The 91,558-nt window shown below is 61.7% G+C and carries 77 protein-coding genes, 1 tRNA gene and 1 pseudogene; 38 read left to right on the forward strand and 41 right to left on the reverse strand.

What is annotated here, in order from left to right:
- Nucleotides 1-284 precede the first annotated feature (284 nt).
- The 3 genes from AB6O04_RS14565 to AB6O04_RS14575 all read right to left on the reverse strand — a co-directional run bounded on the left by AB6O04_RS14565 (nucleotide 285) and on the right by AB6O04_RS14575 (nucleotide 4,735).
- On the reverse strand, nucleotides 285-1,235 hold the full coding sequence (locus AB6O04_RS14565; protein WP_368564794.1) for a class I SAM-dependent methyltransferase: 951 nt from the start codon (nucleotides 1,233-1,235) through the stop codon (nucleotides 285-287).
- A gap of 34 nt (nucleotides 1,236-1,269) precedes the next feature.
- Nucleotides 1,270-3,270: an asparagine synthase (glutamine-hydrolyzing) gene (gene asnB, locus AB6O04_RS14570; protein ID WP_368564795.1), complete on the reverse strand. Its 2,001-nt coding sequence runs from the start codon at nucleotides 3,268-3,270 to the stop codon at nucleotides 1,270-1,272.
- Nucleotides 3,271-3,556: 286 nt separating this feature from the next.
- The gene (locus AB6O04_RS14575; protein WP_368564796.1) at nucleotides 3,557-4,735 is read right to left on the reverse strand and encodes a glycosyltransferase; all 1,179 of its coding nucleotides are present in this window, start codon (nucleotides 4,733-4,735) and stop codon (nucleotides 3,557-3,559) included.
- A 70-nt stretch (nucleotides 4,736-4,805) separates the two neighbouring features.
- On the opposite strand from AB6O04_RS14575, the gene AB6O04_RS14580 reads away from it, so the two are divergent.
- The 10 genes from AB6O04_RS14580 to AB6O04_RS14625 all read left to right on the forward strand — a co-directional run bounded on the left by AB6O04_RS14580 (nucleotide 4,806) and on the right by AB6O04_RS14625 (nucleotide 17,315).
- Nucleotides 4,806-5,912, forward strand: coding sequence for an acyltransferase family protein (locus AB6O04_RS14580; protein ID WP_368564797.1), 1,107 nt, complete (start codon nucleotides 4,806-4,808; stop codon nucleotides 5,910-5,912).
- Nucleotides 5,887-7,398 carry an oligosaccharide flippase family protein gene (locus tag AB6O04_RS14585; RefSeq protein WP_368564798.1) on the forward strand — a complete coding sequence of 504 codons (1,512 nt, stop codon included), beginning with the start codon at nucleotides 5,887-5,889 and terminating at the stop codon, nucleotides 7,396-7,398. The genes AB6O04_RS14580 and AB6O04_RS14585 overlap by 26 nt, the downstream gene beginning before the upstream one ends.
- Nucleotides 7,391-8,020, forward strand: a complete 630-nt coding sequence (locus tag AB6O04_RS14590) for an N-acetyltransferase family protein (RefSeq protein ID WP_368564799.1) — start codon at nucleotides 7,391-7,393, stop codon at nucleotides 8,018-8,020. The genes AB6O04_RS14585 and AB6O04_RS14590 overlap by 8 nt, the downstream gene beginning before the upstream one ends.
- 500 nt (nucleotides 8,021-8,520) lie before the next feature.
- Nucleotides 8,521-11,481 (forward strand): wall associated protein, encoded by a 2,961-nt coding sequence (locus tag AB6O04_RS14595; RefSeq protein WP_368564801.1) that lies wholly within the window; start codon nucleotides 8,521-8,523, stop codon nucleotides 11,479-11,481.
- Between the two features lie 50 nt (nucleotides 11,482-11,531).
- Nucleotides 11,532-14,105 carry a hypothetical protein gene (locus AB6O04_RS14600; RefSeq protein WP_368564802.1) on the forward strand — a complete coding sequence of 858 codons (2,574 nt, stop codon included), beginning with the start codon at nucleotides 11,532-11,534 and terminating at the stop codon, nucleotides 14,103-14,105.
- A complete protein-coding gene (locus AB6O04_RS14605) occupies nucleotides 14,102-15,028 on the forward strand; it encodes an RHS repeat domain-containing protein (protein WP_368564803.1) in 927 nt (308 codons plus the stop codon). The genes AB6O04_RS14600 and AB6O04_RS14605 overlap by 4 nt, the downstream gene beginning before the upstream one ends.
- Nucleotides 15,025-15,393: a hypothetical protein gene (locus AB6O04_RS14610; RefSeq protein ID WP_368564804.1), complete on the forward strand. Its 369-nt coding sequence runs from the start codon at nucleotides 15,025-15,027 to the stop codon at nucleotides 15,391-15,393. Before AB6O04_RS14605 ends, AB6O04_RS14610 begins: the two co-directional genes overlap by 4 nt.
- Nucleotides 15,394-15,894: 501 nt before the next feature.
- Entirely contained in the window at nucleotides 15,895-16,059 is a 165-nt protein-coding gene (locus AB6O04_RS14615; protein ID WP_368564805.1) for a hypothetical protein, read from the forward strand.
- A 14-nt stretch (nucleotides 16,060-16,073) separates the two neighbouring features.
- Nucleotides 16,074-16,430: a hypothetical protein gene (locus AB6O04_RS14620; RefSeq protein ID WP_368564807.1), complete on the forward strand. Its 357-nt coding sequence runs from the start codon at nucleotides 16,074-16,076 to the stop codon at nucleotides 16,428-16,430.
- A gap of 549 nt (nucleotides 16,431-16,979) precedes the next feature.
- Nucleotides 16,980-17,315: a hypothetical protein gene (locus AB6O04_RS14625; protein ID WP_368564808.1), complete on the forward strand. Its 336-nt coding sequence runs from the start codon at nucleotides 16,980-16,982 to the stop codon at nucleotides 17,313-17,315.
- A 421-nt stretch (nucleotides 17,316-17,736) separates the two neighbouring features.
- Here AB6O04_RS14625 and AB6O04_RS14630 read toward each other — a convergent pair whose 3' ends face one another.
- The 6 genes from AB6O04_RS14630 to AB6O04_RS14655 form a co-directional block, all read right to left on the reverse strand.
- Nucleotides 17,737-18,837 (reverse strand): GNAT family N-acetyltransferase, encoded by a 1,101-nt coding sequence (locus AB6O04_RS14630; protein ID WP_368564809.1) that lies wholly within the window; start codon nucleotides 18,835-18,837, stop codon nucleotides 17,737-17,739.
- 5 nt (nucleotides 18,838-18,842) lie between these two features.
- Nucleotides 18,843-20,069: a GNAT family N-acetyltransferase gene (locus AB6O04_RS14635; RefSeq protein WP_368564810.1), complete on the reverse strand. Its 1,227-nt coding sequence runs from the start codon at nucleotides 20,067-20,069 to the stop codon at nucleotides 18,843-18,845.
- Nucleotides 20,053-22,113: an NAD-dependent epimerase/dehydratase family protein gene (locus AB6O04_RS14640; RefSeq protein ID WP_368564811.1), complete on the reverse strand. Its 2,061-nt coding sequence runs from the start codon at nucleotides 22,111-22,113 to the stop codon at nucleotides 20,053-20,055. The genes AB6O04_RS14635 and AB6O04_RS14640 overlap by 17 nt, the downstream gene beginning before the upstream one ends.
- Entirely contained in the window at nucleotides 22,103-23,335 is a 1,233-nt protein-coding gene (locus AB6O04_RS14645; RefSeq protein ID WP_368564812.1) for a glycosyltransferase, read from the reverse strand. The genes AB6O04_RS14640 and AB6O04_RS14645 overlap by 11 nt, the downstream gene beginning before the upstream one ends.
- On the reverse strand, nucleotides 23,328-23,939 hold the full coding sequence (locus AB6O04_RS14650) for a class I SAM-dependent methyltransferase (protein WP_368564813.1): 612 nt from the start codon (nucleotides 23,937-23,939) through the stop codon (nucleotides 23,328-23,330). Before AB6O04_RS14650 ends, AB6O04_RS14645 begins: the two co-directional genes overlap by 8 nt.
- 69 nt (nucleotides 23,940-24,008) lie before the next feature.
- The gene (locus tag AB6O04_RS14655; RefSeq protein ID WP_368564814.1) at nucleotides 24,009-24,755 is read right to left on the reverse strand and encodes a hypothetical protein; all 747 of its coding nucleotides are present in this window, start codon (nucleotides 24,753-24,755) and stop codon (nucleotides 24,009-24,011) included.
- A gap of 443 nt (nucleotides 24,756-25,198) precedes the next feature.
- On the opposite strand from AB6O04_RS14655, the gene AB6O04_RS14660 reads away from it, so the two are divergent.
- From AB6O04_RS14660 to AB6O04_RS14700, 9 genes are all read left to right on the forward strand, one after another.
- Nucleotides 25,199-26,185, forward strand: a complete 987-nt coding sequence (locus AB6O04_RS14660; RefSeq protein ID WP_368564815.1) for a polysaccharide deacetylase family protein — start codon at nucleotides 25,199-25,201, stop codon at nucleotides 26,183-26,185.
- Between the two features lie 75 nt (nucleotides 26,186-26,260).
- Complete coding sequence (locus tag AB6O04_RS14665) at nucleotides 26,261-27,556, forward strand: O-antigen ligase family protein (RefSeq protein WP_368564817.1); 1,296 nt, start codon at nucleotides 26,261-26,263, stop codon at nucleotides 27,554-27,556.
- Nucleotides 27,553-29,109, forward strand: coding sequence for a polysaccharide biosynthesis C-terminal domain-containing protein (locus AB6O04_RS14670; RefSeq protein ID WP_368564820.1), 1,557 nt, complete (start codon nucleotides 27,553-27,555; stop codon nucleotides 29,107-29,109). The genes AB6O04_RS14665 and AB6O04_RS14670 overlap by 4 nt, the downstream gene beginning before the upstream one ends.
- Complete coding sequence (locus AB6O04_RS14675; RefSeq protein ID WP_368564822.1) at nucleotides 29,106-30,446, forward strand: phenylacetate--CoA ligase family protein; 1,341 nt, start codon at nucleotides 29,106-29,108, stop codon at nucleotides 30,444-30,446. Before AB6O04_RS14670 ends, AB6O04_RS14675 begins: the two co-directional genes overlap by 4 nt.
- A gap of 13 nt (nucleotides 30,447-30,459) precedes the next feature.
- Nucleotides 30,460-31,620, forward strand: coding sequence for a glycosyltransferase (locus AB6O04_RS14680; protein WP_368564823.1), 1,161 nt, complete (start codon nucleotides 30,460-30,462; stop codon nucleotides 31,618-31,620).
- Nucleotides 31,617-32,255, forward strand: a complete 639-nt coding sequence (locus AB6O04_RS14685) for a polysaccharide deacetylase family protein (protein ID WP_368564825.1) — start codon at nucleotides 31,617-31,619, stop codon at nucleotides 32,253-32,255. The genes AB6O04_RS14680 and AB6O04_RS14685 overlap by 4 nt, the downstream gene beginning before the upstream one ends.
- Before the next feature lie 1,021 nt (nucleotides 32,256-33,276).
- Nucleotides 33,277-34,473, forward strand: coding sequence for a hypothetical protein (locus AB6O04_RS14690; protein WP_368564827.1), 1,197 nt, complete (start codon nucleotides 33,277-33,279; stop codon nucleotides 34,471-34,473).
- A complete protein-coding gene (locus tag AB6O04_RS14695) occupies nucleotides 34,470-35,288 on the forward strand; it encodes a glycosyltransferase family 2 protein (RefSeq protein WP_368564828.1) in 819 nt (272 codons plus the stop codon). The genes AB6O04_RS14690 and AB6O04_RS14695 overlap by 4 nt, the downstream gene beginning before the upstream one ends.
- Entirely contained in the window at nucleotides 35,261-36,199 is a 939-nt protein-coding gene (locus tag AB6O04_RS14700) for a glycosyltransferase family 2 protein (RefSeq protein ID WP_368564829.1), read from the forward strand. The genes AB6O04_RS14695 and AB6O04_RS14700 overlap by 28 nt, the downstream gene beginning before the upstream one ends.
- Before the next feature lie 98 nt (nucleotides 36,200-36,297).
- On the opposite strand, the gene AB6O04_RS14705 is transcribed toward AB6O04_RS14700, so the two are convergent.
- The 8 genes from AB6O04_RS14705 to tviB all read right to left on the reverse strand — a co-directional run bounded on the left by AB6O04_RS14705 (nucleotide 36,298) and on the right by tviB (nucleotide 48,012).
- Complete coding sequence (locus tag AB6O04_RS14705) at nucleotides 36,298-38,364, reverse strand: hypothetical protein (protein WP_368564830.1); 2,067 nt, start codon at nucleotides 38,362-38,364, stop codon at nucleotides 36,298-36,300.
- A 452-nt stretch (nucleotides 38,365-38,816) separates the two neighbouring features.
- Nucleotides 38,817-40,700, reverse strand: coding sequence for a hypothetical protein (locus tag AB6O04_RS14710; protein WP_368564832.1), 1,884 nt, complete (start codon nucleotides 40,698-40,700; stop codon nucleotides 38,817-38,819).
- A gap of 188 nt (nucleotides 40,701-40,888) precedes the next feature.
- The gene (locus AB6O04_RS14715; protein WP_368564834.1) at nucleotides 40,889-42,196 is read right to left on the reverse strand and encodes an outer membrane beta-barrel protein; all 1,308 of its coding nucleotides are present in this window, start codon (nucleotides 42,194-42,196) and stop codon (nucleotides 40,889-40,891) included.
- A 209-nt stretch (nucleotides 42,197-42,405) separates the two neighbouring features.
- A complete protein-coding gene (locus tag AB6O04_RS14720; protein WP_368564835.1) occupies nucleotides 42,406-43,173 on the reverse strand; it encodes a polysaccharide biosynthesis protein in 768 nt (255 codons plus the stop codon).
- Nucleotides 43,174-43,183: 10 nt separating this feature from the next.
- Nucleotides 43,184-44,776 (reverse strand): XrtA system polysaccharide chain length determinant, encoded by a 1,593-nt coding sequence (locus tag AB6O04_RS14725; RefSeq protein WP_368564837.1) that lies wholly within the window; start codon nucleotides 44,774-44,776, stop codon nucleotides 43,184-43,186.
- Nucleotides 44,776-45,396 carry an XrtA/PEP-CTERM system exopolysaccharide export protein gene (locus AB6O04_RS14730; RefSeq protein ID WP_368564838.1) on the reverse strand — a complete coding sequence of 207 codons (621 nt, stop codon included), beginning with the start codon at nucleotides 45,394-45,396 and terminating at the stop codon, nucleotides 44,776-44,778. Before AB6O04_RS14730 ends, AB6O04_RS14725 begins: the two co-directional genes overlap by 1 nt.
- 283 nt (nucleotides 45,397-45,679) lie before the next feature.
- On the reverse strand, nucleotides 45,680-46,687 hold the full coding sequence (locus tag AB6O04_RS14735; protein ID WP_368564839.1) for an NAD-dependent epimerase: 1,008 nt from the start codon (nucleotides 46,685-46,687) through the stop codon (nucleotides 45,680-45,682).
- A gap of 35 nt (nucleotides 46,688-46,722) precedes the next feature.
- Nucleotides 46,723-48,012, reverse strand: a complete 1,290-nt coding sequence (tviB, locus tag AB6O04_RS14740) for a Vi polysaccharide biosynthesis UDP-N-acetylglucosamine C-6 dehydrogenase TviB (RefSeq protein ID WP_368564840.1) — start codon at nucleotides 48,010-48,012, stop codon at nucleotides 46,723-46,725.
- A gap of 368 nt (nucleotides 48,013-48,380) precedes the next feature.
- Between tviB and galE the strand changes: the two genes are divergently transcribed.
- Complete coding sequence (gene galE, locus AB6O04_RS14745) at nucleotides 48,381-49,439, forward strand: UDP-glucose 4-epimerase GalE (RefSeq protein ID WP_368564841.1); 1,059 nt, start codon at nucleotides 48,381-48,383, stop codon at nucleotides 49,437-49,439.
- Between the two features lie 343 nt (nucleotides 49,440-49,782).
- On the opposite strand, the gene AB6O04_RS14750 is transcribed toward galE, so the two are convergent.
- From AB6O04_RS14750 to AB6O04_RS14775, 6 genes are all read right to left on the reverse strand, one after another.
- Complete coding sequence (locus AB6O04_RS14750) at nucleotides 49,783-50,619, reverse strand: alpha/beta fold hydrolase (protein WP_368564842.1); 837 nt, start codon at nucleotides 50,617-50,619, stop codon at nucleotides 49,783-49,785.
- Nucleotides 50,616-51,428: a bifunctional hydroxymethylpyrimidine kinase/phosphomethylpyrimidine kinase gene (gene thiD / locus AB6O04_RS14755; RefSeq protein WP_368564843.1), complete on the reverse strand. Its 813-nt coding sequence runs from the start codon at nucleotides 51,426-51,428 to the stop codon at nucleotides 50,616-50,618. Before thiD ends, AB6O04_RS14750 begins: the two co-directional genes overlap by 4 nt.
- Entirely contained in the window at nucleotides 51,428-52,105 is a 678-nt protein-coding gene (locus AB6O04_RS14760; protein ID WP_368564844.1) for a YoaK family protein, read from the reverse strand. Before AB6O04_RS14760 ends, thiD begins: the two co-directional genes overlap by 1 nt.
- A gap of 288 nt (nucleotides 52,106-52,393) precedes the next feature.
- Nucleotides 52,394-53,791, reverse strand: a complete 1,398-nt coding sequence (locus AB6O04_RS14765; protein WP_368564845.1) for a PhoH family protein — start codon at nucleotides 53,789-53,791, stop codon at nucleotides 52,394-52,396.
- A 187-nt stretch (nucleotides 53,792-53,978) separates the two neighbouring features.
- Nucleotides 53,979-54,461, reverse strand: coding sequence for a peroxiredoxin (locus AB6O04_RS14770; RefSeq protein WP_368564846.1), 483 nt, complete (start codon nucleotides 54,459-54,461; stop codon nucleotides 53,979-53,981).
- The gene (locus tag AB6O04_RS14775; protein WP_337344975.1) at nucleotides 54,461-55,021 is read right to left on the reverse strand and encodes a glycine cleavage system protein R; all 561 of its coding nucleotides are present in this window, start codon (nucleotides 55,019-55,021) and stop codon (nucleotides 54,461-54,463) included. The genes AB6O04_RS14770 and AB6O04_RS14775 overlap by 1 nt, the downstream gene beginning before the upstream one ends.
- Nucleotides 55,022-55,211: 190 nt before the next feature.
- Between AB6O04_RS14775 and dapA the strand changes: the two genes are divergently transcribed.
- Both dapA and AB6O04_RS14785 read left to right on the forward strand, forming a co-directional pair.
- Nucleotides 55,212-56,117 carry a 4-hydroxy-tetrahydrodipicolinate synthase gene (gene dapA / locus AB6O04_RS14780; RefSeq protein WP_368564847.1) on the forward strand — a complete coding sequence of 302 codons (906 nt, stop codon included), beginning with the start codon at nucleotides 55,212-55,214 and terminating at the stop codon, nucleotides 56,115-56,117.
- Between the two features lie 16 nt (nucleotides 56,118-56,133).
- Nucleotides 56,134-56,655 carry a hypothetical protein gene (locus tag AB6O04_RS14785; protein WP_368564848.1) on the forward strand — a complete coding sequence of 174 codons (522 nt, stop codon included), beginning with the start codon at nucleotides 56,134-56,136 and terminating at the stop codon, nucleotides 56,653-56,655.
- Nucleotides 56,656-56,884: 229 nt separating this feature from the next.
- On the opposite strand, the gene fdxA is transcribed toward AB6O04_RS14785, so the two are convergent.
- Entirely contained in the window at nucleotides 56,885-57,208 is a 324-nt protein-coding gene (fdxA, locus tag AB6O04_RS14790; RefSeq protein ID WP_368564850.1) for a ferredoxin FdxA, read from the reverse strand.
- Between the two features lie 504 nt (nucleotides 57,209-57,712).
- On the opposite strand from fdxA, the gene AB6O04_RS14795 reads away from it, so the two are divergent.
- Complete coding sequence (locus AB6O04_RS14795) at nucleotides 57,713-58,417, forward strand: pirin family protein (RefSeq protein WP_368564851.1); 705 nt, start codon at nucleotides 57,713-57,715, stop codon at nucleotides 58,415-58,417.
- Nucleotides 58,418-58,674: 257 nt separating this feature from the next.
- Here AB6O04_RS14795 and AB6O04_RS14800 read toward each other — a convergent pair.
- A tRNA-Glu gene (locus AB6O04_RS14800) sits at nucleotides 58,675-58,749 on the reverse strand.
- A gap of 125 nt (nucleotides 58,750-58,874) precedes the next feature.
- Here AB6O04_RS14800 and pcnB point away from each other — a divergent pair.
- The 6 genes and pseudogenes from pcnB to pgi form a co-directional block, all read left to right on the forward strand.
- Nucleotides 58,875-60,188, forward strand: a pseudogene (gene pcnB, locus AB6O04_RS14805) (polynucleotide adenylyltransferase PcnB); the annotation flags it as partial.
- Nucleotides 60,185-60,700 (forward strand): 2-amino-4-hydroxy-6-hydroxymethyldihydropteridine diphosphokinase, encoded by a 516-nt coding sequence (folK, locus tag AB6O04_RS14810; protein ID WP_368564853.1) that lies wholly within the window; start codon nucleotides 60,185-60,187, stop codon nucleotides 60,698-60,700. The pseudogene pcnB and the gene folK, both read left to right, overlap by 4 nt.
- Nucleotides 60,697-61,509, forward strand: a complete 813-nt coding sequence (gene panB, locus AB6O04_RS14815) for a 3-methyl-2-oxobutanoate hydroxymethyltransferase (protein WP_368564854.1) — start codon at nucleotides 60,697-60,699, stop codon at nucleotides 61,507-61,509. The genes folK and panB overlap by 4 nt, the downstream gene beginning before the upstream one ends.
- Nucleotides 61,510-61,547: 38 nt before the next feature.
- Nucleotides 61,548-62,390 (forward strand): pantoate--beta-alanine ligase, encoded by an 843-nt coding sequence (gene panC / locus AB6O04_RS14820; RefSeq protein WP_368564857.1) that lies wholly within the window; start codon nucleotides 61,548-61,550, stop codon nucleotides 62,388-62,390.
- 387 nt (nucleotides 62,391-62,777) lie between these two features.
- Complete coding sequence (gene panD, locus AB6O04_RS14825; RefSeq protein WP_368564858.1) at nucleotides 62,778-63,158, forward strand: aspartate 1-decarboxylase; 381 nt, start codon at nucleotides 62,778-62,780, stop codon at nucleotides 63,156-63,158.
- On the forward strand, nucleotides 63,155-64,675 hold the full coding sequence (pgi, locus tag AB6O04_RS14830) for a glucose-6-phosphate isomerase (RefSeq protein ID WP_368564859.1): 1,521 nt from the start codon (nucleotides 63,155-63,157) through the stop codon (nucleotides 64,673-64,675). The genes panD and pgi overlap by 4 nt, the downstream gene beginning before the upstream one ends.
- Nucleotides 64,676-64,893: 218 nt before the next feature.
- Here pgi and queG read toward each other — a convergent pair whose 3' ends face one another.
- Complete coding sequence (gene queG, locus AB6O04_RS14835) at nucleotides 64,894-65,964, reverse strand: tRNA epoxyqueuosine(34) reductase QueG (protein ID WP_368564860.1); 1,071 nt, start codon at nucleotides 65,962-65,964, stop codon at nucleotides 64,894-64,896.
- Nucleotides 65,965-66,199: 235 nt separating this feature from the next.
- Here queG and AB6O04_RS14840 point away from each other — a divergent pair, with 235 nt between their 5' ends.
- From AB6O04_RS14840 to AB6O04_RS14870, 7 genes are all read left to right on the forward strand, one after another.
- Nucleotides 66,200-67,672, forward strand: coding sequence for an NAD(P)H-hydrate dehydratase (locus AB6O04_RS14840; RefSeq protein ID WP_368564861.1), 1,473 nt, complete (start codon nucleotides 66,200-66,202; stop codon nucleotides 67,670-67,672).
- A 94-nt stretch (nucleotides 67,673-67,766) separates the two neighbouring features.
- Nucleotides 67,767-68,249, forward strand: a complete 483-nt coding sequence (tsaE, locus tag AB6O04_RS14845) for a tRNA (adenosine(37)-N6)-threonylcarbamoyltransferase complex ATPase subunit type 1 TsaE (protein WP_368564862.1) — start codon at nucleotides 67,767-67,769, stop codon at nucleotides 68,247-68,249.
- Nucleotides 68,250-68,330: 81 nt separating this feature from the next.
- Complete coding sequence (locus AB6O04_RS14850; protein ID WP_368564863.1) at nucleotides 68,331-69,935, forward strand: N-acetylmuramoyl-L-alanine amidase; 1,605 nt, start codon at nucleotides 68,331-68,333, stop codon at nucleotides 69,933-69,935.
- Between the two features lie 229 nt (nucleotides 69,936-70,164).
- On the forward strand, nucleotides 70,165-71,985 hold the full coding sequence (gene mutL / locus AB6O04_RS14855) for a DNA mismatch repair endonuclease MutL (protein WP_368564865.1): 1,821 nt from the start codon (nucleotides 70,165-70,167) through the stop codon (nucleotides 71,983-71,985).
- A 1-nt stretch (nucleotide 71,986) separates the two neighbouring features.
- Nucleotides 71,987-72,946, forward strand: coding sequence for a DUF1684 domain-containing protein (locus AB6O04_RS14860; RefSeq protein ID WP_368564867.1), 960 nt, complete (start codon nucleotides 71,987-71,989; stop codon nucleotides 72,944-72,946).
- Nucleotides 72,947-72,957: 11 nt separating this feature from the next.
- The gene (locus AB6O04_RS14865; RefSeq protein WP_368564868.1) at nucleotides 72,958-73,917 is read left to right on the forward strand and encodes a TraB/GumN family protein; all 960 of its coding nucleotides are present in this window, start codon (nucleotides 72,958-72,960) and stop codon (nucleotides 73,915-73,917) included.
- 91 nt (nucleotides 73,918-74,008) lie between these two features.
- Nucleotides 74,009-75,610: a sulfotransferase gene (locus AB6O04_RS14870; protein WP_368564869.1), complete on the forward strand. Its 1,602-nt coding sequence runs from the start codon at nucleotides 74,009-74,011 to the stop codon at nucleotides 75,608-75,610.
- A gap of 1 nt (nucleotide 75,611) precedes the next feature.
- On the opposite strand, the gene rnfB is transcribed toward AB6O04_RS14870, so the two are convergent.
- The 5 genes from rnfB to AB6O04_RS14895 all read right to left on the reverse strand — a co-directional run bounded on the left by rnfB (nucleotide 75,612) and on the right by AB6O04_RS14895 (nucleotide 82,380).
- Complete coding sequence (gene rnfB, locus AB6O04_RS14875; protein ID WP_368564872.1) at nucleotides 75,612-76,019, reverse strand: Rnf electron transport complex subunit RnfB; 408 nt, start codon at nucleotides 76,017-76,019, stop codon at nucleotides 75,612-75,614.
- A 61-nt stretch (nucleotides 76,020-76,080) separates the two neighbouring features.
- Nucleotides 76,081-76,671: an HAD family hydrolase gene (locus AB6O04_RS14880; protein WP_368564873.1), complete on the reverse strand. Its 591-nt coding sequence runs from the start codon at nucleotides 76,669-76,671 to the stop codon at nucleotides 76,081-76,083.
- 62 nt (nucleotides 76,672-76,733) lie between these two features.
- Entirely contained in the window at nucleotides 76,734-78,836 is a 2,103-nt protein-coding gene (gene metG, locus AB6O04_RS14885; protein ID WP_368564874.1) for a methionine--tRNA ligase, read from the reverse strand.
- 108 nt (nucleotides 78,837-78,944) lie between these two features.
- Nucleotides 78,945-79,382 (reverse strand): DUF2147 domain-containing protein, encoded by a 438-nt coding sequence (locus AB6O04_RS14890; protein WP_368564875.1) that lies wholly within the window; start codon nucleotides 79,380-79,382, stop codon nucleotides 78,945-78,947.
- Nucleotides 79,383-79,539: 157 nt separating this feature from the next.
- Nucleotides 79,540-82,380 carry a TonB-dependent receptor plug domain-containing protein gene (locus AB6O04_RS14895; protein ID WP_368564876.1) on the reverse strand — a complete coding sequence of 947 codons (2,841 nt, stop codon included), beginning with the start codon at nucleotides 82,378-82,380 and terminating at the stop codon, nucleotides 79,540-79,542.
- Nucleotides 82,381-82,618: 238 nt separating this feature from the next.
- Here AB6O04_RS14895 and apbC point away from each other — a divergent pair, with 238 nt between their 5' ends.
- Together apbC and dcd are read left to right on the forward strand one after the other, a co-directional pair.
- On the forward strand, nucleotides 82,619-83,623 hold the full coding sequence (gene apbC, locus AB6O04_RS14900; protein WP_368564877.1) for an iron-sulfur cluster carrier protein ApbC: 1,005 nt from the start codon (nucleotides 82,619-82,621) through the stop codon (nucleotides 83,621-83,623).
- A 230-nt stretch (nucleotides 83,624-83,853) separates the two neighbouring features.
- Nucleotides 83,854-84,420: a dCTP deaminase gene (gene dcd / locus AB6O04_RS14905; protein ID WP_368564878.1), complete on the forward strand. Its 567-nt coding sequence runs from the start codon at nucleotides 83,854-83,856 to the stop codon at nucleotides 84,418-84,420.
- Between the two features lie 217 nt (nucleotides 84,421-84,637).
- Here the strand turns inward: dcd and pcp are convergent, their stop codons facing one another.
- The 10 genes from pcp to greB all read right to left on the reverse strand — a co-directional run bounded on the left by pcp (nucleotide 84,638) and on the right by greB (nucleotide 91,503).
- Nucleotides 84,638-85,291, reverse strand: coding sequence for a pyroglutamyl-peptidase I (pcp, locus tag AB6O04_RS14910; protein WP_368564879.1), 654 nt, complete (start codon nucleotides 85,289-85,291; stop codon nucleotides 84,638-84,640).
- An 87-nt stretch (nucleotides 85,292-85,378) separates the two neighbouring features.
- A complete protein-coding gene (locus tag AB6O04_RS14915) occupies nucleotides 85,379-86,347 on the reverse strand; it encodes a DUF979 domain-containing protein (protein WP_368564880.1) in 969 nt (322 codons plus the stop codon).
- The gene (locus tag AB6O04_RS14920) at nucleotides 86,334-87,080 is read right to left on the reverse strand and encodes a DUF969 domain-containing protein (RefSeq protein WP_368564881.1); all 747 of its coding nucleotides are present in this window, start codon (nucleotides 87,078-87,080) and stop codon (nucleotides 86,334-86,336) included. Before AB6O04_RS14920 ends, AB6O04_RS14915 begins: the two co-directional genes overlap by 14 nt.
- Complete coding sequence (locus tag AB6O04_RS14925; protein WP_368564882.1) at nucleotides 87,077-87,838, reverse strand: 5-oxoprolinase subunit PxpA; 762 nt, start codon at nucleotides 87,836-87,838, stop codon at nucleotides 87,077-87,079. Before AB6O04_RS14925 ends, AB6O04_RS14920 begins: the two co-directional genes overlap by 4 nt.
- Nucleotides 87,839-87,859: 21 nt before the next feature.
- Nucleotides 87,860-88,033, reverse strand: coding sequence for a DUF5668 domain-containing protein (locus AB6O04_RS14930; RefSeq protein WP_337344946.1), 174 nt, complete (start codon nucleotides 88,031-88,033; stop codon nucleotides 87,860-87,862).
- Between the two features lie 131 nt (nucleotides 88,034-88,164).
- Nucleotides 88,165-89,118 carry a biotin-dependent carboxyltransferase family protein gene (locus tag AB6O04_RS14935; RefSeq protein WP_368564884.1) on the reverse strand — a complete coding sequence of 318 codons (954 nt, stop codon included), beginning with the start codon at nucleotides 89,116-89,118 and terminating at the stop codon, nucleotides 88,165-88,167.
- Nucleotides 89,115-89,804, reverse strand: coding sequence for a 5-oxoprolinase subunit PxpB (gene pxpB / locus AB6O04_RS14940; protein WP_368564885.1), 690 nt, complete (start codon nucleotides 89,802-89,804; stop codon nucleotides 89,115-89,117). Before pxpB ends, AB6O04_RS14935 begins: the two co-directional genes overlap by 4 nt.
- The gene (locus AB6O04_RS14945; protein WP_368564886.1) at nucleotides 89,801-90,208 is read right to left on the reverse strand and encodes an HIT domain-containing protein; all 408 of its coding nucleotides are present in this window, start codon (nucleotides 90,206-90,208) and stop codon (nucleotides 89,801-89,803) included. Before AB6O04_RS14945 ends, pxpB begins: the two co-directional genes overlap by 4 nt.
- Nucleotides 90,205-90,864 carry a dienelactone hydrolase family protein gene (locus AB6O04_RS14950; RefSeq protein ID WP_368564887.1) on the reverse strand — a complete coding sequence of 220 codons (660 nt, stop codon included), beginning with the start codon at nucleotides 90,862-90,864 and terminating at the stop codon, nucleotides 90,205-90,207. The genes AB6O04_RS14945 and AB6O04_RS14950 overlap by 4 nt, the downstream gene beginning before the upstream one ends.
- A gap of 123 nt (nucleotides 90,865-90,987) precedes the next feature.
- On the reverse strand, nucleotides 90,988-91,503 hold the full coding sequence (gene greB, locus AB6O04_RS14955; protein WP_368564888.1) for a transcription elongation factor GreB: 516 nt from the start codon (nucleotides 91,501-91,503) through the stop codon (nucleotides 90,988-90,990).
- Nucleotides 91,504-91,558: the final 55 nt, after the last annotated feature.

Raw genomic sequence — 91,558 nt, forward strand, 5'->3', positions numbered from 1 at the left:
CTATGTGGCCGCTCAACTCGTCATGGCAGCAGCATCGGCATAGCGTCCTTGTGGGAGCGATGTGAGTCGCGACGTTGATGTTTCCGGTCGCGACTTACATCGCTCCCACAAGGAATTGATCCGCGCCTTTGTAGAGCCGAGCTTGCTCGGCTGCTCTTTGTTTAGAGCAGCGGAGCAAGCTCCGCTCTACGGAGGGCGGCCGAAACGCAGTTGTTTGTTATCGCCTGCCGTTGCGACGGCCTCATTGCTATCGACTCGGTGTTATCGCGAGGCGCAGCTCCGCTCTACGAGACTGCGCTCGGCCGCGGGCCAAGCTTCCGCGCAATGAAATCCACGCTGGTAATGCACAACTTCTCCGCAGGAACGGACGCGAACTGCGGATGCACCGGCATTTCCGCCAGTTCCTGCAAGCGCTGCGGGCGAGCAGTCGAAGTGTCCAACAATATCTCGTAACCCATGGCCACCGCACGATCGACGAACTCGTGCGCGCGCATGCGGTTCTGATACAGGAAGGCATTGTTCCAGTATTTCCACTGGCGATCCGAATAGCGCAAGTAGTTCAGCTGATGGATGTTGCGATCCACATAAGCGTAGTGATCGCCGCAATTGACCGAATGAAACATCAATCCGCCCGGCGCCAGGATGCGTTGCGACTCGCGGTACATGGCGTCGATCACCTCAGGTGGCACATGCTCCAGCACGCTGTTGGAGAACACCACGTCTACTTCGTCTTCGTCCAATGCTGTGCGGGTGGCGTCGGCCGGCGCCCGATAATGCACCACGCCCTCGGTGGCGTGCTCCAGGTCCTGACCTTCGGCAATGGCGGACTGCAGGCGCGCGTATCGGGCGCGTATATCGGCTTCCGCGGCGCCGCTGGTCTGCGCGATCAACTCCAGCGAGCGTTCCAGGCCGGCAATGCAGGCGCGCAACAGATTGGGCTGAAGATGCCGGTTGAGATCGTAGGTGATAACTCGCCGCGCGCCGGCCAGATAGCAGGCCAGCGGAAAAGTGGGGTACCAGCCGGTACCGATTTCGAACAAACGGCTGTCTTCGATGCGAAGCCCGGTCTGGCGAAGGTGGCCGATCATGATCTTCCAATCGTCCACCTTCATGGACAACTCGCGATCGAAGTTGCTCAGGCCGCCAAACCTGCGCTGCAGACGATAGTGCAGGGCGGTGCCGCCCGGCATGACGCCCAAGACCTTCTGAACCGCGCCTTTTACTCGCCAATGCATGTGCGCCCTCGACTTGGATAAGAGGGTGAAGGAATCAGCCGGCGGATACCGCAGCGGCCGGCGAAGGTGAAGCTGCTCGCTCCGGGTCACGCGATGCGGGTGCCGCGTGGATCTGATGGTGCACCAGCATCGTCGACAACACGCCAACAAAAGCCTGGTTGTCGGCAAACCCGGTGCTGCGGCCCTGGCGGCATTTCTCGAACAGCCGGCCCACCGCGGATGCATCGAAGTAACCAGCGTCGCGTATGCGCTCTTCACTCATCAGATCGGCCACATAGTCCAGCGGCTTGCCGTCGAAGAAGAAGCTCTGGCTGTCCGGCGCGCGATACGGCTGCTTGGTTCGGTTCACGATTTCGGCGGGCAGCAGATCGGCCAATGCGCGGCGCAGCAGGTATTTCTCGGTCATGCCGCGGATCTTGAAACTGGGCGGCAGGCGGTTGGCGAACTCGATGACGCGATGGTCCAGGAATGGAAAACGCGCTTCGATCGAATTCGCCATCGCCACGCGGTCGCCTTGCGAGGACAGCAGATAGCCGGCCAACAGCGTTTTTGCTTCCACATATTGGTCGCGTGCCAAACCGCTCCAGCGATGGATGTCCGGCGGCAGCGTTTGTTCATACGCATCCAACGGATTCCATGCCGAAGCCGTGGCACGCAGCTCGGATGACAGCAGCGATAGAGCGCGTTGCGAAGTCGTCCAGCGCGGCACGTGCGCGAAGATCGGCCGGTGCAGGTGTTCCATGCCTTGGCCGAAAAACGACTGGGCGAAAGCCGGGTTGCTGACGGGTGAATTGCGCAGATAGCCGTACAGCCGTTCCAGCAAACGCGGCCGCAACTTCGATTCGGGCTGCCGTGCCCAGAAGCGGCGGATCTTGGCTTCCTTGAAAAGGTCGTAGCCGCCGAACACTTCATCAGCGCCTTCGCCGGTCAGCACCACTTTGTAACCGTGCTGGCGCACGCTGCCGGCCAGCAGCATGAGCGGTACTGGCGCGGTACGCAGCACCGGCGTTTCGGTGTGGCGAATCAGCCGCGGAAACGCTTCGCCGATGTCGCGCCGTGTGCAGCGCAGCGTGGTGTGGTCGGTGCCCAGGTGCCGCACCATCGTCTGCTGATATTCGCTTTCGTCGTACTCGCCGTCCTCAAACGCGACCGAGAACGTGCGCACCGGTGTATCGGTGAAGCGGCGGATCAGCGCGACGATGCCGGAAGAATCCAGCCCTCCGCTCAGATACGCGCCGACCGGCACATCCGCACGCAGCTGCAAACGAACGGCGTCCACCAGCAGTTCGCGCAACTCGTGCGTGGCCTGTTCGACAGTGAGCGGATAACGCGAAGGCGAGGTTTCTTCCTCAGGCGGGAAGGTCCAATCCCAATAGGACTTCAGCTGTTGCCGGCCATCGCGCTCGACGGTCAGCACGTGCCCCGGCGGCAGGCTTTGCACGCCTTCGTACAACGTATCCGGGTCCACCGCCGACCAATAGGTCAGCGTCTGCATCAGTGCGCGGGGATTCAGGCGCGCGCACTCGGGCATCACCGCCAATAGCGCCTTTACTTCCGAAGCAAACCAGGTGCGCCCGCGGCTGCGTGCATAGAACAGCGGACGGATGCCCGCGCGGTCGCGCGCCAGCAGCAGACGTTGGCGCCTGCTATCCCATAAGGCGATGGCGAATTGGCCGTTGAGGTGTTGAACGAAATCGTCGCCATAGCGGTCATACAAGTGGACGATGACTTCAGTGTCCGACTGCGTATAGAAGCGGTGGCCGGAGGCTTCCAGCTCCTTGCGCAGCTCCACGTAGTTGAAGATCTCGCCGTTGAATACGGTCCACACTGTGCGGCTTGGGTTGTGGATGGGCTGATCGCCGGTGGCCAGATCGATGATCGACAACCGCGCGTGGGCCAGACCGACGCCGGGTTCGGCGTGGTAGCCGTAGCCGTCCGGCCCGCGATGGGCGAGCGAATGGATCATCCGCTCCAGCAAGGGGCGCGTGATGCCGGTGACGACATCGGGTCCGCTGAAGCCTGCAATTCCGCACATCGGTCAAGTCGCTCCTGGCGTAGTCGTTGAGAGTAGTTAGTGCATTTGTTTCAGCTGTTTACGTGAAGACTGGGGATCAGAGGCCAGGGGTGAGGGGCAGGGGCCAGGGGTCAGCGGTCAGAGGAGAGGCGAAGATTGCATTGGCTCTTGCCTCCCCTTTCTTAAAGGGGGATTGAGGGGGATTTGCTTTGACCAGCCATTCGGCTGTTGAGAAGCGCGTCGCCTTCCTCGATCAGAGCAAAAAAGCGTCGGCGGGCTGATCCGTTGGCACCTAGAACAAAATGCTCTAGCTAACAAATACAGAATCGGCCGCGCGTGCTTCCGCCAAGGCTTCTTCGCATGCGGTGTACGTGTCCTGCGCAACTTGGCGCCAGTCGCGCGAAAATCGCCGTGCCAGTGCGCCCTCGTCCCAGTCGCAATCCAACGCTTGCCCCAGACCAGTCGCCAACGCTTGCGGGTTGCGTGCAGGTACCAGCAATCCGCAGGTTTCATCCACCACTTCAGGGATCCCCCCCACCGGCGTCGACACGACAGGACGACCGCAAGCCAGCGCTTCGACCAGTACATTGGGGTGGCCTTCCGAATAACTGGGCAAGGTCACCACGTTGGACGCGCACATCCAGCGTGCGACATCGGCCGGCGGCTGAGCGCCCGCCAAGGTCACCCGCAACGAAGGATCGGCGGCGATGGCAGCGGAAAGCTCGGCTTGCAGCGGACCTTCGCCCACCAGCGCAAGCCGCAAGCGGGGCCGCGTTGCGGATAGTTCGCGTGTTGCTTGAAGCAGTTCGCGCAGGCCTTTTTCCGGCACCAGACGGCCCACGTAGACGATGAGCTCATCGTCGGTAGAAATGCCCAGCGATGCCCGCGCATCCGCGCGGTCGGCCGGATGGAAGATGGCCGCATCGCAACCGTTGGGAATGGCGCGAATGCGCGCCGCGTCGGCGCCGTAGTCGCGCACAGCGACACGGCCCAAGTCTTCGCTGACCACCAGCAAGCGCTGCGCGGCATGCAGCACAGGGCGAGTCAGGCGGCGGCTGATGGCATCGCGCACTCGCAAGTCCGACCCGCGTGCGCCCACCACCAGCGGTATGCCCGCACGCCGCGCGCCCAGCATCGCGCCATAGGCATCCGGGTACAGCCAATAGGACAACACCAGATCGGGAGCGAAATCGCGCAACACTGGCCCGATGGCACGCCCGCACAGCCAACCATTGAACGGACGCGACACCGCCGGCAGTGCCGGATAGCGCACGTATTCGACTTCGCAGCCAGATACCGACTGCTGCGGGTCCGAAGGCCGGAACAGATAGCTGCGCGGCTGTGCCCAGCGCGGGTACGTGGCGACGGGGCTGACCACCTTGACCGTCGCCAGTCGCGCCAGCTCACGAATCGTCTGGTACACGGGGCGGCCGCGGTTCGGTTCCCCGGCAATGGGGAATTGGGAAGTGACGATCAGCAGGCGCATGCGGGCTGGCCGATATCGCACGTAAGCAGCGTTATCTGGAGCATGCAATCGAGGTGATAGAGAGCAAAAGATGCATAACGGAACGTCGCCTTCCTCGCGTGTGGTGGAACTGGATGCCTTGCGGGGTATCGCCGCCCTGGCGGTGGTGGCTTACCACTACACAACGCGGTATGCGGAGGAGATAGGCCACGTGGGCGGGCCGTTGTCCAGCCTGCTGGCCGGCAAGTATGGCGTGCATCTGTTCTTCCTGATCAGCGGCTTCGTGATCTTCATGACCCTGGAACGCTCGCGTAGCGCGATGGACTTCGTGGTGTCGCGCTTTTCCCGCCTGTTTCCCGGTTACTGGGTGGCGTTGACCATCACTGCGATAGTCGTCTACAGCATCGGCTTGCCCCAGCAGGCATTGCCGTTGCCGGATCTGCTGCTCAACATCACCATGGTGCAGGACATCCTGGGCGCCGAGCATCTGGATGGCTCCTATTGGACGCTGCAGGTGGAATTGTTCTTCTACGTGCAGATGCTGTTCTGGTTCATGGTCGGCCAACTCAAGCGCATTCACTGGATCATCGCTGGCTGGCTTTTCCTGGCAGTCTTCAATGGCGTGGTGACGCAGCGCGGTGGGCATTTTCCCTATTTGATCCGAGAGCTGCTGATCCTGCGCCATATTCCCTTCTTCGCACTGGGCATTTTGTTCTTTCGCCTGCGGGCCTACCCACAGGAGCGGCGTTTGAACCTGGCGATGATCGGGCTGTGCCTGTTGGCCATCGCGGTAGCCGAGCAGCCGTTGTTCTTGTTGGTGGCTACGGTCTGCTGCTCTATTTTCACGCTGTTGGTGCTGGGCTGCCTTCGCTTTCTCAATATGCGGCTGTTCGTTTTCCTGGGCGGTATTTCCTATTCGCTTTACCTGATCCACCAAGCCATCGGCTTTAGCGTGATCTATCGGCTGGAAAGCGCCGGCGTGTCCAGTCTGGTCGCCTGCTTGCTGGCAGCGGGCATGTCGATGGGTCTCGCGGTGCTGTTGAGCTATGGCGTGGAGAAGCCCGCGATGCGTTGGATCCGCACGGGCTGGCAGCGCCGAAGCCTATGGCGGACACCGGACTGGCGGGGACAGAATCCCGAGAGCCGCTCGCCTGCAGGGCACGCAGCTTGCAATGCGGGGCATCGGTTTGACAGATAAACAGAAGATAGTTTCCGCAGCCGCATGGAGCATCGGCGCCGGCTTGCTCGGCCGCGGAGTCGGACTGGTCGGTACGCTGCTGATCGCACGTCATCTCAGCCCGGGTATCGTCGCGGAGGTGACGGTCGCGACGATCATCGCGCTGACCGGTAATTGGATTTCCGCCTGGGGCTGCGGACAATACGTCATCGTGCGCGGTGGTGAGGGCAGGGAAGCTATCTTCGCCGCCAGCGTGTTCTATCTGGTTTTCGGTCTCATGGTTATCGCTGGACTCTGGTGGATGGCACCGACGCTGGCTGCCTGGTTCGACACACCACGACTAGCCGAATATCTGCCGGGCGCGCTGATCGGTATCGGCATCCGGCGGCTGGGCGCGATACCCGACAAACTGCTGGCGCGCGAATTGCGCTTTGCTCGCATTGCCTTGGCCACGGCCTTGGGCGATGTGGCCTATGCGCTGGTTGCGGTGACGTTGGTCAGCACAACACAGTTGGGCGGGCAGGCGATGATTTTTGGATTCATCGCGCAGTCCTGCGTGATCGCCGCCATCACCATCGCCGGTACCGGTTGGCGCAGCTGGTTGACGCCGGTGATAGTCAGCGCGGCGCGGTTTCGCGATATTTTCCGGTTCGGCGCGCCCATCACAGGAGAGATCACCCTGAGCGAAGGCGCGCGCTACTGGGACAAGCCGCTGGTATTGCGCTTGCTGGGTGCCGAAAATGCCGGCGCCTACGGCATGGCCTTCAATCTTGCACAACTGCCCGCGATCTACGTAGGTGGACACATCGGCACGGTGATGATGCCGGCAATCGTCCGCGCTCAACCGACGGACCGCGCGCCACTGATCGTGCGTGCGTTGGGACTCACCGCGGTGGTGTTGTTCCCGATGGCGTTCGGCCTTTCCGTATGCGCTCCGACACTCGTCGCTGCGCTACTGCCACCGGAATGGTCGCAAGTGGCGCCGCTGCTCAGCGTGTTGGCAGCGGTGTCGGTGCTGGCGCCGGCAAGTTTCATGCTGGCCTCGTTTCTGGGCGCCCTGGGCGAAAACGGCACGGCGCTGCGCATTGAGCTGCTGACCGTGCTGGTATTGGTAGGGGCGCTTGTACTGTTGTCGCGGTGGGGCGTGGTAGCGGCATCGTTCGCAGTAGGTATTGCGCTAGTTGCGCAACTCGCGCTATCGATAGCGGCGTGTCGCCGCCATGGCTTGAGCCTGCATGGATTGGGTACACCGTTATTGCGGGTGACGGCAGCATGCATGGTGATGGTCGCCGGCGTGCTGCTGCTGCGGGCCATGATGAGCGACTGGCAGGGCGCACCGGTGCTGGGCTTGGTATGCGAAATCGCCTTGGGTGCGGCATTGTATCCGGCCGCATTGGCCTTCTTGGGAAATGATCTGCTGAAAGATGTCCTGCGCCTGCTCAGCGGAACCGGCAAAGCGGAACTGCAGCGCACCCTAGTCGCTTCTCCAGGTGTACAGAATGATTGAGTTCAATACCATCGTCCTGCTGAGCCGCAGCCGTGGGGACGCACCGCCCAAGCCGTTGGCGGAAGGGCAGCGCTTCATCGAACTGCGTGCGGAAGATGCGGAGAGAGTCTCGCAAACGGACCGCCGTTTCGGTCGACGTGGCGATATGGCCCGCATCCTGCGCCGCTTCCAACATGGCTTGCGCTACTTCGCCATTGAGGAAGACGAAGGATTGGTTGGCTGGTTCTGGGTGGCGCACGCGGTTCCACGTTACTTGGACGAACTGCGGTGGATGATCCCACTGGACAATACCCAAGCATGGGCGCGCGATGCTTTCGTGTCGCCTGAGCGGCGTGGAAAAAGACTGATCGCCGCCCTGATGGATCACGCCTGCACCGTCGATAGCGGACCACAGCAATTCCTGTCCGACGTCGATTCCTACAACTACCCCTCATTGCGCGCGCACGAGAAAATGGGATTTAGCAAGGTCGCTACCGTGTGCTCGCTTTCAATAGGCAAGCGATTGCTGCTGCGTGGACGCCCACCAGAAGGATTTCCACCACCGCAAGCGTTGCGCCCTGCACAACGCTTGCTATGGTTGAGCCAGGAAGAGTACGCCTGGCATCGCGGCATGATCGCCTGATTCATCAACGCCCGAGCAAAGCGGCTCGCTCCTCGTAGAGCGGAGCTTGCTCCGCTGCTCGGCTCTACAACGCACGGATGGATTCCTTGTGGGAGCGACATAAGTCGCGACGTTGATGTTTCCGGTCGCGACTCGACCCGGAGTTCGGCTGTTGAAAGCCGCCGCTCCTACAGAGAGGCTGTGCCAACATCGCCACCATACGGATTGATAGCAAACATAAGTCTCGGCTCTACCACTTCCCCGATGTCGAGCTCAGCCAATATTGGTACATGCATTTACCAATATTTCCGTCTTTCTTTTGTCTTCCGGCCAGGATATGTTCCGCAGCATGTGCTTCGCAGGGGTGTTGCGAAGAGGGGCTCAAGGAATTCGGTCCGCAAGGGACCAAGGGAAGAACGGTGAGGGGAATTCAGGAGCGGCCAATCAGCCGGCTTGATGCTGTTGCAGGCGCTTGCCTTAAAAATCACAGAGCGGCAGGGCGATGGATGATTGCCTTGCTGATGCTGACAAGCATTACGGCAATGGCTCAGGACGGCCGGTATACGTGGGAAGAGTTCGGCAACCGGGTGAAAGCCAGCGGCAAGGTTCAACCATTGGGGCCGGAGTTGTTTGGTGATCAGGTCAGCCTGTCCAATGGCGCACTGTCCTTCAGTGCCACCGACGTCAGCATTCCAGGCAATGGCTCGCTGCCTGTAGCGTTTTCGCGCAGCTTCTCAGTGAGCAATCGCAAGGACTATCGCAACGATGCGACGCTTGCCGATTGGAGCCTGGAGGTGCCGCACATTAGCGGTGTCTTCGCTTCCGATTGGCTGGGCTCTACCGCCGGCAATCCGGGCAAGCGCTGCTCGGTCACTACGACTAATGCGGCTCGACCACCGACACCGGGATACGAGTTCGTGGTGGAAGATATCTGGCAGGGCAATAATCTGTCCATTCCTGGCGTGGGCGGCGGCGAGATGCTGCTGACCGATGCGGCAACGACAAAACCTGCTGTAGGCGGGCCTTACTACTGGTACGTCGGTGGCCATATTCATGTGGCGTGCCTGGCCGAGATTCGGAACGGAACGGGCGAAGGCTTTATTGCGACCACGCCTGATGGCACCCGCTACTGGTTCGATTGGATGGCCCAGTATTGGGAGCCGCCACTCAAGGCGTTCGGCGGAACGGTCGCACAACGCCGTAAGAACGTGCTGTATGCCACGCGCGTGGAAGACCGCTTCGGCAATCGGGTCGATTACACCTACACCAACGCGTGGAATGCACCGGCCCGACTGACCGGCATCACGGCCACCGACGGGCGCGCGATCACGGTCCAATACAACAGCAGTGGGCACGTGAGCAGCGTCAGCGACGGTAGCCGCACTTGGCAGTATCACTACGGCGACGCGGGTGATGGGCAACGTACGCTCACCGCCGTCGTGTTGCCGGACACCAGTCGCTGGTCAATTGATCTTGCGGCCTTGTCGCGAGCGGTGATTCGTTATCCGCTCGGTACCGCAGCCGAGCCGGCCCGAAGCTGCTTTTTCAATGCCGCGCCGCTGGCGCCGCTGGAATATGCCGGGACTATCACCCATCCCTCAGGAGCGGTGGGCGAGTTCACCGTGAGTATCCAGACCCATGGTCGCAGCAGCGTACCGGTGAGCTGTTCGAACTTCACGACCGGGTTGCCTCCAACCGGCAACGACATGAACGATGACGTCAACCAATGGACGGGTTTCTACGAAGCGTTCTCGCTCAAATCCAAAAAAGTCACCGGCCCTGGTCTGCCGATCACGCAGTGGACCTACGGCTATACGGCCAATCAGAGTTTCTATTTTTATCCCGGCAGTTCCGCCGGCAATCCCGTTTGTCCGGCAGGCACCGATTGCAGCCTGCCGCCTTGCACCTCCGAAAGCTGCGCCAGGAGCAGTCAGACTTTGGTCACTGGACCGGGTGGCGACTGGACTCGCTATTACTACGGCAACACGTACCGCTACAACGAGGGCAAATTAGTTAAAACAGAAAATGGTACGGGCGCTTCGACGGTCCTGCGGACCACGGCCAACACTTACGATCTTAGTCAGGCGGCAGCGGCCTATCCCGCTAGATACGGTACCAGTGCAAGAGAGAAAGGTGATGGCTTTGCCGCCGAGTATCATCGTCCGCACGTCGCAAGCACCATGACGGAGCAAGGAACGACGCTTACCCGTTCGATCAACAGTTTTGACAGCTTCGCCCGCCCATTGAGCGTAACGCGGCAAAGTCCTTGGCATACCCGCACGGATGTGACCGCTTATCACGACCATCTGGCCAAGTGGGTACTGGGTCAGACGCTGAGTGTCACCAACCTCAACACCACGCCCAACGTAGTGCTGTCGCGCGCCGAACATGATCCGGCTACGGCGCTGCCGTTGCGGTACTACGGCCCGGGTACGACCGGTACTTCCGGCAAGCTGGTGCAAACATTGACCTATAACGCCGACGGCACCGTGGCGACGGTCAAGGACGGCAACAACCACATCACCACATTGGGCAGTTGGTACCGCGGCATTCCTCGCATCATTACCTACGCAGACACCCGCAGCCAGTCGGCGGTGGTGAATCCGTCGGGGTGGATCACCCAGGTGACCGACGAGAACGAGGTGGCCACCCATTACACCCATGATGCGATGGGGCGGCTGGCCAGTATCATTTACCCCACCGGCGACACGACGGTGTGGCACACCACCACTCAGGTGTTCGAACCGGTCGCGGCGACGGAGTACGGCATCGGCGCCGGTCACTGGCGGCAGACCATCAGCACCGGCAACGCCCGCAAGATCGCCTACTTCGATGCGCTATGGCGGCCATTGGTCACTCAGGAATACGACGCCGCCAACGTGGCCGGCACCCAACGCTTCAGCCGCTTCGCCTACGACCACGAAGGCCGGACCACATTCGCCTCTTACCCGGGCACCACGGATGCCCTGACTACGGGCATCTGGACTGAATACGATGCCTTGGGCCGAGTGGCGTCGGTGTCGCAGGATAGCGAAGGCACACCGCTGACGACATTGACGCAGTACCTGCCAGGCTTCCAAACGCGGGTCACCAACCCGCGCAACCAAGTGACGCTAACGGGTTACCAGGTGTTTGATCAGCCGAGCTATGACGCGCCGGTGTGGATCCAGCACCCGGAGAACGCCCGCACCGACATTGCACGCGATGTGTTCGGCAAACCGACTTCGTTGACCCGACGCGATGCCGGCAATACACAACTGGTGACGCGCAGCTACAGCTACGATGGCTACCAGCAGCTGTGCAAGGCCGTGGAGCCGGAGACCGGGGCTACGCTGATGGGCTATGACAATGCCGGCAACCTGGCCTGGTCCTCGGCCGGCCTGCCAGTCAATGCCATCTGCGAAGCCGGTGGCACGACCAGCACCGTCGCCGCACGCAAGGCCAGCCGCACCTACGATGCCCGCCACCCCTCAAGACGCTGAGCTTCCCGGACGGACGCGGCAACCAGGTCTGGGACTACACGCCCGATGGTTTGCCGGCCACGATCACCACGCACAACAGCAATGGCGGCGACCCGGTCGTCAACAGCTACGGCTACAACAAACGGCGCCTGCTGACGAGCGAGAACGTCAACCAGCCCAGCTGGTACACCTGGAACCTGGGTTACCAATACGACGGCAACGGCGCCTTGGCCCAACTGACCTATCCCAGCGGATTGCAGGTGGACTTCGCCCCCAACGCACTGGGCCAGCCGACCCAGGCCGGCGCCTACGCCACCGGCGTCAGCTACTACCCCAACGGGGCCATCCATCAGTTCACCTACGGCAACGGCATCGTGCATGCGATGACGCAGAACACACGTCAGCTGCCGCTGCGGGTGCAGTCGGGCAATGTGGTGGGTTACGAATACGGTTACGACCGCAACGCCAACCCGACGCAGATCCACGACCTGGTGCGCGGGACGAACTACAGCCGCACGCTGGAGTACGACGGCCTGGACCGGCTGACGGCGGCCGGCTCGGCGATGTTCGGCGGCGACCACTGGCACCGCTTTACTTACGATGCGGTGGACAATCTCAGGTCCTGGAAGCTGGCCGGGGTGAAGGATTACGCCGACTACTATTACGAATCCAACACCAATCGATTGCTGAGCATCCAGAACACCGCCGGCGCGACGATCGTGGGGGTGTCCTACGACGAACAAGGCAATCTGGCCATCAAGAACGGTCAGCAGTACGCGTTCGACTTCGGCAATCGCCTGCGCGAAACGACCGACAAGGAAACCTACCGCTACGACGGTCACGGCCGCCGGGTGCAGGCTTCCACGCCCGGGCAGGCGCACATCCTGTCGATGTACGGCCAGGACGGCGCATTACGCCGGCAAGAAGATCACCGCACCGGCAAGCACTACGAATACATCACCCTGGCCGGCAGCATGGTGGCCAAGGTCACCACCGTGGTGGCCCCCGGCACACCCAGCCTGACCACGCCCGGCTATAACGCCGGCGGCAGCTATACCGTCAGTTGGACCGCGATGGCTACCGCGACCAGCTACCAGTTGCAGGAGGCGGTGAACGGCGGCAGCTGGACGGCAGCCTATACCGGCGCGAGTCTCAGCAAGGCCTATACCGGCAAAGGCGGTGGCAGCTACAGCTATCGCGTGCGGGCATGCCAAGCCAGCAGTTGCGGTGGCTGGAGCAACACCGGCACGACCGCAGTGGAACTGGCGCCGGCCAGCGCACCGAGCGTAAGCGTACCGGCCAGTGCGCCCAACGGTAATTACACCGTCAGCTGGACCGCGGTGAGCGCGGCGAGCACCTACACATTGGAAGAAAGTGCCAACGGCGGCAGCTGGGCCAGCGTGCAAAACACCGCCAGCCAGAGCAAGGCTTACAGCGGCAAGGCGGCGGGCAGCTACAGCTACCGGGTCAAGGCCTGCAACCCGGCCGGCTGTGGACCGACCTCGGCAAGCGCCACCACCCAATCCGTTCACCCGCCCAGCAGCGCCCCGGCGTTGACGGTGCCGGCCAGCAGCTACACCGGCAGCTACACGGTGAGTTGGACGGCGGTAGCGGGCGCGACCAGCTACCAGTTGGAAGAGCAGGTAAGCGGCGGCAGCTGGGCACTGATCCACAACGCGGCCGGCAGCAGCAAAGCCATCAGCGGCAAGGCGGCAGGCAGTTACGGCTATCGAGTCAAAGCGTGCAATGCGGCGGGTTGCGGACCGCTAACGGCCGTCCAGGCGATACAGGTGACGTTGCCGCCGACCGCAGCGCCATCACTGGCTGCGCCAGCCAGTAGCACGACGGGCAGTTACACGGTCAGTTGGGGTAGCGTGGCGGCGGCGACCAGCTACCAGTTGGAAGAACGGCCTTCTGGCGGCAACTGGACGCTCATCCACAACGCCGCCGGCAATAGCCGCGCCATCGGCGGCAAAGCGGCTGGCACCTACGAATACCGGGTGCGGGCGTGCAATGTTGCCGGTTGTGCGGCCTATAGCGCAGTGGCCGCCACCCATGTGACGTTGCCGCCGACCAGTGCGCCATCGTTGACGGTGCCAGCGGGTAGCACCACCGGCGCTTACGTAGTGAGCTGGACAGCGGTGAGCGCGGCAACGTCCTATCCCTTGGAAGAGCGCAGCAATGGTGGCGCCTGGGCACAGATCCACAATGCCGCGACGACCAGCAAAGTAGTGTCCGGCAAGGCCCCGGGGACCTATGAATACCGGGTACGGGCCTGCAATGCAGCCGGCTGCGGCGGCGATTCCGCCATCAAGGCCATCACCTTGACGACGCCACCGACGCCGACGGGTTTGAATGCGGCGCAGATGTCCCACGCGTGCGAAACGGCCTGGGGTGCTTCAAGCGGGGCAAGCAGTTACGAGCTGCGAAACTCAGGGGGCACTATCTATCAAGGCGGCAATACCTGGTTCTCGCAGACCAGCCCGCAGACTTGCCTGGCGCCGTACACGGTGCGGGCGTGCAATGGCGTGGGGTGTTCGGGCTGGTCGGCGCCGGCGTATCCGCCGGGCGGCGGCGGGGGTATTGAGTCGGTGCAGGCGATGGACCTGCGCCAGGAAACCACCACCGCGGAAGGTGCCGAATGAGCCGGTACCTGTTGCGATGGTTATTGGGCCTGCTGCTGGTCAGTGGAGGGCCGTTGGCGCAGGCGCAGACCACGGTGGAGTACATCCACACCGACGCGCTGGGCAGTCCGGTGGCGGTGACCAACCAAGCGGGGCAAGTGATTGAGCGGCTTGACTACGAACCGTACGGGGCGATCATCGGCCAGCCCAACTATGGTGGTATTGGGTTTACCGGGCATGTGCAGGACGCGGCGACTGGGCTGACGTATATGCAGCAGCGCTATTACGATCCGCAGTGTGGGTGCTTCCTTAGCGTTGATCCCGTAACGGCCTACGACAAGGGCGACATGCGGTTCTTCAATCGTTACGCCTACGCCTTCAACAATCCGTATAAGTTCACCGACCCGGATGGACGGCAATCGAGAGATTTTGACTCGATATCGAGGGAGGCAGGAACTTATCTCAAGACGCCGCCGCCAAGTCCGAAAGACTGGCTAGGCCCTACCATTGGTGGCGCGCTTGCTGTTGTTATGGCGCCAGTAGTTGCCATTGCCGGATGGGAAGTAGGGATGGCAGCGCTTGCCAATCCTGCGACGACGACAGCAATTGTTAGCGAAGTCGGCGCTGCTGCGGGAGTGACCGGTACTGCAAGTACACTTAAGCCTGGCCCATTCGCTGGTGCTTCGATGCCGGCACGATCTTCAGCACAGACTTTTACCACTGCAGAACGTGCGGCAGTAAACAAGATCGGCCAGGCGAGCGGCTGTCACACGTGCGGAACGACGAATCCTGGCACCAAGAGCGGAAACTTTGTTCCCGATCACCAGCCTGTATCGAGACTCAATAGCACGAACGCTCCGCAGCAGTTGTATCCGCAATGTTTGACTTGTAGCAAACAGCAAGGGCTTGATGTCATCAAGGAATTGAGGAAGAAAGACCCATGAAAGAAACCATTACCTTCTCACCCCCCAACTCTCTGATTCTTGTTATGGATTACGAGGCTGGGGTGGTGCCAGACCAGATCACTTCGGAACTTGTTGTCGCTACCGAGTCATGCCTTGCAATCGGCACATTAGCCGCCCCCGATGGGGAAACCGCAATCACTCTGACCAGTGATCTGGAAGGCATGGAGGTTGGTGAAGTGGTCTTCGATGGCGAGTTGTCCACCCCGAATAAAGAGTTGTCGGTCTGCAACGTTTTGAACGAAAGGCTGCTTACCCTGCCGGTGTCGACAATCTCAACTAGTGTCAAAGTCTTTGCGAATAATCCTGCTGAACCGGATCAGATCGTAGTCTTTGCGAAGCCTTAACCGACAAGAGCACAAGCCCGTCCTGGGGGGCTTGTCACTTCTGCGGCTTCGTTGCCGATGCTGGCGGCGCCACTAACGTCTTGCGTTGCTCTTGTCGGCCGTCCACCGTGAACTCTGGTTGGTGCGTTCGCAGATCAAGATAGTCTGGCAGCGATCCGTGAGCGCAATGCGGCCACGAAAAACAGGGGTCAGAGTCTGAGGCATCCCCACGATCCGATTGGGTTAGCGGGAGGTGTTAACACCTATGCCTATGTTGAAGGAAACCCAATTTCAAATGCTGACCCGTCGGGATCAGATATTACGGCTTGTCGTTACAGTGGGGCTGGTGGATTCGGACATGTTGGGGCTGGCATAAATACGGACACGACAGCGGGTTATTACCCTCAATCGGATGCTCCTGGAAATCCAGTAACGGGCACTCCTGGAACATTGCGCTTAGATGAGCTCGGGAAGCGACAAGAGTGCAAAACAATAGAAACCAGCGCAGAGCAAGATAAAAAGATGGCCGCCTATATGCACGCAGTGGCCAAGAATCCAGGTGAGTACCAGCTCACAGGCAATAATTGCGTTAATTTTGTACGTCAAGTTCTGCTGCGTGGCGGAGTGCAATCATCTTCAGCGATTCAGCCGAAACCATTCTTTAAAGATCTTCCTGGCAAGCCTTGAATTTTGGTATATCGATGAATAATTTTGCTCGGGCCGTTATTGTTTCTGTCGCGCTGGGTGCGTCAATCCCGATTGTTTGGTCGCTCCTCTATTATGGTGTTGGAGGAGCATTTCCTGAGTTTAAAGATGGACTATTGACCGCTTCAGGCTCCAACACTCTGCGACTTCTTATTTGGCCAACATCGATACTCTTGCTTGGCGACCCAGACGATAGTAACTACGGGTTGGTACTGGTCTCGGTGGCAGGAAATATGCTGCTCTACGGATTGCTGGGGGCGCTTATTTGGATGGGACTTCATCGCTCAAAAATGTATCTAATCTTTCCTGTGTTGCTAACAGCAGGAATTTGGTATTGGGTACTCATTTTATAGCCAGCATAGCCTGGGTAAGCCAGCGTAGCCTGGGTAAGCGAAGCGCACCCGGGGCGACTTACACGGATATTCAACGTTCCCAGGTGCGGCGTTTGGTCTTGCCTGGGCTACTTGCTTATCCGCTTGACAGTGGCTGCGCTGTAGGTCAAAAAAGGCGCGTCTAGGAAATTTTGCCAAGGCCGGAACCCGCTTCAATGCTCGCAACACTGCCAAGCCCTTATCTCATCAAGAGAAATCATCACCGACTACGACGACGCACGTCGGGTCGAACTGTTTATGCCTTGCGCGAAGCAATCCGGTTAACTTCGTCGACCCCTATGGCCTCGCTGATTGCCGATATTCGATCAGCGGCCACTCACTGGAATGTCTCTCAGAAGCAGGGGAAACCTACTCGCTCGGACCTTCTGGTATGTTTTCCGGTATAGCGCTTCCTCACGTCCAATCTCCTTCTCTCGGGGAATTGGACTCCAAATCGGTGCGCTACTCAAAACCGGGGGGCGTCGGAGTCAGGAAGAAGTTACACATCAACTACCACCAAGGAGTGCTCCAGTGATTAAAAAGGTACTTGCGGTTCTCGCGCTGCAGATCCCCGCACTTTCACTTGCAGGGGTCTGCGATCCAGCAGGTTGTACGGGGAAGGTGAAAACCCTGTATCCGCACGGATCAACCGGACACGTATACATAGACATGGATGCGGACAACAAGTCAGTGCTCAATTGCACGTTGTCTCAAGGGGTATTCATTACGTTGAGGGAAACCAACAAGCGGCATGCGGAAATTTACTCGATGCTTTTGACGGCCTCCGTTATGGGAAAGGATGTTCGTGTAAGGATCATTGAAGGCACGCCCGACTGTGAGCTTATCTATACGATGCTTAGTTCATGATATCGCTGGGCGGTGGGGCATTCTTGGTGTTGTTAGTATCTGAGAGAGCGCTTATTTTGGCTTGGTAGATATGGGGCTAGATCGGGAGCTTTTGGCGACAGGTTCTCGTCTGCTCGTCGTTTTTTATGCGTAGAGCGGAGCTTGCTCCGCTGCTCTGCTCTGTTGAGCGAGGGTTCTTGCCTTTTGTCTTCCGGAACAAAGAGCAGCGGAGCAAGCTCCGCTCTACGTGGAGCAAAGCCCGCTGACTGGAGCTTTTTCGTGCTAACAGATTGCTGTCTCGGCACATCAACGTTGTTGCTTTGATGCGGGGAGAGCAAAAGGCAAATCCCCCTCGATCCCCCTTCTTCGAAGGGGGAAGAAAAAGCGAAACCTGCCGGCTTCCGGTTCTCGTCTTTCCGTAAACAGCTGAAGCAAAAATGCTCTAGCTGTCGCGTTCCAATCTATAAGCCAGCGGCCGCAGAAACCTTGCAGCCGTCATCGCATGACTGCTCAGCTGCGTCGTGGTCAACACACCCGTCATCATGGTCTCGCGATCGGGCAGCATGTTGGCCAGGTAGGAGTCCTGCTGGGCTTGGCTGTCGAAGGTGGTGGCGTGCGGCCATAGGGTGGGCATTTGTTCGAAGAGCAGTAGTTCGTTCAAGCGGCCGGGGCTGGCGGCGGCGTAGCCGTGGTGCCAGCCGGTCTTGAAGCCGTTCAATGTGCCGCCTAGCAGCAGGTTGCTGCTGGACGCGATGACTTCTCCGCCGCATAGAGTCTCGGCGAATACGGCGGCGCCGGTTTGGCGGAACCGTTCCATCATTTCCTGGAAGAAACGGGTGTGTGCCTGCGAGCTGAGCAGGGAGCTGCCGGCGTCGCCTTTCCAGCCGTCGTGTTCGAGTTCCAGATGTGTTTGTGTGGCGCGGCCGTTGGCTTGTGGGCCTTGCAGGATGCGGAAGGTGGTTTCGCCGCGGCCTTGCAGGCGTCGGTGGCGGCGGCGCAGGTCTTTGACCACGGCGGAGGGAAGACGCTTCACGACCTCTTCCTGCGTGTTCAGGCGCAGGACCGGGCGGTGGAAGCGGTGGCGTTCGAACCAGCGTCCGCCCGCGGTGCGCAGTTGCCGCCGCATGGTTTCCATCACCAGGCAATCGGCCATCACGTTGTGGAAAGCCAATGCATGCCGGCGAGGTTTGTCGTCGCGAAGGAAGCGCAGCAGCGCCTCGGCGACAGCGACTGATTCTCCTGGCAAATGCAGCAGGCCGGAGCGGAACGAATGAGCGCAGCGGTAGCTGCGCAGATGCGGCACCGGTATGAAGAGGTTCGCGCGCTCGGGCGTAAAGCAGCCCACGCCAATGAGTTCGCCTGATCGGTATATCGATGCGATCCACGGCGTGTGCTCTGGCGTCAGCCAACGCGCGGCGGGTAATACGAACTCCGGCGCGGAGAACGGGTTGGGCTTTTCCGCCTTGCGCGCCAGTTCGCTCCAGGACGCGATGGCAGCTTCGTCCAGGCCGGCAAGCGGCTGCCAGGTCAGGCTGACGTTCACAGGCTCTAGCCGTCCCGTCGCGTCAGTGACCACCACGCCCGTCGCAGCCGCGACGTCCAGCCAATGCGATCAAGCGAAAGCCAGATCATTTTGCCTTCGGCCACGCCCAGCGTGCGCTTGTATTCGGAATCGCCCGCCATCAGTTCGAAACGTGCGTGGCCATCCTCCAATGTGCGCTCGATGGTACGGCTCAGTAACAGCAGGCCCGGGCTGCCGAAGTCACCGAAGCGGGGATAGTCGATGCCGGCCTGGTAGAAATAGACCACGCCTCGCCATACCAGGTTGTACACGTATCCCACCACATGGCCGCCCGCATCCAGACGCACTAGTTGCGCGCCTTCGCCTTCGTCGGTCGTGGCATCGGTGATCAGGCTCTCGTGGAAATGCAGGATGCGCGGATCGCCGAAGGCGCCGTGTTCGTCCTGCTCGCCGCTCCAATGTGCTTGGTGCAGTTGCACCATCGCGTGGAAGAACGCCAGCTTTTGTTCTTGAGTGTCAGCGACGATCACCGACAATTCGCCGAATTGGCTTTCCAACTTGCGAGCGGTGCGGCGCACCGCGGCACGCGCGCCGCTGCTGAGTGCGGTGGAAAGATAATCGCCGCCACTATCGCGCAGTGCTGCCAGATCCACATAATGCGTGGAGCGTTTCATGATACGGGTATCGACCGTGTCGGACCGAATGCGGTCGAACGGCACGCTGTCGGTGTCGACACCCGGCAGATAGAACGTCAGCCAGCGGGAATTGGCGCGCGTAAGGTAGCGAATCACCGCAGCCAGCGCTTCGCGTTCGTGTCCGCGTTCGCACAGCAGGCCGTTGTATTCGATGGTCAGGTTATCCAACGCTTTGTCGCCGACTTCATGCAGGCGAAGATGCATGGGGCCCAAGCCGAACCAGCGACGGCGCACGGTAAAAACGCCCATCGCCACCCGCCGTCCGTTCTGGTACACCGAGGCTAAACGGGCAAGCCGTGGTGGACAGATCAGCGCCAGCCAGGCGCCTATCCAATGCCAGCTGACGAAATAACTGACGTCCGCTTGACGTTCCATTTCGCGCCACCGCACTTCCAGTCGGTCCAGATCCGGTAGCGGCTGCAAGCGGACGTAGTAGTCGCCGTCCGCGCTGGGGAGCCCAAGGGCAACGGGAGCTGCGGCCGTGGCGGACCGGGCGGTGTTGCCATCAAGTGGCTGATCAGGGCGTAGCAAACGGGTGGGTTCAGCCAAAGGTTGCATCGAGACCTTTTTCCACACCGATCCGTGGAGTCCAGCCCAAGCCGTCGCGCGCCGCCGACAGGTCGAAGTTGGCCAGCGGCCGCAGCGAACGCACGCGGTAACGCGTCAATGGCACATCGCGCCGCAGCAGCTTGCCGAGTATCTCCACGCCGAACCCCAGCATCATGAATACCCAGGCAGGCGTGCGTATGACCTTGATCTCATCGCCCAACTTGCGGCGGCAACGTTCCAGATAAGCCTGCTGCGTGACGGGATGCGGATCGACCACGTTGAACACGCGTCCCACCGCGTCGGGCGCTTCGGCTGCTTGCAGCAATGCGTCTATGACGTCTTCGATATAGATCAACGGAAGCGTCATGGCGCCGCTGCCGACCGCCACCCAGCGCCCGGCCAATCCGATCACGCCATTGGGCGTCACGCGTTCCGCGCCCGGTCCGAATATCTGGCCCGGGCGCAGGATCACCGCCGGCACGCCGTGATCGCGAATGGCCGCGTGCACGTCGCGCTCGGCGCTGAGCTTGGTTTGCGTATAGGCGCCGCGCCATTCGGGATGCGGTTCGAACGCGGAAGCCTCGACCATCGTGCCCTGCGGATCGCGACCGGCATGGTCGAAAACGCTCATGGAGCTGACATAGACCAGCCGCTTGGGTTGGCTTTTCACGCAGGCGTCGATGACGTTGCGCGTGCCCCAGACCGTGCCTGCTTCGAAATCGCGCACGCTGCCGCGCATGGCAGCGCCCACGTGATACACCACGCATGCACCGGCCACGGCATGCGCCACGATGCGCGGATCGCCCAGGTCGCCGACCACCATCTGCACACCGGAATCGTTGGCGTATTCGGCCACCGGGCGACGCACCAGAACGCGTACGCGCTGGCCGCGCTTGCGCAGGCGGGCTACCAAGCGCCGACCCAGGAATCCGCCAGCACCGGTCACCAGCGCATCGGCCGGTTCCAGCGGAGCGTAGCTGCTTTCCAGCATTTTGAGGCGCAAACGATCCGGCTCAGCGCAGACGGGTTCCAGCAGCTTGGCGATACGCAAAGCGTCTTCGCCGCCGAATGGCGGCTGCATCTGATGGCGAACGGCCTTGGCGAAGTCCTGCGCACCGCGGCGGATGCCCGGCGATGGCTGCAACATGCCGGTGGCGAAACGAACCACATTCCACGGAATGCGGAAGACATCCTTGACCGCGCTGAAGAACGAGTTCATCACGATGCCGATGAACTTCGGCCCGGGCAGTACGCGATGGATGCGGCAGGTCTGCAGGAAGCGATCCACCTCGATGGTGCCGCGTGTGCCACGTACGAACAGCCGGTTCTCCATGGGGCGCGCATTCCACGACAGCAGCAGCCGGCCGACGCCACGCTCGGTATGGGCGTGTGCCTGCCATTCGTCGAAATGCAGGTTCGGGTCGGTGCCGCGCGCCTGATAGGCGATGTCCAGTTGCTTCACTTCGCCCAGAAACGCTTCGATGGTGTAGAGGCCATGCACACCCAGATCGCGGAACGGATACGAGCCTTGCGTGACTGAACCCGGCAGCGGACCGCCGGCATAAGCGGGGTATTCGGAGTTGCGCACGATATCGACCGACAGCACCTCGCCGATGCGTCCGTTGCGCACTGCATCCAGTGCCTGCAGTAGCACCGGGTCGAACAGGTCGGAATGATTGACGCCCAGCGTCAGGCGTTTTTCGCTCGCGCGGGCGATCATGGCTTCGCAATCGGCCACCGAATCGGCCATCGGCTTTTCGACCAACACATGGCAGCCCATCTCCATCGCCGCAAGCGCGATAGCTGCGTGCGAAGACGGCGGCGTCAGTACATGCACCGCCTGCGGGCGAGCGGGGGCCAGTTCGGCCAGCGACGCCGCGGCCAGTGGCACGCCGAAGCGCTGCGCCAGCGCCTGCGCGGCAGGCAACTGCGTATCGCAGATGCCGACGATCTCGACGAAATCGAGCGCCTTCAGTGCGGCGAGGTGATGCGTGGCGACATAGCCCGCGCCGACGACGGCCACGCGCAATTTGGGGAGGGAATCAGTTGCCATGGGTAACCGGTAATGAGAGGGGGGAATTTTGTTGGCGCAGTGCCATCGCCTGCGCGACCGTGTCCAGCACGTCCTCGACCCGGCGGTCCCAGGTCTGGTCGGCGACAGCGGCGATGCGTGCGGCGGTGGCTTCTTCGCCTTGATCGTGGATGGCGTCATTCAGCGCGGCCAGGAAACCGGCATGGTCGTCGGCGATACGCACCCAGCGCGAGAACTTCTCGATCTCGGCGTTGCGCACGCTGACGACGGGTTTTCCGGTCGCCAGGTATTCGCGCAATTTCAGCGGATTGGCGTTGGCGACCTGGCGATTCAACCGATACGGAATGATGGCGGCATCGAATGCCTTGGCCCATGCGGGCAATGTTGCATACGGTTGCGCGCCGACCAGGTGCACGTTGGGCAGAGCGCGCAAGGTGGACACATCGGCGGCGGCATGGCCTACCAGCAGGAACGACCAATGCGGACGCTCCCTGGCCAGCCAGGCGATCAGTTCAATATCGATCCATTCGTGCACCGAGCCGATATAGCCGATCACCGGTGCGGAAAGCCTACGGGCGGCGGCGGGCACTTCGGTCTGCGGATCGCAGGCGCGGCGGAACAGTTCCACGTCCACGCCATGCGGCGCGAACACGGTGGACGGATTCAGTGCGCGCTTGGTTTCCAATAACGCAGGGGGCGCGACGAACAACAGGTCCGCGTCGCGGCTGAGTGCTTCATCGCGCTGCGCGATCATCGCGGGGTCCACGCCAGGATGCGCGGCGTAGTCGTCGATGCAGTAGAACACGCACAGCTCTTCGCCCAGGTGCTTGGCCATGAAGCCCGGGTGCGGCACTACGAACCATGAGATTCGCCGGGTAATGCCGGCATGCCGCAACGCACGGTGCACCGCCCAACGGCTGAACAGACGGTTGAAGGCTTCCACGCCCGGCACGCGCCGGAACGGCAGCTGCGGCACGGTGCAATGCCAGAAATTTTCCGAAACCTTCACTGGTGGCTTCAGCGCGGCGAATATCTTGCGAAACGCGCGTTTGAAGTCGCGGCCGGACGCGCTGGGTGCGCGCATGCCGGGCGAATCGACATACAGCAGCGGCATGGTCCGCGCCAAACGGGTAGCGACGTGATGGCTGCTGGTACGGTTCTCCGCATGCCAGTCGTTGCCGAAGTAGACGACGCCGACGTTCTTCAACGTTGCCTCCTTCAGCGGTTCGCGCGGGTCAAGCATCCTTCCACCACCCGATCAACCACGACGTGCCGCCGTGATAGATCCAATCCTTGTGCAGCCCAGGAACGCGATCCAGGTGCGGGCCGATGCGGCCGCAGGCCGGCGCGAAAAAGGTCACCAGCCCGTTGCGGCCAAGGTGGCGCATGCGCTCGATCGTCGCGGCGGGATCGCTCAGGTAATAGAGCACTTCGCAGGCGGTGACCAGGTCGAAGCGATGGCGCTCTTCACCCCAGGGCTGCTGGAAGAGATCGGCGGCAGCGAACTCGGCCGCAGGCAGCCGCAGGCGCGCGCGTTCGACGGCCTGCGCACTGACATCGATGCCGAATTGCTGATCGCTGACGCGGGCGAGATAGCTGGTCTGATGACCTTCGCCGCAACCGATCTCCAGCAGCGACCCGACCCGGCCGAAAGCCTGCTCGATGATGCGATTGGTGGCTTCGAATCGCGCCTGTTCCAGCTGCGATTCCATGTTCCAGGGATCTTCCAGGCTGTAGGCCAGGTCCAGGCGCGAGTGGTTGTCGCTACCGCCAACACCGCGCAACGCATACTTCATCCATAGACGTCTTTGCGCTTTTTTCAGCAGCCTGGCGGTGCCAGAGAACATCGCGATTTCCCCTGTGTTTTTCAACGTCGTACTTTTCCAACAGCGTTCTTGTTCAGCAGCATGCTTTTCTCAACAGCTCGGTGGCTCCTTCAATGCCGCCTCCGCTTGAGCGGCAGCACTGTCGTTCTCCACCCGCAATGGATATAGCGGTGACGCGTACCAACTGGTCACCTTGCCGCAACGGAACTCAATCCAGGACGGCCCGTATTCCCAGCGTTGTTCGTGCTCGGTCAGCGGGGTTCCCAGAATGCGCCGGACCTGCTCGCGCTCCATGCCGATGGCTATCCGTTTCCCGGCATCCGGCGCGCGTAAACCTGGTTGCACCGCATCGCCGGGTCCTTCCGGATCCAGCGTCGGTACCGACGTCCGCTGCGCGCCCAGCCAGTAAAGCAATAGCGCAAGCAGTCCCAACATCAACAAATAACGCCGGCGGCGGGGAAAACCGGCCATTGGCGGCGCGGTGGCGGTGTCGGTCGGAATGGTTGCCGATGAGGTGCTGGCAACACTCTCGGTACCATGCTTGTCGCGCGTATGAAGAGCGTTGCCGTCCTCGCCGTGGCTGGTTTGCCGCATGGTCGCCGCGCCGACGGGTCGCGATGCGCCCGGCAGGCGGCCGTGGAGGCGGTGGAATTCCAGTGCGGACGAGTACAACCGGTTGAGCCGTTGCAGCCGGGAAATGTCGGAAGGCGCGCCAAGGTGGTCGGGATGCAGCTTGGCGATGCGGCGGCGGTAGGCGTGCTTGAAGCTCGCCATGCTGCATTCGGAGTCCAGGCCCAGCTCATCGTAGAGTGCGACGAAGTCGGTGTCGTCCGACATGGATTTGTGGCTCCTGGTGGTTTGGCTTTTTGGTTCTGAAGGCTCTTTTCCTTCTCCCCCAGGGAGAAGGTGGCGCGCAGCGACGGATGAGGGAACGGAGCGTCCGCTTGTAGGAAAGGCTAATGGCGAGTCATTGCCATTCCCTCATCCGCCCTTCGGGCACCTTCTCCCAAAGGGAGAAGGGAAGGAGCAGCCGCTCTCCGCTCCAACGCTAACAACTCCCCACATTGCAAGACGGTGATTCCAGGCGTATCCGGCCATCGTCATCGTGCGGGGCTGCCAGCAATGGCCGGATGCTGCTGGATTCTCCGTACTAAAGGCATCAGGCAAGGTGGCCGGTTGCAGACATGGCGGGCAGGGGAGTGTCTATACAAACGATGGAGACGACGGGCCGCCGGAAAACGCTGGCGCGCTGGTGCCACAGGGCCGGCATGTTGCCGCTGATGAAGCGGTTGCGTTCGGTATCGCGGCATGATTTGCGCGTACTGGCTTATCACCGCGTGCTGGAATCGGCGGAACCGGTGGGCTTCAGTTTCGATACCGAACTGATCAGCGCATCGGCAGAAGGTTTTCGCCAACAGATGCTGTTCCTGCGCAAGCACTTCCACCCGATGCGCTTTGATGAGGTACTGGCCTGTGTCGACGCCGGCCGGCCATTGCCCCGGGGCGCGGTGCTGGTCACGTTCGACGATGGCTACGACGACAACTACCGCGTCGCGTTTCCCATCCTGCGCGAGCTGGAGATGTCGGCGATGTTTTTCGTCTCCACCGGTCACATCGATTCCGGGCTGCCTTATGCCTACGACTGGCTGGTGCACCTGGTGTGCATGGCGCCGGTGGAACGGCTGCAGGCGCCGGAACTGGGTCTGGATTGGGATCTCGGCGCGACGCTCGGCGAACGGCGTGCGCGTGCTTCGGCGTTGCTGGACCGGATCAAGACATTGGACGATGCCGGCCAGGCGCGGCTGATCGCGCGGTTGGAAGAAGAATGGCGGATGCCCCGCGAAAACGGGCATCCGGATTGCCGGCCAATGACCTGGGACCAGCTGCGCGAGATGCACCACGCCGGCATGGAGATCGGTTCCCACGGTGTTGGCCACCGCATGCTGGCCAAGCTGCCGCTGGAGGAGATGGCTAAAGAGGTGATCGGTTCCAAGCAGGCGCTGGAGCGTGAGTTGGGCGTCGTGCCTGGCGTGCTTTCGTATCCCGTCGGCGGTCCTGATGCGTTCGATCAGGAAACCGTCGACACCGTGCGCACCGCCGGCTTCCGTTTGGCCTGCAGCTACATGGCCGGCACCGGAAACGTGGTGCCCGCGACCCGCTACGCGCTGCCGCGCTTGCCGGTGGAACGGGAGATGGACCGCGCCTGGTTCGAGGCCATGGTGACGGTGCCGGAAGTGTTTTGTTATGCGTCCAAATTACGTGTTTGAGAACCTGTCGCGCCCCGTCGCGAGCGAATGCCGAGCGCAGCAGGGGCGTGAATCTGATTGGAGTGGCGGGTACTGATGTTTGTCTTCATGTTGATCTATCTGGCGCTGGTGCTGATCCGGCCGCAAGACTACCCGGCGGTGGTCGATTCGCCCGGACCGCCGATGCAGTCCATCGCGCTGGTGCTGGCCGGCGGCCTTTGGCTGATGTCCGCGCGCAAGTCGTTCGCGGCGCCGCAATACCTGCTGATCCCGGCATTTCTGCTTGTGGCGATGTTCTCCAAGGTGGTCAATGGTTGGGCCGGGGGCGCTCTGTTCGTCTTCTTCATATTCGCGCCGGTGCTGCTGGCCTACGTGGTGCTGGCCAATGCGACTCACACGCGCCAACGCATGCAGGTGGCGATGGGGGTGGTGGCGGTCTGTGCCGCGGTACTGGCGGTACACGGCATCGACCAGGCCAGCACCGGCATCGGTTGGACCGGCGTGGAGATGTCGCAGGGTACGCGCATCCAGTACGTCGGCATCTTCAACGACCCCAACGACCTGGGCATGCTGTTCGTGATGTGCCTGCCCATGGCGCTTTACCTGAGTACCCGCGGCGGCCTGTTGGGCTTCAACCGGTTGTTCTGGTGGGCGGTGATGGTGGTGCTGGTCTGGGGTTGCTACCTGACCAATTCGCGCGGCACGCTGCTGGCGCTGGTGGCGGTGTTGGGCGTGTACGTCTGGCAGAAGCGCGGCATGTTCACCGCGGGCGTCATGGGCGCGGTAGCCTTGGGCGGACTGATGATGCTGCCCTCGCGCATGCAGGAGATGGACGTGTCGGAAGCCTCGGCGATGGGCCGGGTGGATTCCTGGTACGAAGGCATCCAGATGTTCATGGGCAGCCCGCTGTTCGGTATCGGTGCTGGCGGCTACTCGGACCGGCACGAACTGACCGCGCACAATTCCTTCGTGCTGGTGCTGGCGGAGACCGGGATCATTGGCTTTACCCTCTGGCTGGCCATCGTTGGCTATTGCTTCCAGATGATGCTGACGATACTCAAGCGCAACGACGCCATCATCGACGACGTACCGATGGAAGTACCTGATGAGGTGGCGCTGAAGGATTGGCGCGCCGACCGTGCGTTGACCCTGACATTGCTGATGTCGCTGACCGGCTTCTTCACCGCGGCATTCTTTCTGAGTCGCAGCTACGTGGTCATTCTCTATCTGCTGGTGGCGTTGGTGGTCGCACACTACACCCGCCTGCAGGAAACCTATCCCAGCCTGCCGCGTTTCAGCCTGGCCAAAGACCTTCTCCGGTGGCCGATTTACGCCGTAATCGGCGTTATCGGGTTGTACATCATGGTCAAGGTTCTGTTGGCAATGGCATGAGTAGCCGATCTCGCACGCTCAACAATACGTTTTTCTCCTCGGTGGGCCTGTACACCGAGTACGTGCTGGGCATGCTTACGTCCATCATCATTGCCCGGCATCTGGGACCCGATGGTTTTGGTGCCTACAGCCTGGTCATCTGGCTGGTGGCGATGGGCGTGGCGACCACCAACTCCGGTACCGCCAGCGCCGCGATCAAGTTCGTGGCCGAACTGCGCGGCAGTGATCAACTGGAGATGGTGCCGCATCTGCTGGACTACCTGCGCCGTGCCCAGCGACTCTTCCTGCTGGTCGTGTTGCTGGCGGGCGCCGCGATATTCATTTTTGCCGGCGATCGCATCGCGCCGGGCATGAATCACAAGCTGCTGCTGGGCTTCCTGGTGGTGGCGGTGGTGCTGCGTTCGTCCTACATGTTCAACATCGGCGTCGCCAAGGGCTTCGAGAACTTCCGCGCCACGGCGGTCGTTGCGCTGGTGTCCACTCCGATCAATCTATTGTTGGTGGTGCTGGCCTGGAAATTCGATGCGCCGGTGGAATGGCTGTTGGCGGTATTCGTGGCATCCGGCGTGGTCTTCTATGGCATGTCGTTCCGCCAGATCGCACCGTTGGTGCCGCCGCGCCAAGCCGGTATCCGTCTGCCACCAATTCTGATGGCACGTGTGAAACGCCACATGGGCTGGACCGCGCTGACGGTTTCTGTTGGCTTTCTGATAGCCAGCGAAGTCGAGGTGATGTTCCTCAATCTGTATGCCGACAGTAGCGCGGCGGGCCAGTTCAAAGTGGCGTACCAATTGGCGGTCGGCGCGGCAGCACTGGTGCCTGGCGTATTCGGTGCGTTGCTGCTGCCGATGATGGCCGGCGCGCTGAGCCAGGGCCGCGAAGTCGCTGCGCGCCGTTTCGTCGCCACCACCGGGTACCTCACCCTGCTGGCCGCACCGCTGTTCGCGTTCGGGCTGGTGTTCGGAGGCGACGTCATCCGCGTCATGTATGGGCCGGCCTATGCCGCCGCCGGCCCGGTGTTCGCCGCCTGCTTGCTCGGCACCTGCCTTGTCGCCATGACGCAAGGTGCCTCCAGCTTGCTGGTCAGCGCCGATCGCCAGCGCAGCATCCTGGTGATGGTGGTGGGCGGTGCAGTATTGAAAGTTGTGCTGGATGCGGTGTTGATCGCGAATTTTGGTTTGACGGGCGCTGCGATCGCCTACGTCACCGTGGCTCTGATCAACGCCATTGCTTACATGTGGCTGACAATCCGGGTCAGCCATGCCTCGCCGGACTGGAACAAGCTGGCGCGGACCTGGGCTAGCGCGATATTGGCGGTAGTGATTGCATGGCCGTTGCGCGGACAGCTTGCGCCATTGGCGGCGGTGTTGGTGGGTGGAATGGTGTTGGTATTGGCGTACGCGCCGCTGACGCTGTTGCTGGGTTGCTGGAGCCGGGAGGATATCGCCCACTTGCAGCAGCTGCACCAGCGTTTCGCAGCGGGCCGGCCGCGTTTCGGCGCACGTTTCCTGGCCTGGGCCGAGCGACGCGCACAGGGAGAGGGGATGCCATGAAAGATATCTATGAATCGCTGTTCCGCCGCGTGCTGTTCCCGGTGTACGAATCGGGCCTGCGGCGGCGCAAGACATTGGCCCATCTGCACGACTACGAGCGCAGCCAATGGCTGGCGCCGGAGCAGATCCAGCAATTGCAATGGGAAAAGTTGCAGCGCTTGATCCGGCATTGCTGGGACCACGTGCCGTACTACCGCCAACGCTGGCAGCCGCTGGGTATCGCCGGTCCGGAAGACATCCGCGGCCCGGAAGACTTCGCGCGCCTGCCGACCATCGACAAGCCGGAAATCCGCGCGCATTTCGATCAGTTGATTGCCGAAAACCATCGCGATGGTCTGCTGTACAAGACGACAGGAGGTTCCACCGGCGAGCCGCTGCGTTTCGGCTACACCCGCGAGAGCTACGAACGCCGCCTGGCGATCATGTGGCGCGGCTACGGTTGGGGTGGTGCACGGCTGGGTCAGCGCACGCTGTACCTGTGGGGAACGCCGGTGGGTGCGCAGAAGCACAAGGACCGTCTGTACCACGCGCTCTTCAACCGGCACATGCTCAATGCGTTCGAGATGAGCGAAGAGCGCATGTCCGAGTACGCCGATACGATAGACCGCTACCGCCCGGAAACCATTGTTTCCTATGTGGCGCCCATCATGAAAATGGCCGAATGGCTGATCGCCAATGGTCGCCGTATCCACCGGCCGATGCGTATCCTGAGCGCGGCCGAGGCGCTGCATGACGGGCAACGCAAGCTCATCAGCGAAGCCTTCGGCTGCCCGGTGCACAACACCTACGGCTGCCGCGAGTTCATGCTGATCGCCGCCGAGTGCGAAGAGCACAAGGGGCTGCATGTCAATGCCGATCACCTGTGCGTGGAGCTCGGCGCATCTGTTGGCGATGCGAATACGCCGCGCGAAATCATCGTCACCGATCTGCACAACTACGGCATGCCGCTGCTCCGCTACGTCAACGGCGACCTGGCCACTCCCGGTTCGGGCGTTTGCGCGTGCGGGCGCGGACTGCCGTTGCTGACTCGCGTCGATGGCCGCAAACTGGATGCACTACGGACGCCGGACGGCCGCTACGTGCCTGGCGAATACATCGTCTATGCGTTCTTGCACGCCACTGGCATCAAGCGGTATCAGGTGGTGCAGAAGCGATTGGACGCATTTGAAATTTCGCTTGTCCGCGATACCGATTTCGATCCGTCCGTGGTCGATCTGGTCCGGCGTGAACTGGCCAAGGTAGTCGGCGACAGCGTGCAGCTGGATTTCCGGTACGCGGACGATATTCCACTGACGGCCACTGGAAAGTTGCGCGTCACCATTTCGGAGCTGTCATGAATCAGGAGAGCGCGTGAACATCACGCATTTTGTCGAAAACCTGGAACGCGGAGGGTTGGAGCGCACTGTCATCGACTTGATCGGTGCGCAGCGCGATGCCGGCCATGCGTGCCGTGTGATCTGTCTGTTCGAACGCGGTGCGCTGGCCGAAGAATTGGATGCGCGCAAGGTGCCAGTGTTGGCGTGCGGCAAGCGCAATGGTGCGGACCTGGGCGCGGTCCTGCGCGCTCGGCGATTCCTGCGGGAAGTTCCGCCGGGCGGCGTATTGCACACGCATAACGCCGCGGCTCACTACCATGCGGTATTGGCCGCTGCCGGCCTGCCGCTGCGCTGCATCGTCAATACGCGGCACGGCATGGGTGTGATGGGTCCTAGCCGTCGCCGCGAATGGCTGTATCGTCGCGCGATGCCGGTCACCGATTTTGTCGCCGCGGTATGCGAAGCCGCGCGCGATCACTTCGACCGCGACGGCGTGCGTCCGCGCTCGGGATTACTGACGGTTCCCAACGGCATCCGCGTCGAACGTTTCGCGCCTGCCAGCGTGCGTGCGCGCGAAGCGCTGATAGCGGAACTGGGATGGCCGCCGGGCAGCCGCATCATCGGCACGGTAGGACGATTGCAGCCGGTCAAGGACCAAGCCAACTTGCTTCACGCGTTCGCGCGCGTACGGGAGAGAGTGCCCGAAGCCGTGCTGCTGCTGGTGGGCGACGGTACGCTGCGCGTCGAACTGGAGCAGCTGTCCGCGGAACTGCAACTGGGTGACGCGGTGCGTTTCCTTGGCGACCGCAGCGACGTGGATCGCTTGTTGCGCGGGTTGGATATCTTCGCGTTGTCGTCGCTGAGCGAAGGGTATTCCGTGGCGCTGCTCGAAGCGTGCGCGGCGGGCCTGCCGATCGTGGCGACCGATGTTGGCGGCAACCGCGAGATCGTCCGCGATCAGAATAATGGCCTGCTGGTCCCCGTCGCGGATCCCGAGGCGCTAGCGGCAGCATTGGAGCGGTTGCTGCAGGCCCCGGACCTGACCAGCACCATGGGCCGCGCCGGCCGGAAATGGGTGCTAGCCGAGGGGTCGTTGCGGACCATGGCTGAGCGCTACCTGCGTCTCTACGCGCAGCCGAGCGGCGAGGGCGAGGTGGTTTTGTCCACACCGCACCGTGCCATGTCCAACCTATGAATCCCAGACCCAGAAGGTTGAACGTGCTGCGCTGGCTGCCCGACGGCTGGATCCAGACGGCGGGACCGCGCGCGCAAAAAAGCTTGTACCTGACGTTCGACGATGGCCCGCATCCGGAGCACACACCGCCGCTGCTGGACCTGCTCGCGCGGCACGGCGCCAAGGCCACTTTCTTCCTGATCGGTGAACAGATCGATCGTCATTCTGCGCTGGCACAGCGGATCGTCGAGGAAGGACATACGCTGGGCAACCATTCCTTTACCCATCCGCAATTCGAAACCTTGCCGTTGGACGCGCAGTTCGATGAGATCGAACGGACCGACCGGGCACTGGCTTCCGTCAGTGGACGTCCGAGGCATGGATTCCGGCCGCCGCGCGGAGTGCTGCCGCTGCCACTAATGCTGCGCTTCATCCGCCAGCGCCGGCGGATCGCGTACTGGTCCTACGACAGTCTGGATTACAGTCGTCGGCCCGCGCCGGAGCTGGTGGACATCATCAAGCGACACCCTGTACGCGCGGGCGATATCGTGCTGATGCACGATGACAGCACGATTTCGCTGGAGATGTTGGAGTCGTTGATTCCGACTTGGAAGGCGGAAGGGTTTTCGTTGTTGGCGTTGCCGCAGGAAGGTTGATTCGTTCCCTCGGGGCGCTTTCCTTCTCCCCTCGGGGTGAAGGCATGCGGCTTACGAGCCATTGGCTCGTGCATGCCTGAACGCCCTGCGTGCTGCGCAGGGCTGGGGCGCGAAGCGAGGTGCCCGGAGGGCGGATGAGGGAATGGCAGTGACTCGCCATTTAGCCGTTGCAAGCTGATACTTCGTGCTTAGCTCTTGGTCCTTGGCGCTGACGCGGGTGGCTCGTTGGGACTGAATATCTACGCGCCTGCCGCGGGGCCCTACTTTCTTTGCTCGTGCAAAGAAAGTAGGCAAAGAAACACGCCCCAGGCGGCGCGCCCCTACGGGGTCCGCAATCGGGCCGGGAATTTTCGGAAGGCACTTGCTCGCTTCGCTCCCAAGACCGGGGCGCACGCCTCCGGCGCTTGCCCGTTCGCCGGGGCAAAGCAGTGCTTTGCCTTTATCCGGCTCACCCATGTGCCTGCCGAAAACGACGCACATCCTGTGCGCCGCCCTGCGGGTTTAACCCGTCCCGCTTGCCGCGCCTAAACGGGGCCCCGAAGATCAAAAGCCACAGCCACAGCCACAGCCACAGCCACGGCAACGGCAACGGCAACAAAGGCAAACGCCTTGCCTTTCGCTCTTGCTCTCGCCGTTGCTCTTGGCTTCTGGGGTCCCCTTTAAGGCGCGGTGGCGACGGTGGGTACAACCCCTTGGGGCGCCGCGCACGACGCGCGGCGTTTTCGGCAGGTACATGGATGTACCTTCCGAAAATTCCCACCGGCGACACGTACCCCGAAGGGGCGCGCCGCCAGGGGCGTGTTTCTTTTGGTTACTTTGACCAGCCATTCGGCTGTTGAGAAGCACTTCTTTGCACGAGCAAAGAACAAGTGACGCCCGCTGCAAGCGCGTGAATCATCCGTCCCGAAGAGCTATCCGCGCCAGCGCAATAGTCAAAAGGGCAAAAACTGGCCGGTCACACCCCCTCCCCGCGTTATCAATGACGTAGCCCATCGCGCGGGCAAGATAAAAAGGGGATGGCTTGAACAGTTTTTGGCAAATGGCGCTGATCGCCGTCATGGTATTGCCGGCAGCCGCGGCATTCGTGGTCTGGCGGCTGTTGCGTGCGCGCAATATGGAAATCTGGATCGGTAGCTATCTGCGCCGTCGCGTGCCCAAGGTGGAAGACCGCCCGGTGCACGTGATGTTCTGCTTCGTCGATCATTTCGAACCGATGTGGCACGGCGCCGACCTGCCCACGCAACGCGCACGCGTGGATCGCTGGTGCCGCGACTACCGCGCATTGGCATCCAAGCATAGCGACGCCGACGGGCGTCCGCCGCAGCACAGCTTTTTCTATCCGGAAGAAGAGTACGCCGAAGAGCATCTGGATAAGTTGGCGTCGCTGTGTGCGGATGGTTTCGGCGAGATCGAGATACATCTGCACCACGACAACGACACTGAAGACAATTTCCGCGAAAGCATCTCGCGCTTCTGCCACACCCTGCATCAGCGGCACGGGGCTTTGTCTCGCGATCCGAAAACAGGCGAGCTGCGCTTTGGCTTCATCCACGGCAACTGGTGCCTGGACAACTCGCGCGGTGATGGCCGCTGGTGCGGCATCAACAACGAACTGATCCTGCTGCGCGAGTTGGGCTGCTACGCCGATTTCACCCTGCCGTCCGCGCCCAGCGATACCCAGACCAAGACCATCAATTCGATCTATTACGCCACCGACGATCCTCGCCATCCCAAATCGCATGACGATGGTGTAGCCGTCCACGTGGGCGGTCATCCCACCGGCGATCTGATGATCGTGCAGGGGCCGCTGGGTCTCAACTGGCGCGAACGACGCATGGGTTTGGTGCCGCGTATCGAGAACGCCGATGTGCGTCGCGGCTGCCCGCCCACGCCCGAACGCGTCGATGCGTGGGTGCGTACCGGTGTGCATGTCGAAGGCCGGCCGGATTGGGTGTTCGTCAAGGTGCACACCCATGGCACGCAGGAAACCGACATGGACACGTTGCTCGGACCTGCAACCGATGCCATGCACGACCACCTGGAGCGCACCTACAACGATGGCAAGCGCTACGTGCTGCATTACGTCACCTCGCGCGAGGTGTACAACATCATCAAGGCGGCGGAAGCGGGCCGGGTAGGCGATCCCAACGAGTATCGGGACTATGTGCTGCCGCCGCCGGTATCTTCGTGGGCCGGCGCCGGCAAGAAGGCAGCGTGATTGCCGTGGTGCCGCCAACCGTGGCTGCGCCAGCGGCCCCGCTCGGTGATGCTGCGGGCGAGGTGCTGGTCAGCGTGGTCATGCCGGTGTTCAACGCAGAACGGACCATGCGGCGATCGATCGAATCGGTACTGCAGCAGACGTTTTCCGCGTTGGAACTGATTCTTGTCGACGATGGATCGAGCGATGATTCTCCCGCAATCATCGCTGCGTATGCGCAGTCCGATGCCCGCGTAAAAGCGCTGCGCCAACCCGCCAATGCAGGCGTAGCCGAAGCGCGCAACGCCGGCGTGCGTGCCGCGCGCGGCAGCCATATCGCCTTTCTGGACAGCGACGACTGGTGGGACCGCCGAAAGCTGGAACTGCAGATCGGCCAGATGCGCAGCAGCGGGGCACTGGTGTCGTACACCGCCTACCAGCGGATGGCGGAAGATGGGCGCTCGCTATCGCGGGTCGATCCTCCTGCACAGCTGAGCTACACCGATATGCTCAAGAGCAATCACATCGGCAATCTGACCGGTGTCTACGATCGCCGCTTGGGCGATGTGCCGTTCCAACGTGTCGGACACGAGGATTACGTTTTCTGGCTGGAGCGGGTACGCAGTGCCGGTGGCGCGATCCGGGTGCAGCATGACAGTCCATTGGCCTACTACCTGGTGCGGGCGGGGTCGGTTTCGGCCAATAAGTTGCGGGCGGCGGGATGGCAGTGGCGCATCTATCGGCAAATGGAGCGGTTGTCCTGGCTGAGCTCGGTCTGGTACATGCTGCACTACGTGCGAAATGCGCTTTGGAAGCGAAAGCCAGTGGCGATCTGATGTGTACCGGCGATCCCAGTCCGCAGGTGGGTGACTACGCGGTGATCATTCCCGCGTACAACGCGGCGACCACCCTCGGGCGCGCGTTGGATAGTGTGTTTGCTCAAACGCTGCTTCCAGTGGAAGTGGTGGTGGTGGACGACGGTTCGCCAGATCGCGCGGCGATCGAGGAGGTCGTTCGCCGGTATGGCGAAAAAGTCCGTCTGTTGCAGCGTAAGAACGGCGGCCCGGCGGCGGCTCGCAATGATGGCGTTCGTGCGTCATCGTCGCCGTGGATCGCATTCCTGGATGCGGACGACGCTTGGCTGCCGGAGAAGATGCAGCGGCAACTGGAGCTCGGTCGTGATGCCCGTGCAGGACTACTGCATGGTTGCGCATTGCTGGGCCGGGGACCGCTGCCGGCGCGTTTGGATTTTGGCACCTTGTGGCGACAGAACCGCATCTGCACGTCGATGGCGGTGGTGCGGCGCACGGCGTTCGAGCAGGTTGGCGGCTTCGACGAAGACCCGGAACTGCTTGGCGCCGAGGATTACAACCTGTGGCTGCGGATCGCGCGAGCGGGCTGGTCGATACTGGCGCGTCCGGAACTTCTTGGCCATTACACGCCCGCCGCGGGCAGTGTCACCAGCCGGATACAACGCTGCGCCAACGCGGAACTGCATAACGCGCTCAAGCTGGGCAAAGCCTTCGGCCTGCAGCCGCACATCATCCGCAGCAAGACCTTGTCGATCCGCACGGATTTCGGCCGGCATCTGCTTTATGTCCGGCAGCCGCGTGCGGCGCGCAGGATGCTGACACAACCACTGTGGCGCAAGCCTAACCTGGAGAGATTCAGTCTTTGGTCGGCCACTTTCGTGCCGATCAGCGTAATGAATTTGCGGCGGCGTCTGCTGGCCAGCTACCGCCGTTGACGCGATTTCGATGTTCGGCGGAATGGGTCCAATCGGGTAGGAGCGGCGTCCCGCCGCGAGCTCTTCCCTCAGCACTTCGCCGACTCAATCAGCTCAGATCATATTTCGGTCAATTCGACCAGATAACCCGTGGTGCCGCCCGTCACGTCAATCCGGAACCGACCGCCGCCTTCGACATATTTGCCGGTGCTGAAGTTGGAGTTGATGGTGGCGTTGGCCGGTTCCAGCACGCGCACGCGCAAGCGGCCGGCGGTCGCTTCGCGGCTGTTGACCAACACCGGTTGTACCGGCACGTTGACCTGAAAGGTCGCGGTGGTGCCGCTGGTGATGGCGAACTGATCACGCACCGTCAGCTTGCGGTTGCCGAAGGCGAACTGGCGCTGCCAGGACGTCACCGCGGTGTTGTCGCAGAACGCCGGCGTCAGCTTGGCCGTTGCCGTGAACGCACCGCCCGAGCCCGGTGATACCGCCAGGGTGGATTTACGCGTGGTGGACTCGCACTGGCGCGCTACCGTGCCGTTGCGGACGAAGCGCACCAGGTTGTGCACGTCGGTGCCCTGATTGATGCCGCTGGCACTCCACACATTGGCGGTTACCGCCAACCAATCTTGTGCGAACAAGGTGAAAGATCCCTGGTCCTGATGCGCGTGGCTTTCGTTGTACGGACCGGCCACGATGGCCAGCCACATCGCCGAGGTGCTCCAATCGGTGCGCGCGAACAGGTGTCCAGTACCTTGGGCGTAGTGGATCAAGCTGGTGGGCTGCGTGGCGATGGAGCCCGCTGGCATCAGATCGTGCCGGTAGTTGAACCCGGAGGTCATGCGGGGCACGGAGATGTTCGATAGCCACCAGGTGGCCTCGCGCTGTGCGCTTTCGTTGTAGGTGTTCAGACGGGCTTGCAGCATCAGCCGGCGGTGATAATCGTACAACTCAGGCATCGAATTGCGCGCCTGGTCGCCAATAGGCGCGAAGCGGTCGCGCGTTGGCACCGTGGCATGGATCCAGTAGTAGATGCTGTCGGTTGCGTGCGGATTGCTGTTGGCCAGATCCACGCCGGTGGCTTCGCGCCACAGGTGGTAGATCGAGAACAAACGCATATGCGCGGTGCCGTAGCCGGTGCCTTCGCTGCTGCCGCCACCGGGTAGCCTGGCGAAGTAGGCCTCCAACCCCGGTAGCAGGCGGCCGCGCAGTTCATTCATCCAAGTGGCGTTGTTGCTGGCCAGCGCCCAGTACATGGTCGCTTCCACGAAGCTGTAGTAGTAATTGTTGCCGGGATTGTTGACCGACCAGCCTGACCATGGGAACGAACGTCCGCCCCATTGCGCGGAGTTGTAGTTCCAGATGTTCCAGACCGCCTGCTGCGCGTAGTTGGACCAGCGGGTACGCTGGCTGGCGGTGATCATCGCCGAGCAGGTCTGCAGGGTCATCGCCAGGTCGGCGATCCTTGGGCCGACTTCCAGGTAGGAGTCCCCCGCGATAGCGGGTCGACCACCGCCGGCGATCGCCGCTTCGGCTTCGGCTACCTGTTGTTCCACCATCCGCACCGCCAGCGTGCAGTATTTGGCTTCAGGCGACAGCTGGTACATCATCGCCGCTTCAATGGCGGCGAAGTCGTAGCCTGGGCTGCCATTTACCGCGCTGTCCACCCAGCTCTTGAAGCGCGTGTACGCTGCGGAATTGCGATCGACATACGGCAGCGTGGTGGGCAGCCGGACCAAGCGAGCCCGCGAAGAGTTCGCCGATACCATGCCGCCGCCGCTCGTGACGGGCGTGTAAGACGGAGAGGGAAGAGCGGCGGAGGGAGCAGTGCTGCTTCCCCCGCGGGCCGGGTTGCTGGGTTTTGCCGTGGAGCCAGTGCGGTTAGCCGGTGTGTTGCGGGCCGTGGCCGATGCGGCCACAGCCGCGCTGGTCCGCTTGCGCGTGATGACCCAATAGATGATCGGCTGCACGCGGGCGAGGTCTTCGTACCGTTCGGCGAGCCGCTGTGCCTGCTGCCAGGTCCGCATCGAGCGGAACTGCCAAGTATCGCCAAAAGCGCCGGCGGCGCTGGCAACAGTGATGGTGGCCAACGCCGCACTGCCGATCAGCAGGGCCGCCGATAGGCGCTTGACGCGTGCGTAGGCACGCGCAGTGACGGCCGTAGCCGGAATGGTCTTGCGCGACACGGTTTCTCTCCTGATAACGCCCTGCGCAGCAGGCGACAAACACGATAGTTGTCGTCCCGCCACGGCTCCCCCCAGGCCAGATACGCGCTTTTGGCGCCGGCATCATAACGTGAGGTTTTGGCGTTACCGGCCGGCCCAAATCTGGCCTGTTCAGCTTGTATCAGGGATGTTTCGCGGCCTTGGCTGGCTGGTCGTATCGTCACGGATGTGGGCTTTTGGCCCAAAATCTGATGCTTCATGGGCGCTGGCGCGGACAATCCATCGGAGCAGACGATCTACGCGCCTGCCGCGGGGCCCTACTTTCTTTGCTCGTGCAAAGAAAGTGACGCCCGCTGCAAGCGCGGAAGTCATCAACTCTTACGAAGCCACCCGCGCCAGCGCCAGAGCTCTACGCTGGAATGCTATGGATTGAAACGAAAGTTTTTAACTTTGATTACGTGGGAGTTGCAAGATCACTTTTCACTCAACTCAACGACATACCCACTATCGCCACCAGCGATATCAATCCGCCATCCCCGCCGAAACTCCTGCGCATCCACACTGCTCCAGTCATGGACGCTCAACGTCGCATTAGCCGGTTCCAATACCCGCACATGCAAACGGCCCGCGGTAGCCTCGCTGCCATTGATGACCGGCTTCACCGGCACATTGAGTTGGAACACCGCGCGCGTGCCCGCGCCCAGTTCGAAGCGGTCGGTCACCTTCAGCTTTCGCGAAGCGAAATCCAACTGGCGTTCCCAGTGTTTGAGCGCCGGATTGCCGCGATAGACCGGGGTCAGATCAGCAAGTGCAGTGAAGGCGCCATCGGCACCAGGTTCGAATTTCAATTGCGAACGCGACTGCGGGCTCTCGCACTGGTGAACGATGGTGTCGCCACGCGGCGCGGCGCACTGCGATGCGCTGGCATTGTTGCGTTCGAAGCGCACCACGTTGTGCACTTCGGTGCCTTGCTGGATGCCGCTATGACTCCAGATGTTCTCGGTGGCCACCAGCCAATCGCGGGCGAACAGCGTGAACGAGCCTTGATCCTGATGCGCATGGCTTTCGTTGTAGGGGCCGGCGACAAAAGAAATCCACATCGCGTCCTTGTCCCAGCCGGTGCGTGCAAACAAATGACCGGTGCCCTGCGCATAGTAGGAAAGCGCCGTCGGCGGCGCGCCGCCATCGCCCGCGGCCAGCAGGTCGTAGCGGCTGTTGAAGCCGCCGCTCATCTGCCGCACCGCGATGGAATCCAGCCACCACGATGACATGGCGAGCGCGGCCGGTTCTTGGGTCAACTGCCTGGCTTCCAGCACCAGGCGGCGGTGGTAGTCGTACAGTTCCGGCACCGAGTTGCGTGCCTGGTCGCCGATAGGTGCGAAGCGGTCCAGTGTCGGCACGGTGGCATGCGTCCAATAGGCGATGCTGTCGTGGGCATGCGAACTGGCGCCTGCCAGATCCTCGCCGGTGCTGTCACGCCACAGGCGATAGAGAGAGAACAGACGCATCTGCGCGGCGCCGTAGCCGGTGCCTTCCTGGCTGCCGCCACCCGGTAGCTTGGCGTAGTAAGCCTTCACAGCGGGCAGACGATGCTCGCGCAGATCCTTCAGCCAGGCATCGCTGCCACTGACCAGCGCCCAATACATCGTCGCTTCCAGGAAGCTGTAATAGTAGTTGTTGCCCGGATTGTCGACCGACCAGCCGGTCCAGGGATGCGGTCGCCCGCCCCATTGGGCGGAGCCGTGGTGCCAGACATTCCACACAGCCTGTTCCGCGTATGCCGACCAGCGCTTGCGCTGTTCCGCGGTGACGTCACCGGCGCAACTGTGCAGAGTCAGGGCCAGATCGGCGATGTGCGGGCCGACTTCCAGATACGAGTCGCCCGAGATCGGCGGCCGTCCGCCGCCGGCAATGGCCGCTTCGGCTTCGGAGACCTGCGCTTCCACCATCCGCACCGCCAGTTCGCAGTACTTCTTTCCACCGGACATCAGATGCATCAATGCTGCATCGCTGGCGGAAAATGCATATCCCGGGCTGCCAGCGGCTGCTGCATCCACAAAAGAGCGGAAGCGGCCGTAAGCGGGGGATTTCTTGTCGACGTAGAAAAGGTTGATCTTGAGGCGGTCGCCGGCTGGCGATGGCGCAGCCGCTGCAGTAGCAGATTGCGCAGGCTGATCGGGCGATTCGGCGGCAGGCGCCGGCGTCTGCTGCGCAGGCGGATCGGCTATCGCCGCCGTGTCTTCAGGGAGGGCCTCGCTGCATTGGGCCATTGCAGCGGCCAGCAAAGCGAGCAGTAAAAGGAACGCACTGGGCCAGCCGTGAGTAAGCGCACGCGAAGGGCGGGAAGACTGGCGCATGGCGGAGCTCCTAAGATCTGTTAACACTGCCGAGCGCGGAGGTTTTCCTTCTCCCTCCGGGAGAAGGTGTCGCGCAGCGACGGATGAGGGAGTGGGTTATCCGCTTGTAAGAAGCTTGGATGGTGAGTCATTGCCATGCCCTCATCCGCCCTTCGGGCACCTTCTCCCGGAGGGAGAAGGAAGCCAAATCATCGATTGCCGTATGTCACGTTCAAATACACGATGTTCTGCGAAACGTCTTCGCCTACCACGCTGCTGTCGCGTTTGTAGCGCTCCCACTGCAGGCCCACGCTCCAATGCCTGACCCAGCTGTAGCGCAGCGTGGCGCCGATGCGCAGCGTGTCTTCGTCGCGGTTCAATGATGTGTAGGTGCGTCTCTCATCGGCGGCGTACAGGCCCAGCCGCAACGTACGGCGCACCAGCCAGCTGAAGTCCGCACTCGCACCGTGGCTGTCCTGGTCGAACTCGTCAGACTCGATGTAATCGCGTTCCTGCACGAACGGCGCGACCGAAAACTGTATGCGCGTGCCGGTATAGGCATAGCCCAGATCCAGGCTGCGGACTTCATACGGCGATGCGTTGACCACGGCGTCTCCGGTCAGCACGTTTTCCGGCAGCGTCGCGTCCGCGTCGATGCCGCTCAAGGCATCGACCGCGGTGTCGGAGAACTCGCTTGACGCGGCCAGGGTGAAGCTGCTGCTGGCAGTGGGATTCCACGTGGCATCGGCACGTATCAGCGGCTCGGAGCGGGTGCCGCTTCCACCCTGTCGATAACTGATGCGCGAGTAGCCCAGGTCGGCGCCGAGTTCGAAATGCGCCAGCGTGCGGACATAGCGCGCGTAGAGATCGTAGCGATCGTAGTCACGGGCAACGATGTCGTCATCGAAGTCCACGCGCTGCCCTTGCACGTTGAAGGTCACGCTGCTGGTGGGCGTTAGTTCCCTGATTATTCGCAGTGCGGCCGCCAGGCGTTGCGAGTTGAACTCGTCGGTGACCTCGGCATCGCTGTTGACGTAGCGCAGTTCCGCCTGACCATGCAGCGAAGGCGACCAGGCGAGCAGCAGCGTGGGGCCTGCCGAGAACACATTCACCTGTTGGCGATTGCCAGGGGCATCCGGTGCCAGCGCATCCACCGGCTGCACCGACAAGCTATCCTCGACGCTGAAGAACAAGCGCTGCGGTATCGCGATCCAGTTGAGCCGGCCCGCCAGCGTGCCGTCTACGGTGTCGCGGAATATGTCGTCCTCGTAGTCGCGGTACTCCACGCGTCCGTCGACGTTGGCCTGCAGCGAAGAGGTGCTTTCGGTGATGGTGAATCCCAATCCCCCGCGCAGGTAGCGTTGATCGATAGGGTCGGTGGTGCTCAGAGCGACGTTATCGTTCTGCTCAATGCCCGCATCGATGGTGTAGTCCACCCGCGCCGCGGACGCCGTACCGGAAACGCCGGCCAGTGTGGCGGCGGTCACGACCGAGGCGTGTACATATTTCCAACGCATGCGCCTGCTCCTTTGTTCTTGTCTAGAGCGTGATCCGGCTTTTGCTCTGAAAGGCAAGAGCAAATCCCCCTTAATCCCCCCTTTTCAAAGGGGGAGGTAGAGCGATGCTTTTTACCGCTCACCGCTCACCGCTCACCGCTCACCGCTCACCACTCACCACTCACCACTCACCACTCACCACTCACCACTCACCACTCACCACTCACCACTCACGGGAGGTGATTGAAAACCACACCCGCCAGTTTTTCGGACGGGAAAGTCGCGGTGGCTTTCTCGATGTTTTCCGCTGTGGTCATGCCATAGCCAGCCACCAGCACCACCAGGTCGGCCAACTCAGACAGGATGCGGGCATCCGGCGAGCCGAGCACCGATGGGCTGTCCAGGATCAGATAGCGGTCCGGATAACGGCTGCGCAGCGAATCGACCATGGCGCGCATGCGGAACGAACTGAACGACTCGCCGCTGGTTTCGCGCTGGCTTCCACTGGGAATCAGCCGCAGGCGCGGAATACCGGTGCGGTAAATGACCTTGCCGGCATCCAGCGTGTTGTCGCCCAGATAATCCATCAAACCGCCTTGTGCGGCATCCACATGCAAGGCCGCGTGCTGCGAAGGGTGCAGCGCATCGCAGTCGACCAGCAGCGAGGTCTTGGTGTCGTCGAAGGCGAAGGCGGTGGCCAGGTTGCGGGCGACGAAGCTGCCGCCGCAGCCATGGCTGACCGGCGCGACCAGGGTAACGAAGTTGCGTTCGCCACCCAGCGCGAGCAATCGCGTGCGTAGTTCGCGGAAGGCGTCGGCTTGTACGCGCACCGAGTCATTGCGATGGATCAGGCGTCGGCCTTCCAATTCCACCGGGCTAAGCGCTTTCGGTTCGTCCAGCAATGCCAGGGAACGCGCCGTGTCGGCGCGATTCGGCAGGCCATGCGTACGGTCGTTTTCCTGATTCACGAGCAATTCCAGATTGTTTGGTCGATTCATGGCGACGGTCTCACGCGTTGATCTGCTTGAGCCCAAAGACCAAGCCATAGGCGAGGAAGACAACGACCACCATGCCGACACTCATCGCCGTACGCATGTACTGCTGCCGTTTGTCGCGAGGGGTGTGGTAGGTGGGGATCACGGTCAGCAGCGGAAGGTCGGCGACCTTTTTCAGTTGCAGAGGTGAGCGAATGCGGGGATCGAAGCGCGCACGCAGGAACACCAGGCCCAATGGCAAACCGATGGCAACGAACAAGCCGGCCACTGCGAAGTGCATGAAGCGCAGGCCGGTGGGACGCAGCGGCATGGTCGCAGGATCCTGCACACGCAACGTCAGGCCACGCTCTTCGCGGTCCAGTTCCATCGACACGCGTGCGTTCTCGCGGCGGCGCAGCAGATCCTGGTAGATATCGCGGTTGACCTCGTAGTCGCGGGTCAGCTCGGCCAACGCGCTTTCGGATTCGGCGATACGGCCGCTGCGGTTGAGTTCTTCGTTCAACATCGACTCGGCGATGCTCATCCGCGACTGGGTGGCGGCCAGTTCGCGGCGGGCTTGTGCCTGTTGACTGCGCAGTTCCTGATAGAGCGGATTGAGCTGGGTATCATCGAAAGGACTGCTGCTTTGCGGCGCTTGTGCACGGCGTTCCTGCTCATTGCGCATGGACTGCTGCAGGTCCGCCATCTGGTGACGGATGCGGACCACGTCGGGATGCTGTTCGGTGTAGTTCAGCAACAGGCGGTCCATCTGGCTTTGCAGTTCCAGTATCTGCGCGCGATACAGGCTTTCGCGTGTCTGCACGGCAGTCACTGAGGATTCGCCGGACAACTGCGAGGTGATGGCGCTTTCGCGCGAGCGCTGTTCCAGCAGGGCCATGCGGGTCTGCTCGACCTGCGTGCGCAACGAACTGATGCGGGTGTTGACGTCGGTCACACTGCCGGGCTGGGCGTCGGCATTCCTGGCGCGGTAGTCGCGCAGGTTGTTTTCGGCTTCCAGCAATTTGTTGTGGTAGTCGGTGACCCGGCTGTTGATGAACTCGTAGGCCTCGCGACTTTCGCGCTCTTTGGCGGCCAGGCTTTCCTTGATGAACATCTCGCTCAGACGCTGGGTCACGTCATAGGTGCGCTTGGCGTCGTTGTCGCGATAGGTGATCTGGACCAGATTGGGACGCGGGCTGTTGATGGTGATGCGGCTTTTCAGGTCCTCGATCAGACGGTCCTGCTTGACCGGCGAGGGGTTGTCCTCCAACCAGCCGCCGGTCTTCAGCGCATCTTCCAATACCCGGCGGCTGTAGATCACCTGGCGTGCCATGCCGGCACGGTCGGTGACGCCGGTAGCCACGGCGCGGCCTTCCAGCAGCGGCTGGATGATGTCGCTTTCCTGCGCCAGGATGGTGGTCGCCGCGGTGTAGTTCTTGGGCAGCAGCAGCAAGCCGACGATCAGTGTCAGCAACGCGACAGCCGCGAATACCGTTGCCAGCGTCAGCCGATTCCGCCGTGCCTCGATCAGCAGGATCGGCATCAGTTCGCTGGGTGTCAGTGCGTGTGTCGTGGCTTGCGGCGCCGCGGCCAGGCGACGAGGGCCCGGAAGTGCATTTTGGCTCATCAGAAAGTACGCTCTGGCACGGTGATGACATCGCCCGGTGAAACCGTGTAGTTGGTGCTCAGGTCGCCGCGGTTGAGAATGCGGTCCAAGCGGATCGCATAAGCCTGCGTGGCTTCGCTGGTCTTGCGATGCAGGTTGGAACGATCAGACGCGGCGAACTCGGTGATGCCGCCGGCTGCCAGTACGGCGTCGAGCACGGTCATGCCGGGGCGATAGGGCAACGACACCGGCTGGCGCACCGCGCCGGTCACACGCACACGCGACAGGTATTCATGACTGCGCAGGTCGGTCAGGATCACCGACACTTGCGGGTCGCGCACATAAGCAGCGAGTTTCTGCTGGATGTCCGCGGCGACTTCCGGCGGCGTGCGGCCGCCTGCGGCGACGTCGCCCACCAGCGGAACGGAAATCATGCCGTCAGGACGTACCGGCACCGTGATGCCGAGCTCGGGATTGCGCCATACGGCGACCTGCACGATATCGTCCACGCCGATGCGGTAGGCGTCGGTAGCCATTGTGTTTTGTGCGAGCGGCGGTGCTTCGCTGCTGCCAGTGGAGGCGCAGCCGCCGAGGGTCAGCGAAAGACCCAGGGCCAAGAGGCCGGTGAAGATGAGTCTCATCAATTTTTCCCCGTGTTGGATTACCCAGAAGAACGCGGATAACGCGTCGATCCGGCCAATCGGATTGCGGGTGGGGAAGTTTGAGAGTAATCAGGAGCGAACGCGGGATCTTTCCTTCTCCCTCTGGGAGAAGGTAGCGCGCAGCGACGGATGAGGGAATGAAGTGTCCGCTTGTAACGAACTTGGCTAGTGGGTCACTGCCATTCCCTCATCCGCCCTCCGGGCACCTTCTCCCGGAGGGAGAAGGGAAAAGCACGCCCTCCCGGAGGGAGAAGGAAAGCGGTTAAACCGAATAAAACTCCCGATACCACTCAACAAAGCGTTTCACACCCGTCTCGATAGGCGTGGATGGTGAGTAGCCGGTGTCGCGGCTCAACGCCTCGACATCGGCGTACGTGTCGGGCACATCGCCAGGCTGCAGCGGCAGCAGTCGCCGTTCGGCCTTGCGGCCCAGGCAGTCTTCCAATACTTCGATATAGCGCAGCAGTTCCACCGGCTGATGGTTGCCGATGTTGTATAGGCGATACGGCGCAGTGGAACTGGCCGGGGTGGGCTGCATGGGGTTGTACAGCGGGTCGGGCCCGGGCACGCGGTCCAGCGTGCGGATGATGCCTTCGACGATGTCGTCGATGTAGGTGAAGTCGCGGGTGTGCTGCCCGTTGTTGAAGACGTCGATCGGTTCGCCCGCGAGGATCTTGCGGGTGAACAGGAACAGCGCCATGTCCGGCCGGCCCCAGGGACCGTAGACGGTGAAGAAGCGCAGGCCGGTGGTGGGCAGGCCGAACAGATGGCTGTAGGTATGCGCCATCAGTTCGTTGGTCTTCTTGGTCGCCGCATACATGCTGACCGGGTGGTCCACGCTGTCTTCGACCGAAAACGGCAGCTTGCGGTTGGCGCCATAGACCGAGCTGGACGACGCGTAGACCAGGTGCTCGATACCGCGGTGACGGCAGGCTTCCAGGATGTTCAGGAAGCCGACGATGTTGCTGTCGATATAGGCGCGCGGGTTTTCCAGCGAGTAGCGCACGCCGGCCTGTGCCGCCAGATTGACCACGCGCTCCGGCGCGAACTTGTCGAAAGCGGCCGTCAGTGCCTCGTTGTCTTCCAGTGAGCCTTGGACGAAACCGAAACGATCGTGCGGCAGTAGCTTGGCCAGGCGGGCTTCTTTCAACCGCGGATCGTAGTAGGCGTTCATGTTGTCGAAGCCGAAAACATCATCGCCGCGGGCCAGCAGGCGCTCGCTCAGGCGTGAGCCGATGAAGCCGGCGGCGCCGGTAACCAGTACGCGCATTCTCGATCTCTTTGTTGGGGCGGGGAAACCAGGTTTTACAGGCAATCGTCGACGCAATCGCGCGGCAATACGCGCTTGACGTCGAACACCACTGCGCCGGGCTTGCCGAGGGCACGGATGCCGTCCGCTCCGATGGCGATGAACTCGCGGTGGGATACCGCCAGGATCACCGCATCGTACTTGCCCAGTTCGGGCTCAGCGACCAGGTCAAGGCCGTATTCGTCCTTGGCTTCCTTGGCGCTGACCCAGGGGTCGTGGATATGCACGTTGGCATTATAGCTACGCAGTTCGGCGACGATGTCGACGACGCGTGTATTGCGCAGGTCGGGGCAGTTTTCCTTGAACGCCAAGCCCATGATCAGCACGTTGGAGCCCGGCGTCTGCAGGTTGCGTTGGGCCATCAGCTTGGCGACGCGCCGCGCCACGTGGCTGCCCATGCCGTCGTTGATGCGGCGTCCGGCCAGGATCACGTCCGGGTGGTAGCCGATCTGCTGGGCCTTGTGAGTCAGGTAGTACGGGTCCACGCCAATGCAATGGCCGCCGACCAGGCCGGGGCGGAATGGCAGGAAGTTCCATTTGGTGCCAGCGGCTTCCAGCACCTCATGGGTGTCGATGCCCAAGCGGTGGAAGATCAGCGCCAGCTCGTTGATCAGCGCGATGTTGACGTCGCGTTGGGTGTTTTCGATCACCTTGGCCGCTTCTGCAACACGGATGCTGGAGGTCTTGTGGGTGCCGGCGGTGATGATGGCGCCGTACAGACTGTCGACGAAATTCGCTGCTTCGGCGGTCGAGCCCGAAGTGACCTTCAAGATGGTTTCCAGGCGGTGCTGCTTGTCGCCCGGGTTGATCCGCTCAGGGCTGTAGCCGGCGTAGAAATCCTGGTTGAAGGTGAGGCCTGATTCGCGTTCGACGATCGGTACGCAGACTTCCTCGGTGGCGCCGGGGTAGACGGTGGATTCGTAGATGGCGACGCCGCCCTTGGCGATGGCGCGGCCGACCGTGCGGCTGGCTGATTCGAGTGGGCGCAGATCCGGCCGCTTGTATTCGTCGATAGGCGTGGGCACGGTGACGATGAAGACATTGCAGCCGGCCAGCGCCGTGGGATCGTCGCTGAAGCTCAGTTGCGCGGAATCGCGCAATTCTTCTTCCGATACCTCAAGGGTATGGTCATGGCCGTTGCGCAGTTCGCCCACGCGTTTGCTGTTGATGTCGAAGCCCAGCGTAGGGAAGCGGCGGCCAAACGCGGTAGCCAAAGGCAGGCCGACGTAACCCAGGCCTATGACGGCAATCTTGACCTGGTCGAGCGTGGGCAGTGGAGCTTTCATCAAGGTATCGGTCCGGATGGAAGGGAAAGGTGTCCGCAGCGGAGTCTAGCGGATGCATGCGCCTGCCTTGGCCGGGCACGCAATCTGCTGCGGGATTACGCCGACTAACGCTTAAAGCGTGCGACAGAGGACACCTTCCCCTTTTGTAAAGGGGGATGACCCGCCATTCGGCGATTGAAAACCATTTGAGGGGGATTTGCTTTTTGCTCTTTAAAGCAACAGCAACAGCAAATCCCCCGTAGCCCTTTAAAAATGGGGCAAAAGCCGGAGGCTTTACCCGCTCCACTCACTATGTGGCCTGTGCGCCCGCCTTCTGGCGTTTCCTCTAACGACACGCCGGCGTCGCCGGTTTCTCGGGGAACAATGGAATGCGGATCCTGCTTTGCGGCGGCGCCGGCTATATCGGCTGCCACACGTATACGGTACTGGTAGAACGCGGCCATCAGGTCGTCATCGCCGACAACTTCGCCAACAGTTCGCCACAGGTACTGGCGCGGCTGGAACAAGTGACGGGCAAGCCCGTGCCGTTTCACCCGCTGGACATGCGCGACAGACCGGGTGTGGATGCATTTTTCGCGCGGCAGACGTTCGACGCGGTGGTGCATTTCGCGGCATTGAAGGCAGTGGGTGAATCCTGCGAGCGCCCTCTGGATTATTTCGAAAACAACATTTCCGGCACCATCTATCTGTTGCAGGCCATGCGTGCCGCAGGCGTGCCGCGATTGGTGTTCAGCTCCTCGGCGACTGTCTATGGCGAGCCGGAATCCGTACCGGTGCGCGAAGACGCGCCCCTGCGGGTAACCAATCCGTATGGACGTACCAAGTTGGTCATGGAGGAATTGATCGGCGATGTATGCAGGGCCGACCCGCACTTCCGCGCCGCCAACCTGCGTTACTTCAATCCCGTGGGCGCGCATGCGTCCGGTTTGCTGGGCGAAGATCCGTCCGATACTCCCAGCAACCTGATGCCGTACATCTGCCAGGTGGCGGTAGGCCGGCGCGAGAAACTACGCATCTTCGGCGGCGACTACCCCACGCCGGACGGCACCGGCGTACGCGACTACATCCACGTGATGGACCTCGCCCGAGCCCATGCCGATGCACTCGATTATCTGGTCAATGAAGACCGCAACCTCACCGTCAACCTCGGCACCGGTCGCGGCATCAGCGTGATGGAGTTGGTGCACGCCTTCGCCAAGGCATCCAGTCGCGAGGTTCCCTACGAAATCGTCGACCGCCGCCCTGGCGATGCCGCCGAAGTCTATGCCGACCCCGCTTTGGCCCAGCGCTTATTGGGCTGGCGCGCGGAACTGGATGTCGACGCCATGTGCCGCGACGCCTGGCGCTGGCAATCGATGAATCCCTATGGATACGCGGCGGGCAGAGTGGAAGAAGACCGGGTGGAAGAGGCTGTTTCGTTGGTTTAGAGGACCACCAGCAAAGTTCTGCTTTTCCAACCGCGGTTAGCGATCTTTCATTAGTGGGAGCGATGGCTTTCAACAGCCGAATGGCTGGTCAAGCCGCGACGCTTTCCCGGCAGCCTTGCGGTCGCGACTCACGTCGCTCCCACACGTCAGGATTTTCCGATTTGTAGGATGCGGTAAGCCAAAAGCGCACCGCATCGTTCGTGTCTTTCAGGTGAAGGGTTGCCTTCCCGCTCCGGATCTTCGCGACCGATGCGGTTCGCTTTGCTCACCGCATCCTACGTTGGCTGTTTCTCGCAACGCCGCATCGTTGCACGCTAAGAACGTTCACGGCAACCGTGACGTGTTATGCCAACAAGCCATCAACAACCGCCTGCGGCTGCTTCATCCAGCTGAAATGATCCGCCCGCACACCCAACGCATCTCTTCCCAATGCATGCGTATGCGCAGCGGACAGCGGCATCTTGTCCAGCAGCGCCTGCAGTGAACTCCGCGGCGCCAGCCAGTCGTCGTCGAACATGACGCAGGAAATATGCGCGACGATGTTCGATAGGGCTTTTTCCAGATCGATCTCCATTTCGGCGGCGGCGTAGCGGCCGCTCAAACCTACACGTGCCCAGTCGCGGATCAGGCCGCGCGCTTCTTCGCCGCCGAAACCGAGTTTTCGGCCAGGCAGGGCGCCGCGGCGGTCCGCCAGCCAAGGGGCGAATTGATAGAAGAAGGGCAGGCCGTAGCGTATTGGCGCGGGAAAGCTGCGCCAGTATGGCGTGCCGCTGGCGATCAGCCATAACTGTTCAAAGTCGTGTGGGAATAGGCCTAGATAACAGGCAGCCAGCTGCCCGCCCAGGCTGTGGCCGCCGATAATGCGCGCGCCGATCGGCACGTGTTCACGCACCGTTGCGTGGCTGATCGGCAGGTCTTGCATCAGCAGTTGTTGATAGCTCCAATCGTTGTGTCGATTGGGCCGCAGATTGCTGGTGCCGTTGCCGCGCCATTCGTGCACGAATACCGCCACGCCGCGTTCGGCCAGCACTTCAGCGAACGGCAGGTAATGCTTTGCCGCTACCCCCAATGCCGGCAACCACAACAGCGAGGCGTGCGGGTGTGGCGGGACGCGCGCGTGTAGTACGAAACTGTGGTTGTCCTGGGTGGATAACCCATATTCCAAAGCGTCGAAGCTCATGAGGTTGGCGCGGCTCCGAAATGATCGAGGATGACGATGTCGCTGCGGCCGGGGCGATAGCCGCGTTGCAGGGCGACATGCACATAGTCGGAAGCCGCGAAGCAAGCGTCCTTCAACGCGAGTCCGCGGCACAGATTGGCGGCGATGGCCGAAGCCAGCGTGCAGCCGGTACCGTGCGCTTCCAGTTGCAGCCGCGGGTGGGCGATCTCGCTGACGCTTTCGGCAGCGGCGTACAGATCTGTTACATCGCCGTCATCTTGCAGATGGCCGCCTTTCAGGAATACGGCGTTCGCACCGAGCGCACGCAGATCGATGGCGGCCGCGCGCATCTCCGCGCGGTCAACGATGCGGCGGCCGAGCAGTAGCTCGGCCTCGGGTAGATTGGGAGTGATGACGCTCGCCAACGGTAGCAAGCGTGTGCGCATGGCGTGCAGGGCGCTGTCTTCCAGCAGTTTGGCGCCGCTGGTAGACACCATGACCGGGTCCAGGACCACGAAGGCTGGTTGACGGCTTTCCAACGTGGCTGCGACTACTTCGATGACCTCGGCGTTCGCCAGCATGCCCAGTTTCACCGCGGCGATGTCGAAATCGTCGAAGCAGGCATCCAGCTGCGCGCGCAGGAAGTCCATCGGCGGCACGTTGACCGCGGTAACACCGCGCGTATGTTGCGCGGTCAATGCGGCGATCACCGAGAGACCATGCACACGATGAGCAGCGAAGGTCTTCAAGTCAGCCTGGATGCCGGCGCCGCCGCCGGAATCGGAGCCGGCGATGGTCAAAGCGCTGCGTGTGGGAGAGTGGGCGTCCATCAATGTCCTTTTGCGAGCCACAGCTGCCGCTGCCGGTACAGCGTGTACGCGATACCGGTGACGCCTGTCAGCGTGGCAGGAATGTAGAGCGTGCGATAGCCGAGAAACGAAAACAACCAGGCGCCGGTGATGCCGCCCAGCAGAAAGGCGCAGATCACCAACAGGCACAGAGCGACGCGCCGCCGGGGTATCTGCATGCCGCGAAGGGCATGGCCAGCAGCGATGCCGATGTCGGTGAAAAGTCCGGTGAGGTGGCTGGTGCGGATCAGTGATCCGCTATAGGTAGAGGCCATTGCGTTTTGCAGGCCGCACGCGGCGGCGGCAAGCAAGGCGCCGGCGATGTGCCCGCTTTCGAATAGCGGTACGGCCGATGCCAACAACCCGGCTTCTATCGCCAGTACAACGCCATAGCGGCGGCCCAGCTGCAGCGTGCTGTCCTGGATGATCAGGCCGCTGACGGTGGCGCCCATGAAAAAAGACAGCGCGACGCCGACCAGATGCCAGCTGGCGCGCGTGTCGCCTTGCGTGATGGCGGCACCCAGCAGTGACGTGGTGCCGGTGAGATGGGTGACGGCCTGGTGTTCAAAACCCAGGAAGCCCACCACGTTGACCATGCCGGCGATGCAGGCAAGCGAGCCCGCGCCTATCCAGACCCAACGGGGAAGTTGGATGCCCATTCGGGGATGTCGCCTCGAGTGTTGCGGTGTTTGAGGAGTCTAAGGGAGGAGGCGTTGCTTTTGTTCTCGTAGAACGGAGCTTGCTCCGCTGCTCTTGCGGGGAGATGCACGGATAGGAGCAGCGGGGCAAGTTCCGCTCTACGAAAAACTTGCTCCGCTGTTGTTCTTTTATTTCCTTAAGAGCAAAAAGCAAATCCCCCTCAAATGCTTTTCAACCGCCGAATGGCGGGTCATCCCCCTTTTTGCAAAGGGGGAGGCGAAGCAGAAGCTTTTCCCAACTCACGCGTCTTAAAGCACCTCGGACGCGTAATCCGCCAAACGCGAGCGTTCGCCGCGGCGTAGGGTGATGTGGGCGCTGTGGGCCCAATTCTTGAAGCGGTCGACGGCGTAGGTCAGGCCCGAGGTGGTTTCGGTGAGGTAGGGCGTGTCGATCTGTTCCACGTTGCCCAGGCAGACGATCTTGGTGCCGGGGCCGGCGCGGGTGATCAGGGTCTTCATCTGCTTGGGCGTGAGGTTCTGCGCCTCGTCCAAAATCAGATAACGGCTGAGAAAGGTGCGGCCGCGCATGAAGTTCATCGAGCGGATCTTGATGCGGCTGGCCAACAAGTCGTTAGTGGCCGCGCGGCCCCAGGCGCCGCCTTCCTGGTTGTGCGTCAGCACTTCCAGGTTGTCGGTCAGTGCGCCCATCCACGGCGTCATCTTTTCCTCTTCGGTGCCGGGTAGAAAGCCGATGTCTTCGCCGACACTCACTGTGGCGCGGGTCATGATGATTTCGCGGTAGCGCTGCTGGTCCATCGTCTGTGCCAAGCCCGCAGCCAAGGCGAGCAAGGTCTTGCCGGTGCCGGCGGTGCCCAGCAGGCTGACGAAATCGATCTCCGGGTCCATCAGCGCATTGAGTGCGAAATTCTGTTCCCGGTTGCGCGCGGCGATGCCCCACACGGCGTGCTGGCCGCTGCGGAAGTCGTCGACCAGGGTCAGGGTGGCGCGGCGGTCGGGACTGATGCGTACCACCCGCAGTTCCACTTCGTCTTCGCCGGGCAGGTACAGGAACTGGTTGGGGTACCAATCCTCGTCCTTGGTCATGGTCACTTCGTAGCTGGTGCGGCCCTTGTCGCTCCAACTGCGCAGATCCGCGTTGTGCGAGTGCCAGAAGTCTTCCGACAGCTCGGTGGCGCCGGTGTAGAGCAGACTGAAATCATCCAGCGCGCGGTCGTTCTCGTAATCCTCGGCGGTCAGTCCGCTGATGGCGGCCTTGATACGCAGGTTGATGTCCTTGGACACCAGGATGACCGGGATCTCCGGGTTTTCATCGCGCAGTTCCAGCACCGAAGCCAGGATCTTGTTGTCTGGCGCCACAGTGCCGAAGGTGCGGCCGGGATCCGCCGGACGTGTCTGGAAATACAGCTTGCCGATCTGGTTGCGGTTGAGCTGCAAGCCTTGTGGATGGGTGAGGACGATCCCGGCCTGGATGTGCTCGGCACCGGCGCCTTCAATCAGTTCATCGAGGAAGCGGCTGACCTGGCGTGCGTTGCGGCTGACTTCGGACGTGCCTTTCTTGGCGTTGTCCAGTTCCTCGATCACCTGCATGGGCAGGAAGACGTCGTGCTCCTCGAATTTGAATAGCGCGGTGGGGTCGTGCATCAGCACGTTGGTGTCCATCACATAGATGCGCTTGCTTCGGGTCATCAGCGGGCAGTCCTAGGGTGCTGGGTGGGAAAAGAGGATTGACGGTGAGGTTTTGTAGAGCGGAGGCAAAGCAGCGGAGCAAGCTCCGCTCTACCAGAGCGTGGAGCAACGCGGCGAAGTCGCGAACGGCCGCAAGCCACCGCGACCCGCGGAGCGGGGCAGTGGGTGGGTAGGTAAACCGGGGGCATCACTTGATCTGGGCCGCCTTCAGGGCTTCCAGCACGGCTTGGGCATGGCCGGGGACTTTCACGCCGCGCCATTCCTGCGCGATGCGGCCATCGGGCGAAATCAGAAAGGTGCTGCGGACGATGCCCAACACCTTACGCCCGTACATGTTCTTTTCGTGAATGACGTCGAAAGCCTTGCACAGCTTTTCATCGGCGTCGCTGACCAGCGGGAACGTGAAGCCCTGCTTGGCGCAGAAGTTGTCGTGCGATTTGACTGAGTCGCGAGATACGCCCAGGACGCTGGCGCCCAGCTTCTTGAATTTGGGCAGCAGTGCGTTGAAATCGAGGCCTTCGGTGGTGCAGCCGGGCGTGCTGTCCTTGGGATAGAAGTACAGCACCAGCCACTGGCCGGAATAGTCGGCGAGCTTGGCGGTGTCGCCGCCCGACAGAGATAGCGGCAGATTAAGCGTGGTCTTGGGTAAAGCCTTCGCGCCGGTTGGCATCAGAATTTCATCGGGTCCATGATCGCGTCCAGGTTCAGATGGTCGCAGAATTCGAGGAAATCGTCGCGTAGCGCGGCGATGTGCATATTGGCCGGCACACCGATGGTTACCTGCGCGGAGAACATTTCAGCGCCGGTCTGCATGGCCCGGTAGCGGGTGCTCTGCAGGTTTTCGATGGTGATGCCCTGGCGGTCGAAGAAATCGGCCAGTTGGAACAGGATGCCGGGCTTGTCGGCCGCCACCACTTCCACGATGTACGGCAGCAGGTTGGACTGAACCACTTTTGGCCCAGTGCGGTACCAGACCAGCTTGAAACCTTCTTCGCGCTCCAGCCGGGTCAGCATGGCTTCCAGCTTGGCGACCGCATCCCATGAACCGGTGGCCAGGGCGGTAACCGACACGTCCCGCCCCACGGTGGACAGGCGCGCGTCGACCAGGTTGCACCCGCTGTCGGCGATACGGCGCGTCACCGACAACAGCGGCGACTCCGGATGCGTCGTATAGGCGTTGATCAGGAGGTGGTTTTCGGTCGGCGAGGGCCGGGGCGTGGAATCGGTCAAAGGGGCTTCCGGCAGTGCTGCTAGTCTGAATGGCGGCCGGGCGACCGCCCGACGCTGAGTGCAGCATACTTGCCCGCGCTTTCGCGCCGCAAGTAACATGCGGCCGTCACGGTTGTTCCGAGCCTCCGCCCCGACACGTGTTCGAGCACAGGTTCGAGCAGAACGAAAAAATTTCCAGAGAGCCCTCATCTTGCATCTTTCCGGCAGCATCACCGCACTGGCCACGCCGTTTACGGCGGCTGGCGCTCTCGACCTGGACGCTTGGCGCCGTTTGCTGCAACAGCAGTCCCAGGGCGGCACGCAAGGCATCGTCGTGGCAGGTTCCACCGGCGAAGCCGCGGCACTGTCGGATGAGGAATTCGACACGGTGCTGCGTATCGCGGTCGAAACCGTCGCCGGGCGTATGACGATATTGGCTGGTACAGGCCAGATGAACACCGCCAAGACCATCGCGCAGACTCGCCGCGCGGCCGCCGGGGGCGCTGAGCTGGCGCTGGTCGTTACACCGCCGTATGTTCGTCCCACCCAGGCGGGGCTGATCGCGCATTACCAAGCCGTCGCCGAGCAAGGTGGACTGCCGGTGGTGCTGTACAACGTGCCCGGCCGCACCGGCTGCGACCTGCTACCGGAGACGGTGGCCGAACTGGCGTCGCATCCGAACATTGTCGGTATCAAGGAAGCGCGCTCCGAACCCGAACGCATGGCCGCGCTGCTGGCATTGCGTAGCGACGCTTTCGCCGTGTTGAGCGGTGACGATCCGACTGCTTGCCGCGCCATGCTGGCTGGCGCTGATGGTTTGATTTCGGTCGGTTCCAACGCCTTGCCCGGCGCATTCCGCAGGCTCTGCGATCTGGCCCGTCGGGGCGACCGCGCCGCCGCCGAAAGCTGGGATGCGCAATTGCAGGAGTTCTACGGCTTCCTCGGCGTCGAATCCAACCCCATTCCCGTCAAGGCGCTGCTGCAGCGCTTCGGCATCGGCGAAGGCTTGCGCCTGCCGCTGTTGCCGTTGTCGGAACCCCACCGCGCCACCGCCGATCGCCTCGCCGCGATGGCGATGACGCTGGAACAATCCAGCCGCGAAACCATCGCGGCCTGAACTTTAGGAGCTCACCATGCGTTTCTCGTCTTCCCTTTCGCGCTCGCTTGCCCTTGCGCTGTTGGCCGTCTCCGTTGCCGGCCTTTCCGGCTGCAAGTGGTTCAAGAAAGGCGCCAAGGGCGATTACGCCCTCAGCCCGGAAACCCGTCCCTTGGAAGTGCCGCCGGATCTCAACCTGCCCAGCACCTCAGGTGCCATGCAGATACCGTCGGCGGGCGGGCAGGCGGCTGCGCCAAGCGCCAGCTCCTCTGCTACCGCCGCGCCGGCGTCCGGCGGGTTTAATGTCGCCGGCTCGCGCGATGAAGTCTTCGCCAAGGTCGGCGATGCGCTAGGCGGCATCGAAGGCGTCAACATTGCCAGCCGCGCGCAGCTGCTGGGTACGTATGACGTTGCCTATGAAGGTTCGAACTTCCTGGTGCGTGTCGTTGGTGTCGAAGCCGGTGCTTATGTCTCGGCGGTAGATCCCCGCGGTCTGCCGGCTACCGGGGAAGCACCGACGAAGTTGATGGCGGCGTTGAAGGCTAAGCTGGGCGGTTGAGGCTTTACCCCTTTCGCCGAAAAAAGGGCGCCAATGGCGCCCTTTTTTTATTCGATTGTTTGGAATTCGATCTCTGTGGGAGCGACGTGAGTCGCGACCGGAAACATCAACCTCGCGACTCACGTCGCTCCCACAGGGTATGTGATCGGCCCGTTCTGTTGCTTTGCCCTTTCTTCGTGACGGATTGGCGAGCAGCCGAGCAAGCTCGGCTCTACGAAAGGCCAGCTGCTCAGCGTTCCAGCAGCGACAGCTTGTCCGGTTTGCCTTCCCACTCCTTGGCATCGGGTAATGGCTCTTTGCGGGTGGTGATGACCGGCCAGGCTTTCGACAGCTCGGCGTTTAACTGCACATAGCCTTCCTGTCCCGCGGGTACGTCGTCTTCCGGGTAGATCGCATTGATCGGGCATTCCGGTTCGCAGAGGGTGCAATCGATGCATTCGTCCGGATCGATCACCAGGAAATTGGGGCCTTCGTGGAAGCAATCCACCGGGCACACTTCCACGCAGTCGGTGTATTTGCATTTGATGCAGTTTTCGGTGACGACGAAGGGCATTGAGGTATCGATTCGATCCGCGGTAACCCTGCAAGTTTAATGCATCTATATCGCATGGCCCCACAACTCAATGCGCCGGGTGCCTGCTTGCGTCGGAGACGCCTCTCAACAGCCGAATGACGGATCAAGCCGAGGGCTTCTCGATCCTGGTGTAGAACGTGGGCGCCGGAATGTCGTAGCGGCAGCAGCGCCAGCGGCGATATTCATCCGGTTGGCTCCGAGCGAACCGAGGTAGTGACAAGAATTTCGCCGACGCGGCGTTATGGTCGGTCAGGGTGGTGCTGGCGTAGGAGAAAGCGTTGGAATGCCGCGTGCTACCGGGCCTTGAACTACTGCGTTGGGCCTTGTCTGGCCTGTGCATTTGTCTCGTGTTCCGATCTATTGTCGGCATAAAACCAATATTTAATACAAAAATAGGACAATCCATTGACGCCTGACGGTCTTATCGTCACGGCGGGCCAGCCTCATCCTTGCGCAACTTCCTCCACTAAAGACGAGTTCGCCATGATTACTCTTCGTCCCGCCAACGAACGCGGCCATGCCGACCACGGTTGGCTGGATTCCTGGCACAGCTTCTCCTTCTCCGACTATCGCGACGATCACCACGTGCACTGGGGGCCGTTGCGTGTGATCAACGAAGATCGTGTGGCGGCAGGTCGCGGTTTTGGCGAGCACGGCCACCGCGACATGGAGATCATCAGCTATGTCCTGGAAGGTGCGCTGGGCCATAAGGACTCGATGGGCAACAGTTCCAGCATCGTGCCTGGCGACGTGCAACGCATGAGTGCCGGCACTGGCGTGCAGCATTCGGAGTACAACTACAGCGACGCAGGGACCACCCATTTCCTGCAGATATGGATCATTCCCAATCGCACTGGTGTGGCGCCTTCATACGAGGAAAAGCGTTTTTCGGCGGAAGAGAAGCAGGGACGCCTGCGGCTGGTGGTCAGTCCGGACGGTAGCGATGGTTCCGTCAGCATCCATCAGGATGCGCGGATGTACGCCGGGTTGTTTGATGAGGACGAAAATGCCGAACTGGACTTGGCTGAGGGTCGGCTGGGCTATGTGCATGTGGCGCGCGGCGAGGTGTCGGTGAACGGACATGCCCTTTCAGCGGGCGATGCCTTGCTGTTGGAAGACGAATCGCTGATCAGTATCGCAGGCGGCCGCAGCGCGGAAGTGCTGGTGTTCGATCTGCCACGGCATTGAGCGGCCGAAGATTTCCGGTTGGCGCGTTACTGTGTTGGCAGCCATCGGCCTCAATGAAACAGCCCTTGTAGGAGCGGCGTCTCGCCGCGAGCTCTTCCTGCCAGGCTGCGATAGAAGCGAAGAGCTCGCGGCGAGACGCCGCTCCTACAACAGCGAGGAAGAGCCAGCGAGGAAGGTAATGACGCGAGATCGTCAGCCGCTCAGGCAGGCCGTTACTGGCGCCTGCCGAGGTTTGAATTGCTGCCAACTACCGGAAATGGCGCTCCCTAGGGGGCTCGAACCCCTGTTTTAGCCTTGAGAGGGCCACGTCCTAACCACTAGACGAAGGGAGCGTTTGGGTGATGCTCGGCAGACGCATTAGTATATGCGGCGGCCACGGCCTCGGGCAATCGCCCGTTATAGTGGCCGGCCCTGTCTTCGTCCTTTCGGAATCGCCATCATTACCTCGCAAGCCGCTCTGCGAATCATTCCCCGCGATCAGCACACGATTTCGCGCAAGGACATCAGTCCCAACGCGTTGCGCGTGCTCTACCGCCTGCGCGATGCGGGCTTCACCGGTTACCTGGTGGGTGGAGCGGTACGCGATCTGCTGGTGGGCGGGCACCCCAAGGACTTTGACGTAGCCACGGACGCCACCCCGGAGCAGGTCAAGCAACTGTTTCGTAATTGCCGGCTGATCGGCCGCCGCTTCCGGTTGGCGCATGTAGTGTTCGGCCGGGAGATCATCGAGGTCGCCACCTTCCGCGCCAACATCGATGATGGCAGCGGCGATCGCGAGATGGACAACGGCCGATTGGTCCGCGACAACGTATTCGGCAGCATCGAAGACGATGCCGTGCGCCGTGACTTCACCGCCAATGCGCTGTATTACGCCATCGAGGACTTCTCGGTTCGCGACTACGTCGGCGGCTTCGAGGACGTACAGGCGCGCACGCTCAAGTTGATCGGCGACCCTGAAGAGCGCTATCGAGAAGATCCTGTGCGCATGCTGCGCGGTGTGCGGCTGGCGGCCAAGTTGAATTTCGAAATCGAGGCGGGCACCGCCGAACCGATCGCGCGGTTGGCCCCGCTGCTGGGCTCGGCCGCACCTGCGCGTTTGTTCGAAGAAATACTCAAGCTGTTTCTTTCCGGGCATGCGGTCGCCAGTTTCGAAGGCCTGGAGCGATTCGGGCTGGTGCAGGCGCTGTTGCCGGAGACGGCGGCGGCGCTGGCGTCCAACCGCAGCGGCGCCCTGCGCCGGATGCTGTTGGAAGGGCTGCAGGGCACCGACCGGCGGGTGGCCAACGACGAACCCGTATCGCCCGCTTTCCTGTTCGCCCTGTTGTTGTGGCCGGCTTATTGCCGCGCGTTGATGGCGCTGCAGGCGCAAGGCGTGCATGCCGAAGAAGCACAGCGGCGCGCCGCTGACCGCGTAACGCTGCACCAAGTGACCACCGTCGCTTTGCCGCGCCGGTTTTCGCTGCCGATGCAGGAAATCTGGCTGCTACAGACGCGCTTCGCCAATCGCCAGCGCAAACGGGTGATGCGCTTGCTTTCGCACCCGCGTTTCCGCGCGGCCTACGATTTCCTGGTGCTGCGCTTGGCGGCCTCCAGCGAGCATGCCGACGACGTCGCCTTCTGGCGTGAGGCGCAAACCCAGTCCAGCGAAGAGCTATCCGCCACGTTGGGCGTCGCCGTTCCCGGGGACAGCTATACCGACGAGGACGCGCCGCCTTCCAAGCGCCGCCGTCGCCGTCGCCGTCGCAGCAGCGTTTCCGCTCCGCCGGAATGAGCGGCAGCAAGGTGGTGGCCTTCGTCGGCCTGGGTGCGAATCTGGGTGATGCCGCGCTGACCTTGCGGCAGGCCATCGACGCAATGGGCCGTCTGCCCAGAAGCAAGCTGATGCAGGCGTCGCGGCTTTACCGTACCCCGGCCTGGGGCGTCGAAGATCAGCCCGATTTCATTAACGCCGTGGCGAAGCTGGAGACCCAATTGGCAGCTCACGAGCTGCTGGAGGCACTTCTGGCGACCGAGCGCGAGTTCGGTCGCGACCGGCTGGACGCCACTCGCTGGGGGCCACGCACGCTGGACCTGGATCTGCTGTTGTATGCGGATGAGGTGATCGACCAACCCGGGTTGCATGTGCCGCATCCGCATCTGCACCAGCGGGCATTCGCCCTGGTGCCATTGCTGGAAATCGCGCCGGAGGCCCGTATTCCGGGTTACGGCCCTGCGCGGGACGCTGTGTCCGAGTTGGATCTGTCGAATATCCAACCGTTATGCGTGGATAATGAAACGCTATGAGTACTCACACCGACAGCAAACCCTGGACCGTTCCCGCTTTAGCCGACGCCAAGCGCGACAAGCGCAAGCTGGTGATGCTGACCGCCTACGACAACAGTTTCGCCCGCGTGCTGGACGCCAACGGCGTGGATCTGGTGCTGGTGGGCGATTCCCTGGGCATGGTGGTGCAGGGGCATGATTCGACCTTGCCGGTGAATGTGGAAGACATCATCTATCACACCGCCGCGGTGGCGCGTGGTTTGCAGCGCGCTCTGCTGATCTCGGACCTGCCGTTCCAATCCGATGCCACGCCGGAACGCGCGCTGGATGCTTCCATCGCACTGCTGCAAGCGGGTGCGGAGATGGTCAAGCTGGAAGGCGCCGGCCATAAGCTGGACGTCATCCGGTTTCTGGTGGAGCGCGATATTCCGGTGTGCGCGCACTTGGGGTTGACGCCGCAATCGGTGCTCAAGTTTGGTGGCTATAAAGTGCAGGGCCGCGACGAAGTTGCCGCGGCAAGACTGCGCGCCGATGCGCAAGCTGTGGCGGAAGCCGGCGCCGCAATGCTGGTGCTGGAATGCGTGCCTTCTTCGGTGGCATCGTCGATCACCGCCGCTATTGGGATTCCCACCATCGGTATTGGCGCCGGCCCCGGTTGCGACGGGCAGGTGCTGGTGCTGCACGATTTCCTCGGCCTGGATACCGGCCATCGGCGGCCCAAGTTCGTCAAGGATTTCCTGGCCGACGGCGGTTCGGTCGCCGGCGCGGTGCGCGCTTTTGCCGACGCGGTGCGCAGCGGCGCATTTCCCGACGCCGACCATTCGTACTGACCGCGCAGCCGCGCCCTGAAAGCGGAACAAGAGCACCGATGATCGAAACCATCACCGAACTGGAGGCGCTGCGCGCCCGCGTCAATGGCTGGAAGCGCGAGGGTCTGAGGGTCGGTTTCGTGCCCACCATGGGCAATCTGCACACCGGCCACTACTCGCTGGTGATGCTGGCGCGGCAGTACAGCGACCGCGTGGTGTCCAGTGTGTTCGTCAATCCCACGCAGTTCGGGCCCAGCGAAGATTTCACCCGTTATCCGCGCACCCCGGAAGCCGACACCACCGGGCTGGAAGGCGCCGGTTGCGACGTGCTGTGGCTGCCCACGGTGGAATCGATGTATCCCTTCGGCGTCGAGCTGGCTGCCAAGGTGCATGTGCCGGGCGTCAGCAGCCTGCTGGAAGGCGCGCACCGACCGGGCCACTTCGATGGCGTCTGCACGGTCGTCACCCGTTTGTTCAATCAGGTGCAGCCGGATGTGGCGGCGTTCGGGAAGAAGGACTTCCAACAACTGGCGGTGATTCGCCAGATGGTCCGCGATCTGGCGTTTCCGATCGAAATCCTGGCCGGCAGCATCGTCCGCGAAAGCGACGGCCTGGCGATGAGCTCGCGCAATCAGTACTTATCTGCGGAAGAGCGCCCGCGCGCCGCGGAGATCCGCAAGACGTTGCTGGCAATGCGCGATGGCATTGCCGCCGGCCAGCCGCGCCTGGACGTGGAAACCGCCGCCGCTCGCCGGCTTTCCGAGGTCGGTTTTGCGGTGGATTACACCGTCGTGCGCCGCCCTGATCTGAGCGAGCCTCAGGATGGGGAGCAAACCCCGCGAGTGGCGTTGATTGCGGCCCGTTTGGGCAAGACGCGGCTGATCGACAATCTGGAGTGGTGATTGGGACAGGCTTTTCCTTCTCCCTCCGGGAGAAGAGCCTGCCCTCGCGAAGGCGGGGATGGCGCGCAGCGACGGATGAGGGAATGAGGTGTCCGCTTGCAGTAAATGCCGATGGCGAGTCATTGCCATTCACCCATCCGTCCTCCGGGCACCTTGTCCCGGAGGGAGAAGGGAAAAACCTCCGCATCAGTGACCACGGAGATTTGCTGTTGCTTCTAAGAGCAAAGCAAATCCCCTCAATCCCCCTTTACAAGGGGAGGCAAAGCCAGAGCCTTTCCCGTTTCCCGTTTCCCGTTTCCCGTTTCCCGTTTCCCAATTCCCAATTCCCAATTCGCCGCTCACCACCACGCTGCTAGACTCTTACCTCACCTGAAAATGCCATTTCCCATGCAAATCAGCCTGCTCAAAACCAAGATTCATCGCGCCACCGTCACCCACGCCGAACTGAACTATGAAGGTTCCATCGCCATCGATGGCCTGTTGCTGGACGCCAGCGGCATCCGCGAGTTCGAACAGGTGCATATCTGGGATGTGACCAACGGCGCGCGCTTCTCCACTTACGCCATCCGTGCCGATGAAGGCAGCGGCATCGTTTCGCTCAACGGCGGTGCAGCGCGGCATGTGCAGATCGGTGATCTCATCATCATCGCTGCGTTTGCCGGCATGAGTGAGGAAGAAGCGGCGCGTTTCCAGCCCAAGCTGATCTACGTGGATGGGCAGAACAAGATCACCCACACCAACCATTCCATTCCCAAGCAGGCCGCATGAACACGAAGCCGGGTTTCGATGTATTGCAGTCCCATGCGGAGCGCCTTCGCGGCGCTAGCCTGCCGGCGCTGCTGAAGCAGGACCCGGCCCGTGCGCACGACTTCGCATTGCGTGCAGGTCCGCTATACGTCAATTTCGCAAGACAGTTCTACGACCGCGAGGCGCTGAATACGCTGCTGACGATGGGCGAAGCGCGCGATCTGCCTACCGCGTTCCGCCGCCTGTTCGACGGCGAGAAGGTCAACGTCACGGAAGGTCGCGCAGCCCTGCACACCGCATTGCGCGGCAATCATTCCGATTCGGCGGTAGCGCGCGCGGCTTTCGCTTCGGCCACTGAGGTCCGCGGTCGCATGGCGACGTTGATCGCCGAGCTGCAGGCCAGCAACATCACTGACATCGTCAGCGTTGGCATCGGCGGCTCCGATCTAGGCCCGCGTCTAGTGGCCGATGCGCTGCGCGATCCGGCGTCGGGCCGTTTCCGCGTGCATTTCCTGTCCAACGTCGACGGCGCCGCCGCGCAGCGCGTGCTGGCACCGCTGGACCCTGCGCGCACCGCGGCCATTCTGATTTCCAAGACCTTCGGAACCCAGGAAACCCTGCTCAATGGCGGCATCCTGCGCGATTGGCTGGGTGGCAGCGAACGTCTATACGCCGTCAGCGCCAATCCCGAACGTGCGGCGAGCGCGTTCGACATCGCAGCTGAGCGCGTGCTGCCGATGTGGGATTGGGTGGGTGGACGCTATTCGTTGTGGTCGGCCGTCGGTTTGCCGATCGCGTTGGCGATCGGCTTCGACCGCTTTGAGGGACTGCTGGCTGGCGCCTCTGACTTCGATGCCCATGCGTTGAAATCGCCGCTTGCCGAGAATATCGCGGTGCGTCACGCGCTGACCGCCGTGTGGAACCGCAATGCGCTGGGTCACGCGGCGCAGGGCGTGATGAGCTATGACCAACGCTTGGCGTTATTACCGGCTTATCTGCAGCAACTGGTAATGGAAAGCCTGGGTAAGCGAGTGCGCTTGGATGGCAGTCCGGTCACGGTCGACACCGTGCCGGTTTGGTGGGGTGGCGCGGGTACCGATGTACAGCACAGTTTCTTCCAGGCATTGCATCAGGGCACTGGGATCGTGCCGCTGGATTTCGTGGGTACCGTAAGCAACGACGATTCATACGCGGAAAACCACCTGGCGTTGATGTCCAATCTGCTGGCGCAGAGCGAAGCGCTGGCTAATGGTCAGGCCAACGATGACCCGCACCGCAGCTATCCGGGTGGCCGTCCCAGCACAATGATCTTGCTTGACGCACTGACTCCGCAATCGCTGGGCGCGCTGATCGCGATGTATGAGCACAGCGTCTACGCGCAGTCGGTGCTGTGGGGCATCAACGCGTTCGATCAGTTTGGTGTCGAATTGGGTAAGGAGTTGGCGAGCGGTCTGTTGCCGGCGTTGAAGGGTGAGGCCGAGCCGGGCGATCCGGTCACACGTGCGTTGCTGTCGGAGATCAATGCACGCTCGCGTTAACCACACGCAGGGCGGAGCTTGTGCTTGTACTCCCTTGAGGGCTCCGCTACTTCTATTTTTTTGTTTGTTATGTGCAGATCGAAGAGCAGCCGAGCAAGCTCGGCTCTACGACAGGCCACGAATCAAGTCTTGTGGGAGCGACGTAAGTCGCGACGTTGATGTTTCCGGTCGCGACTCACGTCGCTCCCACAAGGACGCGATTCTGCGCGGCCCTGGTTCTACGCTTGATGCTGCGTCAACGCCCAAGCCACATGCTCCCGCACCAGGGGTGATGGATCATCCCGACGTGAAGCAAGTGCGGTCAATACCGACGGCGTAGCAGGGGCATTACCTAACGCCACAGCGATATTGCGCAACCAGCGTTCGTAACCGCTGCGGCGGATCGCCGAGCCTTCGGTGCGATGAAGGAATTCCTCTTCCGTCCAAGCGAACAGCTGCGGCAGCGTAGCGGTGTCCAGGTCGTTGCGCGCACGGAAATCGGGCTCGTCAGTGCGCTTGGCGAACTTGTTCCAAGGGCACACCAACTGGCAATCATCACAACCAAAAATACGGTTGCCGATAGCGGGCCGTAGCTCCTCCGGAATCGCACCTTCGTGTTCGATGGTCAGATAGGAAATGCAGCGGCGCGCATCCAGTCGATACGGCGCGGTGATCGCCTGGGTAGGGCAGATATCTATACAGCGGGTGCAGGTGCCGCAATGCGCACTAGCGGGTGGATCGATTGGCAACGGTAGATCGACATAGATCTCACCCAGGAAGAACCAGGAGCCACCATCCTTGTCGATCAAGCATGTGTGCTTGCCGATCCAGCCCAGCCCCGCATTGCGTGCCAGCGCACGTTCCAGCACGGGCGCCGAATCGACGAAAACGCGGTGGCCAAAGGGTCCCACTTCCGCTTGGATGCGCTCTGCCAGCTTCTGCAAGCGTTGCCGCATCAGCTTGTGATAATCGCGACCCAGTGCATAACGCGCGACATAGGCGCGTTCGCCTTCGTGCAATGTATTCCAGGCATCATCGCTATCGTTGCGGCCATAGTCCAAGCCAACCGAAATCACCCGCAATGTGCCGGGGATCAGTTCGTCCGGCCGGGCGCGCTTGTCGCCGTGGCGTGCCATCCATTCCATCGAGCCGTACAACCCCTGTGCCAGCCAATCGCGCAGGTGGTGTTCGTCTTCGGCCAATTCGATGCCGGTGATGCCGCAGCGCTGGAAGCCCAACTCGCGCGCGAGCGTCCGCACACGCTGGGCGAGAGCGGCGGGGTCGGGCGTGCGGGCAGGCAGCGAAGACATGTGGGAAGTATAGAAGCCAGCGGATAAACCCTGGCCGATGGGTGTGGGTGGTCGGTAAAATATCGGGCTTTTGCCCCCTTTTAGAAGGGGGCTACGGGGGATTTGCTGTTGCTTCTAAAGAGCAAAAAGCAAATCCCCCTCAATTCCCCTTTTAACAAGGGGGAGGCAAACGCGGAGCCTTCCCTGCTCACCGCTTCCCCATTCCCCATTCCCCATTCCCGCTAGAATCAGCACCATGTCCGGCACCTTTCCTTTGTACGGTACCCCTGCCGCGCGGCAGCTGGATTCATGCGCTACGGAGCTGTTGGGGGGCGATGGCTATACCTTGATGCAGCGTGCCGGACTGGCCGCCTGGCAATACCTGTTGCTGCACTGGCCACACGCGCAATCCATAGTGGTGGTCTGCGGACCGGGCAACAATGGCGGCGATGGCTATGTGCTGGCGTGGTTGGCGCGCCGCTCGGGTCGCACCGTGCAGGTGGTACACCTGCCTTCACATTCTCCCCGCAGCGAACTGGCTCAGCGCGCTTGTACAGAATATGTTGCGGCGGGCGGGCAAGTGGAACTGTTCCGAGCAGCGCTGCCGCCGGCCGATATAGTCGTCGACGGATTATTCGGGATCGGTTTTGCGCGCGCGCCGGATGCGGAATCGTTGGCGCTGATTGGGGCGATCAACGCGCAGGCAGTGCCGGTATTTTCGTTGGACGTTCCCAGCGGTGTCGATGCGGCTACCGGTGCGGTGCCGGGTGTCGCCGTTATCGCCAATCGGACATTGCAGTTCATCGCACGGCACGTGGGTCTGTATACCGGCGAAGCATTGGAATACACCGGCGCATTGGATATGGATGCGTTGGACGTGCCGCCCGCCAGCTTCGACCATGTAACGGCTTTCGCAAGTTTGCTGAGCGCCGATGCGCTGGCAGTGTGGTTGCTGCCACGCCGGCGCAATACCCATAAGGGCGAATCCGGACGCGTGCTTTGCATCGGAGGGGATCATGGCAGCGGCGGTGCGATCCTGCTTTGCGCGGAAGCAGCGTTGCGTAGCGGCGCCGGCTTGCTGAGCGTGGCGACCCGCGAAGCGCACGTTGCGCCGCTGCTTGCCCGCAGGCCGGAAGCGATGGCGCGTGCTGTGGAATCTGATCAGGACCTGCAGCCTTTACTGGAGCGCACCGACTGCATCGCGCTCGGTCCAGGATTGGGGCAGAGCGAATGGTCGCGCGCGGTCTTCCGTTTAGCGATGGACGCAGGCAAGCCACTGGTGATCGATGCCGATGGCTTGAATCTGCTAGCCGCCGCGCCCCGTCTTTTGCACGACGCCGTTCTGACCCCGCATCCAGGCGAAGCCGCGCGCTTGCTCGGAACTGATACCGCGGACGTGCAACGCGATCGCTTTACTGCCGCGCAGGCCATTGCCGATCGCTTCGGCGCCGCAGTGGTGCTGAAAGGTGCGGGAACGATAGTCGCGGCGCCGGAGCATATGCCGCGCGTGATCGATGCTGGCAACCCCGGCATGGCGGTGGGCGGCATGGGCGATGTATTGACCGGTGTGATTGCAGCTTTGCGCGGGCAAGGCCTGAATGCATTCGATGCGGCCAGCGCGGGCGCGCTGCTGCATTCGCTGGCCGGCGATGAGGCGGCTTGGGATGGGCAGCGCGGTTTACTGCCTTCCGATCTGATGCCGCATCTACGACGGTTGGCGAACCCGTAACAACCTGTTCAAAGTCTTGCTGCGCTTGCCATCTGGCGCGCGCGCAGCGCTCGCAATGCTCACGCATTCCTCATACAAGTTCTAGAATCGCGGCATGCGGATTCTTCTTTCTGATAGCGAAGCAACAGAGGCGCTGGGACGTGCGCTCGCGGCCACGCGGCCTGCGCAGGCCGTGGTGCATCTGCAAGGCGACCTGGGTGCGGGCAAGTCCACGTTGGCGCGCGCGATGCTGCGGGCGTTGGGCGTACAGGGCGCCATCCGCAGCCCCACTTACACCTTGGTAGAGCGCTACCCGCTGGAGCAGGGCGAAGCGTGGCACCTGGATCTTTACCGTATTGGCGACGCGGGTGAACTGGAATTCCTGGGGCTGGACGACGCCGTGGCGACGCTATGGCTGGTGGAATGGCCTGAGCGCGGTAGCGGCGGGATGCCTCCAGCCGATCTGCGAATCGAACTGGCGGTGGAGGCTTTGGGCCGGTCGGCGGTGCTGATCGCATTGTCGGAAGAAGGCTCCCGTTGGCTGGAGGTATTGGCGGATAACAGGCAGTTGCCGGGACCATCTGCCGCTGTCATGTAGGAACATCCGGCAGGTTACGGATTATTAAGGGAAAAATTCTTGCATTCCCAGCCGGATGGTGATTGAATCCGGCGCATGCGCATGGGGAATCCCACAACCCGTAGTTTCTGGCCGGCAGCAGCGATCCTTCTGTTGGCGGGGGTATCGGCCGGCGCCGGCGTTTTGCCGGCCTGGGCGGGTGAGGTGAGTGCGGTTCGTGTCAGTCACGGCGCCACGGGTACCCGCGCGGAAATCCAGCTACGGGGCAAGGGCGAATACAAGACGCTGTCGCTGGCAGGCCCTGATCGCTTGGTGGTTGATCTGCCCGCATCCAGCGCGGTGAAGGGACTCGCGCTACCAGCCGGAACCGGCATCATCAAATCCGTGCGTACCGGCCAACCGGCACCCGGCACCTTGCGCATCGTGTTTGATCTGGCTTCCCCGACGGTGCCGCTGAAACCGCGTATGGAGCCTGGCGACACCGGCGCACGACTAGTGATCGAATGGCCTGGCGATGGTCCGGCAACGAGCGCAACGGCGGCATCCAAACCCGCGACGCCTGCTTCGACCGCAGCTATCTCGCCTACTTCCCCGCAAACGACTTCGCCGGCACCGGTGGATCCGCAGGCTGAGGCGGCACGCGCTACCGCGGCCCTGAGCGCGCAGGTGGTCAAGGAGATGGCGCAGAACGCTCCGGCACCGCCGTCTTCATCGCCATCGCCCAGCCAACCATCGCCGCAAGCCATCCTCAATGGACAAGCGACCGCGAATCCGCCACCCGCACCAACCAGTGCTGCGTCCGCGCCTACTTACACCATTGCGACTGGCAAGCCGGAGCCGATTGGCGCGAACGCGGCTCTCAGCCAGGCTCAGACCACTGAACCAAGCGCTACCGTGCCCACCAAGCCGGCATCGGAAGTCCCGATGCAAACCGGCATGCGGCCACTGGTGATCGCCATTGACGCCGGACATGGCGGGCAGGACCCCGGCGCCATCGGCCCATCCGGCCGCTACGAAAAGCATGCCGTGCTGGCGATCTCCAAGGAGTTGGCGCGGCAGATCAACGCCACGCCGGGCATGCGCGCCTATCTGATCCGCGACAACGACGTGTATGTGGAACGGCCGCAGCGCGCGCGCAAGGCCAGGACGGCCAAAGCCGACATGTTCGTTTCCATCCATGCCGACGCCGCAGAGAACCGCTCCGCCGGCGGTTCGTCGGTTTATGTACTTTCAACGCGTGGTGCGTCCTCTCAGCATGCCCGTTGGCTGGCGGACCGGGAAAACGCTTCGGATCTTGTGGGCGGTGTGCGCTTGACCAAGGACACGCTGTCCAACGTCTTGTTGGATTTGGCGCAGAGCGGCCATATGAAGGCCTCGCAGGATGCCGCCGGCCACGTGCTGGATGGCCTCAAGCGTGTAGGCAAGACCCACAAGCCGCAAATCGAGTTCGCCAATTTCGAAGTGCTCCGCAATTCGGATATGCCGGCGATGTTGGTGGAGACCGGTTTCATCTCCAATCCCGACGAAGAAAAGCGCCTGTTCGATGCCGGTCATCAGCGAAAAGTCGCCGCCGCAGTGCTGAACGGCATTCAGTCCTATTTCACCAAGCAGCCACCGCCAGGCACGCTGTTCGCCGCGCGGGCACAGGCAGAAACAGAAGCCAAGTCGCGCAATGTCGCGGCCGGCGGCACGGCAGGCGCACCATAAGCGTTAATAGGCCTGAGCTCGGCTATCATCACAGCTGATTCCCGACGACGGCGCTAACGCGTCGCCCGAACGTGCCGATCCGCCCACCGTCCCAACATTCCCGCTTCGCAATCACCGCTGGCATAGGCAAGCCTATGCGCTCGCTGCGCCTCGGCGTGCGTAAAAAGGTGCGCCATCCCGTCAACGGCGAGGCTGTCAGCGTTGCCCGTGCTCACGGCGAGGCATTCATATGAGCATCCGTCAGCTTCCCGATACCCTGATCAATCAGATCGCCGCTGGCGAAGTCGTCGAACGTCCGGCTTCCGTTGTCAAGGAATTGGTCGAGAACGCTCTGGATGCCGGTGCTCGCCGGATCGATATCGATTTGGAAGAAGGCGGCGTGCGGCTGATCCGCATCCGCGACGATGGCGGCGGCATTGCGCCGGAAGAACTGCCGCTGGCCATATCGCGCCATGCCACCAGCAAGATCGCATCGCTGGACGACCTGGAATCGGTGGCCACACTGGGCTTCCGCGGTGAGGCATTGCCTTCCATCGCATCGGTCAGCCGTTTCATGCTGTCCTCGCGCCGGGCCAGCGATGAACATGGTGCGGCCCTGCAGGTGGAAGGAGGAAAAGTGAGTGACGTGGTTCCCAAGCCACATGCGATCGGCACCACTGTGGAAGTGCGCGAGCTTTTCTACAACGTGCCGGCGCGGCGCAAGTTTCTGCGCGCCGAGCGCACCGAGTTAGGCCATATCGAAGAGTGGTTGCGCTCACTCGCGCTGGCGCGTCCGGATATCGAGCTGCGCGTTTCCCATAATGGCAAGCCATCGCGGCGCTACAAGCCCGATGAATTGGAATCAGTAGCGCGTCTGAACGAAACGCTGGGCGAAGACTTTGCCCGTCAGGCGTTGCGCGTCGAGCACAGCGGCGCTGGTCTGCGCCTGCATGGCTGGATCGCGCAGCCCAGTTATTCGCGTGCCAGTGCGGATCAGCAATATGTGTACGTCAACGGCCGTTCGGTACGCGACCGCAACATCGCCCACGCGGTGAAGATGGCCTACCAGGATGTGCTGTTTCATGGCCGCCAACCTGCGTATGTACTGTTTCTGGAAATCGACCCCACCCGCGTCGACGTCAACGTGCATCCGGCCAAGCATGAAGTCCGCTTTCGTGACACGAGGCTGGTCCATGACTTCGTCTATCGCACGTTGCAGGATGCGCTGGCGGAAACACGCGCCGGTGCGGCGCCAGCGGTGATCTCGGCAGCCCTGCCGGCGGCCGGACATGCTTCGCCATCTTCCTGGATGCCTACGCAGCAATCGCCATTGGGACTGCGGATAGCCGAAGCGCCTGCCGCTTATACGGCCTTGTACGCCATGCCTTCCTCTGTACTTGACAGTTCAGCGGATGCGGCGACCGGAGCGCTGTCGTACAGGCCATCCATGCAGACAGCCGCGATGCCGGCAACGGACCCCGACGGTATCCCGCCGCTGGGTTTCGCTATCGCGCAGCTGCACGGCATCTACATTCTGGCTGAGAACGCCGACGGTTTGATTGTGGTGGACATGCACGCCGCCCACGAGCGCATCGGCTACGAAAAACTCAAATCCGCGCACGACGGCATCGGCCTGCGCTCGCAACCATTGCTGGTGCCGCTGAATATGGCCGTCGCCGAACGCGAGGCCGACGCAGCCGAACGCGAGGCGGAGACGCTGGCGGCACTCGGCTTCGACGTCACCCGCAGCGGTCCGCAATCCTTGAGCGTACGCAGCGTGCCCGCGCTGCTGGCGCAGGCCGATCCCGAAGCACTGCTGCGCGATGTGCTGACCGATCTGCGCGAACATGGCGAAAGCCTGCGCATCGCCGCCGCGCGCGATGAACTGCTGTCGACGATGGCCTGCCATGGTGCGGTGCGCGCGAACCGCCGGCTGACCGTTCCCGAGATGAATGCGTTACTGCGCGAGATGGAAATCACCGAGCGCTCTGGCCAATGCAATCATGGCCGCCCGACCTGGGCGCATTTTTCTGTTGCTGAAATTGACCGCTGGTTCCTGCGAGGACGATGACATGGGGTGTGGCAAGTGGCTGGGGACGATAGCGTTGTCGATGTTGCTGGCCGGGTGCGGCCAAGACGGACCGGCGCAAGGAACGGGGCAAGCAGGCGAAGCGGCATCCACGCCAAAAGCTGCCGATGCGCAGTTTCTGGCAGATAACGCCGCATGGCGCAAACAGCGCGAAGAAGAACTGCGGAAGCCGGACGGCTGGACCAGTCTGGTTGGCCTGCATTGGCTGGAGCTCAAAGCGCATTACATCGGCAGTGGCACCGGCAACGGTATCAAGCTGGCGGTCGGACCGGACAAGATGGGCATGTTGACCCGGCAGGGAGGCCGTATCTTCTTCACCCCGGAGCGCGGTGCGGCGCTGACGTTGAATGGCGAACCGTTGAAGGGCAGGGTGGAACTCCAAAGCGATCACGGTGAATTGCCCAGCGTGATCGGTTTCGATGAGGGCAAGGGCAGCCTGACGATAATCGAGCGCGGCGGCCGCCATGCGTTGCGGGTGAAGCACGCGGATGCGGAGACGCGCCTGAACTTCATCGGCCTGGATTACTGGCCGGTGGACCCGGCGTGGCAGATCGAAGGCCGCTTTGTTCCTCATCCGGCTGGCAAGACCATGGCGATTGGCGACATCATCGGCATTACCACCGAATTGCCCAATGCAGGCGTGGTGGAGTTCACCCGCGACGGCGCGACTTATCGCCTGGAAACCATCGGACAGCCAGGTGGTCCGCTGTTTATCGTATTGGCGGACGGCACCAGCGGCCACGGCAGTTATCCGGCAGGCCGGTTCCTGGATGTAGCGGCCCCGGTGGATGGCAAAGTGGTGCTGGACTTCAACCGCGCCTATAGCCCGCCTTGCGCCTTCACTCCTTATGCGACGTGTCCGCTGCCGCCGCCAGAAAATCGGTTGAACGTGGCCATCACCGCCGGCGAAAAAACCTACGCCAAGCCTATCGCCATTCAATGACAGGGATGTTCATGTTGAAACGACTGCTTTCCATCAAGCCGCTGCTGCTGGCTGCGCTGATCGCCACGACTTTCGCAGCGGGTGCCGATGCCGATTCACCCGCGCGGCCAGAAGCCAAAGCAACGCCGCCCGTGCCGCTGCTGTGGAAGGTATCCGATCAAGATAATGCGGTGTACCTGCTGGGTTCATTCCATCTGTTGCGGCCAAGCGACTATCCGTTGTCGGGCGACGTGAGCGCAGCATTCGAAGACGCGGAAGCGGTGGTGTTCGAGCTTTCGCCGGCAGAGATGGCGTCGTCCGCGCTGCCGACGCAGATGATGCAGGCGGCACTGCGCCAGGACGGCAAAAGCTTGCAAGACGATCTGGATGCCGCCACTTGGCAGAAGCTGCAGAACTACGCCAACCAAAACAACCTGCCGCTAGCCAACTTCGCAACCTTCGAACCGTGGTTCGTCGGTCTGTCCATCAGCATTCTGGAAATGACCAAGCAGGGCCTGGATCCGAAGCTCGGCTTGGATACCCACTTCATGGAGATCGCCAAGAAAGCCGGCAAGCCAACCGACGGCTTGGAACTGGCGGGCGATCAGATCCGCATGCTGGACGGCATGGATGCGGTTGAACAACGCCAGTTCATTGCTGAAGCCCTGGAGCAGGCGGAGAAGGGACCGGCCGAGATGGAAGCCCTGCATCGCGCTTGGCGCAACGGCGACGCCGACCTGCTGTGGAGCAAGATGGCTGGTGACATGAAGCGTGAGTATCCACGCCTTTATCAGCGCATCAACGTCGACCGCAATGACGCATGGCTGCCAAAGATCCAGCAGCGCCTGTCGCAATCCGATTCCGACGACACCCTGGTCGTCGTCGGCGCCCTGCATCTGCTGGGTAGCGATGGCGTGGTCGAAAAACTGCGCGGGAAAGGCTACAAGGTGGAGCGGGTTTGTTCTGTTTGTGAGAGCGAAATAAAGAGATGAAGCAGAACCGAGCCGATAAAATCGGTCTCTCTTTTCGCTCGGGCCCCACTGGGCGAAATGCACAGGCCGATAGAGCGGCGCCCTCATCCATGTGGCGGTTGTTTTACCACGCAAGGGTTCTATCGCAATGAATGAGCCCGTAGAGCTGTACGCACAGGCCATCGCAGCTCTCAATCGCGGCGAATGGCAGAAAGCTCAATCCTTGGCCATGGCCCTTTTGAAGCAGGCGCCTCATCACGCGGGAGTTCACTACGTGGCAGGGGCCGCCGCATTGCAACTGGGACAAATGCCTCTTGCCGCGGAACTTTCGCGGCGCGCGGTATCCCTTAATCCGAAACGTGCCGACTATGCAGCTCAACTGGCACGAGTACTTGCTGTTGGACGTTTCATCCGTGAAGCCGTTGAGATAGCGGACAAAGCGATGGCACTCGCGCCCGAGGATCCTCTCACTCTAGATACGTTGGGAGTCGTGTATACGCAGGCCAATGAACATGGAAAGGCCATCAAGGTCTTCGAGCGCGCGGCGGCGCTGATGCCAGATCGCGCCAGCTACCGTTTCAATCTGGCCACATCGTTGACCTTTTCTGGACGAATCGATGAGGCCGAACGCGAGCACCGGTCCTGCCTTCAGCTTGATCCAAAGTACTGGAAGGCATATCTCGCACTATCCCAGCTGCGTCGCCAGACCGAGTCCTCCAACCATGTGAGCTGGTTCGAATCCGTTCTGCCCTCCGCGGAGCACCACGCCGATGCCTTGATGTATCTGCACCTGGCGCTGGCCAAGGAGTACGAGGACTTGGGCCGTTACGAAACCGCTTTCGAGCATCTGACGAAAGGAAAATCAGCCAATCGTGCGAATCGGGGCTATTCGACGGAGCACGACGAAGTGTTATTCAAGGCGTTGGCCGGAACACCTGTTGCGCCGTTAGCCTCAGGAAGCCAGAGTCGCGAACCTATCTTCGTCATTGGCATGCCGCGGTCCGGCACTACTTTGGTTGAACGGATACTATCCAGCCATCCGCAAGTGCATTCGGCAGGCGAGTTGCAGAATTTCGGCGTGATGCTCAAGCGTGCAACGGTCAGCCGGACGCCACAGATGTTGGATCTGGATACCGTGGCGCGCGCGAAGGACATCGACTGGCGTCGCCTGGGCGATGCCTATGTGGCAAGTACGCGGCCAGGTACCGGGCATACCCCACATTTTGTGGACAAGCTGCCGCACAATTTTCTTTATGCCGGGTTTATCGCGTCGGCGCTGCCGAACGCAAAGATCATCTGCCTGCGGCGCAACCCTATGGATACGTGCTTGAGCAATTTCAGGCAGCTATTTGCCCAAACATCACCCTATTACGATTATTCGTTCGATCTGATGGATACCGGCCGCTACTACCTGCTGTTCGAGCAGCTTATGGCGCACTGGAAGCAAGTGATTCCCGGTCGGATATTGGAGATCGACTACGAAAGTATCGTGGAAGACCAGGAGGGAAGTACACGACGCCTGCTGGATTTCTGCGGCCTGCCTTGGGACGATGCATGCCTCCGCTTCCACGACAACCAGGCGCCTGTGGCGACCGCTAGCGCGGTCCAAGTCCGGGCACCCATGTACAGATCGGCGCTGCAACGGTGGAAGCGATATGAAAGTCAGCTGAGTGAATTGCGCGACTTACTTGAGAAGGCGGGAACAGCGATCTGATTCACACCATCCGGATGCAATCCACCGGGCAAGCCGGTACGCACAGTTCGCAGCCGGTGCATAGCGGTTCAATCACCACATGCATGTGCTTGGCGCCGCCGATGATGGCGTCGACGGGGCAGACTTGGATGCATTTGGTGCAGCCAATGCAGTCTGCTTCCACAATCACTGCAACTTCGGGCTCCTTGTGCACGCCGCGGCTGCGGTCGTAAGGCAAAGGCGAGACACCCAACACATTGGACAACAGCCGCGCGCCGTCATCGCCTCCCGGCGGGCAGCGATCAACCTGCGCTTCTCCCCGCGCCATGGCTTCGGCATAGGGGCGGCAGCCGTCGAAACCGCATTGGCCGCACTGGGTCTGCGGCAATAGGCGGTCAAGGCGTTCGGTCAGGTCGGTGTTGTCGGACATCGTCACTGAAGCGTACAGCGGTCTGGTTGCTGCGTGCTGGATATCGGCGCGTTGGGCATGTTCAAGCGATCCGCCGGCCGCGATACCAGCGTTGCTGGACGAGCGCGAGCATTCCGCGGTCCTCGCGGCTGTCGCCATAAGCGTAGGTCGCCTGATACTGCTGGATATCGTACCGGTCGCGTATCCGCCGCACCTTGTCTGCACCGCAGTCACCGTCACGATAGTGGCCGGTCAGTTGTCCGTTCTTGGCCTCCAGCGCATTGCAGATCACCGCCAAGCCGCGCTCGGCGCACCATGGCTGCAAGTAGACGTCTAACGAACCGGAAACCACCACCACCGTATGTCCTTGGGACTGGTGCCAACCGATGCGCCGCTCCATGTCCGGCCGCAACCATGCGGGAAGCTTCGCGCGCGCGAAAAGGGCGCCTGCTTCGCGAATATCGTCTTCGTTTCCGCCCTGGAAAGCGAATCGGGTGACTCGTGCCCGCAGCCGTTGGGCCGACACCAGGCCCATGCGATAGCCCGCCAGCATCGGGCCGATGTGCCAGCGTGCCCGGGCCAGTTGCTCCGGGCGGGCAATGTGGCGCAGGAAACGGCCGTAGGTATCCACCGTGGTGATGGTGTGATCGAAATCGAACAGGGCCAGGCTCATGGGTAACGACGCGATTCGCAGCTCAAAAACGGAGCGGGACTACGCGTTGTAGCAAGGGCCGCTCAGCGTACCGGCATACCTGGCTGCGCGCCGCTGTCGGCATCCAGCAGGGCCAGCGCGCCGCCATCGAAACCAGCCGACAGGATCATCCCTTCGCTGATGCCAAAGCGCATCTTGCGCGGCGCAAGATTGGCGATGAACACCACGCTGCGGCCCACCAGTTTTTCAGGTTCGTCATAGCTGGCACGGATGCCGGAAAAAATCTGCCGCTTGCCAAGTTCGCCAGCGTCCAACTCGAACCGCAGCAGCTTGTCCGAACCTTCGACGAACTCGCAGGCCAGGACTTTACCGATGCGCAGATCGAGCTTGGCGAAGTCGTCGATGCCGATGAAGTTGCTGGCACTATCCTTTGCAGGAGTCGTACCGGCATGCCGGTACGGGTCAGTCGCGATACCTTTTTCGGAGGACGGCTTGCTTGCGACTGGCTTCGCTTCTACTGTCGCTGTGACGGGGGCAAGGGTGTCTTTGGAAGCTTCGGTCATGGCATCAATCAGTTTGGTGTCGATACGGGTGAATAGCGGCGAATAAGATTTTATGTCGTGTGCAAGCATCGGAGCATCCAGGTCGCGCCAGGCGTAGACCGGTGCGGCAAGGAACTCCTCGGCTTGGGCAGCGGTGCGTGGCAGCACCGGTTTCAGTGCGGCAGCCAGTACACGGAACAAGTTCAAGCCTTGGGTGCAAACGGCCTGCAGTTCGGTGTCGGCGCCTTCCTGCTTGGCGATCACCCAAGGCTTCTTGTCGTCGATATAGCGATTGGCTTCATCAGCCAATGCCATGGTCTGGCGAATCGCGGAAGCCGGATCATTACGCTCGTAGGCTTCGCGGATCGGCGCCAAGGCTGCGACGAAGCGATCATAAGCAGCCGGATCGGGTAGAGCACCGGCTAATGTCCCGCCGAAACGTTTGTCGACGAAACCGGCGCAGCGGCTGGCCAGATTCACGAACTTGCCCACCAGGTCCGCATTCACGCGTGCAGTGAAATCGCCCAGGTTCAAGTCCAGATCGTCGACGCCACCCGAGGACTTTGCGGCGTAGTAATAGCGCAGCGCTTCAGGCTCCAGGCCCACATCCAGATAGGTGCGCGCCATAACGAACGTTCCGCGCGACTTCGACATCTTGGCGCCGTCCACCGTCAGGTAGCCGTTGACGTGCAGGCGGGTCGGCGCGCGAAAGCCCACGCCGTGCAGCACGGCAGGCCAGAACAGGCCATGGAAGTTGACGATGTCCTTGCCGATGAAATGGTGCAGCTCGGTTTGGGTGCCGGCCACCAGATGCGATTCGAAATCCAGGCCGTTGCGCTGGCACAGCGTCTTGAAGCTGCTCAGGTAACCGATAGGCGCATCCAGCCAGACATAGAAATACTTGCCGGGAGCGCTGGGAATCTCGAAGCCGAAATAAGGCGCATCGCGCGAGATATCCCACGCGCGCAAGCCGCCTTCCGCATCCAACCATTCCATCAATTTGGACTTGACGCCGGGCAGGGCGACATCGCCTTTCAGCCATTCACGCAGAAACGGCTGGAAGCCGCCTACTTCGAAGAAATAGTGCTCCGAATCGCGGATCTCGGGCGTGGCGCCGGACACTACCGACTTCGGCTCCTTCAGATCGGTCGGCGCATAGGTGGCGCCGCAGACCTCGCAGTTGTCGCCGTACTGGTCGGCCGATCCGCAGTTGGGGCAAATGCCCTTGATGTAGCGGTCGGGCAGGAACATGCCTTTGGCTGGGTCGTAAAACTGGGCCACGCTGCGCTTGGCGATGTGGCCGCCGGCTTCCAACTTGGCGTAGAAGGTTTCGGTCAGTTCGCGGTTGATGCGCGAATGGGTGGAGTCGTAGTGGTCGAAGTCCACGCCGAAAGCAGCGAAGTCGCGTTCGTGGCTGGCCTGGACGTTGGCAATGAAGGCCTCCGGCGTCACACCGGCCTTTTCCGCAGCCAGCATGATCGGTGTGCCGTGGGTGTCATCGGCGCAGACGAAATAGGCCGTATTCCCTGCCAGGCGTCGGGCCCGCACCCAGATATCGGCCTGGATGTAGCCGACCAGATGGCCAAGGTGCAGCGGGCCGTTGGCGTAGGGCAGGGCAGTGGTGACGAGTGCGGTGCGGCTCATGGCGGATGTCGTGCGGGAGAACGCCGATTATCGCATGGGGCGTATAGATGCCCAGATACGACTTGGCCCGGCGGTGCCGGGCCAAGCGGGTGTGCTTGTTTCAGGAGATTACTGGCGGACCCAGGTCTGCGATTTGCAGATGAAAGCGATGCAGCCGGAGACTTCAAGCTTCTTGCCGCCGTCGATCAGCTCCATCTTCGATTTGTAGACCTTGCCTTCGTCCGGTTTGAGGATGGTGCCGCCGCTGTACTCGTCGGCGCCGTCGGCTTTCATGCCGCGGATGATCTCCATGCCGGTAATGGGCTTGTTCTTGCGGTCGTCCTTGCACTTGTCGCAGACCGGGTTGGGCTTGCTGGGGTTCAGCAGCTCAACGATGCGGCCGCTGTACGTACCATTGCTGTTCTTGCTGATTTCGACGATGGATTTCTCCTTGCCGGTATCACTATCGATGGTCTTCCAACGGCCCACTGCGTCGGCGGCCGCGGCCGACATCGACAGAGCTATCAAAGGAGCAGCCAGGCAGGCGGCCATCAGTTTCTTGCGCATATTCCCCTCCCAGGGATGTTGGTCGAACCCCGCCTGGCGAAGGCCGGCGAGATGGCATCTTTTATACCGCATTCGGTGGCGTATGGAAGGGGGGCTGAAAAAAAGCCCCGCCTAAGCGGGGCTTTTAGACTGCCAAGACGCTATGAACGAAGCGCGCTTACTTGCCGGCTCCGAAGGCGTATCGCATTTCAAGGTACATGGAACGACCGTAGACGTTGTAATTATCGCTGTTGTAAGGCGCGCCTGACGTGCCGGGGTACGAGTCGTCGGTTGGCGGCATTTCATCTAGCAGATTGTTCACCAGGAACGACAGCTGCAAGCCCGCGAGAGGTTGGTAGCTTACGCTCGCGTTGTATGTGGTGAACGACCCCAATTTACCTCCATTGGTCGCGGCATAGCCCCGTTCACTAAGCGAAGCGGCATAGTTGGGTGTTTCGCCCATCCAGTTGGCGTACAAGGTGCTGCTCCACTTCCCCTTGCTCCATGTGCCAGAAAGATTGGCACGTTGCTTGGGGTCGGTGCTGTAGTAAGGATCATCCAGATAGTCGTTTTCGGGATCACCTTCATACAGGGTACGCATGTGCTCAAGAATCTTTGTGTAGTTACCGCTGAAATTCAGATCACCAAAAGCGCCAGCAGCTACCGCGTAGTTGAACCCAACGGTAGCGGCTTCCATGGTCCGCTTGGCGACATTGACCTTAGGTGTATAGACCTCGTCTACCAAGCCACTAAGAGCGTTGCGAGTAACCTGGGAAAGGGCGGCCACGCAGGTCGGCGAGTTGATGTCATCCACCCCAGTCCGGCAACGATATTCCTGGAACATCAGCTTATCGATGCTCTGTTGCCTGACTTCATCGTCGATATCCCAGCTGTAGTAGTCAGCAGTGAACGACAGGTTGTCCAATGGGGCCCAGACGACGCCGGCGTTCCATACGTCCGCATTGATCGGCTGAAGGTCAGTGTTGCCCGACTGTGTGCCGAAAATTTGCCGGTTGGAAAGCGCGTTAGGGCAATTGTCGATAGCGGCGGGGTCTTCCGGCGAGAAACCAGCCAGACTGCATTGATAGTAGTCGACCGTCGAGGTGTAGAAGCCGCTGATGCCTTGGAACTGATCGGATAAGGTTGGAGCGCGGAAAGCGGTACCGTACTTGCCGCGGAACATCAGGCTGTCCAGCGGGCGGAACTCGATACCCAGGCTGTATGTGGGCTTGTCTATCGTGCCTCCATCCACCTTGAAAGCGTCATATCGGCCGGAAGCAGTCACTGTCAGCATTTCCAGGACTGGCATACGCAACTCAGTGGTAAGGGCGTAGCGATCGCGATCACCACCGCCCGCCACCGCAGTGGTACCCCAGATCGAACCGTCCAAGTAGCCGGGGTCGGGCGTGTAGTCCCACTTCTGCTTGCCCCACTCGGCTGCTATTGCCAAGCCGGCGTCGCCGCCCGGCAGAGCGAAGAGACTGCCATTGGTGATCTGCGCTCGCACCATGGCGTCCTTGGTCTTGCTCTTCTTCTTCGCGTAACCGGTGATGCTGCGGAAATCTTCGGGCGTCATGGGCGTGTAGAACGCTGCATAGTCCGGCTGGAAGACAGGGTAGGCGCCGTAGTACGGATCCAGACCTTGCTGCGGGCCTAGGACATGCTGCTGAAAGTAATCGTTCATCGGATCCGCCCAACGAACGAAATCATTTTCTGTCAGGTCGTACTGGGTGTACATCACGCCAAAGTCATAGTCCCACTGGGACTGGCCAAAAACACCTTTAACACCGATAGCGGTTTGAATCGCCTCGCTTTTGTCTATGCCCATGGTGTTGGCGAAGCCGCCTGGGCCCATCTCCTCTGGCGCGAATGCGCGCTGAAGGTTGAGAAAGTCATCCAGGTTCGGGTCGTAATAATAGCCCCACTCGACGCTCGTTCCCCACCACGTGTAGCCAGCACCTACGTGGTAACTGACTTCCTCGTTGCTGTACAGGACATCGCCATACAACTGCACGTTATCGTTGATGTCAAAAGTGACGTGTCCCATTACCTGGGTCGCCTCCTTGCCATTCTTTAACGTGCGATAGCCTGGCGTATAGAACGAGCCGCAATAGTTCTCGTCACCAAAGCCGGGTCGGGTTTGCAAGCCCTCTGTGCCGCCGAACTGACCCGTGACGTTGCCGCAGTTAGCTGGGTCGAGAAATTTGTAGCTGGTGAACGGCGAGTACACCAGATAGTCGCGGCTGGCGAGCGGCGGCGTTGTGCCATTGGTGTTGAACTGCTTGGTAAGATCGCGCTGGTAGCCCCAGATAGGGTCCCGCTCTTCATATTGGATGCCGACCAACCCATTCAGCCGTCCTTCCATTGCACTGAAGCCAGTGGCCAAGCTCGCGCGGGTGCTGGAACCACCGCCGTCCGAGTACCAGCCACCACGGATATCAAACACCGCACCATCCATTTGCTTCTTCAGGATGATGTTGACCACGCCCGCAATAGCGTCGGAGCCATATAACGAAGATTGCCCACCCGGCAGTATTTCGATGCGCTCTACCAAATCAACTGGAATGTTACTGATGTTGTTGAAGGTATCGCTGCCGTTATAAAGGGCGGGAAAGTTGGCCATCGGGCGGCCATCGATCAGGTATTTCGTATAGCCGGAATCCAGACCAAACATGCCGATCGTTTCGGCACCTTGGGTGAAGGATGCCGAGGTCTGGTTGCCTTGTACGCCACCCGTGGATATTGCACTTTGCTGAAGGACATCGGCGACGGAGGTGAAGCCGCGTGAGCGGATGTCTTCAGCTGAGATCGTCATTACCGGGGTAAAGGTCTCTATCTCAGTCCGGGGAATCAACGAGCCGGTCACGACAACTTTGTCGAGCTCTGTCGCGCGCGGCTTGCTCTGTTGTGTGGTTTCAACCTCTTGAGCGGCTACCGTGCCTGCGATTGGGATCAGCGCGACGAGTAAGGCGGCAGTAAGACGGCTGCGCTTAGGCGCAAGCGAATTGCGGTTTGGCATGTTGTGAATCCCCTAAACTAGCAAAGTGATGCGGCCCCCTGGACCCGCTCCTTTGGTCCACCGCACGTCTAAATGTCCTGTGGACTGACGTTAACATGGCATTAACGGTCACGTGCATACCACAAACGCATGTTACGACTGTTACAAATGAAATTGTGACGTAGTTCTCGAAAATATCTCACTAGAAGGCAAATTAGTGCAACAGCTGTCACAAATTGAGGCCCCTGAAGGGATCTCCTTGGCGGATACAAAGGCCTACTTCCAAGTACAAGGCTCAAAGTCGGCAACCCAGGTGCGTCTTACCTTGGGGTATCCGGCGCAGGGATTGAAGGGCAGCATTGAGCGCCAAATCAAGGCGCTGCTGGCAGCTGATGGAACCCAACTGGCCGAGTTTCTGTTGGATTTTCGGGTTGTACCCCATGCTGTCCAGCCCAATCTCACCCCGCTGCCCCGGGTTCGCAACGTCATCGCTATCGGTTCCGGCAAGGGCGGGGTAGGGAAGTCGACCACGGCGGTCAATCTGGCGCTGGCGCTCAAGGCCGAGGGAGCCAGGGTGGGCGTGCTGGATGCGGACGTCTATGGTCCCAGCGTGCCGACCATGTTGGGACTGAGCGGGCGGCCGGACAGTCCGGACAACAAGTCCATCGAGCCGATGCGGGCCTTCGGGGTGGAGGCGATGTCGATTGGTTTCCTGGTGGACCAGGACACGCCGATGATCTGGCGTGGGCCGATGGCGACCTCGGCGTTGACGCAGCTGTTCACCGATACGCTTTGGGGCGATCTGGATTACCTGTTGATCGATCTGCCGCCGGGCACGGGCGATATCCAGCTGACTCTGGCGCAGAAGATTCCGGTTGCCGGCGCCGTCATTGTCACCACGCCGCAGGACATCGCCACGCTGGACGCCAGGAAGGCGCTGAAGATGTTCGAAAAAGTCGAGGTGCCAGTGCTGGGCATCGTGGAGAACATGGCGGTGCATACTTGTTCCAACTGCGGCCACATCGAACATTTGTTCGGTGAGGGTGGCGGCCAGCGGATGGCGGCGCAATATGGCGTGCCGCTGCTGGGTTCGCTGCCGCTGGACATCGCCATCCGCGAGCACGGCGACGCCGGCCAGCCGGTAGTCGTGGCGGCACCGGATTCGGCCGTTGCCCAGGCTTATCGTCATACGGCCCGGATGATGGCGGCGCATCTGGCCATGCGGCCCCGGGCGGCGATGCCCATCGCTTCCTCCCTGGTCTGAATACGCGCTGCGAAGTTAGGGCAGCGGAGGAGCTATGAGAAGCGCCCTTACGCGGCTATTCGCTATCACCCGCCGTTGCGACGGCCTCATTGCTACTGACTCGATGCTATTGCGGGGCGCAGCTCCGCTCTACAATTGCGGACTTTCGCGTTCGTCTCCGTGCCCGGATTGGAACGGCGAGACTTCAGCTAGCTACACGCTTTCCCCATATCAGGAACAGGAATTGCCGCATGAGCATCAAGAGTGACCTTTGGATCCGCCGTATGGCCGAGCAGCACAAGATGATCGAGCCGTACGAGCCCGGCCAGGTCAAGCAAGCCAATGGCGAGCGCATTGTTAGCTACGGCACCTCCAGCTATGGCTACGACGTGCGCTGCTCACGCGAGTTCAAGGTCTTTACCAATATCAACTCCACGATTGTCGATCCCAAGCATTTCGACAACGGCAGTTTCGTTGACGTCGAAGCGGACGTATGCATCATCCCACCCAACAGCTTTGCCCTGGCGCGAACGGTGGAATACTTCCGCATTCCTCGCAGCACGCTGGTGGTCTGCCTGGGCAAGAGTACCTACGCGCGCTGCGGCATCATCGTCAACGTCACTCCGTTGGAACCGGAATGGGAAGGCCACGTGACCCTGGAGTTCAGCAACACCACACCGCTACCGGCGCGCATCTACGCCAACGAAGGTGTGGCGCAGATGCTGTTCTTCGAATCCGACGAGATTTGCGAAACCAGTTACAAGGATCGTGGTGGCAAGTACCAGGGCCAGGTTGGCGTGACGCTGCCGCGCACCTGAGGAATTCCGTTGGCTGCTGGATGGCCGCCGCACCTTCCGAGTCATGTAGAGCGGAGCTTGCTCCGCTGCTGTTGCACTGGCTTCGGAAACGCTCAGCCGAGCAAGCTCGGCTCTACGTGAAGCAAGAGCAGCCGAGCAAGCTCGGCTCTACGTGAAGCAAGAGCAGCCGAGCAAGCTCGGCTCTACGTGAAGCGAGAGCAGTCGAGCAAGTCGCCTTTCAATGCTCCGCTCCTGCGGCAAGTTTGCTATCGGCTGCTGTCGTGAGCGCGATGCGGATCGCCAGACGTATCGCTTCCGTCACTACCTCCGTCGATAAGCTCGCCGCTCCAGGATAAGCAGCAGCCTGCGCAGGCGCATACGGAGTATGGATAAAGCCGCCACGGACGTTGCGTTTGTTCCGTAGCGCGTGCATCAATCCATAGAAGACGTGGTTGCACACGTAAGTGCCCGCCGTCTGCGAGACTTCAGCTGGAAACCCTGCGTTACGCAAGCCAGCCATCATTGCCTTGATAGGCAGCGTGCTGAAGTACGCGGCGGGTCCGTCTTCGACAATCGGTGCATCAATGGGCTGCTTTCCCGCGTTGTCGGGAATTCGGGCATCGTCGATATTGATAGCGATGCGCTCCAGCGACAGTTGCGCACGTCCACCGGCCTGACCTATGCAGATGACCAGAGAAGGCGAAGTTTCCCGAAGCGCCGCCTGCAGCGCTTTCAACGATTCGCCGAACGTAACCGGCAATTGGCGAGTGACCACGCGATGCCCGTGGATCCGACAGCCGTCCAGTGCAGCTACCGCTTCCCAGCTGGGATTGATGGTTTCACCGCCAAAAGGGGCGAAGCCGGTTAGTAGAACAGTGCTGCTAGATGTCATCGGCGTTCATTTTTTTTTCAAAAGTGGAGCATCAACGCTTGAAGGGAGCAAGCTCCGCTCTACGATGGAGCAAGAGCCAAACCTTTTTCACCGAAAGCACAACCACGCCATCAACAATACATTGACGCCCATCAACCAGAACGCCGTCGCCGCCTGCATGCGAATCACGCCGTACTGGTCTTTCAATTCCAGCAGCACCGCGGGCACGATATTGAAGTTGGCGGCCATCGGCGTCAGGAGCGTGCCGCAGTATCCCGTCAGCATGCCGATGGCACCCAGCACCGCCGGATCCGCGCCGTGCTTCTGGATCAGCAACGGCAGGCCGATACCGGCCATCATCACCGGGAACGCGGCAAAGGCATTGCCCATGATGATGGTAAACAGCACCATGCCCAGCGAGAACGCCAGCAGACAGGCGATACGGTTTTCCACCGGAATCACGTAGCCCACCAGCGTAGCGATGGCTTCGCCCACACCGGTGGCGGCGAACACGCCGCCCAAAGTTGCCAACACCATCGGCAACAGCACCGCCCAACCCAAAGAATCCAGCAGCCGCCGGCCCTGACCTAACGATTCCATGGGCCGGGCGCGGGTAACCCATAGCGCGGCGCCCAATGCGAACAGGCTGGCCAGCGCCAGGGAACTAAGAGTCAGCGCCTTTGGGTCCATGAGCTTGTCCATGCCCGGCAGGAACTTGCTGGCGACGAACAACAGCAACGTCAGCAGCGGAATCACCAGCGCGGGGCCGAACAGTTTGTTGCGCAGGGCCTCCGAAAGCGCCTGCCGGCGCGCCTGCGCTTGCGGTGTATCGGCCGTGGCAGTCAAGCGACCGCGTGCGGCAAGAATGCCCAGTGCCACTACGCCCAAGCCCATCGCCTGCGCGGGCCACTGCACGCCAGCCTTGACTGCCGCCTGGATCTGCGTACCGAACGCGAACGGCGTCACCAGCACCAACCAGAAAATCCCCGCTGCGTAGCGGCGTTCGCGCAGATTGAACAGCGCGGTGATCAGCAGGAAGGCGCCGATCAGCCAGAAGAGATATTCAGTCTTGATCATGCGGATCCGCGTCAGCTGTGTGGCCAGCAGCCACGGTGAAAGCTATCGCCATCAACAGAACGACGACATGTTCTTTTTCCAGCCGCCGCTGCAACAGCTTCAACCGGATCGCATGGATGACGAACGCCGCCACCGCCGTAGGCAATGCCCATAGCGCGATCGCAAGCGGTTCGAGTTCGATACCGTTGCGCGCATAAAAGCCTTGGATCAGCAGTACCGCACCGATGGCGACGAAGACGTCTTCGCCGAAGAACAGCCCTACGTTGTCGGTCGCGGCCGCACTGGCGCGCACGCGTTCGCGATCGTGTTCGGTTAGTTCGCCCAATGTGCGTTCGGCCGCGGCCTCGCTCATCGGTGCCACCAGCGGGCGAACTGTTTGCGCCGGGCCGGCGACATGGGTCAGACCCGCCATGCTCATCAGCTGGCGCAGGCCCAGGTAGGCGATCTGGAAGCGCGACAAGGTCAGGCCCTTGAAGCTTATGATCCACTCGTGGGCGCGCTCACGCAGGCCGTAGTGCTCCAGCAGCCCGATAGCCGGCAAGGTGAGCAGGAACATCAACAGCGGCCGATTATCGATGAAGCTGGTGCCTAGCAATGCCAGCAAGTCCGGTAGCGAAATGCCGGCCAGCAATCCGCTGACCAATCCAGCGGCCACCACAACCAGCACTGGATTGAATCGAAGAACGAAGCCGGCCACCACCACCGCGATGCCAAGCAGGGGCCAGTAGTTCATTGGGTGCGCTCCACGGTTTGGACGATGAAGCCGGAGGATTCGATGGCGGCGCGCAGCCCGCGTGCGAAGGCGGGTGCGTCGGTGCGATCGCCATGCAGGCAGATGCTGTCGGCGCGCAATGGAACTTGTTCGCCGGTACGTGCCGTCACCGTGCCTTGCAGCAGCATCTGCCGGACTTGCGCCGCGGCGGTGGCGACGTCTTCGATGCCGGCATCAGGCAGGCTGCGCGGAGTCAGCGTGCCATCCGTCTCGTACCGGCGTTCGGCGAACACTTCGTGCGCTATTTGCAGACCGAGCGCTTCGCCCGCGGCCGTCAACGCACTGCCAGCCAAGCCATAAAGAATCAGCCCGGGATCGTAATCGCGTAGGGCTGCGGCGATGGCGTCGGCAAGAACGCGGTCGCGCGCAGCCTGGTTGTAGAACGCGCCATGCGGTTTGACGTGGTGCATGCGCGTACCGGCCGCGCGGACGAAACCATCCAATGCGGCCACTTGGTACAGCGTGAGCGCATAAGCATCGTTGGCGGAGATGTCCTGCGCGGTACGGCCGAAATTTTCCCGGTCCTGGAAGGCCGGATGCGCGCCGATGGCGACGCCATGCGCGCGGCACAGCGCCACGGTGGCCTGCATGGTTTGTGGCGATCCGGCATGGAAGCCACAGGCAATGCTGGCAGAACTGATGAAAGGAAGGATGGCGGCGTCGTCGCCGATACCTTCGCCCAGGTCGCAGTTGAAATCGACGCGCGGTGCGTTCGACACGGTGATAAGCCTTTCTTCCTGCTATTTCGCGGTATTGCCCTTCAGCAGCATGCTGATGCCTACCAGGATCAGGATGGCAGGCCACCATTTTGATATCAGCGCGCCCAGACTGATCTGGGTAACGCCCAGATTGTTCAGCAGGAACAGAGCCCCCAGAACAATCAACACCACCGCCGGAACGAAATTGCGCTTCATGCAGACGATCCACTTGAATAGGTAGGCCCGATTATGCGGCTTTTTGCCGCATGGATAGCACAGCCGTAGGTCGGGGCAACGCCCGACGCTCGCGCAACCGGAAGCCGTGGCGTCGGCGGCGCGTGGTCGACCTATGCGCCGAAGTCTTGCTGGAGCCGTTGGCGGATGGCGATGGCAGTGCGCGCATGTTGCTGCCGTTGTTCTTGCGCTAGCCGGTGCGCCTCTTCCATGGTGATGGCAATGAAATGCACTTTTGTCCCGGGCCGCAACTGCGCAAGGCGTGGCAGATCGCAGCTGGCGACATAGCCCAGCCGCGCGTAGCCGCCGACGGTTTGCGCATCGGCCAACAGCACGATGGGTTGCCCATCTGGGGGGAGCTGCACTGTGCCGACCGCGACCGGTTCCGAAACACCGTTACCTTCGGAACAAGGCAACGCCGGTCCTTCCAGCCGCAAACCTTGCCGGTCGCAGCGAACACTGGCGGTCCAGCTTTGCGCTGCGAGCGCAGAGGCGTTGGAATGGGAAGAGGCAACGAAACGGATCGGGAGGTCTTGCCAGGTATTTCGCTCGTCGATCCACCACTTTGCGATCCATGGTGCGTCTACTGCAGGAGTGACGCTGTTGCCCACCGCAAGCCGATCACCGGCGCGGAGCGCACGGCCATCCAAGCCACCAAAACAGCCGCGCAGATCGGTGCTGCGGCTTCCCATGATCACAGGCACCTCGAATCCTCCCGCCACCGCGAGCCAACTGCGCGCTCCGTGGCGCATACCGCCGAGCTTGAGATCGCCCGGCGGCAATACCAGGGGGCGCCCAGTCGGTAATGCGATCCCGTTCCAGTGCGCCTCGATCGCAGCGCCCGTGAGCGCAACGCGAGCTGGTGCGTGCAGCCGCAGTGTCGGGCCATGCAGGGTGATCTCGAGTGCGGCCGATTCGTCTTCGTTGCTTACTAGCCGATTGGCCAACGTCAACGCTAAGGGATCAAGTGCGCCCGCCCGCGCGATACCGAGGTGGCGCCAGCCGTCGCGGCCGAGGTCCTGCACGGTGGTCTGCAATCCCGGCGATAGCACGTCCCAGGAGGTCATCGGGATTCGTCTGCAAACACGTCGGCTCCTACCGGCACAAAGCGCACGCGATCGCCGGGCGAAAGCAGCGACGGCGTTTCGCGCGCCGCATCGAATAGCACTAGCGGCGTGCGTCCTAATAGGCGCCAGCCGCCGGGGCTCTCGCGCGGATAGATGCCGGTCTGCGCACCGCCGATAGCGACCGATCCCGCCGGCACGCGGGTGCGCGGCGTCGCCAATCGCGGCAGCGTCAGCGATTCATCTAGCCCCAAAAGGTAAGGAAACCCTGGCGCAAAGCCGATCATCGCGACGATGTACGTCGCTGCCGTGTGTCGCGTTATGAGGTCATCGACACTGATACCGCATAGTCGCGCTGCTTCCGCCACGTCGGGTCCGAACTCTTCGCCGTAACAGACCGGGATATTTATCGGATCCGGCTCGCGCAGAGCAGCAACCAAGGGTGTTCCGAGTAGTGCCTTTAGCGCGCTGATGACGTAGGCATGCGGATCGGCATGCTCGATGTGTCGTGCGTCGAAGAATACGGCCAGACTGGCGTAGGCGGGCACCAGATCGCGCAACCAGGGTGGAGCCTGTTCGCGTAGCTTCGATGCGATGGTGTGGGCTTGTGCGTTGAGCGTAGCGTCGATGCTGTCGCCAAGACGGAGCAACAGCGCATCATCCGACAGCGGCTCGAACAAAGGGGTCATTTCAGTTTCTGGCGCCAAGCGTCCACATTCGATTGGAGGTGCTCAAGCGTGAATCGTTGCGGCGAGCCATTGCCCCACACCGGCCCCGGCCAGGCGGCATCGCCGTCGCGCCGTCCGACCAAGTGGACATGCAGCTGCCGGACGATATTGCCCAGCGCACCGATGTTCAGCTTCTCAACGCCAGGTTCGTTACGCAGCAGGGCGCCGATCTGATTGATTTCCGCGAGCAACAGTCGCTGCTGGCCGCCATCGAGTTCGATCCACTCGCTCGCGTTGGCAACGCGCGGGATCAGCAGCAGCCACGGATAACGCGCATCATTCATCAGCCGCACTTGCGATAGCGGACCGTCGGCAATGAAGACACTGTCCTGCTCCAGCCGTGGGTCGAGCGAGAAGTCGTTCATGCCAGTTGTTCGCCGAAGAAGCGCAGCGTACGTTCGCGTGCCAGCTTCGCACTGGCTGCGTCGTAGTCGGCACGGACATCGCAGTTGAATCCGTGGCCCGCCGGATAAGTGAACGTTTCCATCTGCGGCATCATGTCGCGGTGTTGTTGTACGCGTTCCGGCGGAATGGAAGCATCACGTTCGCCGAAATGGAACATTACCGGCGCTTTGGGTTTCTCCGCCAGGAACGGTCCGTTGCGCGCACCGTAGTAGCTCACCGACGGCAATCCCAGACGTAGTGCAGCCAGCAGCGCGACGGTGCCGCCCCAGCAGTACCCGACGGTGCCGATCTTGCCGGCATCTTTCAGTGCGTCGGCCGCGGCGGCCGTAATTTCCACGGCTGTTTCCAGACCCAGCTGCGTGATCAGCTCGCGGCCCTTGGCGACACCGGCATCGTCGTAATCAAGTTCCACGCCGGATTCAATGAGATCAAAATACGCCGGCGCAACAACGGAATAACCTTCCGCCGCGAAGTCGTCCGCCACGCTGCGGATATGTGCATTGACGCCGAATATCTCCTGGATCACGACCAGCCCGGCGCGTGGCGGGCCAGGCGGTTCGACTTTCCAGGCCGAGATACGGCCGCGTGGAGTATCGAGAGAAATCCAATGACCCATGGCGACGACCCGTTGCGGTGAGAAATACAGTGTAGGGCGATCGGTGCCGATATCCGAGCATTCGCACGGGGCGCCGGACTACATCGCGTAGGTCGGGAGGCGTGGCCCCGACCTACCTTGGTCTTAGCCGTGGGGTGCGCTTTCGTAGCTTACGTCGACGATTGCCAGGCGGGTGACGCCGGCGGGAAGGTGCGCTTCAACTTCGTCGTCCAGCCGTTTCTTGAGTAACGCGCGAGCCAACGGTGAATCGATGCTGATGTATCCCCGTGCTGCATCGGTTTCGTCCGGTCCGACGATGCGGTAGAGGGCCATCTCGCCGGTGGCGATGTTCTCCAGTTCCACTCGCGCCCCAAAATAAACGGCCTCCGGGTCGGTGGGTGGCGTATCCACCACGCGCAGAACCTCAAGACGTTTACTCAGGTAGCGCACGCGGCGGTCGATTTCACCCAGCTGCTTCTTCCGATAGGTGTACTCCGCGTTTTCGGAGCGATCCCCTTCCGCCGCCGCTGCTGCGAGCGCCTTTACGACTTCCGGGCGCCTTATCCGCCACAGTTCATCCAGCTCGGCTTTCAGGCGTTCGTGACCCTCGCGGGTGATCAGCGCGGTGCTTTTTTCTGCGGGGGGACGCCAGCGGGACATGGTGCGGGGAGTTAAGAGTCAAGGATCAATGGTTGGTAGGATGGGTGGAGGGGGG

It is taken from the genome of Pseudoxanthomonas sp. UTMC 1351 (assembly GCF_040948865.1).
Classification (GTDB): Bacteria; Pseudomonadota; Gammaproteobacteria; order Xanthomonadales; family Xanthomonadaceae; genus Pseudoxanthomonas_A.

Bases quoted from the DNA above. Each gene is read 5' to 3' on its own strand.
- AB6O04_RS14890 (WP_368564875.1), bottom strand. From the start codon at position 79,382: ATGCGCAAGAAACTGATGGCCGCCTGCCTGGCTGCTCCTTTGATAGCT.
- AB6O04_RS14730 (WP_368564838.1), bottom strand. From the start codon at position 45,396: ATGAGACTCATCTTCACCGGCCTCTTGGCCCTGGGTCTTTCGCTGACC.
- greB (WP_368564888.1), bottom strand. From the start codon at position 91,503: ATGTCCCGCTGGCGTCCCCCCGCAGAAAAAAGCACCGCGCTGATCACC.
- panD (WP_368564858.1), top strand. From the start codon at position 62,778: ATGCAAATCAGCCTGCTCAAAACCAAGATTCATCGCGCCACCGTCACC.
- AB6O04_RS14655 (WP_368564814.1), bottom strand. From the start codon at position 24,755: ATGTCGGACGACACCGACTTCGTCGCACTCTACGATGAGCTGGGCCTG.
- AB6O04_RS14645 (WP_368564812.1), bottom strand. From the start codon at position 23,335: ATGCTTGACCCGCGCGAACCGCTGAAGGAGGCAACGTTGAAGAACGTC.
- AB6O04_RS14920 (WP_368564881.1), bottom strand. From the start codon at position 87,080: ATGAACTACTGGCCCCTGCTTGGCATCGCGGTGGTGGTGGCCGGCTTC.
- fdxA (WP_368564850.1), bottom strand. From the start codon at position 57,208: ATGCCCTTCGTCGTCACCGAAAACTGCATCAAATGCAAATACACCGAC.
- AB6O04_RS14880 (WP_368564873.1), bottom strand. From the start codon at position 76,671: ATGAGCCTGGCCCTGTTCGATTTCGATCACACCATCACCACGGTGGAT.
- tsaE (WP_368564862.1), top strand. From the start codon at position 67,767: ATGCGGATTCTTCTTTCTGATAGCGAAGCAACAGAGGCGCTGGGACGT.
- AB6O04_RS14895 (WP_368564876.1), bottom strand. From the start codon at position 82,380: ATGCCAAACCGCAATTCGCTTGCGCCTAAGCGCAGCCGTCTTACTGCC.
- AB6O04_RS14945 (WP_368564886.1), bottom strand. From the start codon at position 90,208: ATGAACGACTTCTCGCTCGACCCACGGCTGGAGCAGGACAGTGTCTTC.
- panC (WP_368564857.1), top strand. From the start codon at position 61,548: ATGATCGAAACCATCACCGAACTGGAGGCGCTGCGCGCCCGCGTCAAT.
- AB6O04_RS14785 (WP_368564848.1), top strand. From the start codon at position 56,134: ATGCGTTTCTCGTCTTCCCTTTCGCGCTCGCTTGCCCTTGCGCTGTTG.
- AB6O04_RS14860 (WP_368564867.1), top strand. From the start codon at position 71,987: ATGGGGTGTGGCAAGTGGCTGGGGACGATAGCGTTGTCGATGTTGCTG.
- AB6O04_RS14795 (WP_368564851.1), top strand. From the start codon at position 57,713: ATGATTACTCTTCGTCCCGCCAACGAACGCGGCCATGCCGACCACGGT.
- AB6O04_RS14850 (WP_368564863.1), top strand. From the start codon at position 68,331: ATGGGGAATCCCACAACCCGTAGTTTCTGGCCGGCAGCAGCGATCCTT.
- AB6O04_RS14710 (WP_368564832.1), bottom strand. From the start codon at position 40,700: ATGCGCCAGTCTTCCCGCCCTTCGCGTGCGCTTACTCACGGCTGGCCC.
- thiD (WP_368564843.1), bottom strand. From the start codon at position 51,428: ATGGACGCCCACTCTCCCACACGCAGCGCTTTGACCATCGCCGGCTCC.
- galE (WP_368564841.1), top strand. From the start codon at position 48,381: ATGCGGATCCTGCTTTGCGGCGGCGCCGGCTATATCGGCTGCCACACG.
- AB6O04_RS14580 (WP_368564797.1), top strand. From the start codon at position 4,806: ATGCATAACGGAACGTCGCCTTCCTCGCGTGTGGTGGAACTGGATGCC.
- AB6O04_RS14610 (WP_368564804.1), top strand. From the start codon at position 15,025: ATGAAAGAAACCATTACCTTCTCACCCCCCAACTCTCTGATTCTTGTT.
- pxpB (WP_368564885.1), bottom strand. From the start codon at position 89,804: ATGACCCCTTTGTTCGAGCCGCTGTCGGATGATGCGCTGTTGCTCCGT.
- pgi (WP_368564859.1), top strand. From the start codon at position 63,155: ATGAACACGAAGCCGGGTTTCGATGTATTGCAGTCCCATGCGGAGCGC.
- AB6O04_RS14725 (WP_368564837.1), bottom strand. From the start codon at position 44,776: ATGAGCCAAAATGCACTTCCGGGCCCTCGTCGCCTGGCCGCGGCGCCG.
- folK (WP_368564853.1), top strand. From the start codon at position 60,185: ATGAGCGGCAGCAAGGTGGTGGCCTTCGTCGGCCTGGGTGCGAATCTG.
- AB6O04_RS14660 (WP_368564815.1), top strand. From the start codon at position 25,199: ATGAAGCGGTTGCGTTCGGTATCGCGGCATGATTTGCGCGTACTGGCT.
- AB6O04_RS14950 (WP_368564887.1), bottom strand. From the start codon at position 90,864: ATGGGTCATTGGATTTCTCTCGATACTCCACGCGGCCGTATCTCGGCC.
- AB6O04_RS14675 (WP_368564822.1), top strand. From the start codon at position 29,106: ATGAAAGATATCTATGAATCGCTGTTCCGCCGCGTGCTGTTCCCGGTG.
- AB6O04_RS14615 (WP_368564805.1), top strand. From the start codon at position 15,895: ATGGCCGCCTATATGCACGCAGTGGCCAAGAATCCAGGTGAGTACCAG.
- asnB (WP_368564795.1), bottom strand. From the start codon at position 3,270: ATGTGCGGAATTGCAGGCTTCAGCGGACCCGATGTCGTCACCGGCATC.
- AB6O04_RS14720 (WP_368564835.1), bottom strand. From the start codon at position 43,173: ATGAATCGACCAAACAATCTGGAATTGCTCGTGAATCAGGAAAACGAC.
- AB6O04_RS14565 (WP_368564794.1), bottom strand. From the start codon at position 1,235: ATGCATTGGCGAGTAAAAGGCGCGGTTCAGAAGGTCTTGGGCGTCATG.
- metG (WP_368564874.1), bottom strand. From the start codon at position 78,836: ATGAGCCGCACCGCACTCGTCACCACTGCCCTGCCCTACGCCAACGGC.
- AB6O04_RS14840 (WP_368564861.1), top strand. From the start codon at position 66,200: ATGTCCGGCACCTTTCCTTTGTACGGTACCCCTGCCGCGCGGCAGCTG.
- queG (WP_368564860.1), bottom strand. From the start codon at position 65,964: ATGTCTTCGCTGCCTGCCCGCACGCCCGACCCCGCCGCTCTCGCCCAG.
- AB6O04_RS14760 (WP_368564844.1), bottom strand. From the start codon at position 52,105: ATGGGCATCCAACTTCCCCGTTGGGTCTGGATAGGCGCGGGCTCGCTT.
- dcd (WP_368564878.1), top strand. From the start codon at position 83,854: ATGAGCATCAAGAGTGACCTTTGGATCCGCCGTATGGCCGAGCAGCAC.
- AB6O04_RS14635 (WP_368564810.1), bottom strand. From the start codon at position 20,069: ATGCAACCTTTGGCTGAACCCACCCGTTTGCTACGCCCTGATCAGCCA.
- AB6O04_RS14650 (WP_368564813.1), bottom strand. From the start codon at position 23,939: ATGTTCTCTGGCACCGCCAGGCTGCTGAAAAAAGCGCAAAGACGTCTA.
- AB6O04_RS14665 (WP_368564817.1), top strand. From the start codon at position 26,261: ATGTTTGTCTTCATGTTGATCTATCTGGCGCTGGTGCTGATCCGGCCG.
- pcp (WP_368564879.1), bottom strand. From the start codon at position 85,291: ATGACATCTAGCAGCACTGTTCTACTAACCGGCTTCGCCCCTTTTGGC.
- AB6O04_RS14585 (WP_368564798.1), top strand. From the start codon at position 5,887: ATGCGGGGCATCGGTTTGACAGATAAACAGAAGATAGTTTCCGCAGCC.
- mutL (WP_368564865.1), top strand. From the start codon at position 70,165: ATGAGCATCCGTCAGCTTCCCGATACCCTGATCAATCAGATCGCCGCT.
- AB6O04_RS14750 (WP_368564842.1), bottom strand. From the start codon at position 50,619: ATGAGCTTCGACGCTTTGGAATATGGGTTATCCACCCAGGACAACCAC.
- AB6O04_RS14735 (WP_368564839.1), bottom strand. From the start codon at position 46,687: ATGCGCGTACTGGTTACCGGCGCCGCCGGCTTCATCGGCTCACGCCTG.
- AB6O04_RS14685 (WP_368564825.1), top strand. From the start codon at position 31,617: ATGAATCCCAGACCCAGAAGGTTGAACGTGCTGCGCTGGCTGCCCGAC.
- AB6O04_RS14595 (WP_368564801.1), top strand. From the start codon at position 8,521: ATGCTGACAAGCATTACGGCAATGGCTCAGGACGGCCGGTATACGTGG.
- rnfB (WP_368564872.1), bottom strand. From the start codon at position 76,019: ATGTCCGACAACACCGACCTGACCGAACGCCTTGACCGCCTATTGCCG.
- AB6O04_RS14935 (WP_368564884.1), bottom strand. From the start codon at position 89,118: ATGACCTCCTGGGACGTGCTATCGCCGGGATTGCAGACCACCGTGCAG.
- panB (WP_368564854.1), top strand. From the start codon at position 60,697: ATGAGTACTCACACCGACAGCAAACCCTGGACCGTTCCCGCTTTAGCC.
- AB6O04_RS14770 (WP_368564846.1), bottom strand. From the start codon at position 54,461: ATGCCAACCGGCGCGAAGGCTTTACCCAAGACCACGCTTAATCTGCCG.
- AB6O04_RS14575 (WP_368564796.1), bottom strand. From the start codon at position 4,735: ATGCGCCTGCTGATCGTCACTTCCCAATTCCCCATTGCCGGGGAACCG.
- AB6O04_RS14765 (WP_368564845.1), bottom strand. From the start codon at position 53,791: ATGACCCGAAGCAAGCGCATCTATGTGATGGACACCAACGTGCTGATG.
- AB6O04_RS14640 (WP_368564811.1), bottom strand. From the start codon at position 22,113: ATGGCAACTGATTCCCTCCCCAAATTGCGCGTGGCCGTCGTCGGCGCG.
- AB6O04_RS14605 (WP_368564803.1), top strand. From the start codon at position 14,102: ATGAGCCGGTACCTGTTGCGATGGTTATTGGGCCTGCTGCTGGTCAGT.
- AB6O04_RS14915 (WP_368564880.1), bottom strand. From the start codon at position 86,347: ATGATCAAGACTGAATATCTCTTCTGGCTGATCGGCGCCTTCCTGCTG.
- AB6O04_RS14670 (WP_368564820.1), top strand. From the start codon at position 27,553: ATGAGTAGCCGATCTCGCACGCTCAACAATACGTTTTTCTCCTCGGTG.
- AB6O04_RS14620 (WP_368564807.1), top strand. From the start codon at position 16,074: ATGAATAATTTTGCTCGGGCCGTTATTGTTTCTGTCGCGCTGGGTGCG.
- tviB (WP_368564840.1), bottom strand. From the start codon at position 48,012: ATGAAAGCTCCACTGCCCACGCTCGACCAGGTCAAGATTGCCGTCATA.
- AB6O04_RS14715 (WP_368564834.1), bottom strand. From the start codon at position 42,196: ATGCGTTGGAAATATGTACACGCCTCGGTCGTGACCGCCGCCACACTG.
- AB6O04_RS14590 (WP_368564799.1), top strand. From the start codon at position 7,391: ATGATTGAGTTCAATACCATCGTCCTGCTGAGCCGCAGCCGTGGGGAC.
- AB6O04_RS14930 (WP_337344946.1), bottom strand. From the start codon at position 88,033: ATGAAGCGCAATTTCGTTCCGGCGGTGGTGTTGATTGTTCTGGGGGCT.
- AB6O04_RS14865 (WP_368564868.1), top strand. From the start codon at position 72,958: ATGTTGAAACGACTGCTTTCCATCAAGCCGCTGCTGCTGGCTGCGCTG.